This is a genomic window from Ruegeria sp. BHSC276 (genome assembly GCF_059612945.1).
The window spans coordinates 1-85,779 of record NZ_JBXWRP010000012.1; the positions used below are offsets into that span (position 1 = coordinate 1).

General features: G+C 62.0%; 81 protein-coding genes, 2 tRNA genes and 1 pseudogene. 39 read left to right on the forward strand and 45 right to left on the reverse strand.

Annotated features, from left to right (window positions below; all coding sequences use genetic code 11):
* From AC2FMD_RS17045 to AC2FMD_RS17065, 5 genes are all read right to left on the reverse strand, one after another.
* Nucleotides 1-462, reverse strand: a 462-nt coding sequence (locus AC2FMD_RS17045) for a phosphate ABC transporter ATP-binding protein (protein WP_496742308.1), incomplete at its 3' end; no start/stop codon positions are given.
* A 140-nt stretch (nt 463-602) separates the two neighbouring features.
* On the reverse strand, nt 603-1,649 hold the full coding sequence (locus AC2FMD_RS17050; RefSeq protein WP_496742307.1) for a sensor histidine kinase: 1,047 nt from the start codon (nt 1,647-1,649) through the stop codon (nt 603-605).
* Nucleotides 1,650-1,665: 16 nt separating this feature from the next.
* Nucleotides 1,666-2,199 carry a gamma carbonic anhydrase family protein gene (locus AC2FMD_RS17055; protein ID WP_496689300.1) on the reverse strand — a complete coding sequence of 178 codons (534 nt, stop codon included), beginning with the start codon at nt 2,197-2,199 and terminating at the stop codon, nt 1,666-1,668.
* On the reverse strand, nt 2,196-2,837 hold the full coding sequence (gene gmk, locus AC2FMD_RS17060) for a guanylate kinase (RefSeq protein WP_496711083.1): 642 nt from the start codon (nt 2,835-2,837) through the stop codon (nt 2,196-2,198). The genes AC2FMD_RS17055 and gmk overlap by 4 nt, the downstream gene beginning before the upstream one ends.
* Nucleotides 2,838-2,853: 16 nt before the next feature.
* Nucleotides 2,854-3,744, reverse strand: coding sequence for a YicC/YloC family endoribonuclease (locus AC2FMD_RS17065; protein WP_496742306.1), 891 nt, complete (start codon nt 3,742-3,744; stop codon nt 2,854-2,856).
* 232 nt (nt 3,745-3,976) lie between these two features.
* On the opposite strand from AC2FMD_RS17065, the gene AC2FMD_RS17070 reads away from it, so the two are divergent.
* Complete coding sequence (locus AC2FMD_RS17070; RefSeq protein WP_496795271.1) at nt 3,977-4,648, forward strand: PAS domain-containing protein; 672 nt, start codon at nt 3,977-3,979, stop codon at nt 4,646-4,648.
* 66 nt (nt 4,649-4,714) lie between these two features.
* On the opposite strand, the gene AC2FMD_RS17075 is transcribed toward AC2FMD_RS17070, so the two are convergent.
* A complete protein-coding gene (locus AC2FMD_RS17075; RefSeq protein ID WP_496795272.1) occupies nt 4,715-6,085 on the reverse strand; it encodes a class II 3-deoxy-7-phosphoheptulonate synthase in 1,371 nt (456 codons plus the stop codon).
* Between the two features lie 169 nt (nt 6,086-6,254).
* Here AC2FMD_RS17075 and AC2FMD_RS17080 point away from each other — a divergent pair, with 169 nt between their 5' ends.
* Nucleotides 6,255-7,259, forward strand: coding sequence for a GlxA family transcriptional regulator (locus AC2FMD_RS17080; RefSeq protein WP_496684074.1), 1,005 nt, complete (start codon nt 6,255-6,257; stop codon nt 7,257-7,259).
* Nucleotides 7,260-7,448: 189 nt separating this feature from the next.
* Here AC2FMD_RS17080 and AC2FMD_RS17085 read toward each other — a convergent pair whose 3' ends face one another.
* Together AC2FMD_RS17085 and AC2FMD_RS17090 are read right to left on the reverse strand one after the other, a co-directional pair.
* Nucleotides 7,449-7,673 carry a hypothetical protein gene (locus tag AC2FMD_RS17085; RefSeq protein ID WP_496795273.1) on the reverse strand — a complete coding sequence of 75 codons (225 nt, stop codon included), beginning with the start codon at nt 7,671-7,673 and terminating at the stop codon, nt 7,449-7,451.
* Nucleotides 7,674-7,705: 32 nt separating this feature from the next.
* Nucleotides 7,706-8,803, reverse strand: coding sequence for a PQQ-dependent sugar dehydrogenase (locus AC2FMD_RS17090; RefSeq protein ID WP_496795274.1), 1,098 nt, complete (start codon nt 8,801-8,803; stop codon nt 7,706-7,708).
* 166 nt (nt 8,804-8,969) lie between these two features.
* Here AC2FMD_RS17090 and AC2FMD_RS17095 point away from each other — a divergent pair, with 166 nt between their 5' ends.
* The 7 genes from AC2FMD_RS17095 to AC2FMD_RS17125 all read left to right on the forward strand — a co-directional run bounded on the left by AC2FMD_RS17095 (nt 8,970) and on the right by AC2FMD_RS17125 (nt 15,859).
* Nucleotides 8,970-10,151 (forward strand): ABC transporter substrate-binding protein, encoded by a 1,182-nt coding sequence (locus AC2FMD_RS17095; protein ID WP_496711078.1) that lies wholly within the window; start codon nt 8,970-8,972, stop codon nt 10,149-10,151.
* A 129-nt stretch (nt 10,152-10,280) separates the two neighbouring features.
* Nucleotides 10,281-11,069, forward strand: coding sequence for an ABC transporter ATP-binding protein (locus AC2FMD_RS17100; protein WP_496689314.1), 789 nt, complete (start codon nt 10,281-10,283; stop codon nt 11,067-11,069).
* Nucleotides 11,066-11,896 carry an ABC transporter ATP-binding protein gene (locus AC2FMD_RS17105; protein WP_496684081.1) on the forward strand — a complete coding sequence of 277 codons (831 nt, stop codon included), beginning with the start codon at nt 11,066-11,068 and terminating at the stop codon, nt 11,894-11,896. Before AC2FMD_RS17100 ends, AC2FMD_RS17105 begins: the two co-directional genes overlap by 4 nt.
* A gap of 688 nt (nt 11,897-12,584) precedes the next feature.
* Complete coding sequence (locus tag AC2FMD_RS17110) at nt 12,585-12,914, forward strand: hypothetical protein (RefSeq protein WP_496689315.1); 330 nt, start codon at nt 12,585-12,587, stop codon at nt 12,912-12,914.
* A 208-nt stretch (nt 12,915-13,122) separates the two neighbouring features.
* The gene (locus AC2FMD_RS17115) at nt 13,123-14,133 is read left to right on the forward strand and encodes a branched-chain amino acid ABC transporter permease (RefSeq protein ID WP_496742299.1); all 1,011 of its coding nucleotides are present in this window, start codon (nt 13,123-13,125) and stop codon (nt 14,131-14,133) included.
* Nucleotides 14,130-15,443: a branched-chain amino acid ABC transporter permease gene (locus AC2FMD_RS17120; RefSeq protein WP_496795275.1), complete on the forward strand. Its 1,314-nt coding sequence runs from the start codon at nt 14,130-14,132 to the stop codon at nt 15,441-15,443. Before AC2FMD_RS17115 ends, AC2FMD_RS17120 begins: the two co-directional genes overlap by 4 nt.
* A 161-nt stretch (nt 15,444-15,604) precedes the next feature.
* A complete protein-coding gene (locus AC2FMD_RS17125; RefSeq protein WP_496742298.1) occupies nt 15,605-15,859 on the forward strand; it encodes a hypothetical protein in 255 nt (84 codons plus the stop codon).
* 15 nt (nt 15,860-15,874) lie between these two features.
* Here the strand turns inward: AC2FMD_RS17125 and AC2FMD_RS17130 are convergent, their stop codons facing one another.
* Complete coding sequence (locus AC2FMD_RS17130; protein WP_496742297.1) at nt 15,875-17,422, reverse strand: helicase HerA-like domain-containing protein; 1,548 nt, start codon at nt 17,420-17,422, stop codon at nt 15,875-15,877.
* Nucleotides 17,423-17,851: 429 nt separating this feature from the next.
* On the opposite strand from AC2FMD_RS17130, the gene AC2FMD_RS17135 reads away from it, so the two are divergent.
* On the forward strand, nt 17,852-18,445 hold the full coding sequence (locus AC2FMD_RS17135; protein WP_496678347.1) for an invasion associated locus B family protein: 594 nt from the start codon (nt 17,852-17,854) through the stop codon (nt 18,443-18,445).
* Nucleotides 18,446-18,490: 45 nt separating this feature from the next.
* Here AC2FMD_RS17135 and AC2FMD_RS17140 read toward each other — a convergent pair whose 3' ends face one another.
* The 4 genes from AC2FMD_RS17140 to AC2FMD_RS17155 are packed head-to-tail and all read right to left on the reverse strand — an operon-like array spanning nt 18,491 to nt 22,735.
* Complete coding sequence (locus AC2FMD_RS17140; RefSeq protein WP_496678345.1) at nt 18,491-19,699, reverse strand: beta-ketoacyl-[acyl-carrier-protein] synthase family protein; 1,209 nt, start codon at nt 19,697-19,699, stop codon at nt 18,491-18,493.
* Between the two features lie 9 nt (nt 19,700-19,708).
* A complete protein-coding gene (locus AC2FMD_RS17145; RefSeq protein ID WP_149774345.1) occupies nt 19,709-19,966 on the reverse strand; it encodes an acyl carrier protein in 258 nt (85 codons plus the stop codon).
* 32 nt (nt 19,967-19,998) lie between these two features.
* Nucleotides 19,999-21,090: a UDP-3-O-(3-hydroxymyristoyl)glucosamine N-acyltransferase gene (gene lpxD, locus AC2FMD_RS17150; protein WP_496795276.1), complete on the reverse strand. Its 1,092-nt coding sequence runs from the start codon at nt 21,088-21,090 to the stop codon at nt 19,999-20,001.
* A gap of 34 nt (nt 21,091-21,124) precedes the next feature.
* Nucleotides 21,125-22,735 (reverse strand): L,D-transpeptidase family protein, encoded by a 1,611-nt coding sequence (locus tag AC2FMD_RS17155; protein WP_496795277.1) that lies wholly within the window; start codon nt 22,733-22,735, stop codon nt 21,125-21,127.
* A 343-nt stretch (nt 22,736-23,078) separates the two neighbouring features.
* On the opposite strand from AC2FMD_RS17155, the gene mepK reads away from it, so the two are divergent.
* Complete coding sequence (gene mepK, locus AC2FMD_RS17160; protein WP_496678339.1) at nt 23,079-23,648, forward strand: peptidoglycan L,D-endopeptidase MepK; 570 nt, start codon at nt 23,079-23,081, stop codon at nt 23,646-23,648.
* Between the two features lie 138 nt (nt 23,649-23,786).
* On the opposite strand, the gene AC2FMD_RS17165 is transcribed toward mepK, so the two are convergent.
* The 10 genes from AC2FMD_RS17165 to iscR form a co-directional block, all read right to left on the reverse strand.
* Nucleotides 23,787-23,863 (reverse strand) — tRNA-Arg (locus AC2FMD_RS17165).
* 77 nt (nt 23,864-23,940) lie between these two features.
* Entirely contained in the window at nt 23,941-25,161 is a 1,221-nt protein-coding gene (locus AC2FMD_RS17170) for a cysteine desulfurase (RefSeq protein WP_496678338.1), read from the reverse strand.
* A 12-nt stretch (nt 25,162-25,173) separates the two neighbouring features.
* Nucleotides 25,174-25,740 carry a Yip1 family protein gene (locus AC2FMD_RS17175; protein ID WP_496678336.1) on the reverse strand — a complete coding sequence of 189 codons (567 nt, stop codon included), beginning with the start codon at nt 25,738-25,740 and terminating at the stop codon, nt 25,174-25,176.
* A complete protein-coding gene (locus AC2FMD_RS17180; RefSeq protein WP_496678335.1) occupies nt 25,737-26,222 on the reverse strand; it encodes a YIP1 family protein in 486 nt (161 codons plus the stop codon). Before AC2FMD_RS17180 ends, AC2FMD_RS17175 begins: the two co-directional genes overlap by 4 nt.
* A complete protein-coding gene (sufD, locus tag AC2FMD_RS17185) occupies nt 26,222-27,502 on the reverse strand; it encodes a Fe-S cluster assembly protein SufD (RefSeq protein WP_496742294.1) in 1,281 nt (426 codons plus the stop codon). Before sufD ends, AC2FMD_RS17180 begins: the two co-directional genes overlap by 1 nt.
* Complete coding sequence (sufC, locus tag AC2FMD_RS17190; RefSeq protein WP_496678332.1) at nt 27,502-28,257, reverse strand: Fe-S cluster assembly ATPase SufC; 756 nt, start codon at nt 28,255-28,257, stop codon at nt 27,502-27,504. Before sufC ends, sufD begins: the two co-directional genes overlap by 1 nt.
* 48 nt (nt 28,258-28,305) lie before the next feature.
* Nucleotides 28,306-28,503 carry a hypothetical protein gene (locus AC2FMD_RS17195; RefSeq protein WP_496742293.1) on the reverse strand — a complete coding sequence of 66 codons (198 nt, stop codon included), beginning with the start codon at nt 28,501-28,503 and terminating at the stop codon, nt 28,306-28,308.
* Nucleotides 28,503-30,023, reverse strand: a complete 1,521-nt coding sequence (gene sufB / locus AC2FMD_RS17200; protein ID WP_496678328.1) for a Fe-S cluster assembly protein SufB — start codon at nt 30,021-30,023, stop codon at nt 28,503-28,505. The genes AC2FMD_RS17195 and sufB overlap by 1 nt, the downstream gene beginning before the upstream one ends.
* 18 nt (nt 30,024-30,041) lie before the next feature.
* The gene (locus tag AC2FMD_RS17205) at nt 30,042-31,085 is read right to left on the reverse strand and encodes a cysteine desulfurase family protein (RefSeq protein ID WP_496713540.1); all 1,044 of its coding nucleotides are present in this window, start codon (nt 31,083-31,085) and stop codon (nt 30,042-30,044) included.
* Between the two features lie 51 nt (nt 31,086-31,136).
* Nucleotides 31,137-31,595, reverse strand: coding sequence for a Fe-S cluster assembly transcriptional regulator IscR (iscR, locus tag AC2FMD_RS17210; RefSeq protein ID WP_496689335.1), 459 nt, complete (start codon nt 31,593-31,595; stop codon nt 31,137-31,139).
* A gap of 179 nt (nt 31,596-31,774) precedes the next feature.
* Between iscR and AC2FMD_RS17215 the strand changes: the two genes are divergently transcribed.
* From AC2FMD_RS17215 to typA, 4 genes are all read left to right on the forward strand, one after another.
* Nucleotides 31,775-32,428, forward strand: a complete 654-nt coding sequence (locus AC2FMD_RS17215; RefSeq protein WP_490360388.1) for an alpha/beta hydrolase — start codon at nt 31,775-31,777, stop codon at nt 32,426-32,428.
* A complete protein-coding gene (locus AC2FMD_RS17220; RefSeq protein ID WP_490360389.1) occupies nt 32,428-32,673 on the forward strand; it encodes a hypothetical protein in 246 nt (81 codons plus the stop codon). The genes AC2FMD_RS17215 and AC2FMD_RS17220 overlap by 1 nt, the downstream gene beginning before the upstream one ends.
* A gap of 350 nt (nt 32,674-33,023) precedes the next feature.
* Nucleotides 33,024-33,359: a DMT family transporter gene (locus tag AC2FMD_RS17225; RefSeq protein ID WP_496678323.1), complete on the forward strand. Its 336-nt coding sequence runs from the start codon at nt 33,024-33,026 to the stop codon at nt 33,357-33,359.
* 74 nt (nt 33,360-33,433) lie between these two features.
* Nucleotides 33,434-35,251, forward strand: a complete 1,818-nt coding sequence (typA, locus tag AC2FMD_RS17230; protein WP_496795278.1) for a translational GTPase TypA — start codon at nt 33,434-33,436, stop codon at nt 35,249-35,251.
* Nucleotides 35,252-35,300: 49 nt separating this feature from the next.
* Here the strand turns inward: typA and AC2FMD_RS17235 are convergent, their stop codons facing one another.
* Complete coding sequence (locus tag AC2FMD_RS17235; protein ID WP_496742291.1) at nt 35,301-35,555, reverse strand: hypothetical protein; 255 nt, start codon at nt 35,553-35,555, stop codon at nt 35,301-35,303.
* Between AC2FMD_RS17235 and AC2FMD_RS17240 the strand changes: the two genes are divergently transcribed.
* Nucleotides 35,554-36,411, forward strand: coding sequence for a hypothetical protein (locus AC2FMD_RS17240; RefSeq protein ID WP_496795279.1), 858 nt, complete (start codon nt 35,554-35,556; stop codon nt 36,409-36,411). The genes AC2FMD_RS17235 and AC2FMD_RS17240 overlap by 2 nt on opposite strands.
* Nucleotides 36,412-36,494: 83 nt before the next feature.
* On the opposite strand, the gene AC2FMD_RS17245 is transcribed toward AC2FMD_RS17240, so the two are convergent.
* From AC2FMD_RS17245 to recA, 4 genes are all read right to left on the reverse strand, one after another.
* Nucleotides 36,495-37,121 (reverse strand): transglutaminase-like cysteine peptidase, encoded by a 627-nt coding sequence (locus AC2FMD_RS17245; protein WP_496742289.1) that lies wholly within the window; start codon nt 37,119-37,121, stop codon nt 36,495-36,497.
* Between the two features lie 346 nt (nt 37,122-37,467).
* Nucleotides 37,468-37,755, reverse strand: a complete 288-nt coding sequence (locus tag AC2FMD_RS17250) for a DUF1330 domain-containing protein (RefSeq protein ID WP_490360396.1) — start codon at nt 37,753-37,755, stop codon at nt 37,468-37,470.
* A gap of 1 nt (nt 37,756) precedes the next feature.
* Complete coding sequence (alaS, locus tag AC2FMD_RS17255) at nt 37,757-40,429, reverse strand: alanine--tRNA ligase (RefSeq protein ID WP_496742288.1); 2,673 nt, start codon at nt 40,427-40,429, stop codon at nt 37,757-37,759.
* Between the two features lie 136 nt (nt 40,430-40,565).
* Nucleotides 40,566-41,630: a recombinase RecA gene (recA, locus tag AC2FMD_RS17260; protein ID WP_496678314.1), complete on the reverse strand. Its 1,065-nt coding sequence runs from the start codon at nt 41,628-41,630 to the stop codon at nt 40,566-40,568.
* A 304-nt stretch (nt 41,631-41,934) separates the two neighbouring features.
* Between recA and AC2FMD_RS17265 the strand changes: the two genes are divergently transcribed.
* On the forward strand, nt 41,935-42,528 hold the full coding sequence (locus AC2FMD_RS17265) for a gamma-glutamyl kinase (RefSeq protein WP_496742287.1): 594 nt from the start codon (nt 41,935-41,937) through the stop codon (nt 42,526-42,528).
* 1 nt (nt 42,529) lies between these two features.
* Here the strand turns inward: AC2FMD_RS17265 and AC2FMD_RS17270 are convergent, their stop codons facing one another.
* From AC2FMD_RS17270 to guaB, 3 genes are all read right to left on the reverse strand, one after another.
* Nucleotides 42,530-44,713 carry a hybrid sensor histidine kinase/response regulator gene (locus AC2FMD_RS17270; protein ID WP_496742286.1) on the reverse strand — a complete coding sequence of 728 codons (2,184 nt, stop codon included), beginning with the start codon at nt 44,711-44,713 and terminating at the stop codon, nt 42,530-42,532.
* Between the two features lie 220 nt (nt 44,714-44,933).
* A complete protein-coding gene (locus AC2FMD_RS17275; protein ID WP_496742285.1) occupies nt 44,934-46,091 on the reverse strand; it encodes an RsmB/NOP family class I SAM-dependent RNA methyltransferase in 1,158 nt (385 codons plus the stop codon).
* 33 nt (nt 46,092-46,124) lie between these two features.
* The gene (gene guaB / locus AC2FMD_RS17280) at nt 46,125-47,573 is read right to left on the reverse strand and encodes an IMP dehydrogenase (RefSeq protein WP_496689592.1); all 1,449 of its coding nucleotides are present in this window, start codon (nt 47,571-47,573) and stop codon (nt 46,125-46,127) included.
* A gap of 215 nt (nt 47,574-47,788) precedes the next feature.
* Between guaB and AC2FMD_RS17285 the strand changes: the two genes are divergently transcribed.
* The 4 genes from AC2FMD_RS17285 to AC2FMD_RS17300 all read left to right on the forward strand — a co-directional run bounded on the left by AC2FMD_RS17285 (nt 47,789) and on the right by AC2FMD_RS17300 (nt 52,864).
* The gene (locus AC2FMD_RS17285; RefSeq protein ID WP_496742284.1) at nt 47,789-49,831 is read left to right on the forward strand and encodes an ASKHA domain-containing protein; all 2,043 of its coding nucleotides are present in this window, start codon (nt 47,789-47,791) and stop codon (nt 49,829-49,831) included.
* A gap of 24 nt (nt 49,832-49,855) precedes the next feature.
* A complete protein-coding gene (locus AC2FMD_RS17290) occupies nt 49,856-50,713 on the forward strand; it encodes a class I SAM-dependent methyltransferase (RefSeq protein ID WP_496742283.1) in 858 nt (285 codons plus the stop codon).
* 109 nt (nt 50,714-50,822) lie between these two features.
* On the forward strand, nt 50,823-52,226 hold the full coding sequence (locus AC2FMD_RS17295) for a sensor histidine kinase (protein WP_496795280.1): 1,404 nt from the start codon (nt 50,823-50,825) through the stop codon (nt 52,224-52,226).
* Nucleotides 52,223-52,864, forward strand: coding sequence for a response regulator (locus tag AC2FMD_RS17300; RefSeq protein ID WP_496795281.1), 642 nt, complete (start codon nt 52,223-52,225; stop codon nt 52,862-52,864). The genes AC2FMD_RS17295 and AC2FMD_RS17300 overlap by 4 nt, the downstream gene beginning before the upstream one ends.
* 63 nt (nt 52,865-52,927) lie before the next feature.
* Here AC2FMD_RS17300 and AC2FMD_RS17305 read toward each other — a convergent pair whose 3' ends face one another.
* From AC2FMD_RS17305 to AC2FMD_RS17315, 3 genes are all read right to left on the reverse strand, one after another.
* Nucleotides 52,928-53,704: a hypothetical protein gene (locus AC2FMD_RS17305; protein WP_496742280.1), complete on the reverse strand. Its 777-nt coding sequence runs from the start codon at nt 53,702-53,704 to the stop codon at nt 52,928-52,930.
* Nucleotides 53,705-53,892: 188 nt separating this feature from the next.
* Nucleotides 53,893-54,789 carry a c-type cytochrome gene (locus tag AC2FMD_RS17310; protein WP_496795282.1) on the reverse strand — a complete coding sequence of 299 codons (897 nt, stop codon included), beginning with the start codon at nt 54,787-54,789 and terminating at the stop codon, nt 53,893-53,895.
* A 7-nt stretch (nt 54,790-54,796) separates the two neighbouring features.
* Nucleotides 54,797-55,264, reverse strand: coding sequence for a c-type cytochrome (locus tag AC2FMD_RS17315; protein WP_496678291.1), 468 nt, complete (start codon nt 55,262-55,264; stop codon nt 54,797-54,799).
* Nucleotides 55,265-55,350: 86 nt separating this feature from the next.
* Here AC2FMD_RS17315 and AC2FMD_RS17320 point away from each other — a divergent pair.
* Nucleotides 55,351-56,115 (forward strand): annotated as a pseudogene (locus tag AC2FMD_RS17320) (LysR family transcriptional regulator); the annotation flags it as partial.
* A gap of 130 nt (nt 56,116-56,245) precedes the next feature.
* On the opposite strand, the gene AC2FMD_RS17325 reads toward AC2FMD_RS17320, so the two are convergent.
* The 4 genes from AC2FMD_RS17325 to AC2FMD_RS17340 form a co-directional block, all read right to left on the reverse strand.
* Nucleotides 56,246-56,319, reverse strand: a tRNA-Gly gene (locus tag AC2FMD_RS17325).
* Between the two features lie 124 nt (nt 56,320-56,443).
* Nucleotides 56,444-57,508: a methyltetrahydrofolate cobalamin methyltransferase gene (locus AC2FMD_RS17330; RefSeq protein WP_496689581.1), complete on the reverse strand. Its 1,065-nt coding sequence runs from the start codon at nt 57,506-57,508 to the stop codon at nt 56,444-56,446.
* 9 nt (nt 57,509-57,517) lie between these two features.
* Nucleotides 57,518-58,444: a methylenetetrahydrofolate reductase gene (locus AC2FMD_RS17335; protein WP_496742278.1), complete on the reverse strand. Its 927-nt coding sequence runs from the start codon at nt 58,442-58,444 to the stop codon at nt 57,518-57,520.
* A 26-nt stretch (nt 58,445-58,470) separates the two neighbouring features.
* On the reverse strand, nt 58,471-58,767 hold the full coding sequence (locus tag AC2FMD_RS17340) for a virulence factor (protein WP_490360414.1): 297 nt from the start codon (nt 58,765-58,767) through the stop codon (nt 58,471-58,473).
* Between the two features lie 239 nt (nt 58,768-59,006).
* Between AC2FMD_RS17340 and AC2FMD_RS17345 the strand changes: the two genes are divergently transcribed.
* Nucleotides 59,007-60,119: a Ppx/GppA phosphatase family protein gene (locus AC2FMD_RS17345; RefSeq protein ID WP_149774380.1), complete on the forward strand. Its 1,113-nt coding sequence runs from the start codon at nt 59,007-59,009 to the stop codon at nt 60,117-60,119.
* Entirely contained in the window at nt 60,119-60,835 is a 717-nt protein-coding gene (locus AC2FMD_RS17350) for an RlmE family RNA methyltransferase (RefSeq protein WP_496742277.1), read from the forward strand. Before AC2FMD_RS17345 ends, AC2FMD_RS17350 begins: the two co-directional genes overlap by 1 nt.
* Before the next feature lie 2 nt (nt 60,836-60,837).
* On the opposite strand, the gene AC2FMD_RS17355 is transcribed toward AC2FMD_RS17350, so the two are convergent.
* The 3 genes from AC2FMD_RS17355 to AC2FMD_RS17365 form a co-directional block, all read right to left on the reverse strand.
* Nucleotides 60,838-60,996: a hypothetical protein gene (locus AC2FMD_RS17355; RefSeq protein WP_496742276.1), complete on the reverse strand. Its 159-nt coding sequence runs from the start codon at nt 60,994-60,996 to the stop codon at nt 60,838-60,840.
* A gap of 142 nt (nt 60,997-61,138) precedes the next feature.
* Entirely contained in the window at nt 61,139-63,058 is a 1,920-nt protein-coding gene (locus tag AC2FMD_RS17360; RefSeq protein WP_496795283.1) for a multiheme c-type cytochrome, read from the reverse strand.
* Nucleotides 63,055-63,921, reverse strand: coding sequence for a YihY/virulence factor BrkB family protein (locus AC2FMD_RS17365; RefSeq protein WP_496795284.1), 867 nt, complete (start codon nt 63,919-63,921; stop codon nt 63,055-63,057). Before AC2FMD_RS17365 ends, AC2FMD_RS17360 begins: the two co-directional genes overlap by 4 nt.
* Nucleotides 63,922-64,091: 170 nt before the next feature.
* Between AC2FMD_RS17365 and AC2FMD_RS17370 the strand changes: the two genes are divergently transcribed.
* The 12 genes from AC2FMD_RS17370 to cls all read left to right on the forward strand — a co-directional run bounded on the left by AC2FMD_RS17370 (nt 64,092) and on the right by cls (nt 75,782).
* Nucleotides 64,092-65,168 carry an AI-2E family transporter gene (locus tag AC2FMD_RS17370; RefSeq protein WP_496795285.1) on the forward strand — a complete coding sequence of 359 codons (1,077 nt, stop codon included), beginning with the start codon at nt 64,092-64,094 and terminating at the stop codon, nt 65,166-65,168.
* Between the two features lie 141 nt (nt 65,169-65,309).
* Complete coding sequence (locus AC2FMD_RS17375) at nt 65,310-66,287, forward strand: AAA family ATPase (protein WP_496742273.1); 978 nt, start codon at nt 65,310-65,312, stop codon at nt 66,285-66,287.
* Between the two features lie 20 nt (nt 66,288-66,307).
* Complete coding sequence (locus AC2FMD_RS17380; protein WP_496742272.1) at nt 66,308-67,255, forward strand: DUF58 domain-containing protein; 948 nt, start codon at nt 66,308-66,310, stop codon at nt 67,253-67,255.
* Nucleotides 67,252-67,725 carry a DUF4381 family protein gene (locus tag AC2FMD_RS17385; protein WP_490360422.1) on the forward strand — a complete coding sequence of 158 codons (474 nt, stop codon included), beginning with the start codon at nt 67,252-67,254 and terminating at the stop codon, nt 67,723-67,725. Before AC2FMD_RS17380 ends, AC2FMD_RS17385 begins: the two co-directional genes overlap by 4 nt.
* Complete coding sequence (locus AC2FMD_RS17390) at nt 67,725-68,708, forward strand: vWA domain-containing protein (protein WP_496795286.1); 984 nt, start codon at nt 67,725-67,727, stop codon at nt 68,706-68,708. Before AC2FMD_RS17385 ends, AC2FMD_RS17390 begins: the two co-directional genes overlap by 1 nt.
* A complete protein-coding gene (locus AC2FMD_RS17395; protein WP_496795287.1) occupies nt 68,705-70,207 on the forward strand; it encodes a VWA domain-containing protein in 1,503 nt (500 codons plus the stop codon). Before AC2FMD_RS17390 ends, AC2FMD_RS17395 begins: the two co-directional genes overlap by 4 nt.
* The gene (locus AC2FMD_RS17400; protein ID WP_496795288.1) at nt 70,126-71,430 is read left to right on the forward strand and encodes a hypothetical protein; all 1,305 of its coding nucleotides are present in this window, start codon (nt 70,126-70,128) and stop codon (nt 71,428-71,430) included. Before AC2FMD_RS17395 ends, AC2FMD_RS17400 begins: the two co-directional genes overlap by 82 nt.
* Before the next feature lie 257 nt (nt 71,431-71,687).
* Nucleotides 71,688-73,298 carry an arylsulfatase gene (locus tag AC2FMD_RS17405; RefSeq protein WP_496742268.1) on the forward strand — a complete coding sequence of 537 codons (1,611 nt, stop codon included), beginning with the start codon at nt 71,688-71,690 and terminating at the stop codon, nt 73,296-73,298.
* Between the two features lie 75 nt (nt 73,299-73,373).
* Nucleotides 73,374-73,517 (forward strand): hypothetical protein, encoded by a 144-nt coding sequence (locus AC2FMD_RS17410; RefSeq protein WP_496712018.1) that lies wholly within the window; start codon nt 73,374-73,376, stop codon nt 73,515-73,517.
* Nucleotides 73,518-73,544: 27 nt separating this feature from the next.
* Complete coding sequence (locus AC2FMD_RS17415) at nt 73,545-73,994, forward strand: haloacid dehalogenase-like hydrolase (protein WP_496795289.1); 450 nt, start codon at nt 73,545-73,547, stop codon at nt 73,992-73,994.
* A 15-nt stretch (nt 73,995-74,009) separates the two neighbouring features.
* Entirely contained in the window at nt 74,010-74,294 is a 285-nt protein-coding gene (locus AC2FMD_RS17420) for a hypothetical protein (RefSeq protein WP_496742266.1), read from the forward strand.
* A 75-nt stretch (nt 74,295-74,369) separates the two neighbouring features.
* The gene (gene cls / locus AC2FMD_RS17425) at nt 74,370-75,782 is read left to right on the forward strand and encodes a cardiolipin synthase (protein ID WP_496678259.1); all 1,413 of its coding nucleotides are present in this window, start codon (nt 74,370-74,372) and stop codon (nt 75,780-75,782) included.
* On the opposite strand, the gene AC2FMD_RS17430 is transcribed toward cls, so the two are convergent.
* Entirely contained in the window at nt 75,779-76,213 is a 435-nt protein-coding gene (locus AC2FMD_RS17430) for a potassium channel family protein (RefSeq protein ID WP_496678258.1), read from the reverse strand. The two genes, cls and AC2FMD_RS17430, sit on opposite strands and share 4 nt — an antisense overlap.
* 163 nt (nt 76,214-76,376) lie before the next feature.
* Between AC2FMD_RS17430 and AC2FMD_RS17435 the strand changes: the two genes are divergently transcribed.
* Genes AC2FMD_RS17435 through AC2FMD_RS17445 form a run of 3 tightly spaced genes read left to right on the forward strand, consistent with a single transcriptional unit; the run spans nt 76,377 to nt 80,462 of the window.
* A complete protein-coding gene (locus tag AC2FMD_RS17435) occupies nt 76,377-77,024 on the forward strand; it encodes an ABC transporter ATP-binding protein (protein ID WP_496689142.1) in 648 nt (215 codons plus the stop codon).
* On the forward strand, nt 77,021-79,426 hold the full coding sequence (locus tag AC2FMD_RS17440; RefSeq protein WP_496795290.1) for an ABC transporter permease: 2,406 nt from the start codon (nt 77,021-77,023) through the stop codon (nt 79,424-79,426). Before AC2FMD_RS17435 ends, AC2FMD_RS17440 begins: the two co-directional genes overlap by 4 nt.
* Nucleotides 79,416-80,462 carry a lipocalin-like domain-containing protein gene (locus AC2FMD_RS17445; RefSeq protein ID WP_496795291.1) on the forward strand — a complete coding sequence of 349 codons (1,047 nt, stop codon included), beginning with the start codon at nt 79,416-79,418 and terminating at the stop codon, nt 80,460-80,462. The genes AC2FMD_RS17440 and AC2FMD_RS17445 overlap by 11 nt, the downstream gene beginning before the upstream one ends.
* Here AC2FMD_RS17445 and AC2FMD_RS17450 read toward each other — a convergent pair.
* The 3 genes from AC2FMD_RS17450 to AC2FMD_RS17460 form a co-directional block, all read right to left on the reverse strand.
* The gene (locus AC2FMD_RS17450; protein ID WP_496678252.1) at nt 80,459-80,890 is read right to left on the reverse strand and encodes a universal stress protein; all 432 of its coding nucleotides are present in this window, start codon (nt 80,888-80,890) and stop codon (nt 80,459-80,461) included. The genes AC2FMD_RS17445 and AC2FMD_RS17450 overlap by 4 nt on opposite strands.
* Nucleotides 80,887-83,496, reverse strand: a complete 2,610-nt coding sequence (locus AC2FMD_RS17455) for a TRAP transporter permease (RefSeq protein WP_496712009.1) — start codon at nt 83,494-83,496, stop codon at nt 80,887-80,889. The genes AC2FMD_RS17450 and AC2FMD_RS17455 overlap by 4 nt, the downstream gene beginning before the upstream one ends.
* A gap of 113 nt (nt 83,497-83,609) precedes the next feature.
* Nucleotides 83,610-84,578 (reverse strand): TAXI family TRAP transporter solute-binding subunit, encoded by a 969-nt coding sequence (locus tag AC2FMD_RS17460; protein ID WP_496742263.1) that lies wholly within the window; start codon nt 84,576-84,578, stop codon nt 83,610-83,612.
* Between the last annotated feature and the right edge of the window lie 1,201 nt (nt 84,579-85,779).

An 85,779-nucleotide genomic window follows, 5' to 3' on the forward strand; every position in this document is an offset into this window, starting at 1 on the left:
GCCCGACAGCCCGGTGCCGGGCGCATCCAGGCGGTCCTTGACCTCGTCCCAGATGGCGCCGCGGCGCAGGGATTTTTCCACGATCTCGTCCAGCTCGGCCTTGGACTTGGCCAGCCCGTGGATGCGTGGGCCGTAGGCGATGTTGTCATAGATAGACTTGGGGAACGGGTTGGGTTTCTGGAACACCATCCCCACCCGCGCCCGCAACTGCACCGGGTCGACACTCTTGTCATAGATGTTTTCGCCGTCCAGCCGGATATCACCTTCAACCCGGCAGATGTCGATCGTGTCGTTCATTCGGTTGAGGCAGCGAAGGAACGTCGACTTGCCGCAGCCCGACGGCCCGATGAAGGCCGTGACCGTTTTGTCCTCGATTTCGACGTTCACGTCCTTGATGGCATGCGTGTCGCCGTAGTGGACATTGACGTCCCGCGCCGAGATCTTGATCGTTTTTTCGCCCACTTCCTGCTCCGCTCGCGCCAGTTTATCCGGTTGCCGCAGGTAAAGACGCACATTGCCGAAAGGGCGTCCCCCGCAACCGGGCCATCGCATGCCGGGCGGTCAAAGGTCAAGCTTTGCCGCTTGTGCGGGGATCGGATCGATCACAGCGGCAGAATGACCGTAAACACCGCGCCCTTGCCCAGATCGCTCTCGACCCGCAGCCGGCCCCGATGCCGGTTGACGATATGTTTCACGATGGCCAGGCCCAGGCCCGTGCCGCCCAGTTGCCGCGACCGGTGGCTGTCGGCGCGATAGAACCGCTCGGTCAGGCGCGGCAGGTGCACCGGGTCGATGCCCGGGCCCTTGTCGATGACCTGAACCCGAACCGCAGCGCCGCGGACCGCCGGATCGCGCTCGGCAACCGCAACCCGCAGTTCGACGCTGCCGCCGCTGCCGCCATACTTGATCGCGTTCTCGACCAGATTCGTGAACACCTGCCGCAACTGGTCGGCGTCTCCGGGCAGGTGCACCGGCGCCTCGGGCGTCGTCAGAGCCAGCGTCACGCCCGCGCTCTCGGCCAGGGGGCGCAGAGTGGCCAAGGTGGACTCCAGCACTTCGGTCAGGTTCAGCCGTTCCGTCGGGCGCACCCTCTCTTCGCTTTCGACCCGGTTCAACGACAGCAAGTCCCCGACCAGCCGGTTCATGCGGCTGGCCTCGTCGGCCATGATCTGCAGGAACCTGTCCCGCGCGGCAGGGTCGTCGCGGGCCGGGCCGCGCAGGGTTTCAATGAACCCCATCAGGGCCGTCAGCGGCGTGCGCAGCTCATGGCTGACATTGGCCACGAAATCCCGGCGCATCTGCCGCGCCTGTTCCAGATGGGTCACGTCCAAGAAACTGGCCAGAACAGCACCGGCCGACACAGCGCCGACACCATCAATGTAACGGCAGTGGACCTGAAAGGTAGTGTCCTGCGCCCCGTCATTGGCCAGGTGCCGCGCGCTGGCCGACCCCTTGGCGCGCAGGCTCTTCTCGATCGCTTCGACGACCGGCGGCTGGCGCAGGATTGTGGCGAAGTGCCGGTTGTCGAGATTGCGCCCCAACAGGGTTCTGGCTTCGGCGTTCGCGACGATAATCCGCTCGGTCTGGTCGATCACAAGCGCTGGCATCGGCACGGCCGAAACGAATTCGGCAAGGTTGGCGTCGGACATGAATGGCCCCTTGCGTCTAGTCTCCGGCACGCACGGGTTTCAGGCCGTCGCGGAATTTGCGCATGTTGTCCTGATAGTGCAGCGCGCTGAGCGCGATCTGCTGCGCTGCCGCCTCGTCCAGTTCGCGCACCACTTTGCCGGGCGCACCCATGACCAGTGAATTGTCCGGGATTTCCTTGCCTTCGGTGATCAGGGCGCCGGCCCCGATCAGGCAGTTCCGCCCGATCTTGGCGCCGTTCAGCACGATCGCCCCCATCCCGATCAGGCTGTTGTCGCCGATCGTGCAGCCGTGCAGCATGACCTTGTGGCCGATCGTACAATTCTTGCCGATGGTCAGCGGAAACCCGGCATCGATATGCATCACGCAGTTTTCCTGCACGTTGCTGCCCTGCCCCACGCGAATCTCCTCGTGATCGGCGCGGATCGTGCAGCCGAACCAGACCGAGGCGCCCTGTTCCAGCACCACCTTGCCGATCAGGTTGGCATCGGGGGCTACCCAGGTGTCCTCGTGGATTTGCGGGGCGTAATCGCCCAGGGCATAGATCGTCATTTCATGCTCTCGAATTCTTGTTGCAAGGCGCGGACGTGCTCTTGCAGCTTGGGTTGCTGGATCCGCCGCATCCGCTCGGCGCTGACGATGGTTTTCAGCTTGTCCTCGGTCGCATCCAGATCGTCGTTGATCAGCACATAGTCGTAGTAGCCCCAATGGCTGATCTCGTCCCAGCTTTTCATCATGCGCTTGGCGATCACCTCGGGCGCGTCCTGCCCGCGTGTTTCAAGCCTGCGGCGCAGTTCCTTGATCGAGGGCGGCAGGATGAAGATCGACAGCGCGTGCTTGCCCAGTTCCGAGTTGCGGATCTGCACCTCGCCCTGCCAGTCCACGTCGAACAGCACGTCCCGGCCGCTTTGGATCGCTTCGCGAACCGGGTCGGCGGGCGAGCCGTAGAAATTGCCGAAGACATGCGCGTGTTCCAGCATCTGCCCGCTGGCAACCTGCTGACGAAACTCGTCCTCGGACAGAAAGTAGTAGTCCGTCCCGTGAACCTCGCCCGGGCGGGGCTTGCGCGTCGTCGCTGAAACCGAGAACTGAAGATCGGGGTCCCAGTTCATCAGCCGATGGGCCAGCGTCGATTTACCCGCGCCCGAAGGCGACGACAGAATGATGAGAAGGCCCCGGCGATCCGCCATCTGTGATTGTCCTTGTTTATTCAACGTTTTGTACCTGTTCGCGCAACTGGTCTATCACCGCCTTTAACTCCAGGCCAACCGCCGTCAGCTCGGCGTTCTGCGATTTGGAGCACAAAGTGTTGGCCTCGCGGTTGAACTCCTGCGCCAGAAAATCCAGCTTGCGGCCCACCGGGCCGTCCTGCGCCAGCAGCGCCCGTGCCGCGGCGACATGGGCGGTCAGCCGATCGAGTTCTTCGGTGATGTCGGATTTCACGGCGATCAGCGCAAGTTCTTGGGCCACGCGGTCCGGGTCGGCACCCTGGGCGTTGTCCAGAACTCGGGCCAGATTCTGACGCAGCGCAACGGCCATCGCGTCGGCGCGGGCCTGGGCCAGATCGACGGCTTTCGCGGTCAGCGCCTCGATCCGGTCCAGATGTTCGGCCAGGACCGCAGCAAGGGCCTCGCCTTCGGTACGGCGCATCTCGATGAAATCCGCCAGCAGCTTTCCGAACGCGGCCTTCAGCGCCTCGACTAGTGGCGCGGGGTCATCGTCTTCGACGCCGGTATCCAGCATCCCTTTCAGCGCCAACAGGTCGCCGGCCCGCGTGGGAGCCAGGGAAACGCCCTGTTGCGCCGCCAGTTCCTCAGCCCGCGCGATCGCCGAAAGCGCCGCGCGCATCGCCGGTTCGTTCAGGCTCAGGTCGGTGGCCGATTCCTGCCGCGTGATGCGCAGGGTCAGCGTTACGTTGCCGCGGCTGATCATGCGCGACAGCTCGGCCCGCAGCGCCGCTTCGAGCCCGGTCAGCCACTCGGGCACCCGCAGCCGCATGTCCAGCCCCTTGCCGTTCACGCTGCGCAGTTCCCAGCTCCAGCCATGCGGCCCGCAGCCCCCCTTGCCCGAAGCAAAACCCGTCATGGATTTGATCATGCCTGCCCTTTCCGACTTTCGCCCTGCGCTGCTGCACCTAATGCCATCGCACCGGTCAGGGCAAGGGTTTGCTGATGGCTGACTTCATCCGGACAAGTTAACCATTCGTTAAAGATTTGCTCCAATTTTAAGTAAACCCGTGTCAATCTGTCAGTCACAAGGACAGGTCGGTTGCAGTTGGCCGCAGCGCCGCAGCAGACCAAAGGACGGCCATTCGACACGAGGTGATGAAATGAAAACCTTCTTCGGGAACGGTTCCGGGCCGAAACTTGGAAAGATCATCGCAATGGACCGCTTTGGCAGTGGGCGCAGTCTGTCGCCGATCCGTCAGGCAGAATCTTACTGGACCGCGCTGCTGGGCGACGACGGGGTTCCCCGGCGGTCGCAGATCGATCCGCGCGGTTTGGAAAACATTCTCGAATACACGTTCATCCTCGAACGCATCGCCCCCGGGCTGGCCCGGTTCCGGCTGGCCGGAAGCCATCTAAGCAAGATCGCCGGCATGGAAGTGCGCGGCATGCCGCTGACCGCTTTTTTCGAGCCCTCGTCGCGCGACCGGATCACCGAGGAGTTGGAGACGGTTTTTTCGGAACCCGCGATCGGAGAGTTCGCCTTGGTTTCGAAAGGCAAGCTGGGTCGGGTCCGGCTCGAGGCGCGGATGATCCTGCTGCCGCTGCGCAGCGACCTGGGCGATGTCAGCCGGATTCTTGGCGTTCTGGTCAGTGATGGCGCAATCGGCGCCACGCCCCGCCGTTTTACGATCGAAGCCAGCCAGGTCCGGCCGCTGGTCGCGGTTCGGCGGCGGGCTGAAAAAACCCGGCTCGAGTCCGGGTTTGCCGAGGAACAGGCCGAGTTCAAGGGCCCGTCTGGCCATCTGAAGCTTGTCTATTCCCGAGACGATTGATCCCTGCTGGATCGAACGAAAAACGACGGGCCGAGGCCCGCCGTTCCCGTTTCGGATCAACCGAGATCAGCCTGCTGCGCGATTCTTGCGTTCGCGGCGCAGGTTGGTCAGCTCTTCGGCCACCAAGAACGCCAGCTCGAGCGACTGCGACGCGTTCAGGCGCGGGTCGCAGGCGGTGTGGTAGCGGTCCGACAGGTCCTCTTCGCTGACGGCGCGGACGCCGCCGGTGCATTCGGTCACGTCCAAACCGGTCATCTCGAAATGCACGCCGCCGGGGATCGTGCCCTCGGCCTGATGCACGCCGAAGAAATCCCGCACCTCGCGCAGGACCGATTCGAACGGCCGGGTCTTGTATCCGGTGGCCGACTTGATCGTGTTTCCGTGCATCGGATCGCAGACCCAGGTCACCTTGGCACCCTCTTCCTTTACGGCCTTGATCAGACGCGGCAGATGCTCGCCCGCCTTGCCCGCGCCGAAGCGTGCGATCAGGGTCAGACGGCCTTCTTCGTTGTCCGGGTTCAGCTTGGACATCAGAATCTTGAGGTCTTCGGCCGTTGTGGTCGGCCCACATTTCAGACCAATCGGGTTCAGCACGCCGCGGCAGAACTCGACATGCGCGCCGTCGGGCTGACGGGTGCGGTCACCGATCCAGATCATGTGGCCCGAGCCGGCCAGCCACTTGCCCGAGGTCGAGTCCAGTCGCGTCAGCGCTTCTTCGTACTCCAACAGCAGCCCTTCATGGCTGGTGTAGAATTCGACGGTCGAGAATTCATGGGTGGTATCGGCGGTGATGCCGGCGGCTTCCATGAAGTCGATCGTGTCCTGAATGCGGTCAGCGATCTCGGAGTATTTCTGCACGTCCTGTTCGTCGGTGAAGCCCAGCGTCCAGGAATGCACGCGGCTCATGTCGGCGAAGCCGCCGGTCGAGAATGCGCGCAGCAGGTTCAGCGTGGCCGCGGCCTGGGTATAGGCCTGCAACATCTTCTCGGGCTTGGGCTCACGCGCCTCGGGCGTGAAGGCCAGCTCGTTGATGATGTCGCCGCGATAGCTGGGCAGCTCGACCCCGTCGATGACTTCGGTCGGGGCGCTGCGGGGCTTGGCGAACTGGCCGGCCATGCGGCCCACCTTGATCACCGGAACTTTGGCGCCATAAGTCAGCACCATCGCCATCTGAAGCATCACCTTGAAGGTGTCGCGGATCGCGTCGGCGCTGAACTGGTCGAAACTTTCGGCGCAATCCCCACCCTGCAGCAAAAAGGCCTCGCCGCGACCGGCGGCACCCAAATGTTGCTTGAGGCGCCGCGCCTCGCCTGCAAAGACCAGCGGGGGATACTGCGAAAGCTTGGCCTCGACCTTGGCCAAGGCGGCCTTGTCGGTATAGTCTGGCATCTGAACCCGCGGCTTGCTGCGCCAGTTCGATTTTTGCCACTCGGTCATAGCTTTGATCTCCGCTGATGTATTTCAGGTGGTCTCTATACAAAATCAACGGACCAGAGACCATAACCGATTTGCGCCTCTTGACGTCGGAAACAAGCTTTGAGCATGGTGGCGGTCAAATTCGCCGCAGGCCCCGTGCCTCGGCCCGCCGAATCAAGGACAGTTCGCCATGCAAGAACAACGCCAAGTTGTCACCGTGGACACGGACGCGGCGAAGCCGCGCAATTTCGTTTTTGTTCTGTTGGACAAGTTTTCCTTGCTCTCATTCGCTTCGGCGCTGGACAGTCTGCGCATCGCGAACCGCATGGCGGACCGGCAGATCTATGCCTGGAGCCTCGCCGGCGAAGGCGGCGAGACGGTGCAATGCTCGGCCGGAACCACGTTCCAGCTGGATCGCGATCTGGACGAGTTGCAGCGCGATGACGTTATCATCGTCTGCGGCGGGGTCGATGTGCAGGCCGCCACGACCAAGAAGGTGTTGAACTGGCTGCGCCGCGAGGCCCGTAAGGGGCTGCGGATCGGCGGGCTGTGCACCGCAGCCTATACCCTGGCCAAGGCCGGGTTGCTGGACGGCAAACGCGCCACGATCCACTGGGAAAACGCCGACAGTTTCGCCGAGGAATTCGAAGACGTCGAACTGACCAAATCGGTGTTTGTGCTGGACGGCAACCGGATGACGACGGCGGGCGGCACCTCGTCGATCGATTTGATGCTGAAGCTGATCGCCGATGACTTCGGCGAAGAACTGGCCAATGCGGTGGCCGACCAGATGATCTATTCCTCGATCCGCACCGATCAGGACACCCAGCGCCTGTCGACACCCACCCGGATCGGCGTACGCCACCCCAAGCTGAGCCAGGTCATCTTGATGATGGAAAAGAACATCGAGGAGCCGATCTCGCCCTCGATCCTGGCCAAGGAGGTCGGCATGTCCACCCGCCAGCTCGAGCGGCTGTTCCGGCGGTATCTGAGCCGTTCACCCAAGCGCTATTACATGGAGTTGCGGCTGCACAAGGCGCGCAACCTGCTGATGCAGACCGACATGAGCGTGATCAACGTGGCGCTGGCCTGCGGTTTTGCCAGCCCCAGCCATTTCTCGAAATGCTACCGCGCGCATTACAACACCACGCCCTATCGCGAGCGTGGGACGCAGAGCGGGCGGCTGTCGGTCTGAGCGCCTAGAACTTTTTCAGAATGGGCCCGTCGGGCGTGTTGATACTGAACTGCAGAACCGTCACGCCGTCGTTGCGTTGATGCAGAAGGGCTTATTGGTAGAGATAGCTGTTCTTGCCGTTCCAATAGATCCGCATTTCCTGCGAAAAACCATTCTCGAGCTCTATCCGCTTGGCCACATCTGCATTCGTCAGGCAATACGGAACAAGGTCACGCAGCTGACCTTGCAGGGTTTGCATCTGCTGCGGCGTGTATGCGTCAGCCCCCCAAATCGGCTGATAGCGTTCGAGAATTCGCGGTTTTTCATCTTGGTGTCGACGAAGGATTCATAATCGGCATAGGCCATAAGAACCTTGTCGGCCGCGGCGGGAAGGGGCGACGGGCAAAAGACTATGGCTTCGAGAAGGCGGACCATGTCAATCCGCTTTGAAGTGTATCGCTACACCCTTAGGATGATCTCGCTAGCCTGTAAACGGCACCCTGCCCGACCGAGATGAACCAGATCGCCCCGTCTGGGGCCTGCACGATGTCGCGGACCCGTTCGGTTTCGGGGCCTTTGATCTGCTCGACCTCGCGCAGCCGGTTTCCGGTCAGCCGGGCGATATAGTCGAATTTCAGCGAGCCCACGAAAATATCACCGCGCCATTCGGGAAACATGTCGCCCGAATAGACCAACAACCCCGAAGGCGCGATGGACGGATCCCAGTACAGGCGCGGCTGCTCCATGCCGGGTTTACTGGTGCCCTCGCCGATCTTATCCCCTGAATAATGCGTGCCGTAGGAAATCACCGGCCAGCCGTAATTGGCGCCGGGTTTGACAAGATTCACCTCGTCTCCACCCTTGGCGCCATGTTCGGAAACCCACAAGCGACCTCGCGCATCGATGTCGGCGCCTTGCGGGTTGCGATGGCCATACGACCAGATCTCGGGGCGTACACCGGCCTGCCCGACGAAGGGGTTGTCGGCCGGGACCGTGCCATCCCGATTGACGCGCAAGACCGTCCCCATATGGGTCGTCAGGTCCTGCGCGCTCGGCCGGTCTCCACGGTCGCCCAGTGTCACGAACAAGGTGCCGTCTGGCGATTCGACCACGCGCGATCCGAAATGCCGCCCGCCCGAGCCGCCGGGAACGGCCTCGAAGATCACTCGCAGGTTGGTCAGGCGGCGGCCGTCTTCGGACAGGCGTGCCACGGCAAGCGCGGTTCCGGCCCCGCCAGGTTGCGGTTTGGAAAAGGTCAGAAAGATCTCGCGACTGCTCGCGAAATCACGGGCCACGGTCACGTCCAGCAACCCGCCCTGCCCCCGCGCTGCAACCTTCGGCACGCCCCGCACGCGCTGTGCCTGACCATTGCGGGCCAACAGCAGGTCTCCGTCGCGTTCCGTCACCAGAAAGCTGCCGTCGGGCAGTAGCCCGATGGCCCAGGGCGTGTCCAACCCACCCAGCATCCGGGTTGCAGTCAACGGGCCGAACGATGTCCGCAAGCCGTCCGCCGCCGCGGCCACAGTCGATGCCATCAGCCAGAGAATCGCGAAAATCCGGATCATGATGAAGCCTCACATGCTGTCTAGGTGGGCGATGGCCCATACCAAGCCCATCAAATCAAATAGTGTTAACGCCACCAAAGGCACATCTTCGTTAGGACTTTTCTTTTTCCGACAGCTTGCCTAGGGTCGGGCCAGAACGACATCGTTCCAAACAGGGAGTAACCTTATGAAAAAGCTGCTTACTGCAACTGCAGCAACCGCATTGCTGGCCGGTGCCGCAATGGCCGACGACGTCAAGCTGGGCATTCTGCTGGGCTTCACCGGACCGATTGAATCGCTGGCCCCGGCCATGGGCGCGGGCGCCGAACTGGCTATCGCCGAAGTGTCCGAATCCGGCAAGCTGCTGGATGGATCCACCGTCACCCCGATGCGCGCCGATACCGGCTGTATCGACAATGGTCTGGCCACCTCGAACGGTGAACGCCTGATTGCGGATGGCGTTGCCGGCATCATCGGCGGCGACTGCTCGGGTGTTACCGGCGCCGTGCTGCAAAACGTCGCCATTCCGAACGGAATGGTCATGATCTCGCCCTCGGCCACCTCGCCGGGCCTGTCGACCATGGAGGACAACGGCCTGTTCTTCCGCACCGCCCCGTCGGATGCACGCGAAGGTCAGGTGATGGCCGACATCCTGAAAGAGCGCGGCATCAACTCGATTGCCCTGACCTATACCAACAACGACTATGGCAAGGGTCTGGCCGACGCGATCCAGTCGTCGTTCGAGGCGGTGGGTGGCGAAGTGACCATCGTCGCCGCGCATGAAGACGGCAAGGCCGACTACTCGGCTGAAGTGGGTGCGCTGGCCTCGGCCGGTGGCGACATCCTGGTGGTTGCCGGGTATCTCGACCAGGGTGGTCTTGGCATCATTCAGTCGGCGCTGGACAGCGGCGCGTTCGACACGTTTGGCCTGCCCGGTGGCATGATCGGTGACTCGCTGCCTGCCAATGTCGGCCCCGACCTGAACGGCTCGTTCGGTCAGATCGCCGGGTCCGGCGGTGAAGGCGCCGAGAAGTATTTCGCCATGGCCGAAGCCGCTGGTTTTGACGGCTCGTCGCCCTACTCGCCCGAAAGCTATGACGCCGCGGCGCTGTTCATGCTGGCAATGCAGGCCGCGGGCTCGACCAATCCGGCCGACTATGCCGGCAAGGTGATGGAGGTTGCCAATGCACCCGGCGAGAAGATCTATCCGGGTGAACTGGCCAAGGGGCTGGAACTGTTGGCCGCCGGTCAGGACATCGACTATGTCGGCGCTTCGGGCGTCGAGCTGATCGGACCGGGTGAAAGCGCCGGCTCGTATCGCGAGATCGAGGTTCAGGACGGCAAGAACGTGACCGTCAAGTTCCGTTGATCGTTCGGTTGACCACATGAGATCAGACAGCCCGGGCCTTGTGTCCGGGCTGTTTCAATGACAAAAAGCGCCACCCTTTCGGGAATGGGGCAACAGGAAGAGCCGCGAAAGCCGCGGACAGGGGAACACATGATCGTCGTCGAGGACGTGCACAAGCATTTCGGCGGTTTCCATGCGGTGGACGGGGCGTCGCTGGAAATCGAAAAAGGCTCGATTACCGGCCTGATCGGCCCGAACGGGGCTGGAAAAACAACTCTTTTCAACGTGATCGCGGGTGTTTTGCCACCGACCAGCGGCAAGGTCTGGATGGATGGCGAGGATATCACCGGTCTGCCCCCGCACGAACTGTTCCACAAAGGCCTGCTGCGCACCTTCCAAATCGCGCACGAGTTCTCTTCGATGACCTGCCGGGAAAACCTGATGATGGTGCCGGGCAACCAGTCGGGGGAATCGCTGTGGAACACCTGGTTCGGCCGCAAGCGGATCGCCGACGAAGAGCGCGCCCTGCGTGCCAAGGCCGACGAGGTGCTGGAATTCCTGACCATCGAACATCTGGCCGATCACAAGGCCGGCCAGGTCTCGGGCGGCCAGAAAAAGCTGCTGGAGCTGGGCCGCACGATGATGGTGGACGCCAAGATCGTGTTCCTGGACGAGGTCGGCGCTGGCGTGAACCGCACCCTGCTGATGACCATCGCCGATACGATCCTGCGTCTGAACAAAGAGCGCGGTTATACCTTCGTGGTCATCGAGCATGACATGGATTTCATCGGCAAGATCTGCGATCCGGTGATCTGCATGGCCGAGGGCAAGGTTCTGGCGCAGGGCACGCTGGACGAGATCAAGGCCAACGAGCAAGTCATCGAGGCCTATCTGGGCACCGGCCTGAAGAACAAGGACAAGCTGGAGGCAGGGGCATGAGCGACAACCCCTACCAGGACGACAAGGGCAACAAAGACGCCTCGATCACCAATACCCGCGGCATGGGCACCATGACCCCGGCGCACCGCGTCAGCGGCAAGACTGAATATGTGGGCGGTGGCCCATTCTTGATCGGCGACAGCATGACCGGCGGCTATGGCAAGGGCCCCGACATCCTGCACGATTGTACCATCTCGGTGGACAAGGGCGAGATCGCCGTAATCGTCGGCCCCAACGGCGCCGGCAAATCCACCGCGATGAAGGCAGTGTTCGGGATGCTGGATGTGCGCTCGGGCTCTGTGCGTTTGGATGGCGAGGACATCACCAACCTCAGCCCGCAGGACCGGGTGGTCAAGGGCATGGGCTTCGTGCCGCAGACCTCGAACATCTTCACCTCGATGACGGTTCAGGAGAACCTCGAGATGGGGGCCTTCATCCGCACCGACGACTTCTCGGACACGATGGAGCAGGTTTTCGAGCTGTTCCCGATCCTGCGGGACAAGCGCAACCAACCCGCCGGTGAACTGTCGGGTGGGCAGCGGCAACAGGTGGCCGTGGGCCGGGCACTGATGACAAAGCCCAAGGTGCTGATGTTGGATGAACCCACCGCGGGCGTTTCGCCCATCGTGATGGACGAGTTGTTCGACCGCATCATCGAAGTTTCGCGCACCGGCCTGCCGATCCTGATGGTGGAACAGAACGCCCGCCAGGCACTCGAGATTGCCGACAAGGGTTATGTGCTGGTTCAGGGGCGTAACGCCTATACCGGAACCGGCAAAGAGCTGTTGGCCGACCCCGAGGTGCGCAAATCGTTTTTGGGTGGCTGATCGACCGGACTCGTCTGGGCTGATATCAATGGGCCGAGGCTGGTTGAGCCCGGCCCTTTTTTTGTGGAACTGCAATCTGAAGAAATGATGACCAAAACGGGTCAGCAAACTTGACCTTACTGCGCCTGCAACACAGTGTACTGCGCCATCCAACTGATTCCCTTATTTTTTCCTGACGCCGCGCCCGAGAATGCAAAACGAGCATCTGAATTGAAATGCGTTGCGATTGCTCGATTGACGCCACAGTCGGCAAATATCCATCCCACTGCATTCGCCCGGAAACAGACCGGGCGAGTCCGCTAAACCGAGTTTTCCCCAAGGATGCCAACCGTGAAAACGTTACGAGTTTTCGGCCCGCCCGCTTGTTTTCCGACCGCGCTTCTTGCGCATGATGAAAGCTTCACCTGCAAGTTCATAGCGGGTGGCGCGGAATAAACGTTCAGGCACACTCTGGACCCCGATGAAAGTTCCATTGAAATTGACGGGATATCCACAATGACCAGTTTCCAGACGACCTTCACAACACGACCTATCCGATCGCAAATGACGAGTGGGCCGTCTCGATGATCCTCAACAAGCCCGGCATGACGTTCGGTGTTTCCGAACATCGCCCTGCGATGAGGAAAGATCACGGGCAATGCGCCTTGCTCGGCTCCTGACTCCACCACAACCAGCCCGAAAGAAAAACATGAAATCAATATTCGCCTTGGCGACCATCACATTTGCGGCAAGCATGGCTGCCGCGGAAGAACGCCACCTTGTCTGCATTTCCGATCGCGACGGGAGCGAAGTGCGCCTGAACCGCGATCCCATAGGCGACAAGGGAAGCATACAGACAAAGGTCATTGCCGGCGAAGCGATGGTCTTCAAAGGACTCGGAAGCATGACCTTCGTCCATATCGAAGACCAGGACGTCATGACTGTCGTGGTCCCTTTCGAGGACATGAGCTATGACCTGAGCGTCAAGGGCCCTCATGCGGAACACGGTCACGGGTCCTGCACGGAAACAAACGCTTGAGTCCCCCCTCAGCAGGCAGAGCGACCGCGCCGCCCCCTCCGGCGCGGTCTTTTTCTTTGCGAGGCGCCGAGATACCTGTGCTCGTGCGTTCGAAGTCTATCAAACCGAATGAAAACCTGCACAAAACTTCAAAAATGCCGTTCCGAATTATTGTGTCTTTCGCCGGCGTCATGCCATAAAGCCGCACCCGGACAGTGAGAAGAAAATAATGGATCTACTGAACGCGTTTGTCGCGCTTGCGAACTTTGTGATCGTGCCCGCGGTTGCCTATGGCAGCCAGTTGGCGCTTGGGGCGCTGGGGGTCACCCTGATCTATGGCATCCTGCGGTTTTCCAACTTCGCCCATGGCGACACGATGGCCTTTGGCGCCATGATCGCCGTGCTGATCACCTGGGGTTTCCAGGCCGCGGGCATCGGGTTCGGTCCCCTGCCGACTGCGCTGCTGGCCCTGCCCTTTGCCATTCTGGGCTGCATCGCGCTGGTACTGATCACCGACAGGCTGGTCTATCGCTTCTATCGCGATCAAAAGGCCAAACCCGTCATTCTGGTGATCGTATCCATGGGCGTCATGTTCATCATGAACGGCTTGGTGCGGTTCATCATCGGCCCCGATGACCAGCGGTTTTCCGATGGCGCGCGATTCCTTATCTCCGCGCGGGATTTCAAGGCTCTGACCGGATTGAACGAGGGGCTTGCTATCAAAACCTCGCAAGGCATTACCGTAATCGTGGCCGTTGTGGCCGTGGCGCTGCTGTTCTGGTTCCTGAACAAGACCCGCACGGGCAAGTCGATGCGTGCCTATTCCGACAACGAGGATCTGGCCCTGCTGTCCGGCATCAACCCCGAACGCGTGGTGATGATCACCTGGATCATCGTCGCCGCGCTGGCAACCACGGCGGGCGTGCTGTACGGGCTGGACAAAAGCTTCAAGCCGTTCGTCTATTTCCAACTGCTGCTGCCGATCTTTGCCTCGGCCATCGTCGGCGGGCTGGGAAATCCGATCGGCGCCATCGCCGGTGGATTCATCATCGCCTTTTCCGAGGTGACCATCACCTATGCCTGGAAAAAGGTCCTGACCTATCTTCTGCCCGAAAACCTTGAGCCGTCGGGTTTGGTGCAGCTCTTGTCAACTGATTACAAATTCGCGGTCAGCTTCGTCATTCTGCTGATCGTGCTGCTGTTCAAGCCCACGGGCCTGTTCAAGGGGAAAGCGGTATGAGCGAAACGGTCAAGAACACCCTGCTGTTTGCACTGGTCGGCGGGCTGATCCTGCTGACCGGCTTCATGCAAAGCTGGAATACGGCGATCCTGATCGTGAACATGGGCCTGATTTCTGCGATCATGGCGATTGGGGTGAACCTGCAATGGGGCTTTGCCGGCCTGTTCAACGTCGGCGTCATGGGCTTTGTCGCTTTGGGCGGGCTGGCGGTGGTTCTGGTCTCGACCCCGCCGACGCCAGGAGCCTGGTCCGCCGGCGGGTACGGGATCGTGCTTGCGCTTCTGCTGGGGGCGGCCACCGTGGTTGCGGCGGTCATGGCGGCCAGAAAACTGCCCAAGGGACGCACTCAAACGCTTGCGATCATTGCGATCCTCGTCGTCGGGTTCTTCGTGTATCGCGCCGTGTTCGACCCCAGCGTCGCAGCCGTCGAGGCGATCGACCCCGCAGTGGCCGGCAATATCGGCGGTTTGAACCTTCCGGTGCTTCTGGCCTGGCCCGCCGGTGGCCTTCTGGCCGCCGGAGCCGCATGGCTGATCGGCAAGACGGCCCTTGGGCTGCGGTCGGATTACCTGGCCATTGCCACGCTGGGCATCGCTGAAATCATCATTGCCATCATGAAGAACGAGGACTGGCTGGCGCGCGGCGTCAAGAACGTTTATGGCATCCCGCGCCCCACCCCGTTCGTGGGCTATGAGATCGACCTGCAAAGCGATCAGTCCTTTGTCGAACGTGCCGCGGGTCTGGGCCTGGACCCGGTCACCGCATCGACGCTGTGGGTCAAGACCGGCTATGCCTTCCTGTTCCTCGTCGTGCTGCTGGTCCTGCTGTGGATGGCTCAGATGGCGCTCAAAAGCCCGTGGGGCCGCATGATGCGGGCCATCCGCGACAACGAGGTGGCGGCCGAGGCCATGGGCAAGGATGTCACCCGCCGCCATCTGCAGATTTTCGTGCTGGGCTCGGCCATCTGCGGCATTGCCGGGGCGATGATGACCACATTGGACGGGCAGTTGACCCCCAGCGCCTATCAGCCGCTGCGGTTCACGTTCCTCGTCTGGGTGATGGTGATCGTCGGTGGATCGGGCAACAATTTCGGCTCGGTCCTTGGGGCGTTTCTGATCTGGTTCCTGTGGGTGCAGGTCGAACCGATCGGTTTGTGGTTGATGGATCTGATAACCGCCGGTATGCCGGACGGCAGCGCGCTCAAGACGCATCTTCTGGACAGTGCGGCCCATATGCGCCTGTTCACGATGGGCCTGATCCTGCTTATTGTTCTCAGATTCAGTCCAAGGGGCCTGATCCCCGAGAAATAGGCGCCAGCGCCTGCAAATTGCACAACCCGCGCCGGCCTTCTGGCGCGGCTTGTTGATTCTGGGCCCGGAAATGAATAGGAAAATCAGGCGCGTCCGATCTTTCAGCCGTTGCCCGCACCACCAGCGGATACCAACCCAGACCTCTAGAGTATTGGAACACCATGACTTCTACGAACGTCAAATCAACCGTTCTGTTGGCCGGGCTGGCCGTTCTGGCCGGATGCATTCCATCGCCCCGCGACCTCGAAACAACCCCTGTCAAGGTTCAGACACCCAAGGGCGTCGTCACCTGTCAGCTGTATAGGCAGGACCGGGTCGACTGGGATCGTGCGATTGACTTTCCGGCAACCAAGATGACCGTCCCCGAGGCGGATGCTTATTGCCAGCAGGAAGGCCAGCGCCGTCTGGGGCGCTGACATCACCACCTAAATTCAACGGTTTCGGAACAGGCCGCCCAGAATGCCGCGCACGATGCGGCGGCCTGTGGTTCCCTTCAGCTCCTTGATAACGGCCTCACCCAAGGCACTGGCGAAACTGTCCTGTTTTCGATCCCTTCGCGCGGATGATCGCCCGACAAGGCTGCCGCTGTACCGCCGGGCCGAGGCATACTCGCGGTCGGCCGGGCTCTGAGGTTCCACCTCTTCTTCGTCTTCGGCGGCCTCGGCCTCCTTCGCGGCCTGCGCGGCGCGCGCTTTCAGGATCTCGAACGCTGATTTTCGATCCAGCAACGTGTCGTATTTTCCGGCCATGGGCGAGTCCGCCATGACCGCCTGGCGCTCGGCCGGGGTGATCGGCCCCAGCTGCGAACCGGGCGGGCGGATCAGGGTCCGCTGCACCATGCCGGGCACGCCCTTCTTCTCGAGCATCGAGGTCAGCGCCTCGCCCACACCCACTTCGCGGATCGCGGTTTCCGTATCGAACTCCGGGTTCTCGCGATAGGTTTCCGCGGCCAGCCGCAGGTTCTTGCGATCGCGCGCGGTGAAGGCGCGCAGAGCATGCTGAACCCGGTTGCCCAACTGGCCCAGAATGTCCTCGGGGATGTCGGCGGGGTTCTGGGTGATGAAATACACCCCCACGCCCTTGGACCGGATCAGGCGCGCAACCTGCTCGACCTTGTCGATCAACACTTTGGGCGCGTCGTCGAACAGCAGATGCGCCTCGTCAAAGAAGAAGACCAGCTTGGGTTTCTCGGGGTCGCCGACCTCGGGCAGTTCTTCGAACAGTTCGCTCAGCAGCCACAGCAGAAAGGTCGCATACAGGCGTGGCGACCCCATCAGCTTGTCCGAGGCCAGGATGTTGACCATGCCCTGCCCGGTCGCATCGGTCCGCATCAAATCGGCCAGTTCCAGCGCCGGCTCGCCGAACAGGTTCGTGCCGCCCTGGTTCTCCAGCACCAACAACCGGCGCTGGATGGCGCCGATCGAGGCGGTCGACACGTTGCCGTACTGCAAAGACAGCTGCGCGCGGTTTTCCCCGATCCAGACCAGCAGAGCCTGCAGGTCTTTCAGGTCAAGCAGGGGCATCCCCTCTTCGTCGGCGACGCGAAAGGCGATGTTCAGGATGCCCTCCTGCGCCTCGCTCAGTTCCATCAGGCGCGACAGCAGAAGCGGCCCCATCTCGGAAACGGTGGTGCGCACCGGGTGGCCCTGTTCACCGAACAGGTCCCAGAAGGTCACTGGACAGCGGTCATAGGCGTAGTCCGAGAACCCAATCCGCGCCGCACGCTCCATGAAGGCCTGATGCAGCTTGTGATCGGGGCTTCCAGCCTTGGCTAGGCCAGACAGATCGCCCTTGACGTCGGACAAGAACACCGGGACCCCGGCCTTGGAAAAGCCTTCCGCCAGGATCTGAAGGGTCACGGTCTTGCCCGTCCCCGTCGCACCCGCGATCAAGCCGTGCCGGTTGGCATATTTCAGGCGCAGGCCTTGCGTCTGCGTATAGTCCTTGCCACCACCGCCGATGAAAATTTCGTCCGTCATACGTTTCCAAACCCCTGAAACCTACCGATCTGAGGCCACCATACTAACTTAACCTTTGACTGCCATAGTTGATTTGGCATCCCGGATGGGATGCAAACTTCCTCCCTGTCGACTGGCTGTGCCTTCGGGCACAGCCTTTTTTGTCCGGTGGAGTTTTCTGTCTGATACCACATTAAAAATCTACGATAGCAGTTGACCGCTGAGGCTGCCTCTCGTAACGTTCCCGCATAACTAAGTCGGCCAGTCCGACGGGGAGATACATCGATCGAAGGGAGCCGGACGAGCGGCTCCCTTTTCCTTTGATGACCATACCTGTACCAATCGGCGGAAATCCGTTTGGCGTGCGCCGCTGGGCGAGTTTTCCGCCTGACACCGCCCGTGTTGGATGCTAGACGAAGGCAAACGCTGTTTGAGCACCATGAGGCAGACATGATCAAGAAACTTCTTCCACTGACCCTGTTGGCGGGTGTCGCCCTGACCGGTTCGGCGCTGGCACAGGAAGCATCGAGCGGGTCGGAAACCCCGGCCCCCACCGGCTCGGACCTGGATTTGGGCGAAACCGGTCCGCGGGTGGGCGAACAGTACATCAGGGAAAAGTCCGGCGATTGGGAGGTGTCCTGCATCAAGACGCAGGAAGGCAATGACCCCTGTGCCATGGTCCAGATCCTGAACGGCCCTCAGGGCGAACCGATTGCCGAGATCACCATCGGCAAGCTGCCCGAAGGCGGTGCCGCAGTCGCCTGGGCGAATGTCATCGTTCCTCTGGAAACCCTTCTGCAGGCGCAATTGGCGATTTCGGTCGATGGCGCGCCGCGCAAACTGTATAATTATCACCACTGCGTTCCGGTCGGCTGCGTGGCGCAGCTGGGGCTGACGCAAGGCGACATCGACGCGATGAAGGCCGGGTCGAAGGCCGTTTTGTCACTGGTTCCGGCCCGCGCGCCGGATCAGATCATCAACATGGACATGTCGCTGTCGGGTTTCACCTCGGGATTCGACGGCCTGCCGATCAACCAGAACTGATCCGGACACGCTTGGATCGGCAAAGCCGCCTTTGGGGCGGCTTTCTCATATCCGTTTGAGGGCCAGCACCGCGTTCAGCCCGCCGAAGGCAAAGGCGTTGCTCAGAACGACGTCGACATTGGCCTCGCGCGCCTCGTTCGGCACCACGTCCAGGGCACATTCGGGGTCGGGCTCTTCATAGCCGATCGTAGGCGCGATGATGCCATCTCGCAGCGCCATGATGCAGGCCAGAAGCTCCACCGCCCCGGTGCCGCCGATCAGGTGCCCGTGCATGGATTTGGTCGACGAAATCATAAGCTCATCGGCATGCGGGCCGAACACATCTGCCACTGCGGCGCATTCGGTCTTGTCATTGGCGGCGGTTCCGGTGCCGTGGGCGTTGATGTAACCGACATCGCTGGCGTTCAGCCCGGCATCCTTCAAGGCACCCGCCATGGCGCGCGCGGCGCCCTGCTTGCTAGGCATCACGATGTCCGAGGCATCCGACGTCATGGCAAAACCCGCGACCTCGCACAGGATTTCGGCGCCACGGGCGCGGGCGTGTTCGTATTCCTCGAACACGAAAACTCCGGCACCTTCGCCCTGAACCATGCCGTTGCGGTTGGCGCTGAACGGGCGGCAGGCGTCCTTGGACATCACCCGCAGCCCTTCCCAGGCCTTGACGCCGCCAAAACACAACATGGATTCCGAGCCGCCGGTAATCATCACCGGCGCCGCGCCGCTGCGCACCATCTGGAAGGCCAGTGCCATCGCATGGTTCGACGACGCACAGGCTGTGGAAACGGTAAAGCTGGGGCCCTTCAGGTTATGTTCCATCGAAACATGGCTTGCGGCCGCGTTGTTCATCAGCTTGGGCACCACGAAGGGATGCACCCGGTTTTTGCCGTCCTCGTAGACCGAGCGATAGTTGTCATCCCAGGTCGAGACGCCGCCCCCGGCCGTTCCCAGCACAACGCCCGACCGCGCCGCCAGGTCGCCATGAAACGTGAGGCCCGCCTGATCGATCGCCTCCTTCGCGGCGGTCAAGGTGAACTGGGTAAAACGATCGTACAGCGACATCTGTTGCCGGTTGAAACGGCCCTCGGCCTCGAACCCGCGCACCTGCCCGCCGATCTTGATCGCCAGGCGTTCGACATCGCGAAATTCAAGCTCGGAAATCCCGCAGCGACCTTCGCGCATGGCCTCGAACGTATCGGGCACCGAATGGCCCAACGCGTTGATCGTGCCCGCGCCGGTGATGACAACCCGTTTCATGGCCTCGTGTCAGACCTTTTCCGCCACGAGCTTTTCGATGCCAGCAATGATCGCCGCCACGTTCGAGATGTCGAAATCGCTGGCCTCGGGTTCATTGGCGTTGAACGGGATGGAGATGTCGAACTCTTCCTCGATCGCGAAGATGCTTTCAACCAGGCCCAGACTGTCGATCCCCAGATCCTCGAGCGTACTTTCGGGCGTCACGTCCGATGGCTCCAGCACGGCCTGCTCGGCAATGATTGCGATGACGCGGTCGCTGATGCTCATGTCATTCCCCTGATTGTCGCGTTGGCGTTGATTTAGTCGCTCGGCGGCTGTTTGAAAACCGCCTTTTTCAACGCCTCAACGTCACGCGCGATGCGCGGCAGGCGGCGCTGTGCCTTGTAGATATCGGTATGCGTGGACATTTTCACGCCCGGATAGCCCATGATCACACGCCCGGCCGGCACGTTCGACAGGATCTTGGTTCCGCCGCCCGCGATCACCCCGTCTCCGATGAAGATATTGTCGACGACGCCTGTCTGCCCGCCCAGAACCACGTTGTTGCCGATCTCGACCGAGCCGGACACGCCGGTCTGGCCGCACAGCAGGCAGTCGCGCCCGACCCGGGTGTTGTGGCCCACATGCACGAGGTTGTCGAGTTTCGACCCGCTTCCGATCACGGTGTTGCGGATTGTGCCGTTGTCGACGGTGCAGTTGGCGCCGACCTCGACATCGTCGCCGATCTCGACCGCGCCCAGCGAATGGATACGCAGCCAGCTTTGTGCCTTGGCGTCGCCGGCATCTCCCATCGTCTTACGCACGTTTTCAACGCCCGAGACCTCGGGCGTGACGAAACTGAACCCGTCGCCGCCGATCCGGGCGCCGGGTTGGGCGATGAAGCGGTCTCCGATCGCCGCGCGCGCGCCGATGCTGACCATCTCGCGCAGCAGACAGTTTTCGCCCAGAACCACATCCATACCCACATGGCATTGCGCACCGATCACGGACCCCGCGCCGATCCGCGCGCGCGGGCCGATGACGCAGAGCGGGCCGATCGAGACACCCTCGCCGATCTCGGCGGTCGGATCCACGACGGCCGAGGGATGCACGCCGGGCTCGACACCCTGCCCCCGGTCCAGCATCGTGGTGATGCCCGCCATCGCCATGCGCGGGCGGGTCACGAAGATTGCGCCCTCAAGGCCCATGGCCTTCCAGTCGGCGCCTTCCCAGACCACGGCACAACGCGCCGCACCCTTTGCCAGAGCCTCGGCATATTTCGGTGCCATCGCCATGGCCAGATCGGTCGGACCGGCGTCGGCCGGTTCCGCCGCCCGCAGGATCGTCAGGCTGGTGTTTCCTTCGGCCGGCGCCCCCAGGGCGTCGGCAATCTGCTGCAAAGTAAACTGCATCGCGGGCTTCCTCGTGACAGGATCTGCCCCGTGATTACCCCTGAACGTCGGGCAGGACCACCCCCGCTTTTTGCAGCGCGTCCCAGATCTTGGCATCCCGGCCATAAACGTCGCGACGATACTGCACATCGCCCTTCGGCGCGATATAAGCAGTGCGGTAGATCAGATGCACCGGAACGGGCTGGTCCAGATCCACCTTTGTTTCCTTGCCGGTATTCAGGATCCGGTGGAAAAACGCCTTGGGGTCCTCTTCCTGCCGCGCCAGCAGCGCATAGGCGAACTCGAACGGTTGAGCCAGACGGATGCATCCGTGGGAAAAGGCCCGGACCTCGCGCGCGAACAGGCTTTTTTGCGGCGTGTCATGCAGGTAGATGTTGTATTTGTTCGGGAACATGAACTTGACCAATCCAAGGGCGTTGCTCTGCCCCGGCGGCTGGCGCATGGCAAAGGGAAAGCTTCTGGCCGAGAACTGGTTGAAATCTACGGCCCCGCGGTCCACCTGTCGCCCCCGCCGGTCGGTGATTTCCAGATGGCGTACGGCATTGGGGTTGGCCCGCAGTTTCGGCAGATACTCCTTGGTGATGATCGACCGTGGCACGTGCCAGCTGGGATTAATCACCATGTGTTCCATCTGATCCGAAAACTCGGGACTGCGGCGATCATGGGTGTTTTTGCCGATTACGGCGCGGGTTTCAAAGGTGACGCGCCCTTCGTCAACGATCTTGGCCGAGAAATCCGCCTGGTTGACCAGAATATGCCGCTCACCGCGATCAGCCGGCAGCCAACGCTCGCGCTCGAGCGCGACGATGACCGATTTCAGGCGGTCGGCGGGGGACCTGTTGATCTCGGCCACCGTGCCCTGCCCGGCGACTCCGTCGGGTTCCAGCCCATGCGCGCGCTGAAAGGCCTGCACCGCCGAAACCATCGCGTCATCGTAGACGGGGCTGGCCGTCGGCTTCATGAAGCCCATCGAAACCAGCCTGTTACGCAGTTTCAAAACCCCGGCCCCGCTTGCGCCGCGTTCGTATTTCCCGTTGGGTACGGTCGGCCCCCAACCTCCATGGCGGATCAGCTCCTGCAGAGCCAGCTTCTGCTTCATAAGAGCGCGATATTGGTTGGATCGCGGGGCAAGTTGCGATACGTAAGCTCCTTCGTCATCAGCCAGCATGGCCGACAGGTGCTCGGATGCCGGTCGCACGGCCACGGGACGAACCAAGCCGTCGTCGATCTCGGACGGGCGCAGAACGCCCGATTGCACGTCGCGTGCGTACCGGACAAATGCGAGGCTGAGCGCCGCTTCGACCGCACCAAGTTCGCGAGGCGTCCGCGCGTTTTCCATCCGCGCCAGCAGGCCTTCGACGTCATAGGTTCCGGTTGGCAGGCCGTGTAGATGCGCCGAGGACAGGGCCTTGATAAGCGCCGTACGCCGCGCGACATACTCGGGCCCGTCACCGACCCAGAGCGCGGAAAACCCATTAGACTGATAAAACGCGGCGATTTCGTCCTGGCGAAGCGTGCTTTCCGCAACTGCCATCCGAAATGCGGTCTGTACCGCGTCCTGTGCCGTGGCCGGGGTGTGCCCAACCGCAAGCACGAGACCGGCAACCATCAGCAACCGACGTGTTCTCCCATGGATGAAATTCATTCCGTACCTCAATTCAATCAACAACTTGCGCAACCATTTCCCGAGCCGTCCAAGTATTGGTCAGCGGGTGGCGGATTGTCCATTCACAAAGCCCGGATCGGGCGGATCGGCTTCGGCGTGATGCGCGCTTGCATCTTTGGGGCATCGAAACACGCAAGCGGGTGAATTTTGCATCACGTGCGCAAAAATTTGCCGAAAATTCCCGGTGGCGTACCTGCGACCCAAAGACTTCTTGGCCACCGAATCCCGGTGTGGCATACATTTCGGCATCTGGGATGGAATTAAATAAAGAAAGCGCGCGTAACATCGTGTGCAGGCAGGAACAGTACGGGACGAACACGAAATGACCAAGAGCAGTGCATCGGGAATCACCCGGCGTGCCCTTCTGGGCGCATTTGCGGCCACGGCCGTAACCGCAGCACCGACCTACGCGAATGCAGCAGGATTTCTCCGCGGTGGCGGTGACATCCGTCGCATCCGCATGTATTCCGGGCGCACCGGCGAACGCATCGACATGATCTATTGGGTCGATGGGAAATACATCAAAGACGCCGTGAAAGAGATCAATCATTTCATGCGCGATTGGCGCACAGATCAGTCTACCAACATCGACCTGCGCACCATCGACATCATGGCCGCCGCACACAACCTGTTGGACGTAAATGAGCCTTACATGCTTCTTTCGGGCTATCGGTCGCCGCAGACAAATGCGATGCTGCGCCGCCGCTCGCGTGGTGTCGCGCGCAATTCACTGCATATGAAAGGCCAAGCTGCGGATCTGCGACTGGCATCGCGCTCTGTGTCGCAGATGGCCAAAGCGGCAATGTCCTGCCGTGCCGGCGGTGTTGGTCAGTACTACCGCTCGAATTTCGTGCATATGGATTGTGGTGACGTCCGCACTTGGCGCGGCTGAAGCCACAGCCCGGTGTTCCACCTGCCGCCCCGGAGCCCCCGCGCCCGGGGCTTTTTGTTTTGCCCCCCGCCCAATCGCCATACGAGACGGCAGGCGCACGCGTTGCGTTTCCGGATTTGCTATCATGGTTCTCGGAAGTGGCGCACCTGAGAGGATTCGAACCTCTGGCCTCTGCCTTCGGAGGGCAGCGCTCTATCCAGCTGAGCTACAGGTGCGTTGGCCGTTAGCTAACCTTGTTCCGATCCGGGTGCAACCGGATTTTGCACGTACCGGAATGCAATTTCCGGCCGGATCAGGCGAAAAGATCATGCGCCAGTTCCAGCGCCTCGACCAGAGTGTCGACCTCGTCCTTTGTGTTATATAGGCCAAAGCTGGCGCGGCAGGTTGCGGTGACGCCCAGGTGATCCATCAACGGTCCGGCGCAATGGTGGCCGGCGCGGACGGCGACGCCTTTCTTGTCCAGAATTGTCGACACGTCATGCGCATGACCTGCGCCATCCAGCGTAAAGCTGAAGATCGCCGCCTTGTCCGGCACAGTTCCCTGCACCTGCAGCCAGTTGAGCCCACCCAGCCGCTGCATGGCATAGTCACGCAGGCCCGCCTCGTGCGCGGCTATGTTTTCCATGCCCAGATCCATCATGTAGTCCAGCGCGACACCCAAACCGATGGTTTGCACGATACCCGGCGTTCCTGCTTCGAACTTCATCGGCGGATCATTGTAGATCACTGCCTCCTTCGAGACCTCCTTGATCATGTCGCCGCCGCCGATGAAGGGGCGCATTTCCGCCATCCGCTCGGACTTGATGAAAATGGCACCGGATCCAGAAGGCCCATACAGTTTGTGCCCGGTGATGGCGTAGAAATCGCAGCCAATGTCCTGCACGTTCACCGGCATGTGCACCGCGCCTTGGCTGCCGTCGACCAGCACGGGCACGCCCTTGGCATGGGCGCCTTCGGTGATCGCCTTGACGTCGACCACCGTGCCCAGAACGTTCGAGCAATGCGTAACTGCCACCAGTTTGGTCCTGGGCCCGATGGCGTCGATCACAGCCTGCGGGTCCAGAGCGCCGTTGGCATCCACATCCACCCATTTCAGAACGACACCTTGGCGTTCGCGCAGGAAGTGCCAGGGTACGATGTTGGCATGATGCTCCATGACGCTCAGAACGATCTCGTCGCCGGCCTGCATCCGCGGCATGGCCCAGCCATAGGCAACCAGATTGATGCCCTCGGTCGTCCCCGAGTTCAGCACGATCTCGTTCTCGTCGGCCACCCCAAGAAACCGCGCGACGGTGCCGCGCACGGCTTCGTATTTCTCGGTGGCCAGGTTCGACAGATAGTGCAATCCGCGATGCACGTTCGAATACTCGTGCGCATAGGCGTTGGTGACCGCATCGATCACCACCTGGGGTTTCTGCGCCGACGCCCCATTGTCGAGATAGGTCAGGGGTTTCCCGTTCACCTGCCGCGAAAGAATCGGGAAATCAGCGCGGATTTTCTGGACATCATACATGGACAAGATTCCCTAGACCGGCCCGCTGGGGGTCATCATCAGAACGAACGGAATAGCCAGCAGCCCCGAGATCAGAATCACCACGAAGGATTTGCCCAACGAATGAAACTGATGCGCCTGATTCACGAAATGCAGGCTGATGTACAGGCTGTACAGGCTCATGGCGAGGACCAGCATCAGAAACATCGCGGGCATCACCAGAACCACCACGAAGATGATCAGCTGACCCAAAATCTGTAGAAATTGCAGCCAGATCATCAGAACCATGATCCCATCCAGACTGGCGGTTCCGCCCAACATCCGCCCGACAAACAGAAAGGCGAAAATGCTCAGCGCCAAAGCCCCGGCCGAAGTCGCCAACGACTGCACGACCGGTTCAAAAGTCATGCTCAGCGACGGATCCAGCGCCGGGAAGACCAGCGTCGATGCTGACTGCGCCAAGGCGTTCAGAACCACGACCAGCGCCAGTGCGATCCACAGCACTTCGCGTGGAGGAATGGACGCCAGCAGCCGACGCGCGGCCTCGGCCGGATTGGCGAGGGTCAGAATGGCGAGGTTGCCCAGAAAGGCGCTGTTCATGTTGCAGTCCTCGATGCCTGTGCCAGACCCGAAAACCAGAACCACACGAAAACCGCAACCCAAAGCAGGCCGGCCCCCGTCAGTACCGGACCGGGGCCGATGAAGCCGGCAATCAAGCCATTCAGCAGAACCAGTGGCGACGACGCCAGAAGCGCCCAGAACAACGCAACCCGCGCCCTGTAGGATGTGATCGGCGCGCCCAGCAGCCGGGCGATTCCGCCGGATGCCCACGCAAGAGCGTAGAACATTAGCGGCAGCATAAATACCGAGCCCAGCAAGGCCCCGCCCATCAGCATGTTCAGATCCAGCCCCTCAAGATGGGCCCGACGCGCCAACCCCGGCAACTGGGCGACAAAGCCGATCACGCAGAAGGCCATGACGAAGACCAACGCACGGTCTTCGCGCGGACCCATCTCCAGAAGACGGCGCACCACGCGGCCGGGGCCGCGATAGGTGGCAACGATATCGGTGGTCACCGGCATCAGCTGTGCCGCGCCAACCAGCCTTCCAGCCGCGAGACGATGTCCTCGGCCAGCGCTTCGTCTTCGATCTCTTCCACGGCTTCGGCCAAAAAGGCCAGCGTCAACATATTCGTTGCGTCCTTGGCCGGAACCCCGCGCGAGCGCAGGTAGAACAGTGCGGTCTCGTCGATCGCGCCCGAGGTCGACCCGTGCGAACAGGCCACGTCGTCGGCATAGATCTCAAGCTCGGGCTTGGCGAGAAACTGACTGTCATCATCCAGCAGCAAAGACTGGCTGATCTGGTAGCCGTCGGTCTTCTGGGCGCCTTCCTTGACGAGGATCTTGCCTTGGAACACGCCGATCGCGCCGTTGCGCAGAACCTTTTTGAACACCTGGCGGCTTTCGCAGTGCACCGCGTCATGGGTGATGAACACCGTGTCGTCATGGTGGAAGTCGCCATCGCCCACACAGGCGCCGGCCACATGAGCCACCGCATCGTCGCCAGTCAGCTCAACCACCTGTTCATTGCGCGTCAGCACGCCATTCACGGTCAGGGTGAAAGATTTATAGACGGACTCCTTGCCCAGCCGGGTGAACATATGCGTAGCGGCGCGGCGCTGATGATCCCTGCCCTGCGCCCGCACATGGTGTAGTGTGCCGCCGTCGGCAATGTCGATCTCGATGCACTTGTTGAACCGCGAGGCAGCAGGACCATTCTCAAGGATTGTCACCTCGGCGCCGCTTTCCACGCGGATCACGTGGTGCAGGATCGCATCCGAGCTTTCGGATTCGTGGCGATAGATCAGGCTGATAGGCTTGGACGGCTTGCCGGTCACGTGGATCGCCACGCCGTCCTGCGCAAAGGCGGTGTTCAGAGCCGCCAGCGGGCGCTGAACCGGGGTCTGGCCCCGCTCTTCGAGCACGCCATACAGCTGCTTGGCCCAATGGATGTCCTTGCAGCATATATCCTCAAGCCGGTCGATGCTCACGCCTTCCAGCGTCAGGTCATCGCTGTCCTCGGGGCTGAACACACCATCGACGAAGACGATCTTCAGGCGGTCGAACCCGTCAAAGACCATCGGCTCGTCGGTGTGGAACACCTCGGCCGCCGGGGCCTCGGGCGAGTTCAGCGTATCGGGACGCGTATATTTCCAATACTCGTCGCGCCGCCCGGGCAGACCCATGGCACGCAGTCGGGCCAAGGCCGCCTCGCGTGCCTCGCGGGTGCAGCCGGCTTCGGGCATGCGCAGCGTGGCCAGCCGCGCCTCGGTCGCGGTTTGTTTCACGTCGGGCAAAGCCATCAGTTCACCTCGGCAAGAATGTCGGCGTAACCGTTGTTTTCAACTTCCAGCGCCAGCTCGGGCCCGCCGGTCTTGACGATCCGGCCGTCGGCCATGATGTGCACCACGTCGGGTTTGATGTGGTCCAGCAGGCGCTGATAGTGCGTGATCACCAGGAACCCGCGGCCTTCGTCGCGCAGCGCGTTCACGCCCTCGGCCACCAGCTTCATAGCATCCACGTCAAGGCCCGAGTCGGTCTCGTCCAAGATGCACATCTTGGGCTCCAGCATCGCCATCTGCAGGATTTCGTTGCGCTTCTTCTCACCACCCGAGAAACCAACGTTCACGGGGCGCTTCAGCATGTCGGCGTCGATTTTCAGCGACTTGGCCTTTTCGCGCACCAACTTGAGGAAATCCGCAGCAGAGAGCTCTTCCTCGCCGCGCGCCTTGCGCTGGGCGTTCACGGCGGTGCGCAGGAAGGTCATGTTGCCCACGCCCGGGATCTCGACCGGGTACTGGAACGCCAGAAACAGACCCGCCGCGGCGCGCTCTTCCGGCTCCATCTCCAGCAGGTCTGCGCCATCCAGCGTGGCCGCACCCTCGGTCACCTCGTACCCGTCACGGCCCGACAGCACATAGCTGAGCGTCGACTTGCCTGAGCCATTCGGCCCCATAATTGCATGTACCTTACCGGCCTCGACCGTCAGATCCACGCCCTTGAGGATCTGTTTTTCCTCTTCCTCAAGCTTGACGTGCAGGTTCTTGATTTCCAGCATTTTTTGTCCTTTTGCGTATCGTAGGGACGCGCCGGCCCCAATCTGTTCCTATCCCGGCACTCTGCGCAGCAACCGCGCCGCGATCCATCCCAGGACCGCCCCGCCGCCGATCGCCCAGACCGGGTTGATGAAATCGGTGTAGTTGACGTTGACATAGGTCGCGCCCAGCAAGCCGCCCAGAACCGGCAGTGCATAAGACGCTGCGGTCAGGACATCACACCTGCGGTTGCGCAGCGAGCGGGCCATCAGCCGACCGAGCCTTCCAGCGAGATCGCGACAAGCTGCTGGGCCTCCATGGCAAACTCCATCGGCAGCGCCTGCAGCACGTCCTTGCAGAACCCGTTGACCACCAGCGCCACGGCCTCTTCCTCGTCCATGCCGCGCTGACGGCAATAGAACAGCTGATCCTCATCGACCTTCGAGGTGGTGGCCTCGTGCTCGACCCGGCTGCTGTTGTTCTTGACCTCGATATACGGAACGGTGTGCGCCCCGCATTTATCGCCGATCAGCAGGCTGTCGCACTGCGTATAGTTCCGGCTGTTCTTGGCCTTGGGGTGCATCGACACCAGCCCGCGATAGGTGTTCTGGGCCTTGCCCGCGCTGATGCCCTTGGACACGATGCGCGACTTGGTGTTCTTGCCCAGATGGATCATCTTGGTGCCGGTATCGGCCTGCTGGTAGTTGTTGGTGATGGCGATCGAGTAGAACTCGCCCTGGCTGTCATCACCCCGCAGGATGCAGGACGGGTATTTCCAGGTCACGGCGCTGCCGGTCTCGACCTGCGTCCACATCACTTTAGACCGGTCACCCCGGCAATCGGCGCGCTTCGTCACGAAGTTGTAGATGCCGCCTTTGCCGTTCTCATCGCCCGGGAACCAGTTCTGGACGGTCGAATATTTAACCTCGGCGTCTTCTTCGACGATGATCTCGACCACTGCGGCGTGCAGCTGCGCGGTATCACGCTGCGGCGCGGTGCAGCCTTCCAGATAGGACACGTACGAGCCCTTGTCGGCGATGATTAGCGTCCGCTCGAACTGGCCGGTGTTTTCGGCGTTGATGCGGAAATAGGTGCTCAGCTCCATCGGGCAGCGCACGCCGGGCGGCACATAGACGAACGACCCATCCGAGAACACGGCCGAGTTCAGCGTGGCGTAGAAATTGTCCGACACCGGAACCACCGAGCCCAGGTATTTTTTTACCAGTTCGGGGTGTTCTTTGATCGCCTCAGAGATCGAGCAGAAAATGACGCCGGCCTTCTTAAGCTCGGCCTGGAACGTCGTGCCAACCGAAACCGAGTCGAACACCGCATCCACGGCGACCTTGCGGCCCTCGGCCGGGGCATCTTCGGCTCCTTCGACGCCTGCCAGAATCATCTGCTCTTTCAAAGGGATACCTAGCTTTTCGTAAGTGGCCAACAGTTTGGGATCGACCTCGTCCAGCGACTTGGGCTTGGTCTCCATCGATTTGGGCCGCGCATAGTAATACTGGTCCTGGAAGTCTATTTCAGGATAGTGGACCATGGCCCATTTGGGCTCTTCCATCTGGGTCCAGCGCTCGAAGGCCTTCAGACGCCATTCGGTCATCCACTCGGGCTCTTCGTTCTTTTCCGAGATCAGTTTGACGATATCGGGGTTCACGCCCTTGGGCGCATACTCCATCTCGATATCCGTATCCCACCCATATTTATAGGTTCCGACCTCGCGCACCGCGTCAACGGTTTCCTGATCGACACCTTCTTTTACTTGGGTCTGGTCCAAAGCGGCCATGTTCCACCCTCCGTCAGATCACGCGGCCCGCGCGCGATGCTTTTTCTCTTTTTCCAGCCACGTTTCGGCGAAACGCAGCACGTCTTCTTCACTCGTCTCGGGGCCCAGCGAAACGCGTACCGCGCTGGCCGCCGTGGCCTCGTCATATCCCATCGCAGTCAGTACCGCGCTTGCCCTTACCTTACCGCTGGAGCAGGCCGACCCGGCGCTGATCGCAAAGCCCGACAGATCCATCTGCATCACCTGCGTTTCGCCCTTCCAGCCGGGCGTCGCAAAGCACAGGGTGTTGGGCAACCGATCCTGATCTTTCCCGACAAAAATAGTAGATTTAGAACCAGCCTCAAGAGCCTTTTCTAGAATATTTCTAAGTTCTGCAACCTTTTCCCAAACTCCGTTTGCCAGATCCCGCGCCGCCGCTTCAGCCGCAGCGCCGAACCCCGCGATTCCAAGGACATTTTCCGTCCCCGACCGGCGCCCCATTTCCTGGCCACCGCCCTTGATCCGGGCCTCCAAATCGGTGCCGCGTTTCATGACCACGGCACCAACGCCCTTTGGCCCGCCCAGTTTGTGCGCCGAGACCAACGCCATCTGCACATCCAGCCAGTTGAAGGCGATGGGCAGTTTCCCAAACGCCTGCGTTGCATCGGTGACGGCCAGACCCTTGGGCAAGGCCTGAATGATACCGGTTTCGGAATTCGCGAGTTGCAAGGTGGAACGGGCCGGGTCGGCCACGTTGACGGCGCCTTTACTCGACACCGGCAAATCTTCTACGATCCAGGCCCTTACGGCATCATGTTCGATCGCCGCGCCGTGCAGGTCGCGGCCTTCCAAGGCCAGCGCCGCCCCCTCGGTCGACCCAGATGTGAACACGATATCGGCCCCATCAGCCCCAATGGCCGCCGCCACCTGCGCACGCGCCTTTTCGATGATCGCCTTGGCCGCACGCCCCTCGGCATGGACCGAGGACGGGTTCCCGCAGACCTCCATCGCCGCGATCATCGCGTCGCGCGACTCGGGGCGCAGCGGGGTCGTGGCATTGTGATCCAGGTAAACACGTTTCATGGAGTCACCTTTTCCGGCAGGCGTTCAGGTTGCATCGCCTGTCTCATCCGATCAATCATCCACAACAGAAAACAGGCTAGGCACGGCCGGACAAGGCGCCAGTTCGTTCTCGATGACATCCGACAGCCGGGTCTGGTGCAGAAAAACGTAGACATGGGCGCTCAGGCTTTCCCAAAGGCGGTTGGTCAACGACTGCGCCCGGCTGCCGGAAGACGCCCCAGACGCCCCAGCGCCCTTGTGCATGGCGTCCACGGTCTCATCGACGGCCGACAGAATCTCGACTACGCGAATTTCAGATGCTGGCCGCGCCAGACGATAGCCGCCGCCCGGCCCGCGCACCGATGCGACCAGATCGGCGCGGCGCAGTTTGACGAACAACTGTTCCAGATAAGGAAGCGAGATGTCCTGACGCTCGGAAATCTCACCCAGCGTCACCAGGGTGTCGGCGGGCTGAAGCGCGATGTCGGCCAGCGCAACCATCGCATAACGACCTTTGGTGGACAGCTTCATTTCCTCGATCCTTCCGGCGTGAACCGCGTGAAAACATTGACGTCGCCGCAGTCAATGCGTATCTCCGTCGGACAGCGTGTTCACGCTGCGATACTCAATTAGAACCGTTCTAAGGTGCCTGACGATAACCGTCAAGTATATCGCGGCGCCCGCGAGAAAAAGACAGGACAACCGCACACATGCCCGAGGTGATTTTTCCCGGACCTGAAGGCCGCCTGGAAGGCCGCTACCACCCGCAGAAGGAAAAAGACGCACCGATCGCCATCGTGCTGCACCCGCATCCCCAGTTCGGCGGGACCATGAACAACAAGGTCGTCTACAACCTGCATTACGCGTTTTACAACATGGGCTTCACGGTCCTGCGCTTCAATTTCCGGGGCGTCGGCCGCAGCCAGGGCGAGTATGATCAGGGCGTGGGCGAACTCAGCGATGCCGCGGCGGCGCTGGACTATCTGCAGTCGATGAACAACAACTCGAAACACTGTTGGGTCGCGGGCTTCTCCTTCGGGGCCTGGATCGGCATGCAACTGCTGATGCGCCGGCCCGAGATCACCGGCTTCATCAGCGTCTCACCGCCGGCCAACATGTATGATTTTTCTTTCCTCGCGCCCTGCCCCTCGTCGGGCCTGATTATCAACGGCACCGCTGATCGTGTGGCGCCGCCTGCGGATACCACCGCGCTGGTCAACAAGCTACACGAGCAGAAAGGCATCACCATCACCCATACCGAGGTGGAAGGCGCCGATCATTTCTTCCAGGGCGAACACATGGATACGTTGATCACCAACGTCACCGACTATGTGAAACGTCGCCTGACCGAGAACACGCGCTGATGTCGGATACCATCACCACCTTGGCCGCCAAACTGGCCGAGGACACCATGAAGGTCATGGACGAGACAGGCCATGACCGATTCTATGTCGAGGTCGGCGAAGTGCTGGGCGCGGCCTCGCAATCGCTGGAAGAGGCCTTCCTGACCGAGATCCGCGTGCGCCTGGCCGAGCGCAAGGCCCGCCAGTTCGTCATCCGCAAGCTGTCGGAACATCGCGCCAAATTGAAGGCCATCGAAAAGAAATAAGCCGCAAAAAAAAGGAGCCCTCGGGCTCCTTTTTCATGGTCGCATCGCGATCAAATCTCAGTTTTGCTTGACCTCTCAGCCAAATAGGCTGCGTCGGTTTCGACGGACCCCCCGTCCGCAAGCCACCCAGTCGCCGCAATGAGTGCCGAAGCACAAAGGACGAACTTGACAAAAGTCGTCATCTGAAAAACTCGTAACAAAAACACCAATAACTATCACTACGATACATCAACTCACCGTTTGTCATAGTCTGGATTACCTGACCTCTGCGTCAACCCACGTCCCGGCCCTTGCCAGATCCGTTCCGGTTGTGGTCAACCTTCGCAAACTTCGAAACAAGGTGCCGCCTCATGCCCAAAGCCTATCTGATCCTTCTGCTGGCCGTCGTCGCTGAAACCATCGGAACCACGGCCCTACAGGCCAGCCAGCAATTCACGCGGTTTTGGCCTTCGGTTCTGGTCGTGGTCGGCTATGGTGTCGCCTTCTACCTGATGGCTTTGACCTTGAAGGTGATGCCCGTTGGCATCGTTTATGCCATCTGGTCCGGGCTGGGCATCACGTTAATCGCCCTGATCGGATTCCTCGTTTTCGGACAGCGGCTGGATTGGCCTGCGGTGCTGGGGCTGGCGATGATTCTGGGCGGAATCCTCGTCATTCATCTGTTTTCGCACACGGCGGTGCATTGATCTCGCGTTAGGGCTGGTAACTTGTGGCGTCCCGCGTTATGCGCGCGGCAACTTCCCGTTCAAAGGCTGACTTCATGGACCTGCGCAACATCGCAATCATCGCCCACGTGGACCACGGCAAAACGACCCTGGTGGACGAACTTCTCAAACAATCCGGCGCGTTCCGCGAGAACCAGGCCGTGGCCGAACGCGCCATGGACAGCAATGATCTTGAACGCGAACGCGGCATCACCATTCTAGCCAAGGCCACCAGCGTCGAATGGAAGGGCACGCGCATCAACATCGTCGACACCCCCGGCCACGCCGATTTCGGCGGCGAGGTCGAACGCATTCTCAGCATGGTCGATGGCGTCGTGCTGCTGGTCGATGCCGCCGAAGGCCCGATGCCCCAAACCAAGTTCGTGACCTCGAAGGCGCTGGCGCTGGGCCTGCGCCCGATCGTGGTGCTGAACAAGGTCGACAAGCCCGATGCCGAGCCCGACCGCGCGCTGGACGAATGCTTTGACCTGTTCGCCAACCTCGGCGCCGACGATGACCAGCTGGATTTCCCGGCCATGTACGCCTCGGGGCGGTCGGGCTGGGCCGACATGGAACTGGACGGACCGCGCAAGGATCTGTCGGCGCTGTTCGACCTGATCGTCGATCACGTTCCCGCCCCCAAGCAGATCGCGCGCAAGGATGAACCCTTCCGCATGCTGGCAACGACCTTGGGCAGCGACCCGTTCATCGGCCGCATCCTGACCGGCCGCGTCGAAAGCGGCACGCTCAAGGCGGGCGATGCGCTCAAAGCGCTCAGCCGCGACGGCACCTTGATCGAGAATTTTCGCGCCACCAAGATCCTGGCCTTCCGCGGTCTCAGCCAGCAACCGATCGACGTGGCCGAAGCGGGCGACATCGTGACCATCGCGGGCATGAGCAAGGCCACCGTGGCGGATTCGTTGGTGGCCCCGCAGGTGACCGAGGCCCTGCCCGCCCAGCCGATCGACCCGCCCACCATCACCGTCACCTTCGGCATCAACGACTCGCCACTGGCGGGGCGTGACGGCAAAAAGGTCCAGTCGCGCGTCATCCGCGACCGCCTGATGAAAGAGGCCGAATCCAACGTGGCCATCCGCGTTACCGATACTCCCGGCGGCGAAGCCTTCGAGGTTGCGGGTCGAGGCGAATTGCAGATGGGCGTTCTGATCGAGAACATGCGCCGTGAAGGCTTCGAACTCAGCATATCGCGCCCGCAGGTTCTGTTCCGCGAGGAAAATGGACAGCGGCTGGAGCCGATCGAGGAAGTCACCATCGACGTGGATGACGAATATTCGGGCGCCGTGATCGAAAAGATCACCGGCGCGCGCAAGGGCGAACTGGTCGAGATGCGTCCGGCCGGCGCCGGCAAGACCCGCATCATCGCACATGTCCCCTCGCGAGGCCTGATCGGTTATCACGGCGAGTTTCTGACCGACACCCGCGGCACCGGTGTTTTGAACCGCGTGTTCCACGGCTGGGCGCCGCACAAGGGCCCGATCCCCGGCCGCCGGGCCGGCGTTCTGATCTCGATGGAGAATGGCCAAGCCGTCGCCTATGCGCTGTGGAACCTCGAGGAGCGCGGCCGCATGTTCATCGGCCCGCAGGCTGATGTGTATCAAGGCATGATCATCGGTGAGCATTCGCGGGACAACGACCTCGAAGTGAACCCGCTCAAGGGCAAGAAGCTGACGAACGTGCGCGCCAGTGGCTCGGATGACGCGGTGCGCCTGACCCCGCATGTCCAGTTCTCGCTGGAGGAGGCCATCGCTTATATCGATGAGGATGAACTGGTCGAAGTGACCCCGAACGCGATCCGCCTTCGCAAACGATTCCTCGACCCGCACGAGCGGAAGCGGATGGCCAAATCCGCCTGATCCGAACGGCAAACCGACCTGACTCGGAAGCAATGACGTCAGCTTGACGTCATTGTTTCCGCTCTGATTTCGTTGGGAAAAACGAAAAAGACACGCTTTCCCCAACGGCCATTTGTTTCAACTGTACTTTTTCGGGAACACGGTCTGAATACTCTCCCGTCAGCCTGGCCAGAACCTTGCGATTGTGGCGCATCGGGGGTGTGATCATGGCGTGAATGTGGCGCCGATTCTGTATGCTCTGCCAAGCCGTGGCATCGTAGTTGGCGTGTTTTTTTGAGTAACCAGTGCCGAGGAGCTTGGTCATGGTAGTATTTTCCCGCGTTTTCATTGTTTTTTCACTTTTTTTCACGTCCGGGATTTCGGCCGGAACTGAGGCAAGCGCGGCGTGTACCGTGAAAACAGCTCGTCAATCAGGGGCGTCCGCTCAAGTACTGTGTGAATGCGATCAAGTCACAAGAAGTATGCTGAGATACATCCAGCGCCGCGCGGACTTTGAGCAAATTCTGACGAGGCTAGGAGCTGAATGTCCGCAACTTGCCGTGCTCTTGACCGATATACCGACAGCCTCGATCGGCGTTCAACAACAGAAAAGTGGCGACGGACCGTCCGAACCTGAAACTGGCAGCTCTGGCGCGCAGGGGGCAAGCACGACCGTTGGCAATGGTGGCATCACCGGCGGTGACGATGGGGGCAATACCGACGGCGACGGTGGAGGCAATACCGACGGCGACGGTGGGGGCAATACCGACGGCGACGGTGGGGGCAATACCGACGGCGACGGTGGGGGCAATACCGACGGCGACGGTGGGAGCAATACCGGCGGCGGCGATGGGGGCAATACCGACGGCGACGGTGGGAGCAATTCCGGCGGCGGCGATGGGGACAATACCGACGGTGACGGTGGGGACAATACCGACGGTGACGGTGGAGGTTGCACCTGTTCAGGGCCCCCGGACGCCGACGACGACAAGCCTGATCGCGACGGAAAAGGCAAGAAAAGCGGAAAAGGTACAAAGGGCGACAAGGGTGGAAATGGAAAAAATAGTGGAAACAAGTCCGGCGATGGTCGCAAGGGAAGCACGGGCAACAATGGTGGTGGCAATGGGCCCGAGGGAAGCAGCCCAGGCCAAGGCCACAATGCTAATAACGACGAGAGCTGACGGGGCTTGAACTCGGATGCAGGGCTTCAATTTGAGGCCCTGCATTCAACCATTTCGTCAATCGATTCGCGCCAGACGCAAATTCAGCTGCGCCGAAAAACCCCGACCCAACGATGGGGTTGATTGGGATCTTGCATGCGCAGGAATAGGTACCTGGTCGATGCCCACGGCTTGATCTGGTTGGTTTGATTGTCCAGAATCATATCGCCGCGCGGCGACCGATAGACCAAAACTGCATGGCCCCGGCGTCTCGTGTCCAGTACGGTCGCGATAAGAAGCCGCTTGGGATCAATGCCAGCTTCGATCAGGTTTCTCTTTTTCAGCAGAACGAAGTCTTCGCAGTCCCCACCCAACTTTGTCGGCAGCGCCCATTTTTCCTGCAGCCGGTATTGTGACTGGTCAGAAACCTCCCTGGTCGAGGCGTTCACGTGGCGATTGATCTGCTTCACGACCAATAACTCTCGGTGACCATCAATCGTTCGGCTGGATCCTTCCGAGCATGCCCAACTGTATCGTTGGCAGAGTTGAGACGCGCCCGATGGCGGCTGAGCAGGGGTCGCCCCGGTAATGAAAGCGCTGTCAGCCAAGGCTGCGGAACTGAACGCCGCCATGGCAACAGCCGCCAAAATACCCAATGCGCGACACCGACCAGCCGCCACTACAGGTCCGGATCGCAATTTCAGTGCAGAAGATTGGGTCGCCTTCTTCATCTCAACCTCCGGATCCTGACAGCACACTGGTCACCGGATGAAAATCTAGGTGTCTGCAATCAACTAAGTGTCATGCAAATACCCAAACACGGCAACCTTCCGCCAAATTCGGGTCGAAAAACGGCGAAAATCCGTCTGTCAATCAGGCAATTTGGGATCAAGATGATGGCAGAAATGGGCATCAAGAGGCCGGCAGGCCGTTTATCGCTAGGCGCGAAACGCCGGCATTTGCGGGTGGCGCAAAATCCTACTCAGCCCCACAAACCAAGTCAGTTAGCGTCGCAAGACACAAGGTTTGCGTTGTCTGGACGTTTGAAAAGGGCGGCCCGTGCCTCGGGCCACCGGGTCATTCGGTCGTTTCGACCACGATCAACTCGCGTTCACTTGCCCCGCGCGCATGATCCAGCGCCTGCTGGTATTCCGGCGAGTTGTAGCAGGCCACCGCGTCTTCGACAGACGGGAACTTGGCCACGACATTGCGCGGCCGTTCCTTGCCCTCAAGCTGAACATACCGCCCTGCCCGGGCGATGAAATGCCCGCCATGCTTGGCAATCGCAGGGCCTGCCAGTTCGGCATATTTTCCATATGCCTCGGCATCGGTCACCGTGACATGAGCAATCCAGAGTGCAGGCATCCTAACCTCCCAATACCTGTTCCGCCGCCTTGATGGCCGCGGCTGCATTCGACGGATCGCGTCCTCCGCCCTGAGCCATGTCGGGGCGTCCACCGCCGCCCTTGCCGCCCAGTTCCTGCACGGCCGCCCGAACCAGATCGACCGCCGAGATCTTCTGCGTCAGGTCGTTGGTCACGCCGGCCGCAACCGCGGCTTTTCCACCGCTGTCGGCAATCAACAGAACCGCGCCCGAGCCGAGTCGACTTTTATGTTCGTCGATCAAGGCTGGCAGGTCCTTGCCCGAGACCCCGCTCAGGGCCTGGGCCAGGAACTTGATGCCGTTGACGTCCTTGGCCACGGCACCGTTTGACTGCCCCGCGCCTCCGGCCATGGCCAGTTCGCGGCGCAGCTGTGCAACCTCGTTCTGCAGGGCCTTGCGTTCGTCCAGCAGGGCCTTGACCCGACTCACCACATCCTCGGGCTGCGCCTTGAGTTCGGACGCGACCTGCACAAGACGGCGATCCTGGGTCGAGAGGTATTCGAGGGCGGCATCCCCCGTCAAAGCCTCGATCCGGCGCACGCCGGCGCTGCTGGCGCTGTCGCCCAGGATGACAAAGGTGCCGATGTCACCCGTGTGGCGCACATGGGTGCCGCCGCACAGTTCGATCGACCAGGTCTCGCCGTCATGACCTTTGCCCGTGGGCGCCTTGCCCATCGAAACCACGCGCACCTCGTCGCCGTATTTCTCGCCGAACAGCGCCTGCGCGCCCAGCTTACGGGCATCGTCCGGCGTCATGATCCGGGTTTCCACGGGCGAGTTCTGACGGATGAAGGCGTTGACCTCACGCTCGACCGTTTCGATTTCCTCTGGCGTCATCGCCTTCGTGTGGCTGAAATCGAAACGCAGACGGTCTGCGGCGTTCAGAGAACCGCGCTGCGCCACATGCGCCCCCAGCGTTTCGCGCAGGGCCTCGTGCAGCAGGTGCGTGGCCGAGTGGTTGGCCCGGATCGCGCTGCGACGGGCATGGTCGACCTCAAGTTCCACCGCCTCGCCCTTGGCAAATGGGCCACGCTCGATTGTAACCTTGTGCGCGATCACCTTGCCGTCGGCGAACTTCTTGGTGTCTTCGACCAGAGCAACCTCGTCGCGGTCCTCCAGGCGCCGAATGACGCCGGTATCGCCGACCTGACCACCGGCTTCGCCATAGAACGGCGTCTGGTTCGTGACGATCCAACCGCTTTCACCCGGCTCCAGCTTCTCCACCAGCGCCCCGTCGCGGATAACGGCCAAGACCTGGCCCTCGGCTTTCTCGGTCTCGTAGCCCAGGAAATCGGTCGCACCGGCGGCGTCCAGAACGTCGAACCACACGGCCTGATCGGCGGCTTCCCCCGATCCCGCCCAGGCGGCCCGAGCCTTGGCCTTCTGTTCGGCCATCGCAGCATCGAACCCTTCGGTGTCCACGGTCCGGCCCTTCTCACGCAGGGCGTCCTGCGTCAAATCCAGCGGAAAGCCATAGGTGTCATACAGTTTGAACGCAGCCTCGCCGGGCAAGGGCGCACCGTCGGGCAGGCCCGCCACTTCGTCATCCAGCAGTTTGAGGCCGCGGTCCAGTGTCTGCTTGAACCGGGTTTCCTCCAACAGCAGCGTTTCCTCGATCAGCGCCTGCGCCCGGCCCAGCTCTGAATATTGCGCGCCCATCAGTTGCACCAGCGTGGGCACCAACCGGTGCATGACCGGATCCTTGGCGCCTAGCAGATGCGCGTGACGCATGGCCCGGCGCATGATCCGGCGCAGCACATAGCCGCGCCCGTCATTCGACGGCATCACACCATCCGCAATCAGGAACGAGGTCGACCGCAGGTGGTCGGCGATCACCCGGTGATGCACGTTCTGATCGCCGTAGGGGTCGACATTGGTCACATCCGCCGACGCCTCGATCAGAGTTTTGAACAGATCCGTATCATAGTTGTCGTGGCTGCCCTGCAGCAGCGCACCGATCCGTTCCAAACCCATGCCGGTATCGATCGACTGCATGTCCAGTTCACGCATCGAGCCGTCCTCGAACTGCTCGTTCTGCATGAAGACGATGTTCCAGATCTCGATGAATCGATCGCCGTCCTCCTCGGCCGACCCCGGAGGACCGCCCCAGATGTGATCGCCGTGATCATAGAAGATCTCTGTGCAGGGGCCGCAGGGGCCGGTGGGGCCCATCTGCCAGAAATTGTCGCTGGTGGCGATGCGGATGATCCTGTCCTCGGGAACGCCGACCTTTTTCCAGATTTCGAACGCTTCGTCGTCGGTATGATAGACCGTCGTCAGCAGCCGGTTCTTGTCGATCCCGAACTCCTTGGTGATCAACTCCCAGGCGAAGGGAATCGCCGCTTCCTTGAAGTAATCCCCAAACGAGAAGTTGCCCAGCATCTCGAAGAAAGTATGGTGGCGGGCCGTGTAACCGACATTGTCCAGATCGTTGTGCTTGCCGCCGGCACGCACGCATTTCTGCGCGGTGGTAGCGCGTTTGTAGTCGCGGGTCTCGAGGCCGGTGAACAGGTTCTTGAACTGCACCATGCCCGAGTTGACGAACATCAGGGTCGGGTCGTTGCGCGGCACCAGCGGGCTCGACGCAACCACCTCGTGCCCTTGTTTGGCAAAGTAGTTCAGAAAGGTTGAGCGGATATCGTTCAGCGTGGGCATTGGGCTCTCTCAGCGCGCAGTCATGATCTGTCGCGACGGTTTAGCCGCCCGCCCGCCGATAGTCCACAGGATTGCTGCACCGCAAACGAAACAGGGCGGCCCAAAGGACCACCCTGCCTGTCTTTGACCCGGTCGATCACGCTTCGAGGATGTCGTCCTCGTCCGCCCCGGGCGGCATGTCGAACTCCAGCCCGTGCGCGGCACGGATCTTGTCTTCGATCTCCAGCGCAATCCGGCTGTTCTCGCGCAAGTACTGCTTGGCGTTTTCCCGCCCCTGCCCGATCCGTTCGTCGCCATAGCTGAACCACGAGCCCGATTTCTCGACCACGCCGGCCTTGACGCCCAGGTCCAGCAATTCGCCCATCTTGCTGATGCCTTCGCCATACATGATGTCGAATTCCACCTGCTTGAACGGCGGCGCCACCTTGTTCTTGACCACTTTCACGCGGGTCTGGTTGCCGACCACCTCGTCGCGGTCCTTGATCGCGCCGATGCGGCGAATATCCAGGCGGACCGAGCTGTAGAATTTGAGGGCGTTGCCCCCGGTCGTCGTTTCCGGGCTGCCGAACATGACGCCGATCTTCATGCGGATCTGGTTGATGAAGATCACCATGCAGTTGCTGCGGGCGATCGAGCCGGTCAGCTTGCGCATTGCCTGGCTCATCAACCGGGCCTGCACGCCCACATTGCTGTCGCCCATGTCGCCTTCCAACTCGGATTTCGGCGTCAGAGCGGCCACCGAGTCCACCACGACCATGTTGACCGCCCCGGACCGCACCAGCGTATCGGTGATTTCCAGCGCCTGTTCACCCGTATCGGGCTGCGAGATCAGAAGCTCGTCCAGATCCACCCCCAGCTTGCGGGCGTATTGCGGGTCCAGCGCATGTTCCGCATCGACGAACGCACACACACCACCGCGTTTCTGCTGTTCTGCTATGCAGTGCAGGGTCAGGGTCGTCTTGCCCGAGCTTTCCGGGCCGTAAATTTCGACGATCCGACCCATCGGCAAGCCGCCGATGCCCAGGGCGATGTCCAACCCCAGAGAGCCGGTCGAACTGGCCTCGATCTCCTGTCGGGCGCCGTCGCCCAGTTTCATGATCGACCCCTTGCCGAACTGCCGCTCGATCTGGGCCAGCGCGCTGTCGAGCGCCTTTTGCTTGTCCGCGTTTTTCTTGTCGCTCATCGTCAGAAGATCCGCCATTGTCCTGTCGCCTTCCCTTTTGTCACACCCGAAACCGGGCGGCAATCGCTGCTTTGTTCGCCTCTTGTTCCTTATGAGATCAAAAAGTGAACATTTCAACCAAAACTTTCAGGATTTACTTTCAACAAAAGATGTTAACGAGACGTTTACTTGAGGCTTGGGTCGCGGCATGATCGCGCAAAGCACTGAGAAATAGCGCTTTTTTCAGCAATTCGCGCTGCGAATCCGGCCGCATCATTGACCTTGCGGACAAGCCCGGCCAAACATTGTCCCATAAACAGGTTTAGCGTCGGGCAGTAGTTTCATGCTGATATTCTTCAAAGAACGACTGGCTTTGCTGTCCGTCCCCAAGACCGGCAGCACAGCGTATTTCAAATCGCTGCGTGATCGGGCCGATATTGTTGTGTCCGGCCCTCCCGATCTCAAGCACGCACCGGTGCGCCGGTTCGACCGGTTCTTTCAGAACATTTTCTTGAAGATGTACGATACCGAAATCGAGGTCATGGCCGTTGTCCGCGAGCCCCTGGATTGGCTGGGCAGTTGGTACAGGTACCGATCGCGGCCTGAATTGCAGGGTCACGAAAAGGCGACACATGACCTCAGCTTCGACGCCTTCGTTCAAGGCTACTTGCGCACACCGCGCCCAGCCTTTGCCGACGTGGGCAGCCAATCTGAATTTTTCAGAACGCGCAGCAATGGCCGCGGTGCGACCCATATTTTTCGCTATGACAACCAGCAAGCAATCCTCGAATTCCTGCAGGACCGTTTGGATACCGAAATCAACCTGACCCAGGAAAACGTGTCGCCAAAACGCCAGATGGACATCGCGCCGGAGACCGAGCGACGGTTTCGCAAGATCCACGCGGCCGAGTTCGACCTGTACGCTCGGGCCAGATGACTCAGCTCAGATGCTGCTGCACCGATTCGGCCAGTTGCGTCAGCGAAAACGGCTTGGGCAGGAAACTTGCGTCGGGCATTTCCGGACCGGACTCGCCAAAGGCGCCCTCGGTGTATCCCGACATGAACACCACCCGCACGTCCGGCCTGTCGATGCGCGCCTTGGAGACCCAGGTCGGGCCGTCCATACCCGGCATGACCACATCGGTCACAAAGACATCGACATGCAGATCCGGGTCTTCAAGGAGTTTCAGCGCTTCCTCGGCGGAACCGGCTTCGAGCACAGTATAGCCCTTCAGACGCAAGGCGCGGGTCGCAAAGGCCCTGACCGGTGCCTCGTCTTCGACCAGCAGAACCACGCCCTCGCCGGTATGGTTGGCGCCCTGTTCCTCGGCCTTGTGTTCCGGCGGCTTTTCGGTTTCGGCCGTACTGCACACCGGCAGCAGTACGTTGAATTCAGAGCCGCGGCCTTCGACGCTGTCCACGAAGATGAACCCGCCGGTCTGCTTGACGATCCCGTAAACCGTTGACAACCCCAGCCCGGTGCCTTCGCCGGTGCGCTTCGTGGTGAAGAACGGCTCGAACACCTTGTCCAGCTTGTCCCCCGGTATACCGATTCCGCTGTCGATGACCTTGACCGAAACATATTCGCCGGGCGCGACGGTTGCCCGGTCACGTCTGAATTCTTCGGTCAACACGACGACTTCGGTCTCGATGCGGATATCGCCCCCCTCTGGCATGGCGTCACGCGCGTTGACTACGAGGTTCATCAACACCTGTTCCAACTGACGCTTGTCCGCCCGCACGGGCTTCAACACCGGGTCGTGGCTGAGGACCAGCCGGATCTTCTCGCCCACCAGTCGGTTCAGAAGGTGGATCAGGTCGGAAATGGTGTCGCGCAGGTCCAGGACTTCGGGCCGCAACGTCTGTTTGCGGGAAAACGCCAGCAACTGCCCCACAAGGGCGGCCGCGCGGTTGGCGTTCTGGTTGATTTGCACCAGGTCCGCATAGTCAGGATCACTCGCCTCGTGCCGCAGCAGCAGCAGATCGCAGTGACCTGAAATTGCGGTCAGCAGGTTGTTGAAGTCATGCGCGACGCCGCCGGCCAACTGCCCGACGGCCTGCATCTTCTGGCCCTGAACGAACTGTGCTTCCAGCGTCTTCAATTCCGTCGCATCATGCAGTACGGCCCGCAGACCGACCTCACCATCATTAACGACCCGGGACAGGGTGACCTGAACATAGATGTCCTTGTCCTTCCGACTCAGCCGCAGAAACTCGGAACATGGGGGGGCCTCGCGCTGAGCCACATCCGTCAACAATGCGGATACCGGGCGGTTCAATCCCTGCATGATCTCACCGATGTTGGTCTGGCCGACAGGAAAGTCACCCAACAGTTTCGCAGCAAGGTGATTGGCCTCGATGACATCTCCGGTCAGCGACAACCGCAACAGCGGCACAGGCAAGTCGTCCACCGCCGGCGCCCATTGGGTCGGTTTGGTGTCGTCGATCTCGATCAACGCCAGGTCTCGGCCCGAGTTCGTCCTCTTCAGTTCGGTGACACAGATGCGGCGCACTGCATCGTTTCCTTCGATGCGAACCATGCTAGCGCCCTTCGAAGTCCTGGCTGAAAGGATCTGTTGCAGCGCATCGGGGGCCCGGCTCAGCAGTTCTTGCGCAGGCGGATTTGCCGCAAGCACACTGTCCTTGTGCCCCAAAGTGACCACCGGAACCGACACATGCGACCACAGCTGGCGTCCCGATGCCTTGATTCGCCACAAGAACAGGCCGTTGCCGAGATCGACGGTCAGGACCGGAATGCTGGCGCCCCTGCTCACGATGTCTTCGGCCGCCCGGCCATGGGCCACGGCCCGAGAATGCATGCGCAGCAAAATGGGCGACGGGTTGGCGAAGACGGACCGCAGACACCGATCCAGCCGGACGCCAGGACCGGCGTTGAACCGGCTTCGGGCCGCTGAATTGGCGATGACAATGGTCCCGTCGGAATCGGAGATAAAGCCAGGCGCGGGTTCCTTTTCCAGAAAGGCAGCCAGTATCGCCCTGACCTTGCTGTTCGCGCGTTCCTCAAGCAAGCCACGAAGCGACACGAAGAAAAATACCGCCAGAAAAGACCCGCCGACCGCCAGAATGCCGGGCGTCCATTCATCAGGGATTGTCGACAGCATCGGCAGCATGCATACGCCCACGGCCGCCCCCAGCAAAGACAGCATCCGCGACCAACTGGGCAATGATCTGTCGTTCAGCCTGGGTACCGCCCCAACCGTCTGAGTCATAAAATAGCCTGTTTCAATTCGCCCCGCGTGCAGTCGGGCACACGGATGGTAAATATGACGTTAACGCAAGCCTCGGCGCTAACTTCTACCTTGAGTTGTTTTCAGCCCGTGGCTATCTCGTCAAGTGAGCAGTGAAGAACCCATCGGTTCCGTGTACAACCTGCCACAATTTTCGGAACCCGCACGTCCAGTCTGGGTGTTCCGCCAGAAACCGGTCGACACGCCGGTCATTCTCGACATCCAGCAGCGAACAGGTGGCATAGGCCAGCACACCCTGTCCGGTGACCAACGGCGCCACCTGGTTAAGAATACTGTCCTGAATGCTGGACAGCTCGGTCAGCCGGTCCGGTGTCAAGGCCCATTTGCCGGCGGGCGCGCGGCGCCAGGACCCGCTGCCCGAACAAGGCGCGTCCACCAGCACCAGGTCGAAAGGCCCGCGTCGTGCGACCTCATGCGGCGCCAGCAGCGTCACGCTTACCCCGGCCCTGCCCGCCCGCACCGGCAAATCCCGCATCCGGGCCGGGTTTGCGTCATGGGCAAAGACCTTTACATCCGTGTGGGCAGCCATCGCCAGGGCCTTGCCGCCGCCGCCTGCACAGAAATCCAGAACCCGCATGCCGGGCTTTGGGTCCAACTCGGCAACCACCGCCTGGCTGGCCGCGTCCTGAAGTTCGACTAGCCCGCGCGCATAGGCCTGGCCGTTCGATACACGACGCGCACCCGAGACGACTTCGAGCGCGGTTGCGCAGGCTGGATGCGGGACCACCTCGACACCATCGGACAGCAGCGTCGAGACGGCGGTTTCCACATCTGCCCGGGCAAGATTCACCCTCAGATGGACCGGCGCCCGCCGCTGCAAGGCGACGGCGGTGGGGCGCGCCAGATCACCGAGGGACCGCTCGAAGATCGGCCACAGCCATTCGGGGATATCATGTTCCTCGGCCACGGTGGCAAAGGCGCGTCCGACCTCGTTGTCCTGCACCGGCGCCGGTGCGTGCCGATCCCCAGAGAAAAAATCGTCCGGCTCTTCGCCCGCGGCACGCAGCGCACCCAGCATCAACCCACGCCCGGTCATCGCTCCGCCGCGCGCCGCGTAGGACCGCATGCACCGGACTGCATCGAACACGTGATCGCGGATGGCCGCGCGATCCTTGGACCCGGCGAAGCGGCTGCGCCGCGCCCAGCCGGTCAAAGCCTTTTCGACGGGCGCACCCGATAGGATGTCGTCAAGGATTTCGATGGCGGCCTGAACCCGCGCGGCTGGTGTCATCTGCTGATCCGTTCGGGCAACCCGTTGGCGCCTTTACATGATGCGGTAGTTGGGGCTTTCGCGGGTGATCTGCACGTCATGCACATGGCTTTCCTTCAGGCCCGCGCCGGTGATCTTTACGAACTGACAGTTGCGCCGCATCTCTTCGATCGTGGCACATCCGGTATAGCCCATGGCCGCACGCAGGCCGCCGACCAGCTGGTGCACGACGGCGCTGGCCGAGCCTTTGTAGGGCACCTGCCCCTCGATCCCTTCGGGCACCAGCTTGTCATTCGCGGCGTCCTTTTGGAAATAGCGATCAGCCGAGCCGCGCGCCATCGCGCCCAGGCTGCCCATGCCGCGATAGGACTTGAACGAACGGCCCTGATACAGGATCACCTCGCCCGGGCTTTCGTCGGTGCCCGCGATCATCGAGCCAACCATGGCGCAGGACGCCCCCGCCGCGATGGCCTTGGCGAAATCGCCTGAGAACTTGATACCACCATCGGCGATGACCGGAACGTCTCCGGCCGCCGCTGCGCAATCCATGATCGCGGTCAGTTGCGGCACGCCGACACCGGCCACCATGCGCGTGGTGCAGATCGAGCCTGGCCCGATCCCGACCTTTACCGCATCGGCACCGGCGTCGATCAGCGCCTTGGTCGCGTCTGCGGTGGCGACGTTGCCTGCGATGATCTGCACTTCGTTCGACAGGGCCTTGATCCGCTTCACCGCGTCCAGCACCCCTTGGGAATGGCCGTGCGCAGTATCGACCACGATGATGTCGACACCCGCATCCACCAACCGCTCGGACCGTTCGAAACCGGCATCTCCAACCGACGTGGCCGCCGCGACGCGCAGCCGGCCCAGATCGTCTTTGCAGGCCGTTGGGTTCAGCACCGCTTGCTCGGTATCCTTCAGCGTCAGCAGGCCGGTCAGCTTGCCGTTGGCGTCCACAACCAGCAGCTTTTCGATCCGGCGGGCCTTCATCAGGCTGATGGCTTCTTCCCGGTCGGCCGGTTCTTGCAACATGGCCAGGTTGTCCGAGGTCATCATCGCGCGGATCGGCTGGTCGTCCGAGGTGGCAAAGCGCATGTCGCGATTGGTTACGATGCCGACGACGCGGCCTTCGTCATCCACCACCGGGAACCCGGTGAAGTTGTAGCGCTCGACCAAGGCCTTGGCATCGGCCAGCGTCTGATCGGCGCGCAGGGTGACGGGATTGTAGACGATGCCGGATTCGAACCGCTTGACCCGGCGCACCTCGCGGGCCTGTTCTTCGACCGTCAAGTTCTTGTGGATCACCCCGATGCCGCCGGACTGTGCCATCGCGATGGCCATGCGCGCCTCGGTCACAGTGTCCATGGCCGAGCTGAGCAGCGGTATGTTCATGTTGATCGCGCGCGTCACGCGCGTGGACGTGTCTGCCGTTGCCGGCAGCACCGACGAGGCCGCCGGAACCAAAAGAACGTCATCAAAGGTGAGTGCCTCACGAATCTGCATCTGCTAACCCCATGCAAAACCCCGTTTGGCGGTGACCCTATTGCATGGTTTCGACCAAAGGAAAAGCCCCTGCCCCAACTTGTTCGCCCACAAACCGCCGCGATGGCGCGGAAAACGACGCAAGCCGTGCAAAACCTGCCGCGGATTGGCCTTTCCCTTTGCCTCGAAACCCATATCTTGCCGCCATACGCGCGAACACCAAAAAGGCATCCGTCATGACCACCGATCCCCTTGTCGTCTTTACCCCATCGGGCAAACGCGGACATTTTCCCGTTGGCACTCCGATCCTGACGGCGGCCCGGCAGCTAGGGGTCGATCTGGATTCGGTCTGCGGCGGGCGCGGGATCTGCTCGAAATGCCAGATCACACCCAGCTATGGCGAGTTTCCCAAACATGGCGTCACGGTCCGCGAAGACGCGCTGAGCGAATGGAACGCGGTCGAGCAGCGCTATGACGACAAGCGCGGTCTGAAACCGGGCCGGCGTTTGGGCTGTCAGGCCACCGTTCAGGGTGACGTGGTGATCGACGTTCCACCCGAAAGCCAGGTTCACCGCCAGGTGGTGCGCAAGGCCGCCGCCGCGCGGGCCATTACCATGGACCCGGCCACGCGCCTTTGTTTCGTGGTGGTCGAGGAACCGGACATGCACTCGCCCACCGGCGATCTGGAACGGCTGGAGCGTGCCCTGCGCGAGCAGTGGCAGATCGACGCCGTCACCGCCGACCTATCGCTTCTGTCCAAACTTCAGCCGACCCTGCGCAAGGGCAAGTGGGAGGTTACGGTTGCCTTGCACAAGGGGCACAAGGACAGCGTGGCGCGCATCGTCGAAATCTGGCCCGGCCTGCACGAAAACGGGCTGTACGGGCTGGCCATCGACCTCGGCTCGACCACCATCGCCGCGCATCTGACCGATCTGGAAACCGGCGAGGTCAAGGCCTCCTCCGGCCTGATGAACCCGCAAATCCGGTTCGGCGAGGACCTCATGAGCCGCGTCTCTTATGCCATGATGAACCCTGGCGGTGATCAGGAAATGACCCAGGCCGTGCGCGAGGCGATCAACGATCTGGTCACCTCGATCGCCGACGAGGCCGGGATCGACCCGGCCCTGATCGTGGAAACGGTATTCGTCTGCAACCCGGTCATGCACCACCTGCTGCTGGGTCTGGACCCAGTCGAGCTGGGCCAGGCGCCCTTCGCGCTGGCCACATCCGAAAGTGTCTCGCTGCCCGCGCGCGAGATGGATCTGACCACGATGAACCCGCGCGCGCAGGTCTACATCCTGCCCTGCATCGCGGGCCATGTGGGGGCCGACTGCGCCGCCGTAGCGCTGAGCGAAGAGCCGGGCAAGTCGCAGGACCTGGTGTTGATCGTGGACGTCGGCACCAATGCCGAGATCCTGCTAGGCAACACGACCCGCGTGCTGGCATGTTCCTCGCCCACCGGACCGGCGTTCGAGGGCGCGCAGATCAGTTCGGGCCAGCGCGCCGCGCCCGGCGCGATCGAGCGCATTCAGATCGACCCGGTGACCAAGGAACCCCGGTTCCGCGTGATCGGCTCGGACAAGTGGTCGGACGAAGACGGGTTCGAGACGGACATCGCCACCACCGGCATCACCGGCATCTGCGGGTCGGGCATCATCGAGGCGGTGGCCGAAATGCGCTTGGCCGGCCTGCTGGACGAGAGCGGCCTGATCGGCTCGGCCGAACAGACCGGCTCCAGCCGCTGCATCCCCGAGGGCCGCACTCATTCCTATCTGATTCATGATGCCAGCGCCGAAGGTGGCCCACGCATCACCGTGACCCAAGGCGACATCCGCGCGATCCAGCTGGCGAAATCCGCGCTCTATGCCGGGGCGCGGCTGCTGATGGACGAGATGGGCGTGGACAAGGTGGATCGCGTGGTGCTGGCCGGGGCGTTCGGCGCCCATATCTCGACCAAACATGCGATGGTTCTAGGCATGATCCCCGACGCGCCGCTGGACAAGGTCTCGAGCGCGGGCAACGCCGCCGGTACCGGCGCGCGCATCGCGCTGTGCAACATCGCCGCCCGGGCCGAGATCGAGCGCGTGGTGCGCGAGATCACCAAGGTCGAAACCGCGATCGAGCCGAAATTCCAAGAGCATTTCGTCGCCGCCAACGCGATCCCGCACAAGACCGACCCCTTTCCGGAACTGTCAAGGGTCGTCAGCCTGCCCGCCCCATCCTTCAACACCGGGGGCGATGCGGAAAAAACTGGCCGCCGTCGCCGCAGAAAGGCATAGTCGAGCGAAACGCGGAGGGCGTCCTTGCAACTGGCGAATGAAGACCAAGCTGAATACTGGGGAAACTCGGCGTCAGGCACCAAGTGGTTGACCTTCGAGGACAAACTGGACCATATGCTGGCCCCGGTTCTGGACCTGGTTCTGGAGCGCGCAGACCTGACGTCCGGCCTGCGGGTGCTGGACATCGGCTGTGGCACAGGTGCCAGCACGGTCGCGGCTGCGCGCGCAGTCGGGCCCCAGGGGCACGTTCTGGGTGCCGATATCTCGGGCCCGTTTCTTGACCGAGCCGCACTGCGTGCCGACGCGGCCGGCCTGCCCAACACCGCGTTTCAACTGGCCGATGCCCAAGTCGCACCGTTCGAGCCGGAATCCCGCGACGTGGCTATTTCGCGTTTTGGGGTGATGTTCTTCGACGATCCTGTCGCCGCTTTTGCCAATATCGCAAGGGCACTGGTTCCAGGCGGACGGATGATCTTTGCCGCCTGGGGGCCGCTGTCCGACAACCCGTGGTTTCGGGTGCCGCATGTGGCCGCCACGGCGCATCTGGGCCACCCACCCAAATACGGACGCCACGCGCCCGGCCCGCTGGCCTTTCAGGACATCGACCGCGTCACCCGCCTGATGACCCAGGCCGGGCTGCGCGATGTTTCCGGCGAACCTGTCACCCTGCGCCTGCCCGGCCTGAACAGCGTCGAGGAAACGGCCAGACTGTGTACCCGCGTGGGGCCTGCCGCGCGAGTCATCGCGCATTTTGACGGGTCCGAGGACGACGCCCGCATCATCCAGCGCGCCGTTCAAAGCGAATTTGAACGCTTCGTCGTCGATGGTAATCCCGGGCTGCCCGCGGTCATCAACCTGTTTCAGGCCCGCCGCGCCGCCTAAGGCGGCCCCTGGCCGTTGCACCCATTGCGGCCAATGCCGCATCCTGGGCGACCTTTTCCGACCAAGGTCCGTGGCAAAGGGCGATCGGCCGGGCAATAGTGGGGGCAGCATGAAACTACCAAAGCCCGATCTCAGTTCAGGAAATTGGTCCCTGTCCCGCGCCTATCTTGCGGCCAGCGTCGTGGTTATGGGGACCGGCGCTATCGTAATCGGCGGCTGGGTCACGGGCCGGATCGAAGATGCGGTCGTACAGAACTCTGCCAATTCCGCAGCCCTCTACATGGAAAGCATCCTGTCGCCGCTCAGCCAGGAACTAGCCCACGGCGACAGACTTTCGGACCCGGCAGCGCGGGCCGTGTCCGAGCTGTTCGATCAGCAATCGATGCAAGAGCGGATCGTCTCGTACAAGATCTGGAAAAAGGACGGGCTGATCGCCCATGCGTCAGACCCCGACATCATCGGACGCACGTTTCCCCCCACCGACGATCTGAAACGCGCCTGGTCGGGGCAGATCTCGGGTTCGTTCGAGAAACTAGACCGCGCCGAGAACCAAGCCGAGGCCGCGATGGGCATTCCGCTGCTGGAAGTCTACAGCCCCATACGCGAGATCTGGTCCGGCGAGATCATCGCCGTCGGCGAGTTCTATCAGCGCGCGGATCAGTTGCAGACCGACCTGATGCAGGCCAGACGCACCAGTTGGCTGGTGGTGGCCACGACCTTCGGGCTGAGCACGCTGATCCTATACCTGATCGTGGCGGTCGGCGACCGGACGATCCGCACCCAGTCCGACCTGTTGAAGACCCGTCTGGCCGACAGCCTGAAAATGTCGCAACAAAACGCCGACCTGCGCGCGCGGGTGATCGAGGCATCGGACCGGTCAACCGCCCAAACCGACCGCTTTCTGCGCAAACTCGGTGCCGAGCTGCATGACGGCCCGGCCCAGTATCTGGCGTTGGCAGCGCTGCGGTTGGATTCGGCCTTTCCCCAAGACGGGTCCGGCAACAAGGTCGCCCACGAGGTTCACCAATCGATTCAACGCGCGCTGACCGAGATCCGCGCCCTGTCCCGCGGGCTGGCGGCCCCCGACATAGAGGCGCTGGACCTTGAGGACGTGATCGTGCGCGCCGCCAGCGACCGGTCGGTTCCCGACGCGCCCGCCCCCGAGTTGTCGATCAGCGGCGACGTGATGCCCGCGTTGTCCTACGCCGAAAAGCTGTGCGTTTTCCGTTTCGTGCAGGAGGCCCTGTCGAATGCCGCCCGTCACGCAAAAGGGGCGAAATGCACCGTTACCTGCACTTCAAGCCCCGACGAGCTGTCGGTGGCGGTCGCCGATGATGGTCCGGGGTTCGATCCGTCAGATGCCATCAAGCTGGGTACCGAGGGCGGTCAGGGCCTGATGGGGCTGCGCGACCGGGTGGAAAGCATCGGAGGGCGTTTCGAGCTCAAAACCGCCCCCGGTGCGGGAACAACGATCAAAATGACTCTGTTTCACAGGCAAGCGAGGCCGAGATGACCACGACAATCGTATTGGCAGACGATCACCCGATTTTTCGGGACGGATTGCACAGGACATTGGAGGATTCGGGTGAATTCAAGGTGCTGGCGGCCGGCGAGAGCGCCAATGAGGCCGTGCAACTGACCCGAGACCACAAACCCGACCTCGTCATCCTGGACCTGTCCATGCCGGGCGGCGGAATCGCCGCCACGCGGCAGATCGCGGCCATGGAGGATCCACCGCGCATTGCCATTCTGACCGTCTCCGAGGACAGCAACGACGTCGCCGACGCGCTGGAGGCCGGGGCGACGGGTTACATCCTAAAGGGCGTCACGGCCAGCGCCTTGACCGGATCGCTGCGCAGCATCGCCGCCGGCGAAGGGGTCGTGTCCCCCGGGCTGGCCGCGCGGGTCCTGTTCTCGATCGGAAAGAGCAAGACCAAGGTGGCCGAACCTGACGGGCTGAGCGACCTGACGCATCGCGAAGAGGAAATCTTGCGTCGCGTGGCCAAAGGGCTGAGCAATCGCGAAATCGCCGAAGAGCTGACGCTCCAGGAAAAGACCGTAAAGCATTATATGACAAGCATTCTGTCCAAGCTGCATGCCCGAAACCGGGTCGAGGCGGCGCTGATCGCCCACGACGCCTGGAAAACCTGACGCCCAACTGAAAACGGCCCCCGGAAATTCCGGAGGCCGTACTTGGTTTGCTCGACGGCTTGCTCAGTACGTGATCGCGTTCAACCGCTGCATATCGGCCGAGGTTGCCGGGCGTTCGACCACTGTCCGGTTGTATGGATCCTTCAACTCGTACCGGCCGGCCTCGATTTCCTCTTTCCAGCCATTGGTATAGCGCACCTCGATATTGCTGCCCTGGCGTTCCACCTTGGCTGGCCGGCCACCGGCACTGTTGCCACCAGACGGCACGCTGTTGATGGTCACGCTGTCGGCCAGCGAACGCAGTCGTGTCAAGTCAGAGCCGGTCGCCGGTCGCTCCTCAACCGTACGGTTCTGCGCGTTCTTGCGTTCATAGCGCCCGTTCTCGATTTCTTCCTTGGTGCCGTCTGAATAGCGAATCTCGACGCCGCTGGCGCTGGTTTCAATCTTGGTCACGCGCACCGGGCCATTGCCCGATCCCGACGCGGCCGCGGATCCGCCGCGCTTGCTTTTGCCGCTGCGGGACTTATCGTCGTCGTCATCATCGTCGTCGTCCCGGTCATCATCGCGGTCATCATCCCGATCGTCGTCTCGGTCATCGTCGCGGTCATCATCCCGAGCGTCGTCTCGGTCATCGTCGCGGTCATCATCCCGATCGTCGTCCCGGTCATCGTCGCGGTCGTCGTCACCATCCTTGCCTTTGCCGCTTTTTGCAAAAGCATAGGAGGGATCCACATGGAAACCGGAGTCAAAGTCAAAACTCAGCGAATAGGGGCTGGCGGCGAAGGCTGACGCCAGGGCTGCGGTGCTCAACAACCTTGCGATTTTCGTTTTCACGCTCATCTCGATATCCTTTCCTGTCAAAACGCCCTTCCTGACGCTATTGGGAAAAGGCTAACAGGCTGGGGACACGGCAACATCGGCCCATGGTCGGGCGAATTTTCGGCCCTTGGGACCCTGCCCCACAGGTCTTTCATCCGATCAGGATGCAAACGTACCGGCCTGACGCCGAGACAACGCGATTTCGATGTCTATCGATCGCGCGATTGGGGGATGGCCTTGAGATAGCTGGCAATGGCCAGACGATCTGCGTCGCTCAGCTTCGCGGTATTCAGCACCACCTCGGCCATCTCGCCCCCGGCGCTGTCATAGTCCGGCGTGAACCCGGACCTCAGATATTCGGCAATATCCGCTTCGGACCAGTCCAGCTGATCGGGGGCCAGCCCCGGGATGCGCCCCTTTCCGCTGGGATTCGGGGCGCCCTGCAGCCATTTCGACAGGATCAACCCGCCCAGGGCATTGCGCGGGGTATGACATTCTCCGCAATGGCCCAGAGCCTCGACAAGGTAGCGGCCGCGCTGCTGCTGGCCGGACAGATCTCCGTCCATGATCCAGCCAGACCGCAGAAACAGCAGCTTCCACCCTCCCAAGGCCAGCCGCAGATTGAACGGAAAACCTACCTCGTGGGGTGCATTGGGCGTGGCGTCGGCTGGAAGGCTCATCAGGAAGGCATGCAACGAGACGACATCCTGCGGCGCCATCCTGACGTAGGACGCATAGGGGAAGGCTGGGTAATAATGCTGTCGGTCCGGGCTGCTGCCATGCCATAGCGCGCTTGCCAGATCGACGGGCGTCCAATCGCCGATCCCGTGAACCGGATCACTGGATATGTTGGGCGCGACGAAGGTACCGAACGGCGTCGAAAACCTGCGCCCACCGGACAAAACCAGGCGGGTATCGCCCTCGGCCCCGGGTGCCGAATGGCAGGCCGCGCAGCCGGCGGCATGAAACGCCTGTTCACCCTGCGCAATGTCGGGAGCCAGACCGCTCAACCTCGCCGGATCAGCCAAACGCGGGCGGGTCACGAAAAGTCCCGCGCCCACGATCACGGCCGCGAAGGCAGCGGCCGTGAATCCCCATTTTCGCATTCCACCCTTACTCCTTGGGCGCGCGATAGGCCTTGTGGCACGCCGAACACGCCCCACCCAGAGGCCCCATCGCGGCCTTCAGGGCATCAAGATCCTGCCCGGCGGCCGACTGCATGGCAACAGCGGCTTCGGCCAGGGCCTGCCCCTTGGCGCTGACATCAGGGAAATTCTGCCAGATCGCCGGCAAAGCACGCGAAGACGGATCGCCCGCATTGTCGGTTCCGGCCGGCCACATCGCCGACTGATCGACTTGGGTCAGCGTGGCCAGATTGTTCGCCGCCGCCGCCGCGACCTTGGCATCGTATTCCGCCTCACCCTTGGCCATGGCGCCCAACTGACCGATGTTGAACGCATAGAGCGACATCAGAGACTGCCGCGCCTTAACTGCGGGGTTCTTCGCCTCTTGCGCCATGCTGGTACCTACGATCGCAACCGACAGAAGACCGGCCGCCGCAAAAGAAAGATATTTGGTCATAATTCTGCTCCCTTGTTGAACATACAAAGACTAGCTTGAATAATTTTTCTTGTAATTGTTTGATATTTTGCTGAGCCTGTTCATTTATGAACAAGACAAACTGGGATGACATCCGCTTCGTGCTGGCCGTCCGTCGCCATGGTTCTTTGAACGCTGCGGCAACGTCCCTGAACGTTACGCATGCCACGGTCCTGCGCCGGGTCGCTGCGTTCGAACAGCGCCACGGTTGCCATCTGTTCGGCAAAGCCACGTCCGGCTATGTACCCCGCCCCGAGGCACAGCAGATCTTCGCCGCAATGGAGGACGTCGAAAACGCGGTTCTGGCGCTGGATCGTACGATTGCAGGGGCCGACCGGTCACCGGTCGGAAAAGTGCGGATCGCTTCGACGGACAGCCTGTGCCAGATCGTGCTGCCATGTATCTTGCGCCGAATCTCGGAACGGTTTCCGGGGCTTGAATTCACTTTGCTCAGCAACAATACGCATCACGACCTGACCCGCCTGACGGCGGATATCGTGGTGCGCCCGTCCCCGGGATTGGATGGCGGCCTGACCGGCCAGATGGCCGGCACACTGCGCTTTGCCGTCTATTACGATGGCACGCCCGGCCAGAAATGGCTGGCCCTGCAAGGCGCGCTGGGCAAGTCGATGCCCGCGCAGTGGATGGCGGACAACATCGCGCCCGCGGCCATCATCAGCGGTGCCGACAGCTTCCTGGTCCTGCGGCAGATGGCTGCTGAAGGAGCGGGCAGGACGTTCCTGCCGACCTTCGTCGGAGACGCCGACCCAAGACTAAAGCGCGACCCCGAAACACCCCCCGGAATGGCCGTGCCCCTTTGGGTCGCCATGCTGGAAGAGATTGCCCACACTCCCCGGTTCGCGCTGGTGCGTGACCAACTGCTGGCACGGCTTAGACCGCTGTTTGAGCAGAGCACGCCTGACGCTCAAACGAGCGCAACACATTGCCAAAGCGGGAAAAATCTGGAGCGGGTAGCGGGAATCGAACCCGCGCGTTCAGCTTGGGAAGCTGACAGGCTACCATTACATCATACCCGCCGCAGGAGCTGAAATAGCACCGGATGCGCACCGGGATCAAGCGGCGATCTGCTGGAAAGACGCGTTATTGCCACAGAAAAAGGCCGGGCTGAACACCCGGCCCCGGAACAGCGTCAAACCCACATCAGGCCCGGCGGCGGCGGCCGCCACCCCGACGGCCACGCGCGCCCTCGCTTTCGGCGCCTGCGGCATCGGCCGGCTTGTTGAACTTGATCCATTCGCCGCCATGCGGGTCGTTGTTGGTCAGCAGGTTGGCGGCGCGGATGGCCTCCATTTCCTTGCCGGCGCGCGGCTTGGTCGAGCCCAGACCGAACATCTGAACGAAGGTTTCGTCGTCCATGCCCTCGGGCAGGATGATGCCCGCCGCCGCAACCTCGGCCCTTTTCTCAGCAATCTTCTTCTGCGTCACCGGCAGCGCCACCGGGTTCATGATGGCCGAGGTCATGCCCGCGCCCATCGCCATCGGCAGGAAGGCGTTGTTGATGCCGTGACGGTTCGGCAGACCGAACGAGATGTTGGACGCACCGCAGGTGGTGTTCACGCCCAGCTCTTCGCGCAGGCGGCGCACCAGGGCAAAGACCTGAAGCCCCGCAGTTGCCATCGCACCGATCGGCATCACCAGCGGGTCCACAACGATGTCGTGGGCCGGAATGCCATAGTCGGCGGCGCGCTGGACGATCTTCTTGGCAACCTCAAAGCGCACGTCGGGATCTTCGGAAATGCCCGTATCGTCGTTCGAGATCGCAACGACCGGCACGTTGTATTTCTTGACCAGCGGCAGCACCAGTTCCAGGCGATCCTCCTCACCGGTGACCGAGTTCAGCAACGGGCGGCCTTCGGCAGCCTCGAGCCCGGCCTCCAACGCGCCCGGAACCGAACTGTCGATGCACAGCGGCACATCGACCAGACCCTGCACCAGTTCGACGATCTGTTTCATCAGCGGCGGTTCGGTCTCGTTCGGGTTGGGGTTCGAGTTGTAAACCACGCCCGCGTTGATATCGAGCACGGTCGCCCCGGCCGCCACCTGCGCCAGCGCGTCCTGCTCAACGGTCGAGAAATCGCCCGCTTCCAGCTCGGCTGCCAGCTTCTTTCGGCCGGTGGGGTTGATCCGCTCGCCGATCACGCAGAACGGCTGATCGAAGCCGATGATCGCGGTTTTGGTCTTTGATTCTACGACTGTACGGGTCATGTCCGGTCCTTAAGCGTTTACAGGCTTCGCCGAGGCGCCGCCGTTTTCGATGGCCCAGTTGGCATTGGTCTTGATGCCGCCAAGCGGGAAGAAGTGCACGTTGGTGATGTTGAAGTCGGGGTTGGCCGCCTTGTGTTCGGCCAGCGCGGTGATCACGTCGGTCGGCTCGTAGGGCAGCAGCAGCTTGGACACGTCCATGGCGCGCTTCTGCAGCACCTTCAGCGACGGGCCCACGCCGCAGGCGATCGCGAATTTGATCAGCGTCTGCAGCTTGGCCGGACCGGCGATGCCGATGTGGATCGGCAGGTCGATCCCGGCCGCCTTCAGGCCGTCGGCCCATGCGATGATCGGCTTGGCGTCAAAGGCAAACTGGGTGGCCAGCGCCATTTCGGCGTCTGTGGTTTCGCTGAATTTCTGCTTCCAGCGCAACGCCTCGTCCACGTTTTTGGTCGAGCCGTCCGGGTCGATATCCTTGTTGCCCTCGGGGTGACCTGCGACGTGCAGACGCTTGAAGCCCGCCTTGTCGAACAGTCCCGTCTCAAGCAACTGCATCGAGCTGTCGAACTCGCCATGCGGCTTGTCCACGCCCCCGGCCAGCAGCAGCGCCTGATCGACGCCGGCCTCGCCCTGATACATGGCGATCCAGTTCTCCAGCGTCGCCGCGTCCTTGATAATGCGGGCCGGGAAATGCGGCATGACCGGATAGCCCTCGGCCGAGATCCGCTTGGCGGTCTTGACCATGTCCTCGATCGGCGTGCCCTCGATATGGGCGATGTAGACGCGCGTGCCTTCGGGCAACAGATCGCGAAAATCTTCGACCTTCTCGGCGGTGCGCGGCATCACCTCGATCGAATACCCTTTCAGAAAGGCTTCGACGGCAGGGTTCACCGGGGCCTTTTCGGCCGCATCACGTTTCTTGAAGTTCAGCAAAGCCATCGCGGCCTCCCATAAAGATCTGGGGCTCATGCCCAACCGTCATTTCCGATCAGGGCCTTGAGGCGATCCTGATCGTATTCCGTTTCCAGGCGCAGCGCCTGGGCCTCGGCGATCTCGGCCGGGTCGCCCTCAACCTCGAACGGCTCGGCCTTGCGCCACTCGGCCAGGTAGGCGTCGCTGTCCTTGGCGTTCACCTTCATGGCGGCGCGGTCGATGGCCTGTTCGAACCGTTCCGACAATTGCCGCTTGGCCCCGCGCCGGCCCTTGCCGACGATGACCTGAGCGGGAATGTCGCGCCAGTATACGATGGTGACGTCAGGCATTGATCGTGATTCCTCCTAACCAGATGGTCCGGTTCTAAACGGCAATGTGGGGCCGGGTCGGTCGGATTTCGACACCCGGCGCTGTTCCAGCGACCTTTTCGCCCCCTTGGGATACAGCGCCTCGGGTCGTCTCTCCAGTGCCGATGGGCATCAAAATCCTCATGACCTTAATGAGCATCTTGCACGTCGGACGCCCGCAACCTAATGTCGGGGTAACTCGTAAATCGGAGGGCGTGACGATGGCGCCCAAGCGTCCCAAAGGTGCGGGCGCGTTCCCGAAAGTGGTCGAAAGCCCCGCGCCGGCAAGACCCGATCCAGATGCGCTGTATGCGGCGCTGGATCTGGGAACAAATAGCTGCCGCATGTTGATCGCCCAGCCCAAGGGCAGCGGGTTCCATGTGGTGGACAGCTTCTCGAAGTCCGTGCAACTGGGCTCGGGGCTTGAACGGACCGGACGTCTGTCGCGGTCCTCTATGGCGCGCACCATTCAAGCCTTGCGCATCTGCCAGCAGAAGCTGAAGCGCAACAAGGTCAAGCGCATGCGGCTGGTGGCGACCGAAGCCTGCCGTCGCGCCCGAAACGCGCGCGACTTCATCCGGCAGGTGAAACGCGAAACCGGCCTGACCTTGGAGATCATCCAACCCGAGGAAGAGGCGCGCCTGGCCGTGATTTCATGCGCGCCGCTGGTCAGCACCAAGACCGAGCAGCTGCTGGTGGTCGATATCGGCGGCGGCTCGACCGAGCTGGTCTGGATCGACCTGTCCTCGGTGCCGCGGCGCGACCGGCCATCGGCGATCATGCGGTTGCACAACGGGTTCCACACCGCCGACAGCCCCTTTCCTGCGGCCAAGGTGGTGGACTGGATCAGCGTGCCGCTGGGCGTGGCCACCCTGCGCGACCAATTCCACGATGTCGAGGACGACGCCGCCCGGTTCGCGCTGATGAGCTGGTTCTTCGAAGAAAACCTGGCCGATTTCGCCCCCTACAAGGATGAACAGGCCCGCGAGGGGTTCCAGATCGTCGGCACCAGCGGCACAGTCACGACGGTCGCGGCCTCGCATCTGGGGTTGAAGCGTTATGACCGCACCAAGGTGGACGGGCTGCGCATGACCAGTGATCAGATTGACAAGGTGATACGCGGCTATCTAGAACTCGGCCCTCAGGGTCGGCGCCGCGATCCGCGCATCGGCGAGGACCGGCAGGCCCTGATCATGTCCGGCTCGGCCATTTTGCAGGCGCTGCTGCGCTGCTGGCCCACCGACCGCCTTTCGGTTGCGGATCGGGGGCTGCGCGAGGGTCTGCTCTATGCCCAGATGAGCGCGGACGGGGTATTGGAAGACGGACCGTTCTGATGGCGAAGACACCAACCGGCAAAAACACCTCGGGGCGCGGGCAGCGTGACCTGAAGGTCAAGGTCAAGACCGCACGCGGGCGCAAGCTCAGCTCGACCCGTTGGTTGCAGCGGCAGCTGAACGACCCCTATGTGAAACGGGCGCAGGCCGAGGGGTATCGCGGGCGCGCGGCGTACAAGATCATGGAGTTGGACGACAAATACCGGTTCCTGGTGCCGGGCGCGCGGGTCGTCGATCTGGGCTGTGCGCCGGGGGGCTGGTGCCAGGTCGCGGTCAAACGCGTGAACGCGCTGGGCGAGAAATCGGGCAAGCGGATCGGCACCGTTCTGGGCATCGACCTGCAAGAGATCGAACCCATCGCCGGTGCCGAGATCCATCAGTTGGACTTCATGGAAGACGACGCTGACGAGAAGGTCAAAGCCTGGCTGGGCGGCAAGGCCGACGTGGTCATGTCGGACATGGCCGCTGCGTCGTCGGGGCATAAGCAAACCGACCACCTGCGCATCATCGCCCTGTGTGAAACCGCCGCCTATTTCGCTTTTGACGTTCTGGAACAGGGCGGCACCTTCGTCGCCAAGGTTCTGGCAGGCGGGGCCGAGGGCGACCTGCAGAAACTGCTGAAACAGAAGTTCGAGAAGGTCGCGAACGTCAAGCCGCCGGCGTCTCGGTCGGACAGTTCCGAGAAATTCGTGGTCGCCACCGGGTTCCGGGGCTGAGCTTAAATGTCTTCCGCGGTTTTTGCGCCCGCGAACCGCTGTTCCCGCAGGGATGCGGTAGCCAACCCCAGCAGCATCAACGCGTCGCCATGCCCGAGATAGACGACGGGACGGCTGCGCAGGGATTCGATCCGTTGAACCAGCGCCGGGTCGCGTGGCATCGCGGCTTTCTCGGACCTCGTGGGCGGGAATGTCGAATGCAACATGGTACAACCATCACCAAACGGGCCTTTTGCCCTCGGCGAAGGGATAGGTCGGAAATCTGCCTTCAAGATGGCAGGATCGGGGAAGTTCGGTGCCGGGTCAGCGGCCCAGTTGATCGGCCAGCGCCCCAAGCGCCGCGCTGTCGGGCAGAACCTTCAGCCCCTCGCGCAGAACGGCGCGCGCGGCCTCGACGCCGCGATTGATCTGCGCCAGTTGGACCAGCATCGGCCAGGCCTCTTCGCGCTGGGGATCCAGGGTCACCACCTGACGAAAGGCCTGTTCGGCCGCCGGCGCGTTGCGCAGCGTCAGCGCCATGCCACCCAGGACCAGATGCGTTTCGGGGAAGTCCAGCCGGTTCGACAAAGTGCGCTGCCAATCAGCCATGGCTTCGCGCGCGTTGGTGCGCTGCAACGGGGTCAGCGCCTGCCCGGGTACGGTCAGGAATTCCTTGGCGGCCGACAGCCGGACGGACCGGACCGAGTCGGACAGCAACGGGGACAGCCGGTCGATCCGGTCCGGCAGGTCGGCGGACCGTTGCAGCGGAACCGCATTGGCCCGCACCAGCGGGTCGGCATCCGCCAGCAGACCGGCAGTGGTCGCCGCCAGATCCGCCGACCCATGCTGTTGCAGCAGATAGGCCGCGGTGGCCCGCACGATGCCCGGCTGATCCGCGTCCAGCGCGATCGCCATCAGAGCTTTGGGGTCGGCGCCCTGACCGGAAAAGGCCGGCGAGAAGGCCGTGCCGAAATGCGGCCGGCGGTGGGCCGGGTCCGGGTACCACGCGTCGATCGTGGCAGCAGCCCACGGCTGATCCCGATCGCTGTGGCAATCGGTACAGGCGTCCGCGCCGAGGCCCAGATCGGGGCGCGGCACACGGAAACTGTGGTCGCGCCTGCCATCGACACCCATGTAGACCCGCTCGATCATGTGGCAGCTTTTGCATTGCGCCCCCTCGCCCCCAGGCGTGTGGCGATGGTGCGCGGGATCGTCGTACAGCGCCTTGCGCAGGGTCGGAAAATCGGGATTGCCCGCCGGGGAATGGCACTGCGTGCAGACGGCGTTGCCCTCGGCCTTCAAGGTTGCGCCGTGCGCCTCGTGGCAATTCAGACAGCCAACGCCCTTCGCGTACATCTTTGATTGCAGAAACGAGCCGTAGACATAGACCTCGTCCATGATCTGGCCATCGGGCTGGTAAAGACCGGGCCGCAGAAGGGCCAGATTGTAGGCATCGTGGAACGGTATGCCCGGCAGCGGATTTCCATCCGCGAACGCCTCGCGGCGGGAATGGCAGGAGGCGCATTGCTGAATCTCGGCCTCGGTGTCCCCCCTGCCCCAGCGCATCGAAAACCCGAACGCGTCCAGCCCAGCGGGCATGGTCTGGCCACGGGTCCACTCCAGATGGGCCGAGCCCGGACCGTGGCAGGCCTCGCACCCCACGCCGATCTCGGACTGGGTCGAGGCATAGCTCTGCGTCTGCACGTCAAAGTTCTTTTTGAACTCGGTCGCGTGACATTCAGCGCAGCGGGCGTTCCAGGTCTTGTAGGAGCCCGTCCAGTGCAACCCGTCGTCCGGGGGCAGATCCTGATCCGGGTAGAGGTGGTACCAGCGTTTTTCCACCGTGTCCCAGACCACGTCGAAGCTCTGCAATCGGCCGGGTTCGGTTTCGAACAGATATTGCTGCAACGGCTCGATGCCCACGACGGAGTGGACCCTATATGTCCGCGTTTGGCCGTCCTGCTCGGTCACGTCTGCGATGTAGACGCCATCTTCCTGTCGGAACTCGACCGCCATGCCGTTGTCCGCGAATGTCGTGCCGTCGAAATCGGCCACCACGTTTTCAGGCGTGGGCGCGGTCCAGGCCTTGGCGTGATGGGAACCGATCCACGCTTGCACTTGTTCGTCATGGCAATCGCGGCAGGCTTCCGAGCCGACATAGTCCTGCGCCACCGTTGGCCCGGCAAGCAGGATGCAGGCCAAGGAGATTGCGGATGCCCATGCGGCGTGCGGCCAAATCGTCATACGTTTCCGACCTCGTCCTGATTGTCGATATCAATCAGCGCACCGTTGAATTCGGCGCCAAAGATCATGATGGCCGCGCTCAGATACAGAAAGATCAATGCGGCCATGGCGCCGGCCAGCCCCGCATAGGTGGCGCTGTAGCTTGCGAACTGACCGATATAGAGCGAGAACGCCAGCCCGCCGGCCAGCCACAAACCCAGCGTCAACAGCACGCCAGGAAGGATCTGGCGCAGCGAATGCCGACCGACCGGCAGAACCAGATGGGCCAGCAGCACCGTCAGTGCCGGGACGGCCACGGCGAAGGTCCACCGCAGGCGTTCGACCGACAACCAGTCAGCGACATTCACTGACGTCTTCTCGGACATCAGGCGGGAATAGATCGGCAACAGCAGTTCAACCGCCGCAACGATCAAAATCGCGGCGCCACCCAGAATGACCAGCCCCAGACAGAACAGGCGCGTTTTCCAGAACGGCCAGCTGTCGGTGTCGTGATAGGCCTGATTGATGGCCGCCCGAACGGCTACTACTCCGTTCGACGCGAAGTAGACGGCAAGCACTGCACCCAAGGTAATCGTTCCCGACCCTGCCCCGTTCAAAACCGCGCGAAGTTCGGCCACGATCGGCTCGGCCACGTCCTTGGGCCAGACGCCGAAAATCAGGCCGATCATCTCGTCGGTGACATAGTCCTGCGACAGCAGGCCGGCCAGAGACACGGTGAACAGGGCAAAGGGAAACAGCGCCAGCATCAGAGACATGGCGACATGGCTGCTCATGACGAACCCGTTCTTGTCGTCGAAGCGCCGGACGGCCAGCCAAAGCGCCCGAACGAAGCGGCCCAATACGGGAATCAGGACATGTGTCATTTGGAAACCCTAGCCTGCAACTCACGACGAAAGAACCGGCCAATGCGTCAATTGCACGAGAATTTTCCGAATAACTGTCTGGCCCGATTGCACAAAGCCTGCCGTCCGTGCAGGATCGCCATTGGACAATACCGTTGCACCCAGCTCGCGCTGGAACAGCCGAGGCCCGAATGACGAAATCCGCTCCGCCGACCCGCACACCGCTGAGGTTGAGTGTCGTTCGCGACGTCACCATCGTGCTGACCCTAGTGGTGCTGGGGCTTTACGCAGGTGCAAGTTTTCTGGTTCCGCTGACCATGGCGCTGTTGATCAACGTGCTGATCATAGCGCTCAGCGACCGTGTGATCGCTCTGACCCGCGCGCCGGTGTGGTTGGCAAATCTGGCTGCCGTCACGGTGGTTCTGGCCGGCCTGTTCATGATCACCTACATCCTGGGCAGTCAGGCCACGCAGTTCGCACGGACCGCGGGCGACTACGAAAACCAGCTCGACGGCGTTATCAACCGCGTGACCGGCCTGGTCGGGAACGATGTGACCGCCTTTGTGCGCGACAATCTGATCAGCATCGACATGGCCTCGGTCGCGCGGGTTCTGCTGGGCAGCGCCACCTCGATGCTGAACCAGTTTTTCCTGATCAGCCTGTATGTCGCCTTCCTGATGGCCGAGCGGCTGGCCTTCCGCAAAAAGCTGAAGATCGCGGCCGGAAATCCCGTCACCGGGGGCGACCTTTCCACGGTTCTGGATGCGATAACCTTCAGTCTGCAGCGCTATGTCGGGGTCAAGACCTTCATCAGCCTTGTCACGGCCGGGATCAGCTATGCCATCTTTCGGGCTCTGGGGCTGGAATACGCGGAAACCTGGGCCGTTCTGACCTTTGCGCTGAACTTCATCCCGTCGATCGGCTCGATCATCGCGGTTGTTTTTCCGGCGATGATCGCCCTGGTTCAGTTCGAAACGCTCGGCCCCTTCCTGGTGATCGTTTTCGGGTGCGGCACGATCCAATTCCTGATCGGCAACTTCCTGGATCCGGCCCTGCTGGGCCGTTCGCTGAACATGTCAACCTTTCTGGTGATTCTGGCGCTGACCTTCTGGACCACGGTCTGGGGTCTGATCGGCGCGTTCCTCAGCGTTCCGCTGACTGTTTGCATCCTGATCATCTTCAGCCACATTCCGGCCCTGCGCCCCGTCGCCGTTTTGATGTCGTTGGACGGGCGCCTGGCCGAGGACGTCAAATCGCCGCGTGTCTGACTTCGGTTGAACACCCTGAAATCAGGGGTGGATCGGCCATGAATGCGCTGCTAGCCTCCAAATATTGCAATGGCTTGGCCGAATGATCCACCGGGTCCGGCGCAAAGTGTTTGGATGACCGTTTGTGATGATTGGACCGCCATGACACCGCTTGACCAAATCAACGATCTCAAAGCCCGGATGGCCCGATCGATCATCGGACAGACACAGGTCATCGACCGCCTTCTGATCGGCCTGCTGGCCAACGGGAACCTGCTGATCGAAGGTTTGCCCGGCCTCGCTAAAACTCGTGCAGTAAAGGCGATGGCCCGCAATCTTGATGCCGAATTCAGCCGCATTCAGTTCACGCCCGACCTGCTGCCGTCCGACGTCACAGGGACCGAGGTCTATACCCAGACCGAAGCAGGCGGCACCTTCCGGTTCGAGCCCGGCCCGATCTTCGCCAATATCGTCCTGGCGGACGAGATCAACCGCGCTCCGGCCAAGGTTCAGGCCGCGCTGCTTGAGGCGATGGAGGAACGGCAGGTCACCGTGTCCGGCACCACCCACAAGATGGAGCCGCTGTTCATCGTGATGGCCACCCAGAACCCGATCGAACAGGAAGGAACCTATCCGCTGCCCGAGGCGCAGATGGACCGGTTCCTGATGCATGTAAAGATCACCTACCCCCCGGTCGAGGACGAGGTGCTGGTGATCCGTCTGGTGCGCGGCGAGGACACCGCCGCCAATTCCGGGACCACTGCCGAGAAACCCTCACCGATCCCGCAGGATGCCGTTTTTGCCGCCCGGCAGCAGATCGGGCAAATCCATGTCTCGGATGCGATGGATCGGTACATGGCCGATCTTGTTCAGGCGACCCGGACGCCGTCCGCGCTCAGCGATGACCTCGCCGCGTGGATCGAGATCGGCGCCAGTCCGCGGGCATCGCTGGCGCTGGACAAGTGCGGCCGGGCCCATGCCTGGATGAACGGGCGCGATTATGTCGACCCGGCCGACATCCGTGCCATTGCCCATGACGTGTTCCGCCACCGTATCACGCTGAGTTTCGAAGCGCAGGGCGACGCCAAGACCGCCGATGACGTGATCGACGAGATCCTGAAGCTCGTCGCCCTGCCCTGATCGTAACAAAGGAGAGCCGCGTGTCCCCGACCGCAGCGACATCCCGCGACCCACGCATCCACGTCGATGCCCGCCACCTGCTGAGCCTCGGCGGGCGCACCGGCGCGCTCAGCCTTCTGCCCCGGCAGCCGGCCCGTTCGGTGCTGAACGGCCGCCATGCCTCACGCCTGCGCGGGCGCGGCCTGAATTTCGAGGAACTGCGCACCTATCTGCCCGGAGACGACATCCGCACGATCGACTGGAAAGTGACGGCCCGAACGGGCGAGCCACATGTGCGCGTCTACACCGAAGAGCGTGACCGCCCGGCGCTGCTGCTAGTGGATCAGCGGGTTTCGATGTTCTTCGGCACACAAGTCTACATGAAATCGGTAGTGGCGGCCGAGGCCGCGGCCATCGCCGCCCATCGGGTTTTGGCACAGGGCGATTGCGTCGGCGGTATCGTGTTCGGTGATACCGACCTGGCCGAACATCGACCGCAGCGCCGCCCGGCGGCTTTGCGGCGGTTTCTGTCCTCGCTCGGCGCGCTCAATTGCAGCTTGCACGCTGGGTTGCGCCCACAAGCCACGGTCTCGCTGAACCAGGTGCTGCAACAGGCTGCGCGCATCGCACATACCAATGCCTTGGTCTGTGTGTTCTCGGACTTTGACGGCCTGACCGATGGGTCCGAACGGCTGCTGCGCCGCCTGGCCCATTCCAATGATCTGATCCTGTTCGACATTTCCGACCCGATCTCGCGCCACATGCCGCCCGAGCTGCGGCTGACGGTCTCGGACGGCGACCAGCAGATCGAACTGGACGCGTCTGACAGACAAATGTCGGACCGCGTGACCCAAGCTATTGAGCAGAGGTTGGCACAGCTACAATCCTGGTCGCGCCGATACGGGTTTCCGATCGTCCCGCTGACCACGGCCGAGCCCGCATTGGCCCAGATACTCCGGCTGTTCGGCCACAAAGGGGGACGGTCATGACCCCGGACACCGAAGGCAAATCGCTGGTCGAACTGCTGGACATGCTGAAACCGGCGCCCGAGCCGGCTCCGATTTCCATGGTACCGCAGACCTGGGGCTGGGTTGTTCTGGCGGTGGCGCTGTTGCTCGTGGTTGGTCTGATCCTCGTGACGATCTGGCGGCACCGGCGGGCAAATGCCTATCGGCGGCTTGCGCTGAAGGAATTGGACCGGTGTCAGAATGACCCGGCCAAAGCCGCCGAGATCGTTCGCCGTGCCGCCCTTGCCGCCTTTCCCCGGTCTCAGGTGGCCGGTTTGACCGGTGAAAACTGGACGAATTTTTTGGGCCAAACCGCTGACCTGTCAGGGTTTTCCGCCTCTGCCCTCGGCAACCTGGCAGCCGCCCCCTACCGCAAGGGGATCTCAGACCCGAATGCCGCTGAACTGGCGCGGTACTGGATCAAATCGCATCGGTCCAAGGGGGCGGCGTGATGTTCAGTTTCGCCGCGCCTTGGGTTTTTCTTCTGCTGCCACTGCCGGCACTGGTCTATTTCCTTGCTCCGCCGCACCGGCAACGGGTCGATGCCATTCGCATCCCGTTCTTTCGCCACGTCGCCCAGGCTGCCGGGGCCGAGCCGCAGTCTGGCTCGGTAACCCTGAGACGCACGCGGATGCAATCCGGGCTGGTGATCCTGATATGGGTGCTGCTGGTTCTGGCAATGGCCCGGCCCGAAAGGTTGGGCGACCCGATCGTCGTCGAAAAATCCGCCCGCGACGTGGTGCTGGCGGTGGACATCTCGGGTTCGATGGACCAGCGCGATTTCAAGGCAGAAGACGGCACGCCCAAGCAGCGGCTGGAGGCCGTAAAGGACGTTCTGCGTGCCTTCATCGCCGGGCGCAACGGCGACCGGATGGCGCTGATTATCTTCGGCACCCGCGCTTTCGTTCAGGCTCCGTTCACCGAGGATTTGCAAAGCCTCAACGGTTTTCTGGACCAGACCGCCGTCGGCATGGCGGGTCCGAACACGGCGCTGGGCGATGCGATCGGGCTGGGCATCCGCACCTTCGAGTCGAGCGAGGTGGACCAACGCCTGATGATCGTGCTGTCGGACGGTGCCGACACCTCAAGCCGCATGACGCCGGTCAATGCCTCGTCGATTGCGGCGGACAAGGGTGTCGTGATCTATACGATCGGCGTCGGCGACCCGGCTGCCACGGGCGAAGACCGGGTCGATCTGGACGCGCTGAAGGACATCGCCAACAAAACCCAAGGCCAGTATTTCTTTGCTGATGATGAGGCCGCCCTGACAGAGGTCTACCAGCAGATCGACGCCCAGAACCCCCGCGTGGTGGAAACCCTAAGCTACCGCCCGAGGATCAGCCTTGCGCACTATCCGCTGGCGGCGGCGCTGCTCTTCATCCTCGCCAGCACCCTGGGCTTGAGTCTCACACTGGGCCAGAGGCGCGCGGCATGATCGACGCTCTGGCCCAATTTCATTTCCTGCGCCCCTACTGGTTGCTGCTGTTGCTGCCGATTGCTGCCTTCTGGTGGCTGACCCGGCCACGCAGATCCGGCAGCTCGGAACTGCCTGCGGGCATCGCGCCCCACCTGGCGCAGGCACTGCGTCTGGGGGCCGAGGATCAACGTCGGGTCGGTCCGCTGGACCTCGCAATGCTCGCCGCCATTCTTCTGACCCTTGCCGTAGCAGGGCCGACATGGTCAAGGGCGCCGAACCCTCTGATTGCGGACACCGCGCCGCTGGTGATCGCGCTCAAAGTCACCGACAGCATGGAGTCGGCCGACCTCGCGCCGTCAAGGCTGGACCGTGCCATGTTGAAGATTACCGATCTGATCAACACCCGCGCAGGTGCGCCCACCGCCCTGATCGCCTATGCCGGATCCGCACACCGGGTCGCGCCGCTGACCGAAGACGCCAACATCCTGCGCCCCTTGCTCGAAGGGTTAACCCCGGCGGTCATGCCGGTCGCGGGCGATGCCGCCGGTGACGCGCTGACGCTGGCGCAGGACATTCTGGGCGATCAGATGGGCACAAGTGCGGTTCTCTTTGTACTCGACGATGTCGATCCGCAGCAGGTTTCCGCATTGGGACAATCTGATATCCCATTGTTTTTCCTGACGATGCTTCCGAATGGTCGCCAGATTCCGCAACTGGACGGCCTGCGAAATGCCTCGATCGTTCCGTTCTCGGGCGATGACCGCGACATCACCCGGCTGAACCGCGGTATCACCCGCAGTTTTTCCGCGGCCCTGGGCGAGGACGATCGCGTTGACTGGCAGGACCGCGCTTGGATTTTGGCCTGGCCCGTCGCCTTGATCGCACTGCTGTGGTTCAGACGTGGCTGGGTCATTCGCTGGGGATTTGTGGCATTGCTGTTTCTGCCGCCGACCGGCGCGCGCGCAGACTCTTGGCGGGACTGGGTCCTGACCCCGGACCAGCAAGGCCAGATCGCCATGAACCGGAAGGACTACGCCGCGGCCAGCACGCTGTTTCAGGATCCGTATCACCGAGGCTACGCCCAGTTGAAAGCCGGGCAATATGCGGAAGCGTCTGAGACCTTTACCCAGCTTTCCACGCCCGAAGCGGCGTTTGCCGAAGGCATGGCCCGCATCCGAAATCGACAGTATCGTCCGGCCATCGCGGCCTTTGAAACCGCGCTAGAGCGCCGCCCGGATTGGCCAGAGGCCGCGTACAACCTGGCCGTCGCCAAAGCCATTCTGGCCGAGGTCGAATCCACCCGTGAGCAATCCGACACCGGCGAGGCGTCGGGCATCGGGGCTGACGACATAGTGTTCGACAACGAAGCCGGTCTGGGCGCGGACACCACGCAACCGGCCGAGACCGGGGACGCCGCGACCCTGTCGGCCGACCAGTGGATCAGTGCCATCGACACCGACATGCAGGACTTCCTGCGCAGCCGGTTTGTTCTAGAAAATCAGGAGCGATCCCAATGAGGTACCTTGCGCTCTTGATAATGCTTCTATGCCCCGCTCAGGTTTTGGCGCAAGCAACAGACTTCCAGCCCCGCGTCACGATCGAAGTGCCTCCGGATCCGACAATCGTCGGCCAACCCGCCATCGTTCGCCTGAAGGTGCTGGTGCCGACCTACATGCCAAATCCACCGGTCTTTCCATCGCTTGAACAGGAAAACCTTCTGGTGCGCTTGCCCGATCGCGCTTCGGGGCCGGTCAGCGAGAGCGTTGAGGGCGAAACATGGTCTGGGGTTCAGCGCAGCTATCGGCTGTATCCGTTGGCCCCCGGTACGTATGAATTTGCAGCGGCCGCGGTGCAGGTGACCTATGCCGATCCCGAAACCAACGATCCGGTTCAGGTCTCGGTTCCCCTGCCCGCCGTTCGCCTGACAGTCGAGGTTCCTGACGCAGCCCGAGGACTGGATCCCCTGATAATCGCTGACAGGTTCGAACTGTCTCAGGAGATTGAGGGCGATACCAGCCTTCAAACCGGAGACGCACTGACCCGCACCATCACGGCCAAAATCACCGGAACGACCCCGATCATGATCCCGCCTTTGTTGCCCGAGATCGAGGACCCGTTGTTGCGAGCCTATCCCAATGAACCCCGATTGTCGGAAACCGAAGACCGGGGCGTCCTGTCCGGCCAACGTACCGACCGCGTGACGTATGTGGCCCAGGACGGCGGACAGACCCAATTGCCTGCTGTCGAGATCGATTGGTTCAACCTCAAGACCAACAAGATCGAAACTGCGCGCGCCGATCCCGTCGACCTCGTTCTTGCGCCGCCGCCGTGGCAACCTCCGGACCGGGAAACGGTGATACGTCTGGTCGGCTATTTCACCATTGGGGCCGCAATATTATGGCTTGTTTTCCGCAAACTATATCCGGTTTTCAATGTACATTTGGAAGCGGCCAGACAAAGCAGGCTGGCCTCGGCCGCGCATGCATTTTCGGAACTCAAAAAAGCTGTGCGCCAACAAGACATCGCCCGCGTTTATCAGACGTTGGAAGACTGGAAACGGCGGCTGGCCGACCCACCAGACACTGCTGAATTCGAGGCTTCTCTGGCCGAAATCGGAGCGTCCAGATATGGAAGAGGTAATCTCCAACCGGAAAACTGGCGCAAGGTCCGCGATTGTCTTGATCGTATCGCCCGCCCGCGGCGTCACTCTCAATCCGGCTTGCCTCAGCTCAATCCCTGACGCGGTTGCCACCCTCTTACCCAACGTCAACCTCATTGGAGCCGAATCCTTGGGAACTATCTTCTAACATAAGTATTTTTGGATTGGTCTTTGTGATAGTTTTCAATTGCCTAGAGGGGCTTGTCTTGATTCCCCTTTTTGCCGAACCGCCTGACCTGGAAAGGGCGTGTTGAATGATTGACGGATCGGGGGGCGTATTTTCCCCCTTTTGACTTTCCTGCAAGGCCGTTTTTGCCTGACCACATAAGGAGAAAAAGATGTCATCACAGGGAAATTTAACGCATTTATGGCGCAGAGGGTTGCGGCGACTGGCCGTGGCCACGGTGTCCCTCGCGCTGGTGGCGCCGGCTTGGGCACAGGATCAGAAACCGAACATTCTGGTCATCTGGGGCGACGACATCGGTCAGTCGAACATCTCGGCCTATACCATGGGTATGATGGGGTATCGCACGCCGAATATTGACCGGGTTGCGAATGAAGGCATGATCTTCACTGATTATTATGGCGAGCAATCCTGTACCGCAGGCCGGTCGTCCTACATCATGGGTCAGTCAGTGTTCCGCACAGGGCTGTCGAAGGTCGGCCTGCCGGGTGCGGATCTTGGTATGCAGGTCGAAGATCCGACCATTGCTGGTCTGTTGAAGGACCACGGCTATGCCACCGGTCAATTCGGCAAGAATCACTTGGGCGACAAAGATGAACATCTTCCGACAAACCACGGATTTGACGAATTTTTCGGCAACCTGTACCACCTGAACGCGGAAGAGGAACCCGAGAACGAGGACTATCCGGGCGATGCGGTTCTACCCGATGGCCGGACCTTCCGCGAAGCCTTTGGCCCGCGTGGCGTCATAAAGTCCAAGGCCGACGGAACCATCGAAGATACCGGACCGCTGACCAAGAAGCGGATGGAAACCGTGGATGACGAAACCGTGGCTGCGGCGATCGACTTCATCAAGCGTGCCCACGAACAGGGCCAGCCCTTCTATGTCTGGTGGAACGGAACGCGCATGCACTTCCGCACTCACGTCAAAGACGAGATGCGCCAGCAGGCCAATGACATGACCGGTCGTGTGATGGACGAATACTCGGCCGGCATGATCGAACATGACATTCATGTGGGCCAGCTGCTCGACCTGCTTGACGAGTTGGGCATCGCAGACAACACGATCGTCCACTACTCGACGGACAACGGACCGCACTACAACACCTGGCCTGATGCCGCGTCCACGCCCTTCTGGGGTGAAAAGAACACCAACTGGGAAGGCGGCTGGCGCGTACCCTCGATGGTGCGTTGGCCCGGCAAGATCGAACCCGGCTCGGTCACCAACGAGATCGTGCATCACATGGACTGGCTGCCCACCTACCTGGCGGCGGCCGGAGATCCCGAGATCAAGGAAAAACTGAAGCAGGGCTACAGTTCGCCGGCCATGGGTCGCGACTATAAGGTACATCTGGACGGCTACAACATCCTGCCGCTGTTGACCGGTGAAACCACCCAAAGCCCGCGCAAGGAAATCTTCTATTTCTCGGATGACGGCGACCTGACCGCCCTGCGCTACGGCGACTGGAAGTTGATCTTTCTGGAGCAGAAGGCCTGGGCCACCCTGCGCGCCTGGATGGAACCCTGGACCGAACTGCGGGTGCCGATCATCGTGAACCTGCGGCGCGATCCCTATGAGCGCGGATACCGGACCTCGAACACCTATTACGACTGGATGATCGACCGCGTGTATCTGCTGGTGCCGGCTCAGCAATATGTGGCGAATTTCCTGGCGACCTTCCGGGAATTCCCGCCGCGGCAGGAAGCAGCTAGCTTCAGCTTGGACCAGGTGATCGAGACGATGCTGACGCCGACCAACAACTGATAAAGGTCGGTTCTACTCTCGAGGGTCGCCGGCCTGAGCGGCGACCCTCATTATTTTGCAATAAAAGGATATTTCGTGTTTCGACAGCTTGTTTCAGTCGCCCTTCTTGCGCTGCCGGCAGGGCTTGCGGCCGACCCCTTGCTCAGTTGGACCGATAGCCCCAGCAAAGAGCGGATCATCGCCTTCGTCGATACGGTGACTACGCCGGGCACCAAGTAATACGTCATCCCCGCCGACCGTGTGGCCGTGTTAGACAATGACAGTACGCTGTGGGCGGAACAGCCCGTCTATTTCCAGTTAATCTATGTCATGGATAAACTGGCTGAGAAGGCGCACGACGACCCGTCGATTCTGAGCACGCCGACGTTGGAAGCCGCCGCCAGGGGCGACGCCGAGACCGCATTGAGGGGCGGAGAGGACGCCCTGATCGAAGTCGTCAGCGCCACGCATTCGGGCCTTAGCGTCGAGGCGTTCCTGGCAGCCGTCGCCGAATGGTTCCAGACCGGGCGCCATCCCCAAACGGGGCTGGCTTATGACCAGATGACCTATCAGCCCATGGTCGAGCTGCTCAGAGACCTGCGCGACGAAGGGTTCACGACCTATATCGTCTCGGGTGGCGGGGTACATTTCATGCGCGTCTTTACCCAGGATGCCTACGGGATACCCCCCAACCAGGTTCTGGGAACTTATGCCTAACGCGTTTACGAACTGGTGGATGGCGCGCCCACGATCATGAAGACGCCCGCGCTGGCGTTCATCGACGACAACGAGGGCAAGCCCATCAACACCGAGCGCACGATTGGCAAACGCCCCATCATGGCTGTCGGAAACTCGGATGGTGATTTCGCAATGCTCGAATGGACCACCGCCGGCGACGGGCCGCGGATGGGGGTTCTGATCCATCACACCGACGCCGAACGGGAATGGGCATATGACCGCGACAGCCACATCGGGCGCCTTGTCGACGGTCTGGACAAAGGTTCGGAAATGGGCTGAGTTATCGTGGACATGGCCAAGGACTGGTCCCGGGTTTTCACCGGATCGAACTGAAGCGCGGAAGGGTTGCCCCCAATGTGGACATTCATCGCCTCGCTATCGGTCTTTGCCGTCTATTGCGTCGCGGTGTTTTTCTCGGTGCGGGCGGCGCAGACGGCGCGCACGCCGCAAGGGGCCGTCGGGTGGGCGGTGTTTCTGCTTTCGGCGCCCTTTCTGGCGGTTCCGCTGTACCTGTTTCTCGGCCATCACCGGTTTCGCGGTTATCACATCGCACGCAAGGAAAGCGAACGCGTGGTCGAAGGCATTCGCGCCTTTTCCGACGCCGCCAAACCCGACCCTACCGGCCTTTCGATCAATCCCAGGCCGTTCGAGGCCCTAGCCCACCTGCCCGTCTGCCGTGGCAACAGCATGGACCTGCTGGTAGATGGCCAGGCGACGTTTGAGGCGATCTTCGCCGCGATCGATCGGGCGCAAAAATACGTTCTGATCCAGTTCTATATCGTGCGCGACGATGCGCTTGGGATCGAACTTCAGGAAAAGCTGATCGACGCGGCCAGCCGTGGCGTGCATGTACGCTTCATGACCGACGCGGTCGGCAGCTATGGCCTGCCATCGGCCTATCTGGAAGAGCTGCGCCGGGCCGGTGTGGACGTAGCCGACCCACGGGACCAGCGCGGACCAAATTTCAGGTTCCAGCTGAATTACCGCAACCACCGCAAGACCGTGATCGTCGATGGCGAGATCGGATTCATCGGCGGCCACAATGTCGGCATCGAATACCTTGGCCAGGATCCCGAATTCGGCCGCTGGCGCGACACCCACATCCGGATGACTGGCCATATCGTGCGCCAGTTGCAGTTGATATTCACCGAGGACTGGCACTGGGCCCGCGGCGAAGACCTGATCGATCTGCTGGACTGGGCCGGCAGCGAATCCGACCGGAACATGAACGCGCTGCTGGTGGCGACCGGTCCCGGCGACGACACGGAAACCGGGGCGATGATGTTCTTCGCCGCGATTGCCGCGGCGACCGACCGCGTGTGGATTGCCTCGCCCTATTTCGTGCCCGACATCGACATCATGTCCGCGCTGAAGAATGCCGCCCTGCGGGGCGTGGACGTGCGCATCCTGGTGCCCGACGCGATCGACCATCGTCTGCCCTGGCTGGCGGCCTTCGCCTATTTCGACGAGATTCGCGACTGCGGCGTGCGCGTCCTGCGCTATACCGACGGGTTCATGCATCAAAAGGCTTTCGTGGTCGATGACACGCTGGCAGCCGTCGGAACCACAAATCTCGACAACCGCTCGTTCCGGCTGAACTTCGAGGCGATGGCCCTGTTCTTCGACAAACGCGCGGCCGAGGCAGTGGCCGACATGCTGCGCACCGATTTCGAGAACAGCTATGAGTTGACGCGCCGGCTGATCCAGCAGCCGCCGCATATCCGCCATGGGGCCCCGCTGGCCCGCCTGTTCGCCCCTATCCTCTAGGGGTTCACGTGTTCTTCGAACATCCGGGTCATCAACGCGACGAGAAAGGCCGTGGACAGGCCAAAGGCCAGCAGCCCGGTCACGGATGCAAAAGCGCCGAAGATGCGTAACCCCTCCCCCAGAACGATGTCGCCGTAGCCCAGCGTGGTGAAGGTCACCAACGAAAAATACAGCGCCGAGTTCCAGTCGGGCAACACGTCACCCAGAACCCAGACCACCGCCCAGATCCAGACCTGAACGGTGTGCGCCGCGACGATCACACCCAGGGAAAAGGCGATGGGTCCGGCGGTACGCAGGATGCGGCTGCGGCTCTGCCAGTTCTGGTCCAGCCGGCGCAGCACCAAAACGCACCAGGTCAGCAACCCGATCTCGATCAGGAAACACAGCCCCAGATAGAAGCTGCCCCAAAGGATCTGTTGCAGCAATGTCATGTCTCACTCCGGCAATTGTCCAACCCCGAACTCGAAGAATGACGGCATCAAGCGCCCGGCACAAGGGACGTCCACGTGCGGCGAAATGAACGCGTGGAGTTCGGGCACTGGACACCGGCGCCGCGTGCCGCACATTCTGGGGTGGAGTATGACAGGCCCTGACATGTTGCTGGAGTTTCACGATATCCACAAAACCTATCCCGGCGGGCGCCCGGTTCTGAACGGTGTTTCGCTGTCTCTGGATCAGGGGCAGACCCTCGCCCTGACCGGCGAAAGCGGCAGCGGCAAGAGCACGCTGCTGAACCTCGCGGCCACCCTAGACCGGTTCGACAGCGGTGAAATCCTTCTGGATGGCACCGCCTTGTCACGGCTCGGCGACGCCGACCGCGCGGCGCTGCGCCGGACGCATGTGGCGCTGGTGTTCCAGCAGTTCAACCTGATCCCGTCGCTGACCGTCTCGCAGAACCTGTCGTTCCATGCGCGGCTGGCAGCCCGGCACGACCCCGAGTGGGAGGCGCATCTGATCCGGCGGTTGGGACTGTCCGATCTGACCGAGCGTTATCCTGAAGGCCTCTCGGGCGGACAGCAGCAACGGGTGGCCATCGGGCGCGCCCTGGCGGTTCGGCCTCGGCTGCTGCTGGCTGATGAGCCCACCGGCAACCTGGACGAAACCGCCAGCGCCGCGGTGCTGGATCTGATGCTGGCGCTGGTTGCGGAAACCGGCGCCGCGCTGCTGCTCGTCACGCATTCCCAGGCCATCGCGGCTCGCTTGGACAGGCAGGCACATCTGACCAATGGCCGGATCGCATGATCGGCACCGCCCTACAGGCGCTGTGGTCGCATTGGCGCTGGCACCGGGTGCAATTGGCCACCCTGCTGACCGGAATCGCCCTGGCGACCGGGTTGTGGTCGGCCGTTCAGGCCATAAACGCCGAGGCGCGCGCCAGCTATGACCGGGCCAATACGCAACTAGGGCTGGGGCAACTGGACGAGTTGATCCATCCCTCGGGGCGCATCCCGTTGGAAACCTACGTCGCGCTGCGCCGTTCGGGCTGGCAGGTCGCCGCGGTTCTGGACGGCCGGATCGACACAGGCGGACGATCCGTGCGCCTGATGGGGGTCGACATGGTCTCCTACCCGGCCCTGCCTGCACTGGCTGATCCGCAGGGGAACCCACCCGCCCCCGAAACCGTACTGACCGCGCCCGGTCGGCTGTTTGCCACACCCGATCTGGCTGCGCAGCTTTCTGAGCGGCCGGATCTGCCTCCGATCCTGACCAGCACGTCGCTGCCGCCGGATCTGGTCCTGATGGATATCGGCACCGCCGAAACCCTTCTGGGTCAGTCGGGCATTCTGACGCGCCTGGTGGTGCTGCCCGACCAGCCCCGTGCGCGATCGCCGCTGGATCAGGTTGCGCCCGACCTGCGCCGCCGGGGCCCGGACAGCCGAGTCGACACGGCGCGCCTGACCGACAGTTTTCACCTGAACCTCTCGGCCTTCGGGCTGTTGTCCTTTGCGGTGGGGCTGTTCATCGTTCATGGCACGGTCGGGCTGGCCTTCGCGCAGCGGCGCGGCATGGTTCGGACCCTGCGCGCGCTTGGGGTGCCGCTGGCTACACTGTCGCGGCTGATGCTGGTCGAACTGGTCGTCATCGCCCTGATCGGCGGAACGCTGGGTCTGATTCTGGGGCATCTGCTGGCTGGCGCGTTGTTGCCCGACGTGGCCGCCACCCTGCGCGGTCTGTACGGCGCACCGGTCCAGGGGCAGTTGCACCTGCGGCCGGAATGGGCCGCCGCCGGGCTGGCGATGGCCGTGGGCGGCACGATTCTGGCCAGCGGACAGGCGTTGTGGCGGCTGGCCAAGCTGCCTCTGCTGGCCGCGCCCGGCGTACAGGCGTGGCGCGGCGGAACCGGCCACCGCGCCAGCGCCTTGACCGGGCTGATTGTCTGTGCGGCAGGAATTGCCGCGTATTCCCTGTTCGACGGGCTGGTGGCGGGCTTTGTCCTGTTGGGCGGCATCCTGACCGGCAGCGCGCTGCTGCTGCCGATACTTGTGTCGACCGCCCTGCGCGTCTTTGGCCGGCGCGCAAGAAAGCCGGTGGCGCAATGGGTCTGGGCGGACATGCAGACGCAGTTGCCGGGGCTGTCTCTGGCGTTGATGGCGTTGCTGCTGGCGCTGGCGGCGAATATCGGCGTGGGCACGATGGTATCCAGCTTTCGGCTGACCTTCCTTGGCTGGCTCGATCAGCGGTTGGTGTCGGAACTGTACGTGACGGCCGAGGACTCGGATCAAGGCCGGCAGATCCAGACCTGGCTTGAGCCACGCGCCGAGGCGGTTCTGCCGATCCGCAACGTCGAGCTGTCCCATGAAACTGGGCCGTTGTTCCTGTATGGCATCGTCGATCACCCGACCTATCGCGAACACTGGCCGCTGGTCGCCGGCGACCCCGATGTCTGGGACACGCTGTTTCAAGGCGGGGGTATTCTGATCAACGAACAACTGGCCCGCCGCGCCGATCTGTGGCCCGGCAACCGCTTGCCCCTTGCGCCCGGCAAGACATTGACGATTACGGGGGTCTATTCCGACTATGGCAATCCGACTGGGCAGGCCATCGTGGCCATGGACCTGTTCGATCAGATCGCGCCCGAGGCCGAAAACCGCCGGTTCGGCGTACGGATCGACCCGTCTCAGGCTGCCCCGCTGGCCGATGCCTTGCGCGCGCGGTTCGACCTGGGCCCGGGTGCCGTGGTGCCGCAAGCAACCGTCAAGGCGCAGTCGCGTGCGATCTTCGAAAAGACGTTCGTCGTGACCTCGGCGTTGAACGTGCTGACGCTGGGCGTCGCCGGATTCGCCATATTCACCAGCCTGCTGACACTGTGGACACAGCGTTTGCCGCAGATCGCTCCGGTCTGGGCGCTTGGGCTGACCCGGCCTCGGCTGGCTGCATTGGAACTGTTGCGCAGCGTGCTGCTGGCCGCCCTGACCGCCTGCCTTGCCTTGCCCTTGGGGCTGGTGCTTGCCTGGATCCTGCTGTCAGTCATCAACGTTCAGGCGTTTGGCTGGCGTCTGCCCATGTTCCTGTTTCCCTGGGCCTGGGTGCAGCTTTTCGTACTGACGGCCATCGCCGCCCTGCTGGCCGCCGCCCTGCCCGCGTGGCGATTGCGCCGCGTTCCACCCGCCGACCTGCTGAGGGTTTTTGCCAATGAACGTTAAGGCGCTTGTCTTTCTGCTGCTGGCCCCTTTTGCGGCATCTGCCCAAGGCTTTGCCGGTCTGGGCAGCAGCGCCGAAGGCTTTGAAATCCCGCAGCCGGGCTATCGCTTCGACTTCCCGGCCGATCACGGCCCGCACCCGACCTTCCGCATCGAATGGTGGTACCTGACCGCCAACCTGACCGGCGCGGACGGGCAGGAGTATGGCATCCAGTGGACCCTGTTCCGCTCGGCGCTGTGGCCATTCGAGGAGAGCGGCTGGCAGAGTCCACAGCTGTGGATGGGTCATGCCGGCCTGACGACACCGGACACCCACTTCTTTGCCGAACGCCTGGCGCGTGGCGGCATCGGGCAGGCCGGGGTCACAGCCAACCCGTTCGAGGCCTGGATCGACGAATGGCACATGCGCGGCGACACCATCGACGCGCTGACACTGCGCGCCAACGGGGCCGATTTCGGCTATGACCTGACCCTAGCGGCGGAAGGCCCCCTGGTGTTCCATGGCGACGGTGGGTATTCGGTCAAATCCGGTGAGGGGCAAGCCAGCTATTACTATTCGCAACCCAGATACGCGGTTTCAGGGATACTGCACCTGCCCGACCGCGATGTGCAAGTCACCGGCGAAGGCTGGCTGGATCGCGAGTGGTCCTCGCAACCGCTGGCTGCTGATCAGTCCGGGTGGGACTGGTTCTCGCTGACATTCGACACGGGCGACAAGATGATGGCCTTTCGGCTGCGCGGCGGTCGGGGCGATTTCACGGCCGCGACCTGGATCGATGCCGAAGGCACCAGCCAGTCCCTGCCCGATGGTCAGATCCGACTCACGCCCGTGCAGACCAGTTTGGTGGACGGGCGCGACATCCCGACCGAATGGGCGATAGCGCTGCCGGCCAAGGGGGTCGATATTCGAGTCAATGCCCTGAACTCCGGCGCCTGGATGGGCACCCGATTTGCCTATTGGGAGGGGCCGGTCACCGTGTCAGGCAGCCACGTCGGGCGCGGCTACCTTGAAATGACGGGGTATGGATCGCCGCCCTAGCGGACGACGTAGACCGAAACATCCGAATGCCGCACGACCCGCGCGGCGTTCGGCCCCAGCAGGTAGTCCTTGAAATCCGGCTTGTGCGCACCGATCACGATCAAATCGCTGCCGGCGCTTTCGGCGGTTTTTAGAATCTCTTGATAGGCCGTGCCGGTGGCCACCACATGCCGGATCGAGGCATTGCGCTCGGCGCCCAGCACATCCTCGCACAGGGCGACCAACTGGTCATGGGCCTCTTGCGTGGCTTTTTCGTGGAAATCCGGCTTGAAGAATCCTGACACCCAGCTTTCACCGAAATCCGGTAATACGGTCACCACGTCCAGTTGCGCTCCGTCCAGATCGGCAAGTTTGACCGCTTCTTTCAGGACCGGGGCGTCGATCTTGCCGTTGCTGATGTCTACGGCGCACAGAACCGATTTGCTCATGCGGGTACCTCTTGTCTGGCGGCACGGCCGCGTTGCAGGAAGGCGATCAACCCCAGCAGCAACATGGCCGGGATGTAGATCAGCTGTTTCGGCGGCTGGCTGACCGGCAGATCGGCGGATGCGATGCGCACTGGCTCGTCGCCGTAATAGTCGAAATTGGCCAGACTGTCGGCGATGGGCGCGCCGAACATCGGTTCGTCCATCTTAACCAGTCCGTCCTCTTCGATCAGCAGAAAGCCCATGGCCTCGACCCGCGCCGCGCCATCGGCTTCGGACCCGACGGTGACGACGACCGTGGTCTCGGTCGAGTTGCCGGTGTCGAAATCCGGCCCGCTGACCACCACCCGCACCTCGGTGCCGGGCTCCGCCTCGCCCACGGCCTGCACGAACCCGGCCGGCTCGACCTCGAGATGCGAGGGCGAGATTCGATCCATGAAGAAATCCGGGCGGAACAGCGCGAAGGCGATCGCGATCAGGGCGACGCTTTCATAAATGCGATTGTGGGTCAGGAAATATCCCATCGTGCCAGCTGTGAACACGAGGATGGCAATCGTGGCGAATACGGCCACTATGATCCCTTCGACCCAGGTGACGTCGATCAGCAGCAGGTCGGTGTTGAAGATGAACACGAAAGGCAGCGCAACGGTGCGCAGGCTGTAAAAGAAGGCGATGAACCCGGTCCTGATCGCGTCGCCCCCCGACACGGCGGCCGCGGCAAAGCTGGCCAAGCCCACGGGCGGCGTCACGTCGGCCATGATACCGAAGTAGAACACGAACAGATGCACGGCGATCAACGGCACGATTAGGCCGCTTTGCGCGCCCAGTTCCACCACAACGCCCGCCATCAGCGAGCTGACGACGATATAGTTCGCGGTGGTCGGCAGCCCCATACCCAGGATCAGGCTCAGCAGCCCGACCATGACCAACATCAGGATCAGGTTGCCGCCGGACAGGAACTCGACCAGATCGGCCATCACCTGCCCCACGCCAGTCAGGGTCACGGTGCCGACGATCACGCCCGCGGTGGCCGTGGCCAGCGCGATACCGATCATGTTGCGCGCACCGTCGATCAGGCCCTGCCACAGATCGGCGACCCCATCGACAAAGGCATTCGCCAGATCGCTTTGCCCGCGGAAAATCGCCTTTAGCGGTTTCTGTGTCAGCAGGATCACGAACAGCAGCGCCGTCGCCCAGAAGGCCGACAGACCCGGCGATTTCTGTTCGATCATCAGGAAATACACCAGAACGACGATCGGCAGGAGGTAATGCAGGCCGGCCTTGTAGATCTCGGAGATCACCGGCAGCTTCACTTCGGTCGCGTTCGGGTCGTCGGGCTCAAGGTCAGGCACCTGCGCGGCCAGATAGACCAAGGCCACATAGATCGCGCATACGATTAGGCTGAGGATCAGCCCCGCGCTGGACGGCGCCCAAGCGGTGACCGCTTCGACCGGGTATTGCGAGCCATAACACAGCCCCGCAAACACCAGGAAGAACATCAGCATCCCCACGACCGTGCGCGCCAGATGTACGTCGCGATCGCCCAGGGTGGGCATGTTTCGCTTCACGGCCTCGAGATGCACGATATAGACCAGCGCGATGTAAGAAATCGCCGCCGGCAGGAAGGCGTGAGTGATCACCTCGACATACGAGATGCCCACGTATTCCACCATCAGGAAGGCGGCCGCCCCCATGACGGGCGGCATGATCTGGCCGTTGACCGAACTGGCAACCTCGACCGAGCCGGCCTGTTCGCTGGAAAACCCCACGCGTTTCATCAGCGGGATGGTAAAGGTGCCAGTGGTGACGACGTTGGCGATGGACGAGCCTGAAATCAGGCCGGTTGCGGCCGAGCCGACGACGGCGGCTTTGGCCGGCCCTCCGCGCAGGTGGCCCAACGCGCCAAACGCCATCTTGATGAAGTAGTTCCCCGCCCCGGCCTTGTCCAGCAGCGCGCCGAACAGAACGAACAAGAACACGAATTTGGTCGAAACACCCAAGGCGATGCCGAACACGCCCTCGGACGTGATCCACATGTGACTCATGGCTTTCTTGAGGCTGGCACCTTTCCAGCGGATCACTTCGGGAACCCATTCGGACGAGCCGAAGAACACATAGGCCAAGAATATCGTCGCGATGATCGCCATTGCCGGGCCGAGCGCACGTCGCGCGGCCTCGAACAGCAGCAGCAGACCACCCAGGGCGACCCATTTGTCCACGTCGTCAGCCAGGCCGCCGGCATTCACGATCTTGTCGTAGAAGAAATATCCATAAAGCGCCACGCCAGCGCCCAGAACGCCCATGATCCAGTCCTGGATCGGAATGTAGTTGCGCGGGCTGGATTTCAGCGCGGGATAGGCCGCAAAGGCCAGAAACAACGCGAAAGCCAGGTGGAACTGACGCGCGTTATTGACGATGCTGCCGGGCAGGATGACGTTCGACAGTGGCGAGGCCAGAATGACCTGGAAAATCGACCAGATCGCCGCGACGATGGCCAAGAACAGCCCGACGTTGCCCGCTGGATCACGCGCACCCGCATCCGAGGATGCGACCAGTTCCTGCAGTTCTTCTTCGGATAGCGGACGATTGCCCTGAGGGTCAGCGCTCATTAAAAATCTCCCGTCCCGCGGCCGGTTCTTGGCCTGCTTTGTTTTTTGTCCGGCCTCCCGCCGGCGGAAACGAGGCGCCGTTGGGCGCCTCGCGGTCTTGGGTCAAAGCCGGATTACTGGATCCAGCCCTTTTCGCGATAGTATTTCTCGGCACCCGGGTGCAGCGGAGCGGACAGGCCGTCCTTGATCATTTCCTCAGGCTTGAGGTTGGCGAAGGCCGGGTGCAGCTTTTTGAAGTCTTCGAAGTTCTCGAAGACCGAGCTGACGACGGCATAGACCGCATCTTCCGACACATCGGCCGAGGTCACGAAGGTCGCGCCCACGCCAAAGGTCTGCACGTCCTCGTCGGTGCCGCGATACATGCCGCCGGGGATGGAGGCCTTGCGGTAGAACGAGTTGTCCTCGACCAGCTTGTCCACCGCCGGGCCGGTCACGTTGACCAGTACGGAATCACATGCGGTGGTCGCTTCCTGGATCGAACCCGAGGGGTGGCCGACGGTATAGACCATCGCGTCGATCTGGTTGTCGCACAATGCGGCCGACTGTTCGGCGGCTTTCAGCTCGGTGGCCAGTTCGAAATCATCCGTCGTCCAGCCCACCGCTTCCATCAGCACTTCCATGGTGCCGCGCTGGCCGGAACCGGGGTTGCCGATGTTGACGCGCTTACCCTTCAGGTCTTCGAAGTTCTTGATGCCGGAATCGGCGCGGGCCACTACTGTGAACGGTTCAGGGTGCACCGAGAACACGGCGCGCAGGCCCTCGAACGGGCCGGCTTCTTCGAATTTCGAAGTGCCGTTATAGGCATGGTACTGCCAGTCCGACTGGGCCACACCGAACTCCAGCTCGCCTTCGCGGATGGTGTTGATGTTGTAGACCGACCCACCCGTCGATTCGACCGAGCAGCGCACGCCATGTTCCTTGCGGCCCTTGTTCACCAGACGGCAGATCGCGCCACCGGTCGGGTAGTACACGCCGGTCACGCCGCCGGTGCCGATGGTGATGAATTCTTCGGCATAGGCCGCGGGGGCCATCAACGCGGCAGTGATGACCGCACCCAGGCTCAGCTTGCTTTTCTTGATCATTTGAGGACTCCCAAGATTTTTTGCTTTCTGACGGAAGACGGGTCAAGAACCCGGTCCGGGGATCGAGCGGATAGGGCAATCCGACGCGTCATGCAACGGATGCAACCATCTGTATTCCCAATTTCTCCCAACAGGTTCGAGGTTTGTGTCACCTTGACGCTTTGTCAAGCCTTCTGACCTTGGGGCACCCTACCCGCCGCAGATGTGACGATGGGCCGGAATAATTCCCCCCTGCCACACGACTCGGCACGCCGGCCTTTCGCGGCAAGTGGGCGCAGCAACCGCCTGTTGACCCTGCCGACCCGGCGCACCGCTATGTCACGGCCGTTCGTACCATGCCCGTCGCCACAACTGTCGTTGCAAGGAACGGCGGGCCGAACGCCGCTCTGGGCAACGCATTTTCGTGTTTTCGTGAAAATTCAGCGTGGTGCCCAAGGTGAGACTCGAACTCACACGGTATTGCTACCGGGGGATTTTGAATTTCCCGAAATTACTTTGATTTCAACTTGTTAGTCGAAAAGTTTGCCACTTTTTCAGGGCCATTTTTGGCCCGATTGGCAAACCGAATTTCGCGAAATTTCCGTCGATAATCTCGAACCAAACACGTCACGAACCACTCAGTTGTAAAGCCTACGCCGTGCTTCGCAAGAAACACAACCCCAGCCCGACGCAGGATCCGTCATTCAGCCAGAGCCGCCCTTTCCTCGGCTGCCTCGATGGCACTTTCACCGTCACACTCAACTTGAATGGCGCTTACTCGGACATTGTTCGAAGTGAGTAACACTGCAAGCCGCGCACTCAAGAACCGGGTGCGCGGCATCAATGCGGTCATTCGCTTCTTTACCGTTAACGGCCGTTTGGTCCGCCAAGCCGACCTTAGTGCTGAACGCAGCTGACGGCTGAAACGAGCCCTTTCCGGAAGTGGCCCAGCCGAAGCCCTCGCAGTTGCAGCATAGACGCCTCTGGTCCTGACCGCTGCGGCGCAAAAGGAATAGCGGTCATTCATGACCAGTGCAGCGAGATCTCAGACCCGGATGTCCGGGTTGCGGGACCAAGCAGCCGCTCGGCAATAGCCGGTTTGTGTGTTTCTGAGGAACTCAGCCAGATCCCCGAGCGCGTTACGGTTCATCGACATGGTGCGGAGGGTTAGTTCCTAGTATCGGGGTGACCGACCGCCAACATCCCTTGCAATGCTGGGAGA

Coding starts and splice junctions, on each gene's coding strand:
- AC2FMD_RS17050 (WP_496742307.1), bottom strand. CDS start 1,649: ATGTCCGACGCCAACCTTGCCGAATTCGTTTCGGCCGTGCCGATGCCA.
- AC2FMD_RS17055 (WP_496689300.1), bottom strand. CDS start 2,199: ATGACGATCTATGCCCTGGGCGATTACGCCCCGCAAATCCACGAGGAC.
- gmk (WP_496711083.1), bottom strand. CDS start 2,837: ATGGCGGATCGCCGGGGCCTTCTCATCATTCTGTCGTCGCCTTCGGGC.
- AC2FMD_RS17065 (WP_496742306.1), bottom strand. CDS start 3,744: ATGATCAAATCCATGACGGGTTTTGCTTCGGGCAAGGGGGGCTGCGGG.
- AC2FMD_RS17070 (WP_496795271.1), top strand. CDS start 3,977: ATGAAAACCTTCTTCGGGAACGGTTCCGGGCCGAAACTTGGAAAGATC.
- AC2FMD_RS17075 (WP_496795272.1), bottom strand. CDS start 6,085: ATGACCGAGTGGCAAAAATCGAACTGGCGCAGCAAGCCGCGGGTTCAG.
- AC2FMD_RS17080 (WP_496684074.1), top strand. CDS start 6,255: ATGCAAGAACAACGCCAAGTTGTCACCGTGGACACGGACGCGGCGAAG.
- AC2FMD_RS17085 (WP_496795273.1), bottom strand. CDS start 7,673: ATGGTCCGCCTTCTCGAAGCCATAGTCTTTTGCCCGTCGCCCCTTCCC.
- AC2FMD_RS17090 (WP_496795274.1), bottom strand. CDS start 8,803: ATGATCCGGATTTTCGCGATTCTCTGGCTGATGGCATCGACTGTGGCC.
- AC2FMD_RS17095 (WP_496711078.1), top strand. CDS start 8,970: ATGAAAAAGCTGCTTACTGCAACTGCAGCAACCGCATTGCTGGCCGGT.
- AC2FMD_RS17100 (WP_496689314.1), top strand. CDS start 10,281: ATGATCGTCGTCGAGGACGTGCACAAGCATTTCGGCGGTTTCCATGCG.
- AC2FMD_RS17105 (WP_496684081.1), top strand. CDS start 11,066: ATGAGCGACAACCCCTACCAGGACGACAAGGGCAACAAAGACGCCTCG.
- AC2FMD_RS17110 (WP_496689315.1), top strand. CDS start 12,585: ATGAAATCAATATTCGCCTTGGCGACCATCACATTTGCGGCAAGCATG.
- AC2FMD_RS17115 (WP_496742299.1), top strand. CDS start 13,123: ATGGATCTACTGAACGCGTTTGTCGCGCTTGCGAACTTTGTGATCGTG.
- AC2FMD_RS17120 (WP_496795275.1), top strand. CDS start 14,130: ATGAGCGAAACGGTCAAGAACACCCTGCTGTTTGCACTGGTCGGCGGG.
- AC2FMD_RS17125 (WP_496742298.1), top strand. CDS start 15,605: ATGACTTCTACGAACGTCAAATCAACCGTTCTGTTGGCCGGGCTGGCC.
- AC2FMD_RS17130 (WP_496742297.1), bottom strand. CDS start 17,422: ATGACGGACGAAATTTTCATCGGCGGTGGTGGCAAGGACTATACGCAG.
- AC2FMD_RS17135 (WP_496678347.1), top strand. CDS start 17,852: ATGATCAAGAAACTTCTTCCACTGACCCTGTTGGCGGGTGTCGCCCTG.
- AC2FMD_RS17140 (WP_496678345.1), bottom strand. CDS start 19,699: ATGAAACGGGTTGTCATCACCGGCGCGGGCACGATCAACGCGTTGGGC.
- AC2FMD_RS17145 (WP_149774345.1), bottom strand. CDS start 19,966: ATGAGCATCAGCGACCGCGTCATCGCAATCATTGCCGAGCAGGCCGTG.
- lpxD (WP_496795276.1), bottom strand. CDS start 21,090: ATGCAGTTTACTTTGCAGCAGATTGCCGACGCCCTGGGGGCGCCGGCC.
- AC2FMD_RS17155 (WP_496795277.1), bottom strand. CDS start 22,735: ATGAATTTCATCCATGGGAGAACACGTCGGTTGCTGATGGTTGCCGGT.
- mepK (WP_496678339.1), top strand. CDS start 23,079: ATGACCAAGAGCAGTGCATCGGGAATCACCCGGCGTGCCCTTCTGGGC.
- AC2FMD_RS17170 (WP_496678338.1), bottom strand. CDS start 25,161: ATGTATGATGTCCAGAAAATCCGCGCTGATTTCCCGATTCTTTCGCGG.
- AC2FMD_RS17175 (WP_496678336.1), bottom strand. CDS start 25,740: ATGAACAGCGCCTTTCTGGGCAACCTCGCCATTCTGACCCTCGCCAAT.
- AC2FMD_RS17180 (WP_496678335.1), bottom strand. CDS start 26,222: ATGCCGGTGACCACCGATATCGTTGCCACCTATCGCGGCCCCGGCCGC.
- sufD (WP_496742294.1), bottom strand. CDS start 27,502: ATGGCTTTGCCCGACGTGAAACAAACCGCGACCGAGGCGCGGCTGGCC.
- sufC (WP_496678332.1), bottom strand. CDS start 28,257: ATGCTGGAAATCAAGAACCTGCACGTCAAGCTTGAGGAAGAGGAAAAA.
- AC2FMD_RS17195 (WP_496742293.1), bottom strand. CDS start 28,503: ATGGCCCGCTCGCTGCGCAACCGCAGGTGTGATGTCCTGACCGCAGCG.
- sufB (WP_496678328.1), bottom strand. CDS start 30,023: ATGGCCGCTTTGGACCAGACCCAAGTAAAAGAAGGTGTCGATCAGGAA.
- AC2FMD_RS17205 (WP_496713540.1), bottom strand. CDS start 31,085: ATGAAACGTGTTTACCTGGATCACAATGCCACGACCCCGCTGCGCCCC.
- iscR (WP_496689335.1), bottom strand. CDS start 31,595: ATGAAGCTGTCCACCAAAGGTCGTTATGCGATGGTTGCGCTGGCCGAC.
- AC2FMD_RS17215 (WP_490360388.1), top strand. CDS start 31,775: ATGCCCGAGGTGATTTTTCCCGGACCTGAAGGCCGCCTGGAAGGCCGC.
- AC2FMD_RS17220 (WP_490360389.1), top strand. CDS start 32,428: ATGTCGGATACCATCACCACCTTGGCCGCCAAACTGGCCGAGGACACC.
- AC2FMD_RS17225 (WP_496678323.1), top strand. CDS start 33,024: ATGCCCAAAGCCTATCTGATCCTTCTGCTGGCCGTCGTCGCTGAAACC.
- typA (WP_496795278.1), top strand. CDS start 33,434: ATGGACCTGCGCAACATCGCAATCATCGCCCACGTGGACCACGGCAAA.
- AC2FMD_RS17240 (WP_496795279.1), top strand. CDS start 35,554: ATGGTAGTATTTTCCCGCGTTTTCATTGTTTTTTCACTTTTTTTCACG.
- AC2FMD_RS17235 (WP_496742291.1), bottom strand. CDS start 35,555: ATGACCAAGCTCCTCGGCACTGGTTACTCAAAAAAACACGCCAACTAC.
- AC2FMD_RS17245 (WP_496742289.1), bottom strand. CDS start 37,121: ATGAAGAAGGCGACCCAATCTTCTGCACTGAAATTGCGATCCGGACCT.
- AC2FMD_RS17250 (WP_490360396.1), bottom strand. CDS start 37,755: ATGCCTGCACTCTGGATTGCTCATGTCACGGTGACCGATGCCGAGGCA.
- alaS (WP_496742288.1), bottom strand. CDS start 40,429: ATGCCCACGCTGAACGATATCCGCTCAACCTTTCTGAACTACTTTGCC.
- recA (WP_496678314.1), bottom strand. CDS start 41,630: ATGGCGGATCTTCTGACGATGAGCGACAAGAAAAACGCGGACAAGCAA.
- AC2FMD_RS17265 (WP_496742287.1), top strand. CDS start 41,935: ATGCTGATATTCTTCAAAGAACGACTGGCTTTGCTGTCCGTCCCCAAG.
- AC2FMD_RS17270 (WP_496742286.1), bottom strand. CDS start 44,713: ATGCTGTCGACAATCCCTGATGAATGGACGCCCGGCATTCTGGCGGTC.
- AC2FMD_RS17275 (WP_496742285.1), bottom strand. CDS start 46,091: ATGACACCAGCCGCGCGGGTTCAGGCCGCCATCGAAATCCTTGACGAC.
- guaB (WP_496689592.1), bottom strand. CDS start 47,573: ATGCAGATTCGTGAGGCACTCACCTTTGATGACGTTCTTTTGGTTCCG.
- AC2FMD_RS17285 (WP_496742284.1), top strand. CDS start 47,789: ATGACCACCGATCCCCTTGTCGTCTTTACCCCATCGGGCAAACGCGGA.
- AC2FMD_RS17295 (WP_496795280.1), top strand. CDS start 50,823: ATGAAACTACCAAAGCCCGATCTCAGTTCAGGAAATTGGTCCCTGTCC.
- AC2FMD_RS17300 (WP_496795281.1), top strand. CDS start 52,223: ATGACCACGACAATCGTATTGGCAGACGATCACCCGATTTTTCGGGAC.
- AC2FMD_RS17305 (WP_496742280.1), bottom strand. CDS start 53,704: ATGAGCGTGAAAACGAAAATCGCAAGGTTGTTGAGCACCGCAGCCCTG.
- AC2FMD_RS17310 (WP_496795282.1), bottom strand. CDS start 54,789: ATGCGAAAATGGGGATTCACGGCCGCTGCCTTCGCGGCCGTGATCGTG.
- AC2FMD_RS17315 (WP_496678291.1), bottom strand. CDS start 55,264: ATGACCAAATATCTTTCTTTTGCGGCGGCCGGTCTTCTGTCGGTTGCG.
- AC2FMD_RS17330 (WP_496689581.1), bottom strand. CDS start 57,508: ATGACCCGTACAGTCGTAGAATCAAAGACCAAAACCGCGATCATCGGC.
- AC2FMD_RS17335 (WP_496742278.1), bottom strand. CDS start 58,444: ATGGCTTTGCTGAACTTCAAGAAACGTGATGCGGCCGAAAAGGCCCCG.
- AC2FMD_RS17340 (WP_490360414.1), bottom strand. CDS start 58,767: ATGCCTGACGTCACCATCGTATACTGGCGCGACATTCCCGCTCAGGTC.
- AC2FMD_RS17345 (WP_149774380.1), top strand. CDS start 59,007: ATGGCGCCCAAGCGTCCCAAAGGTGCGGGCGCGTTCCCGAAAGTGGTC.
- AC2FMD_RS17350 (WP_496742277.1), top strand. CDS start 60,119: ATGGCGAAGACACCAACCGGCAAAAACACCTCGGGGCGCGGGCAGCGT.
- AC2FMD_RS17355 (WP_496742276.1), bottom strand. CDS start 60,996: ATGCCACGCGACCCGGCGCTGGTTCAACGGATCGAATCCCTGCGCAGC.
- AC2FMD_RS17360 (WP_496795283.1), bottom strand. CDS start 63,058: ATGACGATTTGGCCGCACGCCGCATGGGCATCCGCAATCTCCTTGGCC.
- AC2FMD_RS17365 (WP_496795284.1), bottom strand. CDS start 63,921: ATGACACATGTCCTGATTCCCGTATTGGGCCGCTTCGTTCGGGCGCTT.
- AC2FMD_RS17370 (WP_496795285.1), top strand. CDS start 64,092: ATGACGAAATCCGCTCCGCCGACCCGCACACCGCTGAGGTTGAGTGTC.
- AC2FMD_RS17375 (WP_496742273.1), top strand. CDS start 65,310: ATGACACCGCTTGACCAAATCAACGATCTCAAAGCCCGGATGGCCCGA.
- AC2FMD_RS17385 (WP_490360422.1), top strand. CDS start 67,252: ATGACCCCGGACACCGAAGGCAAATCGCTGGTCGAACTGCTGGACATG.
- AC2FMD_RS17390 (WP_496795286.1), top strand. CDS start 67,725: ATGTTCAGTTTCGCCGCGCCTTGGGTTTTTCTTCTGCTGCCACTGCCG.
- AC2FMD_RS17395 (WP_496795287.1), top strand. CDS start 68,705: ATGATCGACGCTCTGGCCCAATTTCATTTCCTGCGCCCCTACTGGTTG.
- AC2FMD_RS17405 (WP_496742268.1), top strand. CDS start 71,688: ATGTCATCACAGGGAAATTTAACGCATTTATGGCGCAGAGGGTTGCGG.
- cls (WP_496678259.1), top strand. CDS start 74,370: ATGTGGACATTCATCGCCTCGCTATCGGTCTTTGCCGTCTATTGCGTC.
- AC2FMD_RS17430 (WP_496678258.1), bottom strand. CDS start 76,213: ATGACATTGCTGCAACAGATCCTTTGGGGCAGCTTCTATCTGGGGCTG.
- AC2FMD_RS17435 (WP_496689142.1), top strand. CDS start 76,377: ATGTTGCTGGAGTTTCACGATATCCACAAAACCTATCCCGGCGGGCGC.
- AC2FMD_RS17440 (WP_496795290.1), top strand. CDS start 77,021: ATGATCGGCACCGCCCTACAGGCGCTGTGGTCGCATTGGCGCTGGCAC.
- AC2FMD_RS17445 (WP_496795291.1), top strand. CDS start 79,416: ATGAACGTTAAGGCGCTTGTCTTTCTGCTGCTGGCCCCTTTTGCGGCA.
- AC2FMD_RS17450 (WP_496678252.1), bottom strand. CDS start 80,890: ATGAGCAAATCGGTTCTGTGCGCCGTAGACATCAGCAACGGCAAGATC.
- AC2FMD_RS17455 (WP_496712009.1), bottom strand. CDS start 83,496: ATGAGCGCTGACCCTCAGGGCAATCGTCCGCTATCCGAAGAAGAACTG.
- AC2FMD_RS17460 (WP_496742263.1), bottom strand. CDS start 84,578: ATGATCAAGAAAAGCAAGCTGAGCCTGGGTGCGGTCATCACTGCCGCG.